This is a genomic window from Streptomyces sp. NPDC001513, assembly GCF_042894695.1.
Lineage (GTDB): Bacteria > Actinomycetota > Actinomycetes > Streptomycetales > Streptomycetaceae > Streptomyces.
The window spans coordinates 225,310-337,435 of the sequence record NZ_JBIAVU010000004.1 but is presented as its reverse complement, the minus strand read 5'-3'; the positions used below and the strand labels follow the sequence as shown (position 1 = coordinate 337,435).

The following is a 112,126-nucleotide window of genomic DNA, read 5'->3' as shown; positions in this document are numbered from 1 at the left end:
TCGAGGACCAGTCCGGCCCCCGGCGCGCACAGGGTCGTGCCCGCCCGCGCCGCCTTGAGCCCGATCACGGCGACGATGTCACCGGCCACCGCCTCCTCCTTTTCCTCGTGCCGGTCCGCCTGGACCCGCAGGATCCGGCCGACCCGCTCCGTACGGCCCGTGGCCGCGTCCAGTACGGTCGCGCCCTTGCGCAAGGTGCCCGCGTACACCCGCAGATAGGTGAGCCGGCCGGTCGCGGTCGCCGTCACCTTGAAGGCGAGGGCCGTGAACGGCTCCGCCGGATCGGGTGCGCGCTCCTGCTCCGCGCCGTCCGCCATTCCCCGTACGGGCGGCATGTCGGCGGGCGAGGGCAGGTACGCGAGAACCGCGTCCAGCAGCGGTTCGATCCCGCGGTTGCGGAACGCCGAGCCGCACAGCACCACGACGGCGTCCCGGCGCAGGGTCAGCTCGCGCAGGGCGCGGGCCAGCGTCCGCGCGGTCAGCGCCGAGGTGGCGCAGAACTCCTCCAGCGCGTCGGCGTGCAGCTCCGCCACCGCCTCCTCCAGGAGCCGGCGCCGCCGGTCCGCCTCCTCGCGCAGCGGTTCGGGGACCGGCCCCGTCTCGTACGCGTCGGAGCCGGCGTGCCAGTGCAGCGCGCGCATCGCCAGCAGATCGACGACGCCGGTGAACGCGCCCTCCCGTCCGATGGGCAGCTGCACCACGAGGGGTACGGCGCCCAGCCGTTCGCGGATCGACGCGACCGCCGTGTCGAGGTCGGCGCCGGCCCGGTCGAGCTTGTTGACGAACGCGATCCGCGGCACACCGTGCCGGTCGGCCTGCCGCCAGACCGACTCGCTCTGCGGCTCGACCCCGGCGACGGCGTCGAACACCGCGACCGCCCCGTCCAGCACCCGCAGGGAACGCTCGACCTCGTCGGAGAAGTCGACGTGCCCCGGGGTGTCGATCAGGTTGACGCGATGTCCGTCCCAGGTGCAGCTCACGGACGCGGCGAAGATGGTGATGCCGCGGTCGCGTTCCTGGGCGTCGTAGTCGGTGACCGTCGTTCCGGCATGGACCTCGCCCCGTTGGTGGATGGCGCCGGTCGCGAACAGGATGCGTTCGGTGATCGTGGTCTTGCCGGCGTCGACGTGGGCGAGGATGCCCAGATTGCGGACGGCGGTGAGGGAAGTGGTGGTGAGAGGTCGCCCGTTGGCGCGCATGGCCCTAGGCCTTTCGAGTGAAGAGAGAAGGGGGCGGCGCGATTTCCCGTACGCGATCCTCGGGCCCCCGCAGCGGCCGCCGCGCCGTCGCCACCGGGCCCGGAAGAGGTCCGGACAGGCGGTGGCGCACAGGAAGCGGCAAGCGAAAGCGGAGGGGAACCCGAAGGGATCTAGAAGTGCGTCACGGGGATACGGTGACGGCCGCGCGGCCGGCACCGCGCGCTGCGAGACACCGGGATCACGTCGTACCGGGACGGGGGAGCGAAGACGGCGGTGCGGTGCGTGCGCATGGCCGGACTCCCCTTCTCTTCACTCGGTATGAGGCGCGCGGTGCCCTGTCGGCAGCGCGTACGGCGAGTCTAGATCGCGGGCCGGTTCGGGGCACCGCATTTTCCGCCCGCCCCAACGCCGTTGGTCCGGGATGCGGTACGGTCCGCGGCATGCTCGCCGGACTGCGTACCCCCGCACCCCGGGGATGGAGCCGCTGGCTCGTTCCGCCCGCCGCCCTGTCCATCCATCTCGCCATCGGCCAGGCCTATGCCTGGAGCGTCTTCAAGCCGCCGCTGGAGGCCTCCCTCGGACTCTCCGGCACCGCGTCCGCCGTACCGTTCCAACTGGCGATCGTCATGCTCGGACTGTCCGCGGCCTTCGGCGGCACCCTGGTGGAACGCAACGGGCCGCGCTGGGCGATGACCGTGTCCGCGGTCTGCTTCACATCCGGTTTCCTGGTCGCCTCGCTCGGCGCCGCCACCCACGCGTACTGGCTCGTGGTGCTCGGCTACGGCGTCATCGGCGGTACGGGCCTCGGCATCGGCTACATCTCCCCGGTCTCCACGCTCATCAAGTGGTTCCCCGATCGCCCCGGCATGGCCACCGGCATCGCCATCATGGGCTTCGGCGGCGGCGCGCTGATCGCCGCGCCCTGGTCGGCGTACCTGCTGGACACCTTCGGGCGGGACGCCACCGGCATCGCGAAGACCTTCCTGGTCATGGGAGCCGGGTACGGGGTCTTCATGACCCTCGGCGTGCTCCTCGTACGGCTGCCGCCGGCGGACTGGGCGCCGCCGCAGCGGCCGGACGCGGCGCTCGCCGCGGCCGACGGCCCTCTCCTGCCGACCGGTGCCCAGGTCTCCGCCCGCGACGCCCTGCGCACCCCGCAGTTCTGGTGCCTGTGGGTGGTCCTGTGCGCGAACGTCACGGCGGGCATCGGCATCCTGGAACGGGCCGCCCCGATGATCGTGGACTTCTTCGCCGGCACACCGGCACCGGTCGCCGCGGGCGCAGCCACGGGCTTCGTCGGACTGCTCTCGCTCGCCAACATGCTGGGCCGCCTCGTGTGGTCGTCCGCCTCCGACGTCATCGGCCGCAAACGGATCTACCGGGTGTACCTGGGCGGCGGCGCGCTGATGTACCTGCTCATCGCGCTCTCCGGGAACTCCTCCACCTTCCTCTTCATCGGCTGCGCCGCCGTCATCCTGTCCTTCTACGGAGGGGGCTTCGCCACCATCCCGGCCTACCTGAAGGACCTCTTCGGCGTCTTCCAGGTCGGTGCGATCCACGGCCGGCTGCTCACCGCCTGGTCGCTGGCCGGAATCCTCGGCCCCCTGATCGTCAACACCGTGGCGGACGCCGGCGAGGCCGCCGGGCGCACCGGGCCCGCCCTCTACGGCACGTCCTTCCTCGTCATGATCGGCCTCCTCGCCGTCGGCTTCGCCGCCAACGAGCTCGTCCGGCCCGTGGACCCCCGGCACCACCAACGCCCGCCCACCGGACCCGAGTCCGAGTCCGTACCCGTCCCGGAGAAGGGAGCGGCCCCGTGACCGGCCGCCACCGCGCCCTGTTCCTCGTCGCCTGGTTGTGGGTCGGCGTCCCCTTCGCGTACGGGATGTACGAACTGGTCCTGAAACTCCGGCAGTTGTTCCCGGGCTGAGGCCCCCGCCCTGTCCGGCGCGCCGGAACGGATCGGTCAGGGCTGACGCGTCACCGGCAGCCGCAGCACCAGCCGCGCCCCCCGCGCGGATTCCCCGGCCGTCAGCGTGCCGCCGTGATGGGTGCTCAGGTCACGCGCGATCGCCAGCCCCAGCCCCGCCCCGCCGTGGTCGCGGCTGCGCGAGTCGTCGAGCCGGGTGAAGCGCTCGAAGACCCGCTCCCGGTCCGCCGCGGGGATGCCGGGACCGTCGTCGACGACCTCCAGGACCGCGCCGCGTGCGGTGGTGCGCAGGGTGACGTCCACGCTCCGGTCGGCGTAGCGCTGCGCGTTGTCGACGAGGTTGGTGACCACCCGGCCGAGCCACAGTGCGCTCGCGGTGACCTCGACGTCCGCTTCGAGGTCCGTCCGTACCGGGACCCGGTCGCCGAGACGGCCGTCCACCACCTCGCGCACCAGGGCGGTCAGGTCCAGCGGGACGGCCGTCACGGGCTGGGCCGCGTCGATGCGCGCGAGCAGCAGCAGATCGGCCGCGAGGTGCTGGAGCCGTTCGATGTCCTCCAGGGCGCCGCCGATCAGCTCGGGCCACAGCTCGGGGTCCCGGACGGCCAGGGCCACTTCCAGCTGTGTGCGCAGGACGGTGATGGGACTGCGCAGTTCGTGGGAGGCGTCGGCGATGAACCGGCGCTGGCGGATGCCGGAGGCCTCCAGCCGGTCCAGGGTGGCGTTCATGGTCTCCGCCAGGCGGGCGACCTCGTCGTGGGTGGCCGGCACCGGAACCCTGCGGTGCAGGTCGCGGTCGGAGATCGCGGCGACCTCGGCGCGGATCTCCTCCACCGGCCTCAGCGCGTGACCGGTGACGCGCCACGTCACCAGGGCGACCATCGCCAGCAGCAGGGGCATGCCGATGACGAGGGCGGCGGTCGTGGTGTCGTCGGCGGCGTCGGCGTCCCGCAGCGAGGCGCCGGCGTAGACGGTGGCCGGACCGTCCGGGGTGTCCGTGATGACCTGGACGACCCGCTGACGGTGTTCGCCGCCGAACGGGCGGACCTTCCAGGTGTGGACGCGGGGCCCCGGCGGCCCGGGCACGGCCGGCGGCAGCGGGGGCACGTCCAGCAGGTTCGGGCTGGCGAAGAGCACCCGCCCGTCGGCGCTCACCACCTGGACGAACTCGACGCCGCGGGCGGGCGCGCGGACGCGCCCCAGCTTCCCGGCGGCCGCGAGCTGGGCCACCGTCTCCGCCTGCCGCCGGGCGTCGTTCTCCGCGTTGCGCTGCAGGTTGGTTTCGAGCAGCCCGAGCAGGGCGAACGAGGCGAGGGACAGCGCCGCGGCCACCACCACACTGGCGCCCACGGTGGCCCGGGCCCGCACGGTGGTGGGCCACAGCCGCCGCAGCCACCGCAGCGCCGGCCAACGCCTCACGGCCGCGCCCAGCGGGCGGGGAAGCGGACGGGGGCGCGCGCCGGGACGCTCAGCCACCGTCGACCGCCAGCCGGTACCCGGCCCCGCGTACGGTCTCCAGCGCGGCCCGGCCGAACGGGGCGTCGATCTTGCGGCGCACGGCGCTGACGTGGACCTCGACGACGTTGGGATCGCCGTCGAAGGCGCTGTCCCACACCTGTTCCAGTATGTCCCGCTTGGGCACCACCTCGCCGGAGCGCCGGGCCAGGTACTCCAGCACCGCGAACTCCCTTGCGGTCAGCCGGATCTCGGTCGCGCCACGGGAACAGGAGTGCCGGGCCGGGTCGAGTGCCAGATCGCCGAAGCGCATCACCTGCGGGCGCCGGCGGCCCGTGCGCCGCCCGAGGGCGCGCAGCCTGGCGACCAGGACGAGGTAGGAAAACGGCTTGGACAGGAAGTCGTCGGCGCCGGTGTCCAGGGCCTCCGCCTCGTCGTACTCGCCGTCCTTCGCCGTGAGCATCAGGATCCCCGACTCGTTGCCGGCGGCGCGCAGCTTCGAGCAGACCCGGTAGCCGTTCAGCCCGGGCAGCATGATGTCGAGCACGATCAGGTCGTAATCGTGCTCGGTGGCCATCCACAGGCCCTGGGGCCCGTCGTGGGCCACGTCCACCGTGAACCCCTCCGACTGGAGCCCCCGCTGCAGGGCCACGGCCAGCCGTCGTTCGTCCTCCACCACCAGTACGCGCATGCCGGACAGGATCTCAGGCCCGGCCCACCGCAGGCTGAAGAGGTCTTCAGGTGGCTTCAGCGGGGCTTCAGCATGCGCTCAGCATGCTCGGGAACGAGCCGGGCGCGGTGCCCGCTTGTTCTGAGGAGTGCCTGTATGTCTGATTCTGTCCCGCCGCCGTCCGAGCAGCCCGAGACCGCGCCGGAGGCCGGAGCCCGCAAGCGAGAGACTCTGGGCCGCCTGGTGCCGCGTACCAAGACCGCCCGCTGGGTGGCGGTGGGCGCGGCCGTGGTGGTCGTCGGCGGGGGAGTGGCGGCGGTCGCCGTGGCCGAACGCCACGACGGGCCCGGGGACCGGGGGCCGCGCCTCGTGTGGGCCGAGCCCGGTGAGAAGGGCGGGTTCAAGCACGGCCCGCAGGGCGTCGAACCGCCCCACGAGCGCAAGGGCGGCCCGGCGGGTCCGGCGGGTCCCCGGGGGCATGCGGAGCGCGTCGGCCCCGGCGCGCCGGACGCACCCGGAGTGCCCGGAGTTCCCGGTGGAAAGGGGGGACTGCACAAGGCCGCCCCGGCGCCCCTGCCCTCCCTGGCCATCGGCGACGCGGCCGACAAGGCCGCCGCGGCCGTGACGGGCGGGAAGGTGGAGAGCCTGCGCGTGATCGCGCAGGACGGCGGCGGCAGCGCCTGGCTGGCCGTGGTCCTCGGACCGGACGGCGTCCGCCACGCGGTCACCGTCGCCGCGGACGGCACGATCACCAGTAACACCGTCATCGACGGCCGGTAGCCGACAGGCGGCGGCGGGCAGTCGGTGGTCGGTGGCGGTGGTCGGCGACAGGGGGTCGGGGCCCGGGGCCGGGGCTACGGAGCCATCGCCTGGCCCCCGATGCCCGGCGCCCCGGCCAGCTGGGCCTGCCACCACGCCGCCATCCCGCCGCCGTCCATGGCCGCCCAGGCCGGGGTCTCCTCGACCTGGGCCCGGCCCAGCCTGCGGGCCAGCGCGACCAGTTCCCGTCCGGCGCCGCCGCGGGACTCCTCGTAGCCGCGCAGCAGCTCCTCGAAGGAACCGGCGCGGCGCCACCCGTCGGCGAGGGCAGTGGCGTCCTGCAGGGCCTTGGCGGCGCCGCTCGTGTTGTGCGGGCGTACGACGGTGGCCGCGTCGCCCACGAGCAGCAGCCGGTCCGCGGCGGTGCGGGCCGTCTCCAGGTCGTAGATGGGCTGCACGAAGGTGTCCGCCGCAGGCGTCAGCGCGAGCGCCCGCCCCCAGTACGGCGGGAACTCCCGGTCGAGCAACGCACCGAGGTGTTCCGCCAGTTCGGGCGTCAGCCCGCCCGGCGGGAAGCTCGTCGGGTCGTCGAAGCGCAACCGGCCGCCTTGCGGCGGAGGGGCGTAGAGCACCCAGTTCACCTTCGGCCCGTCCGGCCCGGGGATGCGATAGATCACGCAGGTGCCGCCCGCGAAGCAGACCGTGGTCACCGCCCCGGGCACCGAGTCCGCATCGCTGCCGAGTCCCGCCAGCCGCGCCGCGTCGAAGTTCCCGCGCCAGCACACGTACCCGGCGTAGTGCGGCCGGGACCGCGGGCAGAGCGCCTCGCGCACCACCGACCGGTACCCGTCGGCGCCGACGACCAGGTCGTACCGCTCGACGGAGCCGCCCGCGAGCCGCACCTCGGCGCCCGCGGTCCCGGCCGGCCCGGCGCCCGTCACCGTCACGCCCTGCCGGTAGACCACCGAGTCCGGGACCGACTCCCGGAGCCCGCGCCACAGCAGACCCCAGTGATAGGAGTGGAAGGGGAACGGCTGCTCCCACACCACCCGCCCGCCCGGCCCCGCGGCGTCGTCCCGCACCACCCAGCGGCGCCGCTCCAGCCGGTGCGCCGCGATCCCCGCGGGCAGTGCCCCGCTCGCGCCGAGCTCCACGGCCCGCTCGTTGTGGATGCACAGGCCCACGCCCCGGTCCTCGAGCCGCCCGCGCGTGCGCTCCAGCACCACGACCTCGCCGGCGCCCGCCCGCGCCGCCGCCGTGGCGACGGCGCAGCCCGCGATGCTCCCGCCGACCACCGCAACCCTTCCGCCCCGCATGTCCGCCTCCCGACGAAGCACCCTGCGCGTGACCCGCGTTCAGAGGCGCATCACGTTACTGAATCCGCGGCACCACCACCGGCTCCGTGCGTCGGATTCCCGCCAAGCCCGCGGCCCCCCGTGGCCCGCGCCGGCGGGGTCGGCTGCGGATCGCCCTGCAGGGCCAGCGCGGTGAGCACCACCAGCGAGTCCGTCCAGCCCAGGGGCGCGACCGAGGACGGCAGCCCGGCCCCGTTCACCGTTTCGGGGAGCTCGCCGAGCCCGTTGCGCTTGGACAGCACCCAGTCGAGCACCCGGCCGGCCCTCGCCTGCTCACCCGTACCGGACCAGGCGAGGGCGAAGAAGGAGGTGCTGGCCGTCCACGCGTACGACCCCCAGCTGAACGAGGGGTCGTTGCCGGGCGAGACACCGCCGTTGGGCAGCAGCAGCGCCCGATACGTGGAGTCCAGGGCCGCGCCGAGACCGGGCGGGGCGGCGTTGAACGGGGGCGCCATGAAGGCCGCCGCGCTGTCGCGGCCGTGCTTGCCGTCCACGGTCCGCTGGTACCCCAGCGGGGCGAAGCGCGCGGCGATCCCGGCGGACAGCCGCCGTGCCGCGTCCCCCCAGCGCTCCGCGTCCCCGGCGGTGCCCAGCCGGGCGGCCAGGTCGGCCGCGGCGTTGAGACCGGCCAGCAGGGGCGCGGCCGTACCGATGTTGGCGGTCGTCGTGTCCAGCTCCCAGTAGTCCGGGGACGCCGGAGGCAGCCCGTCCGGCCCCAGGGACGCCGCCGCGTAGTCGGCCGCCTTCCGCAGCATCGGGTAGAGCCGGCGCAGCCGTTCGTCCCGGCTGCCGGCCGGCGCCGCCCGGTACCACTGCCACGTCGCCCACGGCACCCAGCCGTTGCCGTCCAGCTGCCACTTCCGCGCGTCCGGCGGCCCGCTGCCGTCCAGCCTGGTACGGGCCTCCCAGGTCCCGTCGGCCCGCTGGGTGAGCGCGTCGTAGTCCAGGATCCGGTACGCCTCCTCGTCGTGCCCGGTGGTGGCGAACGCGGCCGCGGCGAAGGCGCCGTCGCGCGGCCAGGAGTACTCCCACGGCGGCGACCACCCCGCCGCGAACGCGCCGTTGGGCTTCAGCAGCGCCCGCATCGACAGCAGGGCGCGCTGGGACGCGGCCCGCTGTGCGGCGGTGGTCCCCGGCACCCTGCCCGCGGCCAGCCAGGCACGGCTCTCGGTGACGTGCGCGACGGCGCCCGGGTCGTCGGCCTCGACGACGGCCGACGCCGAGGCCCCGTCGGGCAGGTACCGCCACCGGCCGGAGGGCAGGCGCAGCACGTTGCTCCCGTCGACGTACGAGGCGCCCACGGCGAAGGAGGGCAGGACGGCCTCGGTGGCCACCCGGTTGGTCAGCAGGCCCGAGGTACGGGCCGCGAGCGCGGAGGCCGGTACGTAGCAGGGCTCGGTCTCCCCACAGCGCTCGCTGCCGGTGGGGTTGACGTGGAAGGCCAGCCGGGAGGTGTAGGCGTGCCAGCCGCCCCAGTACGCCCGGTCGTAGTTCCAGCTGGTCAGCGAGCCGGGCACGGAACGCGTGGTGCCGTACCAGGCGATCGGCTTGTTCTCCGCGGTGGTCGCCTGGAGGAACAGGTAGTACGTGGCGCCCGGGGTGACGGCCGCGTCGAGCGGGAATTCGACCCAGCCGGCCCCGGCTCCGCCGAGGGCGGAGAGGTTCAGGGTCCGCGAGGCGATGACCGACCCCGCGTCCGCGCGCACCCGGCGGATCTGGGCGGTCACGGTGCCCGTCGCCGCCCCGCTGCCCAGCCAGACGCTCACCCGGGAGAGCCGGGTGCCGGTCACCGTGAACTCCTGGGCGGCCGCGTTGTTGGTGGCCTTCACGCTGAACAGCGCGGTCTCGTGGCGGACCTGGCCGTCGTACAGCGCGGCGGCCGCGGCTTTCGCGGTGTCCGGGAGCGCGGCCGGCAGACCGGTCAGCGCCAGGGAGAGCACGGTGGGCAGCAGACTCCTCGCGAACGCCATCGGATACAGGCCCTTCCTCTTCGACCGGCGCGCGGGGAGTACCGGGGCGCCGTGAGCCTCACCATGCAGGTATCCGGTCCCGGCGACGGGGGAGTCGGGACGTGTCCCACCGGATTGGGCCGAAGCGACATCCGATCGTGTGAAAGAAACAGCGGCAGAGCTCGTGCGGGCGCACCGGCGGAGGCGGCGCGGCCGGGTGGGCCGGGGTGCCGGGGGCGTGCGCGGGCGGACCGGGGCGCGCGGGGAGGCGGATGCGCTTCCTTCCGAAGATTTTCCGGGACCGGCTTGCACGATCCGGCTCGATTTCCGATGGGGTGGTGAGTGGGAGCGCGTTCGGCGCTCCGCGGCTGCTGGTCCGGGGGCAGGCACGCCGGTTACGCATGGTTCATTTGGAAGGTTTCGCGCCGAAGTGAATGTTCCCGAGACGGTCGCCCTCGCGCTGTTAGCCGGCATCGCGGTCCGTTGTCGTGTGTTTCCCGTAGTCGATTTTCCCGTAGTCGCCGTGGCCGATCCGGCCGGCCCCGCCGCCCCGGCGGGGAGCGATGAACAGCCGTGGGGGAGCGTATGAGCGAAGGCGAATTCGATCCATCGGGGGACCAGGCGGTCTCCAGCGAGCTGGCCGGAGTGCTTCCGGTGGAGTTCACCGCGTTCCACTCCCAGCAGCACCGCGCCTATCTGCGCTACGCCCACCTCCAGCTCGGAAACCCCAAGGACGCCGAGGAAGTCGTCGACGACGTGTTCACCTTCCTGCTGAAGGTGTGGCGCCAGGCGCTGAAGGAGGCGAGCCTCCACGGCTTCGCGTGGGCGGTGCTGCGCGAGCACGTCGAACGGCGGCTGGCGGTCCTGGGCCGTCAGGTGGCGATGGTGGAGACGGCGTGGTTCGCCGCGCTGCGCCGGTCCTCGCGGGAGCGGCTGGAACTGCTGGAGTCCAAGCTCGGGCTGTACGCGGCGATCGCGGGGCTGTCCGAACGACAGTACGACGTCGTGCTGTTGGCCTTCCTCCTCGGCAACGACTCCGACACCGTCGCCCGGATGATGGGGATCACCCCCGCGACGGTCCGCTCGCACATCCGCGGCGCACGCCGAACCCTGTCCCGCAAGCTCGGGGTGGACTGGATCCCCGGAGAGGAGAAGGACCAGTGAGCGACATGCCCTGCAACCGCGACATGCCGCTGTGCGAACTGGACGCGGCCCTGGAGGACGCGACGGTACTCGCGGAGGAGTACGCCGGATACGACGAGGGGGCGGCCCGGCGCCGGATCGCCCGCCGGATCGTCGCCGACCGCGCCCGGACGGCGACCGGAACCGCCGCCGCCGGAGCCCTGCCCGCCCGGGGGCAGCCGGCGTGGGCCGCCACCGACGACCTCGTCCTGGACGCCGCCTGCCACGTCCGGGCCGCCCGCGGCCTGGACGACCTCACGTGGTCCCTCGTGGAGAGCCGGGACTTCGCCGAACTCGCCCTGGACGCCGGCTCCTGGCCGCACGGCGCGGACTCGGCGCTGCTCTTCGGCTGCCTGCTGCACCTGGCCGACCGGACGGACGCCGCGCAGTTCTGGTTCCAGTACGCGGCCGGGGCGGGCTCGCAGACCGCCGCCCGCTGCCTCTACCTCCACCACCTCGCCCGCGCCGAGGTCGCGACCGCCCGCTACTGGAACCACCAGGCCCAGACCCTGCCCCCCGACGCACACCTGCCGACCCTGCCGCCGGCCCCGGAACACCTCGAAGACGCCCTCGAAGCCTCGGTCATCTGGACCTCGCCGCCCATCACCACCCAGGACCTCACCGCGCTCGCCGCCGGCCCGGGCCGGGCCGGGCGGCCTCCGCTGCGGCTGCCCGCGCGACTGCGCCAGGCCCTCATGGCCCGCCCGTACGAGGAACACCCCGACCTGGGAGAGGTCTTCACCCCCGGCCCACAGGTCGCGGTCGCCGTCGCGCAGAACGCCCGGCTCAACCCCCTCCACCTGACGGAGGAGGCGAGCGCATGGGCCCTCGAAGCGCTCAAACAACCACACCTGACCCATGCGGCCCGTGGGACCCCCGAAGGACGCCCGGCGCCCGCCGCACTGGAATCCGTCCACCAGGCGCTGCGCGTCCTGGAAGTCATCAACCGCTACTCGGGCGGGGTGAACCTGACCCAGATCGCCCGCGAGACGAAGCTGCCGCAACTGGTCCTCGCCCGGGCCGTGGAGCAGCTGATCCGCGCCAACCTGGCCACACCGATCGGACCGGACGCCTACCTCGCCGGCCACGCCCTCTTCGTGGCCGACTCGGGCAACGGAGAGGGCCGCGGGCATCTGCGCGAGACCCTCGCATGGGTGCGGGACGCCGTCGGCGCCGCCGTCTACGTCGCCCGCTACACCGACGGCGAGGTCTCCATCACCCAGTACGCCGACGGCCCCGCCACCCCCGTGGTCGAGGAGTGGGTCGACTTCCGCGCCGCCGCGCACGCCTCCGCGGTGGGCAAGGCACTGCTGACCCAGCTCGACTACGACGACCGGAAGGACCACCTGGCCCGCCACCGGCTCACCCGGTTCACCGTGCACACCCTCACCAGCCAGCAGGCCCTCTTCCACCAGCTCGACACCCGCCCGCCCAACGCCCCTCTCCTCGACCTGCAGGAGTACGCGCTCGGCACGGTGTGCGCGGCCGTACCGATCACCGCGGGCCCGAACGCGGAGTGCGTGGCCCTGTCCATCCCGGTCCCCGACCCCGGCCGGCTGAAGCAGGCCGCGCGGATCCTGCAGAGCGAGGCGGCTGCGGTCTTACTCGCCCTGATCGTCGCCGGCAGCACCCAGCCCACGGCGCGCAAACCCGAGGACACCGTCCTCTCACCGACCGCCTAGCAGCACGGGGACGGGCCCGCCGCCCCGCACGGGCGGCGGGCCCGTTCATTCCGCCGAGCCCGGCCACCCTTCGCGGCGAGCCGGACGGGGAACCGGAACCGGACCCGGACCCCGACCCGGAACCGGCTCCGGGGTGTTCTCGGCGTCGTGCGAGCCGACCGCGGCCTTCCGGTACCACCGCGCCACGGCGGGGTGCGTGAAGGACCAGCCGTTCCGCCCGGCCCGCAGGACGTCCGGGTCCGTCGCGTCGGCGAGCAGGCCGAGCACGACCCCCGGATACAGCCCCCACAGCGCGAAGCGCGAGGTCAGGACCGCCCGCAGCCAGTGCCCGGTCACCGTGACGCCCAGCAGGACGGGCAGCAGCACCGGCAGGGCCCCGATGGTGAGCCCCGACATCAGCACGAACATCAGCAGGGGCGCGCCGGCCAGCTCGGCCAGGAACCAGTGCCGTGCCGGCTGGCGCGAGGCCTCCTCGGCCACCCACACGGCCATGGCCAGCACCGACGCGGCCAGGACCAGGGCCACCCGCTCGGCGTTCGAACCGACCGCCGCCGCGAGGACCAGGGCCACCCCGGCCGGGATGGCCCGCAGCAGCCAGGACCGCACCCGGCCGAGGGGATCCGTCCGCGGGGCCCTGCGGTCCAGCCGGTGCCGCAGGTACACGTACCAGCCGGCCCCGACGATCAGCGCCGGGAAGAGCTGGGCCGACTCGAAAGGCGAGGAGGAAGAGGACGAGTAGTACGGGCTCGAGGTGTCGGCCGGCTGCACAAGGCTGAGGAAGATCCAGGACAGCAGCGACAGCAGGGCCGCCTGGACACCCGCGCGGCGGCGGGACGGGCGCCGCCCCCGGTAGAGCACCCGCAGGTCACCGACGGGCCCGCCCTCCTCCTGCTCCCGCCGCGCCAGCAGGTGCAGCGCCTGGTGGCGGTGCTGTTCCCGGAGCTGATGCCCGCCGATGCCGCCGTGCTGGCGGTACGGCGGGAACGAGCCGAAGAGGTGCTGGACCAGCCGGATTTCGAGGGACTCGACCGTGGCGTCCTCGGCCACCAGCTCGGCCGGGACGGCCCGTCCGTCGGTGTACAGCAGCCTGGCCGCGCCCGCCAGCGTCGGGTCGGCGAGGACGGTGGCGGCCGGCAGGTCCGGGCGGGCGGCGAGCGCCGCCAGGACCGGAGCCCAGTCCTGCTCCTTCGTACGGGAGCGGGAGCTGCGCTGGATCCAACCGTCGAGGTCGTCGACGCCCACCGGGAGCAGCCGGACGCCGGCGCTCCCGGCGATGACGGTGTCGGTCTGCTCCACGGTCCGGGTGAACTCCGTCCACCCGCTGACGAGCACGAACGGAGCCTGCTGCGGCAACTGGTTGAAGGCGTGCAGCGCCCGGCCTCGTTGACGCAGGGTCAGACTGTCGAAGTCGTCGAGGATGGGCAGCAGCCGGTGCCGCCCGAGGAGGGTCCGGACGTCCTCGGTGGTGCAGCCGGTGAGCGCGTCGGCGATCCAGGCGAGCAGACTGTCCGGGCCGCGCTCGGGTCGCCATCCGCGCAGGGACACCAGGACGGGCACCACGGGCACGGAGCCGCCGCCCCCGCCGCTGCCGTGGGAGGTCAGCAGCCGGGTGCCCAGATGGCGGGCGAGCTGGGTCTTGCCGCTGCCGCGGTCACCGAGGACCAGCAGGCGCCGCGTACCGGTGAGGGCGAAGATCTCCCCGATCTGGTCGTAGTGGCCGGTGAGGTCGGCGGCGTCGGAGCCGGTGTCGGTGAAGTCGGGTCCGACGGTGGCGAAGCGCAGCGGGATCGGGGCCGGATGGGCGGCGACCCCCCACGGCCGCCGGTCGGGGGCGAGGGTCCGCCAGGCATCCCGTTCCAGCGAGCTGGGCCGCGGCCCGGCCGGGGTGTCCGGCGCGGACGGCGCGGGCTCCGTACGGCCGGCCGGGGGGCTGCCCGCGGGCAGGACGAGTCGGGTCCGCTCGTACTGTGCGCGGGCACGGCGGTGCCGGGCCTGCCAGAGGTCCAGATTGGCGTCCGGATCGCAGGCGGTCACCCACGCCTTGACGAGGTCCCAGCGCGGCAGGTCCCGCCCGGTGGTGGCCGCGCTGAGCGCGCCCTTGCTCCAATGGGTCAGCACGTAGAGGTTGTCCAGGGTCAGCCCGGCCGCGGCACGGAGCTCGCGCAGTTCCTGCGCGAGCTCCGCCAGGGCCGGGACGGTGGTGTCGAGCGGCCGCTGCGGCCGCCCCCGCCGCCCCGTGCCCACGGCCCTACCGGCCGATCCGGTCGGGCCGGACGCCGCTGTCGCCACCGTCGGCGGTGATCCGGCGGCCCAGCTCCAGAGCGGTGGTCGTCACCATGACGATCACGCCGAGCGCCGTGCCGGGGGAGTACCCGAGCCCGCCCATGACGGCCGTCACCACGGCCACCACCACAATCACGACGATCTTCACACCGAGTACGGAGGGGCGCCCGCAGAGACGCGGAACGCAAGCCAGTGAAATGACCACGAGGACAACTCCTTCGAAAGCAACGGTCCGGAGGGAGTGCATCGCGCCTGCGCGGGCCCGCAGTTGGCGCTGCGGGCTGTCCGCTCACGGCCCATGAGGCCGCGGGCGCTCCTCAACCATGCCCGAGCGCGGCAGCCGGCAACACCACTTGTGGATAAGCGGACATGCCCGCCATATCCGTGATGCCCGCCCTGTCGAACATTTCCCGGGTCCGGCCCCGCGGCCGTGAACAATTCACCCGCCCGCGGATCCGCCCAGCTCAAGGCCATGCCGGGCGGCCGGAGTCGTTCACGAAGAACCCGCCGCCCTGAACAACCGCCGCGCGGCGCATACTGCTCCTGCGGCGGATCCCTGAAGATTCGCCACCGCTCGCGCGGGCGCCACGGTCCGGAAAACGCGCAGGCGGGGGCCGTTGGCGCGACCCCCGCCCCCTTTCCGTGACGGCGCGAGTGGACCGGCTCAGTCGGTGGGCCGGTGCTCGAACTCGTGGACGACGATCCAGTAGTCCTCGTCCTCCTCGGTGAGCGCGCACAGCCGCCGGCCGTCCGGGGACATCGCGATGATCATGCCGCCGCCGTTCGGCGGCAGCGCGGCCGAGAGCGCGGTGTGCGCGGTGAGGCGCACGCGGACCCAGTCCCGTTCGGCCCCGCTGACCAGGAGGCAGTCCTCCTCGTCGATGACGGCAGCGGCCCGCGCGTGCTCCAGCCACAGGCGGTCCGCCCGCGCCGGCGCTTCCGGAGCCCGGCGCGGCACGGTGGCCCGCGGTTCGACCTCGACGTTCACGACGGCCTGGAAGGCCCGCGCGTACGAGGGCGTGCCCTCGGCGACGTACCCGGCCGCCGTCACCAGCCCGGCCGGCTCCAGCTCCCGTGCCGGCGCACCCCCGCTCGGTCCGCGCGTCGTCTCCATCGGTTGACCACCAGCCTCTACTTGTCGGTAACTTCAGGGTGGCCCAGGAGAGTCGACCGAAGGAGCAGGCGCGTGCCAGACCACGACCTGACCGGCTTCACACCGTCCACGTTCACCCACGACGGCGCCACCCGCCGGGTACTGCGCAGGGGCACGGGCCCTGCCGTGATCATCATGGCGGAGATCCCGGGCATCACCCCCAAGGTCATCGAGTTCGCCGAACGGGTGGCGGCGACCGGCTGTACGGCCGTACTCCCCGTCCTCTTCGGCGTGCCCGGCCGCGAGGCGAGCCCGGGCGCCGCCGGCTGGCCGACCGTGGGCCGCGCCATGGCATCGTCCTTGTGGCAGGTGTGCGTGAGCCGTGAGTTCACCGTGCTGGCCACGGGGCGCAGTTCGCGCGTCGTACGGTGGCTGCGCGCCCTGGCCGCCGCCGAGCACGAGCGCTGTGGCGGCCCGGGGGTCGGCGCCGTCGGCATGTGCCTGACCGGCGGATTCGCCCTGGCCATGGCCACGGACGAGCGACTGGTCGCCCCGGTCCTGTCCCAGCCGTCGCTCCCGCTGGCGTGTACCGCGAGCCGTGCGGGCTCCATCGACATCAGCCCCGAGGAGCTCGCGGTCGTCCGCGGACGCTGCGAGCGCGATGGGCTCCAGGTGCTGGGCCTGCGCTTCCGCGGGGACCGGCTGGTCCCCGGCGACCGCTTCGCGTACCTGCGGCGCGAACTCGGCGACGCTTTCGTCGCCGTCGAACTCGAAGACGGCGACGCGAACCCCGCCAGCGCCCTGCCGCCGCACTCCGTCCTGACGGAACATCTCGTCGACGAGCCGGGACAGCCCACACGGCAGGCGCTCGACACCGTCCTCGACCTGTTCCGCACCCGGCTGCTCGGTGAGGAGCCCGCCGTCACGAACTGACGCCCACGGCCCGGCCCCGAGGGCCGGGCCGCCGGGCCTGCTTCGACTTACGCCCTTGGGTGGGGGCCCGCGGCCGGTGGGCGCGGCGCGTAGGCGGACGGCACACCCAGTGGCAATCTGGTCGATACCGCCAAAATCGCCACACTTTCGGACCCTCCGCACCCGGCCCTGCACGAGAGCGAGGAAGCTCATGCCGCACACGGATCTCTCCGCAGTCGAGGCGGACGTCAGGACCTGGTTCGACCAGTACGTGAGCACCTTCATCGGCCTGGCCGCCGCCGGCCGTACCGATCCGGCGCCGCTGCTCGACTACTTCTCCGTACCGATCACCATGACCACCGACGCCGTCCACGTGGTGCTGGCCTCCGTCGACACGCTCGCTGCCGCGCTCACCAACGAGCTGCAGATGCTGCGGGACGCGGACTACGGCGGCAGTGCGGCGCTCGATCCCCAAGTCCGGGTCCTGAACGAGCGGTCGGCCCTGATCGAGGTGACCTGGGCGCGCAACGACAGCGGCGGGCGCGAGTTCCAGCGCGTACGCGTGCTGTACCTCGCGGCCAGGACGGTCGCCGGGTGGCAGACCACGGCCTCGGCGATCCTCTCTGCCTGACCGCTCTCCCTGAACCTGAAGATCCTACGGAGTACTCATGGCCACCAGGAAGAACCTCGCCGCCAACCGGGAGTCCCTCGTCCACAAGGTCCGCTACGCCGCGAGCCGTCCGCACCGCATCGCGCCGTACCTGAAGCGCGCCGCCCGTGACCGGTGGCTGGCCTTCAAGCACCCCGACCACGTGAGCTACTACCGGGCCGTGATGGCCTCGGACACCCGCCGCAACCCGGAGGCGGCCGTCGGCAGCCAGACCCACGAACGCTGGCTCGCGCTCGGGCAGATGCAGTTCGACTACCTGCTCGGGCACGGCCTGAAGCCCGGATCGCGCATGCTGGACATCGGCTGCGGAAACCTCCGCGCCGGCTGGCGCTTCATCGACTACCTCGACGAGGGCCACTACTACGGCATCGACATCTCGCCGGACATCCTCATCGCGGCGAAGCGCACCCTGACCGAACGCGGGCTCCAGGCCAAGGTTCCGCACCTGACGCTCACCAGGAACCTGACGCTGGACTTCCTCCCCGAGGGGTACTTCGACGTCGTCCACGCCCACAGCGTGTTCTCGCACTCGCCGATCGACGTCATCGACGAATGCCTTGCCCACGTGGGCCGTGTCCTTGCGCCCGGGGGTCACTTCGACTTCACCTTCGACCGCACCACCGGCGCCGAACACCAGGTGCTGCGCGAGGACTTCTACTACCGCACCCAGACCCTCGTCGACCTCGCCGCCCGGCACGGGCTGGCGGCACGCTTCATGGACGACTGGGAGGAACTCGGCCACGGCCAGTCCAAGATCCGCGTCAACGTGAGCACGATCGACGCCTGACGGCCGGCAGGCCGTCGCGCGCCGTCACGCTGAGGGTTCAGGAGATCGCGTACCACTGGCTGGCCCAGCCGGTGTTGATGGTGCTCGTGGACTGCTCGGCGAGGTTCACGGCGGCCGGCAGTGAGGTCTGACCGGTCAGGAGGGTGCTGTACCGGAGGCTGGGCGGTGTCAGACCGGCATTGACCGAGATGCCGGCGCCCGTGGACTTCAGGGTGAGGCCATTGGTCGCCCAGTTCCCGTTGAGGAGCAGAGCGATGAAATAGGTCCCGGGTGCGGCGGTGAACGGCTTGCCGAGGGCCAGCGGCTTGGCGATCGCGTCGGTCATCAGCTGGGGCGAGATGTCCGGGGTGGCCGCGACGAGCTTGCCGGTGGCGTCGTACACGCCGAGGTAGCAGTTGGCGAGCTGGGCGTTCGGGTCGATGCCGGCCAGGCCGAGCCAGATGTTCGACCAGGTGATCTGCTCGCGCAGGACGATCCGTACGAGGGTGATCCGCCCGCCGACCCCGGCGACCGACTGGGCGGTGACGTGCCCCGCGTCGTTGGGGTCGCCGGTCCATGCCAGCAGGTTCTGATCCTGCGGCCGGGGCCCCTCGAACCCGCCCCCGGACCCGGCCCCCGACCCGGTCACGGGTCCGGGCCCACTGCTCTGCGCGGGGACGGGGGCGGTGGAGTTCGCCGCTGTGCCCCGGTTCTCCTTCGGCGCGGTGCAGCCGGCCAGGACGAGCAGCGCCGCGAGCGCGGCGACGAGGCCGGTCGTGGCCGTGGTGGTGCGGGTGCGCATGGTCCCCCCATGAGGTGCGTATGTGCGGACGGACATGATCACACGGCCCACGGCTCACGGCTGCGGAGCGGACCACACCGGCCCCGACCGAGGCACCCTGCAAGGGGGCGAAAAACACAAAGGCGAGGAGAAACCTCTCCTCGCCACTCTCAACTTATAGCGCACTGGGGGGCTTGCGGCAAGACCCGGGTCGTACCGGAAAATCGGCGGCTCACAGCCGGAAACCTGCGGAAACGGGGAGTGCGAAGTGCGTGTGTTGTTGTCGACCTGGGGGTCGCGCGGGGATGTGGAACCGCTGGCGGGACTGGCGGTGGCAGTGCGGGAACTCGGCGCGGAGGCGGTGGTGTGCGCGCCGCCGGACGAGGAGTTCGCGACGCTGCTGGCGCGTGTCGGCGTACCGCTGGTGCCACTCGGCCCGACGGTGCACTCGGTGGTCGCCGGTACGAAGCCGCCCACGGCGCAGGACGCGTTCCGGCTGGCCCCCGAGCTGGTCGCCGCCCGGTTCGACACGCTCACCGCGGCGGCCGAGGGATGTGACGTGCTGCTGGCAACCGGTCTGATGCCGGCCGGAGCGCGGGACGTGGCCGAGAAACTGGGCATCCCGTACGTCTTCGCGTGCTTCCACATCTTCGGACTGCCGTCGCGGCACTTCCCGCCGGGGGCGCGGCCGGGCGAGCCGTCCCCGCAGGGTGAGACCGACAACCGGGTGCTGTGGGAGCAGGACGCCCGGAGGGTGGACGCGTTGTACGGGGAGGCGCTGGCCGGCCACCGGGCGGCGATCGGCCTGCCGCCGGTGGACGGCGTCCGCGACCACGTCTTCACCGACCAGCCGTGGCTGGCGGCCGACGCGACGCTCTGTCCGTCACAGGGCATGACGGATCTCGACCTGGTGCAGACCGGGGCGTGGATCCTGCCCGACGACCGCCCGCTCCCGGACGAGTTGGAGGCGTTCCTGGACGCGGGCACACCACCGGTGTACGTGGGCTTCGGCAGCATGGCCGCACACGCCCCGCAGGGCATCGCCCGGGTGGCCATCGAAGCGAGCCGCGCGCAAGGCCGCCGCGTGCTCCTCGCCCGCGGCTGGGCGGGCCTGACCCCGATCGACGACGGCGACGACTGCTTCGCCGTCGGCGAGGTCAACCAGCAGGCGCTGTTCCGGCGGGTGGCCGCCGTGGTGCACCACGGCGGCGCGGGCACCACGACGACGGCGGCCCGGGCCGGCGCGCCCCAGGTGGTGGTCCCCCGGATCGCGGACCAGCCCTACTGGGCCGCCCGGGTGGCCGAGCTGGGCATCGGCGCGGCGCACACCGGCCCGACGCCGACCTTCGACTCCGTGTCCGCCGCGCTCACCACGGCCCTGAGCCCGGAGACGGCGGTGCGGGCGAGGGCCGTGGCCGGCACGATCCGTCCCGACGGCGCGAGGGCGGCCGCGAAACTGCTCATCGACGCGGCGGCCGGCCGGGGGAAGCCGTCCGCAGCCGGGTGAACGGGACCGAGGCCCTCTAGCGGCCGGCCGGGGGCGCCTGCGGCACCGACCAGAACGGGTGGAACTGGTCCGGTTCCGGAACCTCCTTGTGGCGGTAGTCGGGGCCGTGCGGCGGGGTCGTCGGCAGGGCCACCTCGGACGGTTCGGCGGGCGGGGTGGTGACCCGGAAATGGGGCTGGTCCTTCCAGCCGACGACGACGCTCAGCTGGAATCCGTCCGGGGTCAGGAAATAGGAGGCCCGCCCGTCACGGCTGGTCGCGCGCAGCGTGTAGCCCAGACCCGTCCAGTGCCGCTCCACCAGGCCGAGGAGGCCGCCGAGCCGTTCCTCGGCGATGACCGTGGTGACCGCCCTGCGCCGGTCGGTGGTGTGCGTCCCCGCCTGACTGTCCCGGTGGGTCCAGCACACCGGGGGACGGACGGCGGCGCAGGTGGCGTCGAGGATCGCGTCGGCGCGCTCGGCAGCCTGTTGCATGGTCATCGGCGGATTCCCTTCCTCGGCGGGGGTCACGGCTGGAGCCTCGCCCCGGGCACGGCGCACCTCCCAGGAGAACCGCACGCTGCTCAGGGCCGTCACCACGGAGAGGCCGACCGCCCCCGCGGTGAGCCCCTCGTGGGTGGCCGTGAGGTGCGACAGGTCGTCGGTGATGCCGCGCGCCAGCTGCCCGGACGTATGGGACGCCGTGGTCCAGGGCCCCCGGGAGACCTCGAGTATGGCCGCGCCGCCGGCGGGCCGCACACGGCCCAACCGGGGGTGTCGTGGCAGCCGTGGCTCGGCAGGGGTTATTCGAAGGAGGCCCGGCCGGTGCTTGCGTAGGCTCCCCTCATGCCCGGATCAGAACTTCAGCAGATCAACACCTTCCTGTCGGCCTTCGCCCGCCGCCAGGCCGCGCGCTCCGTCGAGCTGCCCGGCGGGTTCGCCGTGTACGACGACGCCCTCGCACACTCCCGGGCGAACAACCAGGTCGTCATCGACGCGCCCGTCGGCGAGATCGACCCCGAGGCGCTGCCCGCCCTCGCGGAGGAGGCGCTGGGGCACCTGCCGCACCGGCTGGTCTCCGTCCTGGACGACGAAGCCGGAAGGGCATGTGCCGAGCCGCTGATCCGAGCCGGGTACACCCACTCCACCTACCTGGTCATGCTCCACACCGGCCCGGTGCCGCCCGTCGGCGGGTCCGCGGAGGAAGTGGACCTCGACGCCCTGCGCATCCCGCTCACCCGGCGCTGGCGCGGATTCCTCCCGACCGTCGAGGACGAGGTTCTGCTCCACCTCGTCGACCGGCGCGAGGTCCGCCGCCGCGGGGCCGAAGCAGTGCACTTCATCGGCGCGCGTACGGCGGACGGCGAGGTCGCCGCGTGGGCCGACCTCTACCTCGACCCGGCGAGCGGCACGGCCCAGATCGAGGACCTGATGACCTCGGAGGCCCACCTCAGGCACGGCTACGCCGACGCCGTCCTGAGCACCGCCCTGCGCCTGGCCGCCGACCAGGGCTGCGGCACCCGCTTCCTGACCGCCGACGCGACGGACTGGCCGCGCCACTGGTACGAGCGTCGGGGCTTCTCCGTGATCGGCCACTCGCACGGATTCGAACGCGGCTGAGCGCGAAAGGGCCCGGCCGCCCGACGCGTGGCCGGAACGTTCGGGCCCCGTCCGGTAAGCGGCCATCCGGAATGCGCCATCGATTCCCCCACCGATTCCGGCTCCCCTTTGCCGGCAGGGCGGGTGCCGGTGTCAACAAGGCGTGATCGGGCCATTGGTGGGGGAACCGCTTGGCGGGGCCACGCAACACCTTGAGAATCCTTTGCATGACAATTCTGCGTAGCACTACACGTGTCGCCGCTGTTGCCGCAGCGGCCGCCGGCATGTTCGTCTTCGCGGCATCGCCCGCGAGTGCCTTCTCGCAGTCGTGGGGGTCGGGCTCCTATCACGCCAGCGCGGATTTCGTGCCCTCCTCCGGCAGTATCCGGATCGGTGGCAGCGGCTGCGCGGGCGGCGCCGCCCGCAGCTTCTACACCCAGCTCGTCAAGACCAACGGCAGCTCGAAGGTCTTCTCCAGCTACAGCTACGGGGCGGACGGGCAGTACCAGACCGACCCCCGCGGCATCGGCGTGAGCACCAGCACGGCCTACTACCTGCGCTGGTACGGGAAGAACAACAGCGGCGGTGACGCCTCGGCCCCCTGCGCGTCGGCCCACACCGCCTAGACCGGGCACTTCGGGTAGCAGACCGGCCGGCCGGTCCCGGGGAAACACCCGGGGCCGGCCGTGCTCCACGGATACGGGAAGGAACGCAGTGACTCTGCGGTGGCGCCGCCTCGCCGGTTCGTTCTGTCTCATGACGGCTCTTACGGGGTGCACGGACGCGGGGTCGGCCTCCGAGCAGGCCCCCTCCCGTACGGTCCTGGGCCAGCGGCACGTTGCCGTGATCGGCCAGGGCGCGATGGAGGGCACCAGCTGGCGGGTGGACCTCGTCTCCGCGGACGGGAAACTCTGCACGCAGGCCACCGTCGGCGAAAAACCGGCCGGCAGTGGCTGCGAACCTCCGGTTTCGAAGGAGGTCCCGGTCAATATCGCCCTCGACGGGCTGGATTCCAGCGTGCTCCTGGTTTATGGAGCGGCGGATCCCAGTATCGCCCGCCTTGTGGCACGTTCTACGTCCGGTGAATCTCAGGCCATCGATATCACGGCACACGAGGGAAAGGCCTTCTTTGCGTACGCCTCGAAGCCGGGGACCGCGGACGACCTGATGGCATTTGACTCCGGAGGCCAACAGGTATTCTCCGCCGCCGAAAAGATTCGGGAGTTCCAAACCCCGGCCGGATGACCCGACTCGGCAAACCTGTGGCGCACGCGCACCGTCCCGGGCCAGGATTCGGGTATGCGCGATGTCCGGAGTGATCCCGAGTTGCAGGAGCTGGTTCGGCGGTTCGTCACGCCTGATCGGCGATACCTTCGGTTGGGCGGGAGCCTTCACCGGCTGAGCGCGGTCGAGCGTTCCGCGTTTCTGCAGGATCTGGCTCAGGCCGCCTACGAGATCACTCCCGCGGAGCTCGGCATCCTCTTCGAGGGTGGCTGGCGCGAGTGCAAGACTGCCGCCTGGCTGGTCGCTGTGGCCCACAGGACCGAGTTCCGCGACCTCATCGGCCGGCTTCTGCTGGCCAGCGGGGGGCCGTACGCGGGCACGGCGTACTGCGTCGCCCTCGCGAGGTTCGGCACTGCTGCGGATGTCGAACTGCTCAGCGCCTACCTTGATCACTACTTGTCGCGTCCCGACCTCGACTACGACCAGCCGACCGTCCTCGGGACCCTCCTGTACCTCGACGGGGTGCTCGGCTCCGACTCCGCAGCGCGGTTCATCGCCCCGGGAGGCCCCTGGGAGCAGTGGCTCGAAGCCCGGGTCGCGGCGGCCCTCGACCCACACGACTGCCGGCAGGGCATACGGCAACTCTGCGCTTTCCTCGACGAGACCGCGGAGATCTTCACCCCGCTGAATGATGGGCGCCGGCAGCCATGACCGAGCGAGACATCATCCTCAACGAACTCGCCCAGGGCCTGCGCCCGATGTCACAGGGCATCGAGTGGTTCGACACACACGACCCGCAGGAGCAGTCCGAGGTGCTCCTGTTCCTGCGCCATCACTGCATGCAGGCCCGCGCCGTCACCGAAGACGGACCGGAAAGCATCCGCCGCGCCGGGCTGCGCCCGACGCACACGCCCGCGGTTCTGATCACCCGCGGCCCGATGGACCGGCAACTGGGGTAGATCGCCGACCTCACCCCTGTCGACGAACGCCGCAAGGCGTTCCGGCTACTGGTCGCGGTACTCGCGGTCGCGGACGAACGGCGCCGCGAACGCTTCTGCTCCGACGGATGCGGTCACTGGTGGCATCGGCTGCCCGCCACCGGCGGGTGACGACGAGTCCCCGGGCCGCGGGTTGGAGCCGCTTACCACCTCGCTGCCGAAGGCGTCGCCGCGAAACCGTACGAGCTCCTGCGCCGAGCCCTGCAGCGGTCGTCGAGAGTGGCCGTCGCCAAGTTCGCCAGGTCGCCCGGCGCAACCGCGAGCTCCTGGGCCTGCTCCGCATCCTCGACGACGAGCTGCGGAAAACCCGTTGGACGGGATGGTGGGGCGATGTCACAGTCTGGCTGTGATCATGACCAGAGGTTCTTCCGTACCTGTTCCGTTGCCCGACGGCCTCGTCCTGCGAGAGGCGAGGCCCGCAGATCTTGACCAGATCGCCGCGCTCCTGTCCGAGCGCGGTGAGCCGGACGACGCTGTCGACCACCGGCTGGTTGTCACCGACCCCGACGCGGGCTGGTCCGCCTGTGCCGTGGTTGTCGACGGCGACCGGGTCGTGTCCACCGCGACGCTCCTCGACGAGGAGGTGTGTATCGGAGGCGTCCGCCTGCCCGCCGGCCAGGTGGAACTGGTCGCCACCGAGAGCGAATACGAGGGCCGCGGGCTCGTAAGGGCGCTCATGCACTGGGCTCACGAGCGTTCTGCCGCCCGTGGCCACGTCGTCCAGGCGATGATCGGAATCCCGTACTTCTACCGGCTGTTCGGCTATGAGTACGCCATCGACGTACCGCAGGCCCTGAACGTGAAGGCCTTGCCGCCTGGCGATGGAACGGCCACGCTCCGTGCCGCCCGGCCCTCCGACATCCCCGCCATGGCTGCCCTGCAGGCCTCGGCCCAGAGCGGGTTCGATGTGACCATGCCGCACTCGGAGGCGTGCTGGCGATGGCTCCTGGACCATGAGTCGAGCAACCTGTGGGTTCTCGAGCAGGCCGACACGGTCATCGCCACCGCGCGCACCACGCCTCCCGGTGAGGAGATGCTCCTGGCCGAGGCCGCAGCACGCGACGAGGCGGCGGCACGGGACCTCCTGAGCGGCGTTGCCGCCCTGGCACCCGGCGGCCAGATACGGATCGTCCATCGGGCAGGCACCGTGACGGGCAACGCGTGGCAGGAGTTCATCGAGCACGAACCGCACCGGAATGCAGAGCAGTACTACATCCGCGTCCCGGATGTCGCAGCGCTGCTCGACAGGCTGCGTCCGCTGTTCTGGCAGCGCCTTGCCAAGGCCGGGATCGACCGCACCGGCCGGGACATCGTCATCTCCACCTTCGGCGCCCACCACCGGATTCCGGTTCTCGCCGACGGGCTCGGTGAGGTCGTCACCGGCGGCGCGATGCAGTCGCCGGGAGTGGCGGGAGGCGTCGGGCTGGCGCCGGACTATCTGGCCGCCCTGCTGTTCGGCCCGCACGGACTCGAGGGGCTGACCCGGATCCGCCCCGACGTCTACGCCGCGGACGAGGAGCTGTTCCAGGTGCTTTTCCCTCCGCTCACTGCCGACGTACTGAGCTACTACCTCCCGTTCTAGTGAACTGAGTCGGAGGTTCGGGAGGTGTGGATGCCGTCGGCGCGCAGCATGCGGATGTGGTCCAGGCCAGTCATGGTGTGCTCCGTCCCGTACACGGCCGCGCAGCAGGCGACCGCGGGGATGATGAGGTACACCGTGGTCCACTGCGCATCGTCCGGGGTGCCGGTGTCGGGCAACATGCCGCGTTCGGCGTAATCGAGGGTTCGGAGTGGCTTCCTCCTCACGCTGTGACGGTCGGTCACGCTCGTGTCAGGAGGCCCGTGTGCACAGGTCCCGTGGGTGGGTGGCGCCGCAGAGGGCGCCCGGAGGCGGGCGGTGAGGCGCACCAGCCCGGACGAGCCCCTCGCGCTCGCCCCCGAAGAAGGCTTCCGGCATGCCGTGCCGCCGGCGTGGATGCGGTGGCTGCCGTTCGTCTATGTGGCCTTCGTCCTCCTCCTGGAGATCACCCTCCAAGAGGAGTGGGCGGTGAGCTTCTTCCTCATCGCCCTGCCCGCGATCGCCGCGTACGCCTACGGGCCGGTCGCGGTGGCCGCGTTCACCGTGTTCGCGATCCTCCTGGAATGTGCCATCGCCGCGATCGCCCACCACCTTGGGGAGAACCACCACGTCACCGCCGACATCGCCACCGCCCTCGTCGGTATCCTCGCGACGGCGCTCGCCGCGCACCGCAGCCGCCAGGAACGCAGCCTCGTCCACGCCAACTCGGTCGCCGAGGCTCTGATGCGGGCCTTGCTGCGCCCGGTGCCGCACCAGGTCGGGCGCGTGCTGGCGGCCAGCCTGTACCGGCCGAGCGAGGTCGGGACCATGGTGGGCGGCGACCTCTTCGACATCCGCGTCACCCATGCCGGGGAGCGTGCCATCATCGGCGACGTACGCGGCAAGGGGCTCCAGGCGGTCCGTACGGTCGCGGCGGTCCTCGGAAGCTTCCGCGAAGCCGCGTACGAAGCCGAGGACCTGCCCACCCTCGCCGCCAGACTGGAACGGCGGCTGACCCGGGAGGCCGAGGACATCCCGGACGAGGAACTGTTCGCGACGGCCCTGCTCATCGAGTTCGACAGCCTGGCGCAGCGGGTGACGCTGACCAACCACGGGCACGTCGAGCCGGTGCTGATCTCCGGCGGCGAGGTGCGCATGCTGGAGGGTCCGCCGGCGCTGCCGCTCGGCCTGGGTGGTCTGGCTGCTGTCGAGGCGCCGGTGGCGTGGAGTCACCGCTTCGCCCGGGGTGATGTGTTGCTGCTGGTCACGGACGGGCTGGTGGAGGCCCGCGACACCAGCGGCGACTTCTACCCGCTGGTGGACCGGCTCCGAGACCGCTTCGGGGGCCGCCCGGCACCAGGCCCCGCCGACGTCGTCAACTTCCTCAACACCGACCTCCCTCGTCACGCCCGCAACCTCCACGACGACGTCGCGATGCTCGCGATCGCCCCGCACGGCCACATCTGACGCAACCAAGCCGCTGGTCTCGCCCGGACCCCGACAGGCTCGGAGGACAGCACGTCCAGCGGGGCACGCACCGGCACCTACCGGACCACAACCACCAGCCACCGGACCGGCGCGGTGCGCTCGGCGACGCCGGTCGCGACACGGCCGGCTACTCAGGCACAAACGAGTAGCTGCGCCCATAACGCCTCCTCTGCGCCGGCCCTACCGTGGGCGCCATGAGCACCGATCAGCTGACCGTCACCGACCGACTCGACCGACTCGACCGCGCGATGGGCGGACACCAGACCGGCATGGCATCCCTCGTACTGGGTGCCTGCGCGTTCCTGGCGCTCGGCACCCTGCCGGTCGCGCCGTACCTCGTCCTCCTCGCCCTGCCGCTCGGTATCGCCGCCGTCGTGTCCGGCGTCCGCGCGCTGCGGCGCGGCGTGGCCGCACCGTCCGGGCGGACCGCGTCCGTCACGGGGATCGCACTCGGCTCGCTGGGAGTCCTGGGCTGGGCGGCCCTGATGGTCCTCTGGTACCTGGTGGACCAAGCCGTGAGCCGCTGACCGAACAGGGTGGCGGGCCACGGCCTGTCATCAGCCGTCCTTCTACTCGGCGAACCCCGTGGCTTGGCCGGCGCGATCCTCGTGCGGCCGTCCGAATGTTCGCGATGCAGGTGCTCAGAGCGGGACCTGGCCTGGGCCTGCTGGAGAAGATTGCTACCAGGACCGGCACGGGCGGCTTCCACCGCCTGGCGGACTTCGGCATGAGTGGTGCCTTCCACCTCGACTTTCTCTGCGCCAGTGGGAAGCGGGTGAAGGCGTGTGCTTCAGGTGCGAGCGGGTTCGAAGTCGATCACGACCATCTTCTCCAACTGGTATCCGTCGAGTTCGGGGGAGTTCCAGTACTCGCCGTGACGGATCTGATGGAACCTGAACGTCGCGTTGGTCTCGTTTGCGGCGACGATGCAGCGCACTGGGCCGGGCCGCTCAAGCCCGTAGACGAGCTGACCGAACTCCAGAGCGAATGCGATGCCGTGGAGGAGCAAGATCCGCTGATCGTCCTCCGTGATCTGCGGAGCATCATCGACGAGAGCCACATGAACGGGAACGTGGTCCTCCAGGTGGAAGGAACTGTCGGAGCACTCCCAGGCGGTGAGGTCGTTGAAGAACGAGGGAGCGCCATCGGAGTTGCCGACGGAGTCGGCCCAGGTGAGTACCTCTCCACGGCGGCTGATCCCGCAGGCAAGCTGACCCCGCAGGCCGGGGGCAAGTCCTCCGGGCGGCGTCACGGCATTCAGTCCGGCAAGCACTCCCAGCGCCCGAACCGCGGCGTCGTTCATTTTCAGCGACAGCATGCCGTGCATGCTCGCAGCCGCTGCTCAGCCTCATCAACGGATATCAAGTCGACCTGTAGCCGGTGGTACTCGATGATGACGATCGCGCAGGATTCGGAGCTCGCTGCATTCGGATCGATCTGGGCTGTGCTGGCCGACGGGCACAACGTCGCGGACCACGTCCTCGGCCAGAGCGACCGCCAGGCGGCGAACAAGGGGGCACCGACGGCCGACGGTGTCGCTGCCGGGGCGAGCCCGCGCCGGGGCCGGGCCGCATGCCTGGCCTACGTATCGGCTCGCGAACCGGGCCAGGAACCGGGGACCCTGGCGTCGGCTTCGTTCGGTGGACTACGTTGTGGTCATGACTACCGGGACGGCCTCGCGCCACGCACGGATTGGTGACCCGGTGTTCTTTTGACCGCCGCGCGGGCCGGTGCGGGTCCGCTGTTCCATCGGGGATGTCACGCTGCTGCGCGGGCTCCACCTCCGTCGTGTTGACCACAGGTTCGATACGTCAACCACGACAGGAGAGTTCATGCCCACCAAGACGCTGCACATCCCCACTGCGGACGGCCGTGCCGATGCCTTCGCAGCCTTCCCCGAACGCGCCGGGCGGCACCCAGGCGTACTGATGTACGCGGACGGCTTCGGCCTCCGGCCCGCGCTGCGGGAGATGGCCTGCGAACTGGCCGGACACGGGTACTACGTGCTAGTCCCCAACCTCTTCTACCGGCACGGCCCTGCGCCGGTCATCGAACTCCCCGCGCACATCGGAGAAGAGGACCGGTCTGCGGTCTTCGCCCAACTGATGCCCTTGATCGAGGCCCACACGACCGAACGTGTCCTGCGAGACGCGGACGCCTACCTCCGGTTCCTCACCACCCGGCCCGAGGTCAGCGTCGGACCGGTCGCGGTGACCGGCTACTGCATCGGCGGCCTGCTGGCGGTGCGCACCGCCGCAGCCCACTGCGGCCAGGTGGCCGCCGTCGCCGGATTCCACGCCCCCGTCGGGGCCGCCGGGTCCGACACCCTGTCCCGCCTCACCGCCCCGGTCCACTTCGGCCACGCCGAATCGGATCTGACGCCCGAGGCTCTCGGCGAGCTCAACCAGGTACTGGACGCTGCGGGCGTCGACCACACCTCCGAGATCTACCCCGGCACCGTCCACGGCTTCACCATGTCCGACACCGACACCTTCAACCCCACCGCACTGCGGCTTCACTGGGACCGCCTGCTCCCTCTCCTCGATCGCGCCTTGACCCATGGCTGAGATCCCGGCCCGGAAACCAGAACTTCCCAGATGAACACCGAACCGCTCTGCTCGAATCGTCAGCTCCCCGCAGTCCGTCAAGGCCGGTATCTGAGCGGTCGCACCCGGCTCTTGGACACCTGGTAGCTACGTCTGCCTGGCACGGAATCGACTGACCTGTCGCATCAGCTTCAACACGCTGATGCGACAGGGAAACCGTCGCACTCTGGCAGTGAGTCCCATGACCCGCGCGGTCAGAGCCAACCGGACCTCAGCAGCTGTCGGACAGAAACCGGCGGGCCAACGGGCCGTGTCCCGACCACGGGTCCCGAGGGCTTCCGTCGCCCACGCCGGACGGCTCTCTGGAACCCCGCGCTCTTTTCCTCAACGGCACCGTCGGCGTCGGCAAGACGTCTGCCGTTATCGACCTGGACTGGCTGCGCCAGGCCTGGCCGGCGCCTCCGGGAGACCGCTTCAATTTCGGCATGATCCAAAGGCGACTCGTGCGGCGCCACGAGAACGAGCCCGATGCGTTGCGATGGAGCCTTGCCAGGGCCGGCGAACTGGCTGAAATCCTGGACCAAGCAGCAGTCGATGACTTCACCGTGGACGCCGCTCTGCTCTCGGTTGGCGAGGTCGCCACTGACGTGGTCAAGAGAGCTGGCTGGCTCTGACGCAGTGGCTGCCCCGGGCAGTTCTTGATCGCTGGTCATGCTCGTGTGGTGGGGGATGCGTCTTGTGCGGCGGTCGAGACACCACCACCCTGAGCACCGAGCCCGCCTCTTCCGACTTGGTGCGGCGCTCGGCCACTTCACCAGTGACCGTTGACCGGAGCAAGGAGTCTGGACATGAAGACCTGTAGCTTCTGCGCCATCGCCGCCGGGGAGGCCCCGGCCGTCGTCGTCCGAGAGTGGCCCGATGCCCTCGCGATCCGCCCGCGCAGCGGTGGCGTGAACGACGGGCACGTCTTCGTTCTGCCGCGCGTCCACGTCCAGGACGCCGGCACCGACCCGGACGTGACTGTCGCCGTGATGCGGCGGGCCGCCGAGCTGATGGCCGAGCTCCCGGCCGCGAACCTGATCACGTCGAAGGGGGCTGCGGCGACGCAGAGCGTCCTTCACCTTCACGTCCACGTGGTGCCCCGCCAGGCCGAGGACGGTCTGCCCCTGCCCTGGACCCCGTAGCACGCCGCCCGCGTCGCCGCGCAGACCGGAGCCACCTCGTGACCGGCACCACCACCCTGGTCATGGCCCGCGAGCCCATCCCGGCCGCCGGCCCGTCCGTCTTCCTCGCCGGGCCCACGCAGGACAAGAGCGCGCCCGTCCCGTCCTGGCGGCCCGTGGCCCTGCGCGCGCTGCCCGAGCAGTGGCTCGGCCACCGGTCGCTGACAGTCCTTAGCCCGGAGTCCCGGCACGGCGAACGGGCCGACACCCTGCCGGGGATGACGACGAACGTGGAGTTCGGCCTGGACGTGTCGACGGGCAGGGCGGTGTTGGGCTGCCCGCCGGATTGCCCCAACCCGGAGAGGAACAGGTACTTGATCCACGTGGCCCGCCGCCACTGTGTGCCGGTGTGCACCACCCTCACCGGCACAGTGGCTGCAGCGCTCGCCCTGGTCCCCGCCGAGGACAACCCAGTAGCCGAACACGAGCTCCTTCGATGAACCGTCGCGTGTTCCACCAGTGCGCTGCGACGCCCCGCACCGCGATGCTCGCCGCCGTGCGCGACCCGGAACCCGCGGCCGCACCGTCCTGGCACGGCCCCAGCGCGCGCGTCTCGGTGAGGTGCTTTCCGCTCGCCGGCTGAACGCAGGAGGATTGACCGGTCGCAGCTGGCGGCTCAGGCCGGATGCAGCACACCCATGGCGATCTCACGCACGCGGCCCAGCGTGATCCCGGTGCGCTGTTCGACGGCGAGCGGGTGGTCGGTGGGCTCCAGCTGGATGCGGGGCCGCTTGCCCACCGCTCGTGTGTGGGCGTTGGTCTTCAGGTCGGTGGTGCTCTCCGGGTAGAGCGCGAGTTCGGTACTGAGCCAGCCGAAGTACGGCTTTTCGGCCTCGCGGCCCTCCGTGTTCCACACCTCGAGTGCACGGGCGAAATTGTCCCTGCTCAGAGAGACCCAGACGCCCCAGGAGAAGACGTCCTGGCTGCCGATCACAGGTATCTCGATCAGACCGCCGATGAAGAAGTGCTGGCCCTTGATCACGCACTGGTCGGACGACAGCATGCTGTCCGGATCGCTCTCGAGGCTGGGATCCCAGACGTCAGGAGCCATGGCCGAGTAGCTCATGGGGAGCTCTGTGTGGTGGTCGCCGCAGCATGAGCAGGTGAAACCGAGATCCTTAGACATGACGCAAGCCTAGCGAGCATCTCCACAGGGGTTACCCCGCACCATCGTCAAGGTCGGAGCTTCCGTGCCTGCGGGTCAAAGCAGTTGAGGCCCATCGACGAAGCGACATCCGCCACGTGGAGGGAGGCCTCGTCGGCCATGCTCCAGCGCATGGGGAAGTAGATCAACGGGCCACGGGACGCGGGCTTTCCCGATCAGTGGAGCGGTTGACCACGGTGAGGCGTCATCGTCGCCTTCGGCGACATCCGGCCACCGTTCCAAGAGCACGGCGACGAAGGCCGCTATGCGCTCAGCCGGAGGAACCGCAGGCTCTTCCGTGTCGATGAAGCGGTCGTACAGATCGCTGAGGCAACGGGCCGCAGCAGCGTCATCCACCGGCCGCTCGCCCTCCCACACAGCAAGGTCACAGCTCATGGGCGCAGCCTGCCACGCCTCACCGACAGCCGGACCGGCGAGCCAGATCATTCGCGAGAGAGACCGCATCGGCTGAGAGGGGACAGCCCCGTCTGGTGAACCCTGACCGGTCTCGCTGCTGGTCGGCGCATCGCCAGCCTCCTGGGCAGCCAAGGTTCGTCGAGACGGGACACTGGCAGACCCCGCGGCCGTCGGCAGCGCTGTGGCACGGAGTCGTCCCGGGAGGGACGCCGGGTGAGAGCGCTGCTGGAGACCGGCTGCCGGTCTGCCGCACAGCGGCGTGACCCAACCCGGCCAGCGCTTCCGCGCACAGGCCGCATGGCGGCGGTCAGCGGCGAGGTGCCGGGAAGCCCCCGGCACCTCGTGGGCGTCGCCGGTCTCACCGACGGCGGCCTCGCGACTGGTGCCAGGTTCACAAGGACCGTCTGGATGATTTGTGGCCGGTCCCCAAGGCTCAGAACCTCGTTCGCGATGGCCACGATCCCCCAAGGGTCCTGCTTGCCACGCACCTCACTGGCCGCGGCCGAGAGACTTCTCCAAGCGGGCAGCCGGAGTGCCGGTACGCGGTCAGGGTGCGCAGGCGGGGCAAGTCGACGACGGGGGCAAGGGTGAGCGGTGCACCGTCCCACACGCCGACGGACAGGACCTGGCGCGCGGGAAGGTGTTCGCCAAGACCGGCGCGGCCGTCGGAGGCGACGCCCTCAACGACCGGCTGGCCGTCGGCGCCATCACGATCGCCGGCTACCTCGACAAGGGCGGCGGCCGCTGCGACACCTTCTGCACCTTCTACGCGGGAGTCAACGGCGCCTCCACCCCGACCGCCGACCCCCGCCTACATCCTCACCATCGCCAACGGCCTCGCCCTGGTCGCCGCCTACCTCCAGGAATCCCCCTGCCGCGGTGAGGGGGGTGCGGGGCTCTCGTCGAGGAATCCGCCCGACTGGTGCTGCCACAGCTTCGCGTACGTGCCCTTGCAGGCCAGCAGCTCGTGGTGCGTGCCCTGTTCGACGATGCGGCCGCGGTCGAGGACGACGAGCCGGTCCATGTGGGCCACCGTGCTCAGCCGGTGCGCGACCACGAGGGCGGTCCGCCCCTCCATGAGACGCCACAGCGCCTCCTGTACGAGGATCTCGCTCTCGGAGTCCAGGGCGCTGGTCGCCTCGTCCAGCAGCAGGATCGGCGCGTCGCGCAGGATCGCCCGGGCCAGCGCGACCCGCTGGCGCTGCCCGCCCGACAGCTTGACCCCGCGCTCGCCGACCATCGTGTCGAGGCCGTCGGGCAGCGCGTCGGCGAACTCCGTGACGTGCGCCGCCTCGGCCGCGCACCGGATCTCGGCCTCGGTGGCGCCGGGCCGGGCGAAGGCGATGTTCTCCCGCAGGGTGCGGTGGAACATCGCCGGGTCCTGCGGGACGTACGCCATCAGGTCGCGCAGATCGCGCTGGCGCAGCCTGCTGATGTCCCGGCCCCCGATCAGGATCCGGCCCGCGTCGATGTCCGTCATCCGCAGCAGCAGCCGGGTGAGCGTGGTCTTGCCGCCACCGGAGCGGCCCACCAGCCCGATCTTCGCCCCGCTGGGCACGTCCAGGTCGAGCCCCTCGAACAGCGGCTCCGCGCCCGCGTGGGCGAAGCCCACCTTCTCGAAGCGCACCTCGCCGGCCCGGTCCGGCTCCGGCACCGGCTCGGGGGAGTGCGGGTCGAGTACGGTCGCCGGCGTCAGCAGCAGCTGCGTGAACTGCGCGGCCTCCGTCATCGAGCTCTCCAGGCGGCGGTAGATCTGGTTGAACTCGAACATGATCCGGGTGGCGTTGGAGAAGTACGTGAACGCGACCACGACCGCCTCCACCCCGTGCCCGCTTCCGCCCACGCCCCCGCCCCCGCCGCCCCCGCCGCCCCCGGCGATCGTGACGGCGATCAGCAGGCCCAGCGCGTTGGTCACGACGGACATCGGTGCGACCAGGGTGTCGATGCGCAGGTTGCCGTAGTCCCACGACCGCAGCGTGAGCGCGCGCGACTGCGCGACCCGGGACCGGTGCTCGGCCGCCTCGCGCTCCTCCGCGGCGAACGCGCGGACCGTGTCCATGTTCATCAGACTGTCGGAGACGTGCCCCGACACCCGGGCGATCGCCTCCTCGCGCCGGGCGACGAGCGCCTGGCGCCGCCGGACGAGCGGCAGTACGCACGCCCCCGTCACCGCGATCATCGCCAGGAGCGCCACGACGAGCAGCGGTTCGTAGTGCCAGAGCACTACCGACCCGAACAGCAGCGGTACGAACCGGCCCACGACCGAGAAGGTCAGCGCGTCGACGAACTCCTCGAAGCGGGAGGCGAAGCTCAGCACCCGCTTGGTCAGCGACCCGGCGAAGTTGTCGTGGAAGAACGCGGCGTCCTTCGCGAACAGCTCGTCCATGCCGACGATGTACAGCCGTTCGATGCCGAGGGCGTCGAGCCGGTTCAGGCAGTGCAGGCCGAGGCGCCACGCCGCTTCCGAGAGCAGCAGGACACCGGCGAAGCCCAGGACGTACGGGAGGCAGGCGCCGAGGCCGAGCCCGGCGCCGCCCGCGATGCGCCCGACCAGCTTCGCGACGACCAGCGGGGCGATGTAGTTGATGCCGATGTTGCCGAGGGCGGGCATCAGCATGGCGGGCGCGGTCAGCCACCGCAGCCGCGCCAACTCCCGCCCGTAGTAGCGGAGCGCGAGGACCACCGGCCCTCTGCCTGGCGGACCCCCTCGTGATGGAGACGCTTTCATGGCCACCCTACGTAGTCGCTTGCTTACGGAAGTCGCAGTCTCCCGCGATGCCGTCCGCGCCGTCCAAGCGTTTTCCGTGTGGGTGACAACCGCCCCGTATCCGGCCGGCGGCCGGCCCGCCATCCGCCCGGGGGCACCGCGAGGGCGAGGCCGGACAGCCGCCGCAGGGCGGTGCCGATCGCGATCTGGCCCTCCAGACGGGCCAGACGGGCCGGCGGTGCCCCCAGGGGCCGTCGAACCGCCATGCCCGGCGGGACGGGCGTTGATCAGCGGGTTGGGAACGAAGCCAGAGCCAGATCCCACTGGTCAGCTGCGCGAAGCAGTGCAGCCGCATCCACCCGGAACTCCAAGAAGTACTGGTAGATGTCCGGCCGGTCAGCGCCCTGCCTCGGCAGTCGTCACCGTGCCTCTGATGACCAGCCAGTTGTCGTCGTAGCGGTTGCCCCGGGCCGTGGCGAACTGATAGCGCAGCGGGCGAAGCTCGACACTGTTCGCGCGGTCACTCAAGAGCATTGCCGCAGGATGTCATGGGCCCTCCTGGCGGTGAACGGGGCCGGCCGAGTTCAAGGCGATGCTGTGTCAGGCGGGGGCGTGCCCTCTCGCCTTGACTGGCGTTGATCAACGCGTCATCCGATCAACGGAGGGGAAACCGATGAAGAAGCTCAGCATGGCCGCTACCGTTGCCGGCCTGATCCTGGCCGGTGTGACAGCGCCCCAGGCGATGGCCGCCGACGAACCGCACCCCGTCACCAAGGAATGCCCCGGTGCCAACCAGTACTACGGGGACGCCGACTTCACGCAGTTCTGGGAATGCTCCAACGGCATCGCCTACCGCTTTGACTGCCCCGCCGGCCTGCACTGGGACCTCAACTTGCTGACCTGCAACTACCCCGAACAGGCCAACCGAGTCGAAGGCGACCACCTCCACGGCTAGCAACCCCTCGACGGCCCCGGATCTCCGGACCCGGGGCCGGCAGCGCCTCGTAGGCAGCGGGAAGCCGAACCGTCGGGTAGCCGTCGTGGTTGGCCTGAGGGAGCGCCGTGGGTAGCGGGGGCATGTCAGTGCCTGCTGGCACGATGCGTACATGGATCTCGTACACCCGCTCGACGGCCTGGATGCCCGGCCCTGGTCTGCCCTCTCCCACGCGTACGGCAGCGCGGAGGACGTTCCCGATCTGCTGCGGGCTCTGACGGGCGCGGACGCGGATGCGGCGGATGAGGCGTTGTCCGAGCTGTACGGGAGCGTTCTCCACCAGGGGACGGTCTACGCCGCCAGCGCGCAGGCGGTGCCGTTCCTCGCCGGGATCGCGGCGGCCGGCCACCGCACGGCAGATGTCCTGGCGCTGCTCGGCGGCATGGCCGAGAGCGAGGACGAGGACGGCGTGGCACCGGGCGCGGTCCGGGCGGCCGTGGCGGACCGGCTCCCGTTGCTACTGCCCCTGTTGGCCTCCCCGGAGCCCGAGATCCGCCGGACCGCGGCCTGGGCGGTGTCCCACACCCGCGCGACCGCGATTGCGCTCCCCGCCCTCCGCGCGCGCTGGGACGAGGAACCCGAACCCTCCGTGCGCGCTGAGGTCCTGGCCGGTATCGCACGGCTCGACCCGCAGGGCGGAGCGGCGGCGGCCGCCGCCGTCCTGGACCCAGCCGGCCGAGGTCCGCATGGCCGCCGTCTTCGCCTCCCTCGACGCAGGCGCACCGTGGACCGAGCCCATGCACACGACGATGCTGTCCCTTCTGCCCGCCGACCCCCTGCGCTCTGATCTCGACCTCGACCTCGACCTCGACCTCGAGCGCGGCGAGCCGCTGGCCGCCGTCGTCGAGGCGCTCCTGGGCCGGGGTAGCCGCACGGAGCGCAAGGTGGCGTTCGCGCTGGTCGACGCAGCCCTGCACGACGCTCGGGCCGAGGTGCGAGCCGAAGGCCTCTGGGCGGCCGACCGCGCCTGCATGCTGTCCCGCAGTGCCCCGCGAAGGCTGGTGTGGAACCTGCGAGCGGCGGCCGTCGACGAGGAGTCGGTGGTCGCCATGTCGTCCCTCCTGGGCCGGCTGGGCAGCGTCGCCGCACCGGCCGCGGACATCCTCGCCCCCCTCGCCGGACGGAACCCGGACCACGACGACGCCCCTGCGGACCGGGCCCTGGCCGCGCTCGTACTGGTGGCGCCCGCGCAGTCGGCCCCGCTGCTGGCCGCCGGCCTCGGGCGGCGCCCGCGGGCCCTCGATGCCGCCTCCGGGTTCCGGAGCCCGGAGGACTCCGCCTTCCCGTACAGCGGCGAACTCCTCGACGCGGTCCGGGACCGTCTTGCCCGACCCGAGGCCCTGAGCGGCAACGAACCCAGGCAGTTGACGAACCTGCTGGCGGGCTGGGGCGCCGAGGCAGCCCCGGCATTGCCCGAGCTGTGCGCGGCGCTCCCGCACTTTCCCGGCCAGGCCGCCCCGGCGATCGCTTCCGTCGCCGCCGACTGCGCCCCGACGGACCGCGCCCGGGCCGTCACCTCGTTGCGGGCGGTGGCGGCCGAGCAGGGATCCCTCCCCGCGGCGAAGGCCCTCCACGACCTCGACGGCGAGATCGCCCCCCTGCTGCACTGCCTCGAACAGGACCTCCGGAGCGGCGCCGGCCAGCTCCGGGAGGCCGCCAGGATGGCTGGTGCGCTCGGTCCCCGGGCAGCGGCGCTTGCGCCTGCCCTGCGCGAGGCGCTCAGCGGCACGGACGGCGACTCCACGCCCGCGCTGGATACGGACACGGCCCTCGCCGAGGCTCTGTGGCGTGTCACGGGGGACGCGGACGCGGTGGTTGCCGTTCTGGACTCGGTCTTCGAGCGCGCCGAACAGAACCCCTGGTCCAGGTGGTCCGTCGTGCGGGCCGCCCGCGCGACGGTCCTCCTCGGCCCCGCGGGACGGCCGCTCGCCGCCCGCCTGAAAGCCGCCCTCGACGATCCGGCACAGGCGGCGGCCGCGGTGCTGGCCCTCACGGCCGTGGGCGAACCCGCCTCGCTGGACCGCACCGCGCTCGCCCTGCGGTCGGCGGAATCCGACGCCGACCCGGAGGGTGCCTGCGATGCCCTGGAAGCAATCGGCCCCGACGCATTGACCGGCGACCACGTGCGCCGACTTGCCGCTCTCGCCGACGGCGACGCCCGGGTGGTCCGCTCGGGAGTCGAAGATCGTGTCATCCGCCAGGACGAAGCCCTCCGAAACCGCGCCCGGGTACTCCTCACCGCCTGCCCCGCCTCCGCAACACCCTGACCCGTCGCGCACCTCCGTAACGCCTACGCCATCCCACGGAAGCACGGTCGCGGCCAACTGGAAGGTTCTGCCCGCTCTTCCGTGACGAGTACGCCAGTCAGCGGGGAGTCACAGTGGGGTGAGGCGTTCAGTCGCACAGTCTCCGGGCCGGCCTTCCCCGAAGACGGCGCGGGCCCTGGCAGCGGAAATCCGGGTGCGGCGCGTGGGGCGGGGCTGGTGTTTCCTGGGGAATGGAACCGCTACCGACCCGACGCCTTGTGCTTCTCCCGCCGGACGCGGAACGGGCCCGCCGGCTCGCCGCCGGACAACCCGGTCCCGGCGACCGCCGGGCCGAGGGGTACCCCGATGCCGGGGATCGTGCCGGGACCGAACGGTACCTGCGCGTACTGGCCAACACGGGCGACCCCGCACCCCTCGGGGACACCGGCGCCGGCTACGGGCTGGGGCTCACGCGGACACGGTTCTCTGCTGCTGAACGGCTCATCGAGGCGGGTGGAGGACGAGGGTCCAGCTGTGGACGGTGTGCTTGTCGGGGCGGTCGGGGTGTCGTTCGGTGAGCGACACCGTGAGCTTGTCACCGGCCCGGTGGAGCCGGCCGTGGTAGCGCCACATCTCTTCGGGGGCCACGGGGAGCAGCTCGGCGAGGACGGTGTCCTCCAGCCGGCGGCCGACGGCCCGTAGCACCCCCGAGTCGAGGATCAGGATGGTGCCGTCCGACAGGACGAGCGGCCGCGGGGTCAGCGGATCGGTGAGCAGCGGTCCGCGTTCGACGGTGCCGCCCGGCAGGAGCCGGACCACGTGGCTGCGGGTGGGCAGGTTGCGGTCGGTCTCGACGACGCGGATGCCCGTACCGATGACGTAGTGGCCGTAGCTGCGCCAGGAGTCGACCAGGGTGCCGTCGCGGTCGTACTCCCAGGTGTCGAAGACGTCGTAGCCCTCCAGGCCGAGGAGGAAACGGCCGCTGCCCAGGGCCGCGCCGCGTTCGCCGCGCAGCTCGGTGATGAGCGTGCCGTCCGCGAGGTCGAGCAGCAGGGCGGGGCCGAGGTTGCCCCAGGGGGTGTACGCGAGGGAGTCCGTGGTGACCAGGACCCGGCCGCGGGATATGTGGGCGGCGTTGGGGACGCCGGAACAGGGTGTGGTCCAGCGGGTGTGGCCCGAGGCGTCGATGCAGCTGATCTTCCCGGCGGTGCCGTGGACGCGGAGGTCATCCCGGCGGGCGAGCGGTTCCCCCTGGCGGCGCGACGGCTCGTACGCCTGCGGGCCCGCCTTGCGTCGCTCCTGCTTCAGCACGGTGACGCGCCAGGCGCCGGAAGCCGCCCCTGGGGTACGGCCGTTCTCCTCGGGTCTCACCATGGACGCAGATGCTAGCTCGCGTCGGGCGGGCGGCGGTCCGAGCCGATCGTGGTGGACTCGGCAAGACACCGTCACCAAGCTGTGAAGGTTCTGCGGGACGCTGGTGCTCAGCCCAGCTCGGTACAGCCCACAATCCAGCCCAACCCAACCCAACCCAGCCCGGCGCACTTCGCGCTTCTCATCGGGGGGAACCACACCATGAGCACCGTACGCAGATCCGCAGTCGTCCTCGCCGCCGTATCCGCACTGGTCGCCCTGACCGCCTGTGGACCCACCGAGGACAGCGCGGGGGGCGGGGCCGGCGGGTCGACCGCAAGCCCGGCGAAGTCCGCGACGCCGTCCGCACCGTCGACGCCGGCCAAGCCGGCCGGGTCGGCCAAGCCGTCGGCGACTTCGAAGCCGACGAAACTGCCGAAGCCCACGAAGCCGTCCACCGACCCCGACTTCGACGTCTTCCCGTGCAGCACCTTCGACGTGAAATTCGCCGCGACCCTGGCGGAGCCCACGACGAGCAGCTACCTGCTGAAGATCACCAACAAGGGCACCAAGGCGTGCAGGGCACTTGGGCATCCGATCGTGACCTTCGGGGACCTGGACGGTCAGGCCACGGAGCGCGGCACGGCTCCCGGAATCGAGGACGCGATCAGGCTCGAACCGGGGGAGTCGGCGTACGCCGGGCTGATGGGCGGCGCCAACGACGGCAAGGGGAAGACCGTCAACTCGATCGCGCTGACCATGAACACGGAGTCGGATCTGGAGCAGACCCCGCTGAAGGCGTCGACGCCGGGTCTGTACGTCTCGCCCGACAAGAACTCCGTGACGGCCTGGATGGACAACGCGGAGGACGCCCTCAGCCTCTAGCGCTGTATCGCACGCGCCCCGTCGGGGCCCGCCCGGCGCCGAACCTCAGGCGAAGCGCCAGCGGGTCTGGCTGTACGGGGCCTTGCCGAAGCCGAAGACCGTGCGCGGGGCGACCGCGAAGACCACCGCCTCCCCGGCGTCGGGGTTGACGAAGACGCCGTCGCCGACGTCGAAGTGCCATTCCGCGCCGTACTTCGCCTCCCAGGCCTCGGCGAGCGCGCGCAACCGTCCGGAGTCGGTCACGCGCACCGCCTCGCCCTCGACGACCAGGTCGAGGCCGCCGTGGAGGGAGTTGCTGCCGGTGGTGAGCACGACGTTCGGATTGCCGCGGAGGTTCTCGGCCTTGCGCTCGTGCGGACCCGTGCAGAAGTGCAGCGCGCCGTCCGCCCAGACACCGATGAGCGGCGTGACGTGCGGGCGCGCGTCGGGACGTACGGTCGTGAGCCAGTACAGTTCGGCCCCGGTCAGCTCCGCCACGGCCGTCGGCCACGGGACGGCGGCCGCCTCCGCGTCGCTGTAACGCTCGTCCAACCGGATGTGGGGCATGGGTGACGGGTTCATGGGCGACGTGTTCATGGGTGACGTGTTCATCGGTCACCAGCCTCGACCCTGGGCGCCGGGAGTACGCGGCCGACATGCCCGTGACCGCGGACGTCACTCGATGGGGATGGCCAGGAGGAGTGGCCTCGGACCATGATCAGGCTGTGAACGCATCCCATCACGCCGCCCCCGTCCCGCCCACCCACGGCATGCTGCACCACGTCGAGCTGTGGGTCCCGGACCTCGACCGCGCGGTCGCCTCGTTCGGCTGGCTCCTCGGGGCCCTGGGGCACACCCCCTACCAGCACTGGAGCAACGGACGCAGCTGGCGGCTCGGGCCGACCTACCTGGTCGTCGAGCAGTCCCCGGCCCTCACCGCCGCCGAGCACGACCGCTGCCGGCCGGGACTGAACCATCTCGCCTTCCACGTCGAGGACGACACCGAGGTCGAGAGGCTGGCCCGGGAAGCGACCCGGCACGGCTGGCGGCTGATGTTCCCCGACAGGCATCCGTACGCGGGCGGTGCGCAGCACCATGCCGCCTACCTGGAGAACGAGGACGGCTTCGAGGTCGAACTCGTCGCGATCGAGGCACCGGAACGCCCCTGAGGAGCCGTCGGCGTTGCGCACTGCTCCGCACGGCTGTCGTCCTCCCGCCCGGGTCCTTCTAAGTCCAACGTGTGTTGTTCCTAGAATGGCCGGATGGAGGACATCGACGCGATCGCGGTGCTGCAGGATCCGGTGCGCCGCCGCCTGTACGAGTACGTGGTGGCCCAGGGGCGGGAGGTCGGCCGCAACGAGGCCGCCGAGGCGGCCGGGGTGGCGCGCACGCTCGCCGCGCACCATCTGGACAAGCTCACCGAGGCCGGGCTGCTGGAGAGCGGGAGCCGGCGCCTGACGGGCCGCTCGGGGCCGGGGGCGGGCCGCCCCGCCAAGGTGTACACGCGGGCGCGGGCCGAGTGGTCCGTGTCGCTGCCCGCCCGTGACTACCGCACCGCCGCCGAGCTGCTGGCCGAGGCCGTCGAGCAGGCCGGGCTGGACGCCGGGCTCTGCGCGGCCGCGCGCCGCCGGGGCGAGGCCCTGCGCGGATCGGCGGAGCCGTGCGGCGGCCTGGAGGAGGCCATGGAGGTGCTGGCCGCCCGCGGCTACGAGCCCCACCTGGAAGGCGTGGGGAATGCCGAGGGTGAGGCGGCCGGGGCGGCGGCCGGGGCGGCGGCCGGGGAGGCCGGAACGGCCGCGCCTGTCGTCCGTATGCGCAACTGCCCCTTCCATGCCGTCGCCGAACGCTTCCCGCCGCTCGTCTGCGGCATGAACCTCGCCCTGCTGGAGGGGCTGCTCGGTGCGGACGGCCCCGTTCGGGCCCGGATGGACGCCAGGCCGGGGGAGTGCTGCGTGGTGGTCGAGGATTCTAAAAACAATGATGATTGACATAGAAAGAGCCGTCGTGCTGGGATGAGGCCATGACCACACCCCGGCCTGCCGCCGCCCACCTGGCCCAGCTCAACGTCGCCACGCTCCTCCACCCCTTCGACGACCCGCGCGTGGCGCCGTTCGTCGAGATGCTCGACCCGGTCAACACCGCCGCCGACGGCGCGCCCGGCTTCGTATGGCGGCTCGTGGAGGAGGGGGCGGCCGATGCCACCGGCCTGCGCCCGGCGGGCGAGAACGTCATCGTCAACCTGTCGGTGTGGGAGACCCAGGAGGCCCTCTGGGACTTCGCCTACCGCAGCGGGCACCTGGAGGTGATGCGGCGGCGCCGCGACTGGTTCGCACGGCACGTCGAGGCGCACATGGTGCTCTGGTGGATCCCCGCCGGACACCTCCCGACCGTCGGCGAGCCCCTGGAGCGGCTGGCGGACCTGCGGACGCACGGGCCGTCCCCCCGCGCGTTCACCTTCGCCTCCTCCCACACCCCCGCCGAGGCCGGCCAGGCCGCTCAGCCCGGCAGGGTCCGAACGGCCCAAGGCCGGGGGCTGTGACAGGACCGCCCTCCCCGCTCGCACCTATCGTGGGAACAGGCCCATGAGGGTACGGACGCGCGCGGACAGGTGGATCGTGAACGGATCCGGGATCGACTACGAGGCGGTCTTCCAAGCCCTGCCGGGCGCGGTCGCGCTGCTGACCCCCGATCTCGTGTACGTGGACGCCAACGACGCCTTCCTGGTCATGTCCGGCCGCACCCGCGAGCAGATGATCGGCCGCTACCTGTTCGACGTCTTCCCCGACAACCCCAGCGATCCGGACGCCACCGGCATGCGGAACCTGCGCGCCTCCCTGGAGCGGGTCGCGACCACCGGGGAGCGCGACACCATGGCCCTGCAGCGCTACGACGTGGAGCACGCCGGCCGGCCCGGGGTGTGGGAGGAGCGGTACTGGAGCCCCGTCAACGTCCCCGTCCTCGCCCCCGACGGCAGCGTGGCCCTGCTGCTCCACCGGGTGGAGGAGGTCACCGAGCTCATCCGGTCCCGCGTCGGTGCCGGTGACGGTTCCGGCCGCGCCCAGGAGCTGGCGTCCGATCTCTACGCCCGCGGCCGGGAGCTGCAGGAGGTCAACGCGCGCCTGCGGCAGGCCCACGCCCGTGAACGCGAGGTGGCCCTTCACCTCCAGGATGCGATGCTGCCCGCGCCCCGGCCCCTCGGCCACCACGGGGCCGCCGTCCGCTACCGGCCCGCCACCGCCGCCCTGAACGTGTGCGGCGACTGGTACGACCTCTTCGACATGCCCGGCCGCACCGCGGTCGCGGTGGGGGACGTCGTCGGCCACGGACTCCGGGCCGCCGGGGTCATGGGACAGCTCCGCAGCGCCCTGTCGGCCGCTTCCCGCGTCGTCGACGGTCCCGCCCAGGCCCTCGAAGTCCTCGGGCTGTACGCCCGCGCCATCGAAGGTGCCGAATCCACCACCGTGGTGTCGGTGTTCATCGACTGGAGCGACCGCGTCCTCACCTACAGCAGCGCCGGACACCCCCCGCCCGCGCTCTGCCACCCCGACGGCACGGTCAGCTTCCTCGACCAGGCGACCGACCCCCCGCTCGGCGCCCGGCCCGAACACCAACGCCGCCCCCAGGCCCGGATCGCCTTCGCCGAAGGCTCCGTCCTCGCCCTCTACACCGACGGCCTCGTCGAACGCCGCCACGAGGACATCGACATCGGCCTCCAACGGCTCGCCGACGCCCTCGCACGACACCGCGCCGCCGGCCCCGACGACCTCGTGGACGCCCTGCTGACCGATCTCATCCCGCCCGTCGGCGTCACCGACGACGCGGCGCTGGTCATCCTCCGCCTCTGACGCAGCCGGCCCCCGCCGCCCCCGCCCCCGCCCCCGCCCCCGCGCCTCGCCGAGGCGCGAGGCCCCCGCCGGTCAGTGCGGAAGCTCGACCGACACGTGCGGGGACAGCGCCCGGAGGAACTCCGCCGCGTCGAACATCGCGCCCGCCGAGGCCACGCCCGTCGTCCGCGCGCGCCCGGCCAGGATGCGCTCGACCGCCTCCACCGCCAGCGGCGCGGTGACCGCGTAGATGTCCCGGCCGCGCGCCGAGGCCCGGCGCTCGACACCACCCTTGCTCACCACCACCTCGACGACGAAGGTCTGGTCCGACCGCCCCAAGGCGTCGACCGCCTCCGGGGCCGGGGTGTCCTCCTCGGCGAGATCCCGCGCGGCCTCGACCGTCATGTAGGTGCGGACCTCGGGCACGGCCACATGGCTGGGAACGGTGACCACATCGGCCATCGTGAACTCAGCGATCACCGCCCGCCGGCCCACGGGCTCCGGGAAGATCCAGTCCTGCTCCCACGGCTTGTCGTCGTGATACTGCAGCGCGCCCTCCGCGAACCGCACCCGGCGGCCCGCGCGACGCTCGTGGGACACCCGGCCCGCCACCCGGGTACCCGGCGTGGGATGCCAGCCGTTGAGTCCGTACGCGACGTGCACCGTGTCCGCAGCGGTCCATTCGCCCATCGCCGCGGTCACCAACAGGTCCCCCAGCCCGCCGTAGAACGCCATCGCCGGCACCACGGGCGTGGCCGCCGCGCGCGCCGCCTCCGCGTGGTCGGCGAACATCGCGGCGTTCGCCTCGATCTCCGCCGCGACGTCGACGTACGGGATCCCCGCGCGCAGGGCCGCTTCGACGACAGGGCCCGCCGTCACCGCGAACGGTCCCGCGCAGTTGACGACGGCCGCCGCGCCGGCGAGGGCCCGGTCCAGCGAGCCCGCGTCGTCCACCGTGGCCGGCCGCACCTCCACATCCCCCCACGCGGCGGCCAGCTCCTCCAACCGCGCCGCGTCACGGCCGGAGACGACGGTGGCGAGACCGCGCCTCCGCAGTTCGGCGACGACGAACCGGCCCGTGTGCCCCGTCGCCCCGAAAACCACCACTGCTGCTGTCGCGCTCATCGTTCCCCGCTCTCGATGTCCTGGTGGATTCAGTCTCGTTGCGGGCACCGCCCGAGAGTGATGGTCCGGAACGACGACATGCGTACACTTTCGGACATGCCCACTGTCGCGCTGCCGGCCGCCGGTCACCTGCTGCACTTCGAACTGGCCGTGGCCTACGAGATCTTCGGCAATCCCCCGCGCGAGGCCACCGACGGCTGGTATGACGTACTGCTCTGCGGGCCCGGGCCGGTGCGGGTCGGCCCGTTCACGGTCGAGCCCGACCACGGGCTGGAGCGCGTGGCCGAGGCGGACACCGTGATCGTCCCCGCGTGCGCCGACATCGACGAACCGCCGCCTCCGGAGCTCGTCGAGGCCGTGCGCGCGGCCCACGCGGCGGGCGCACGGGTCGCCTCCCTGTGCACCGGAGCCTTCGTACTCGGCGCCGCGGGCCTGCTGGACGGGCGGCGGGCCACCACCCACTGGGCGCACGCGGAGGAGTTGAGCGCACGCCATCCGCTGGCCGTCGTCGACCCGGACGTGCTCTACACGGACAACGGCAGCGTCCTCACGGCCGCGGGCAAGGCCGCCGCCGTGGACCTCTGCCTCCACCTGATCCACCTCGACCACGGCGCCACCATCGCCAACTCCGTCGCCCGCCGCCTCGTCATGCCGCCCCATCGGCCGGGCGGTCAGGCCCAGTTCGTGGCCACGCCGGTACACGTCGCGGGCGACCACGCGCTCGCCCAGCTGCTCGCCTGGGTCCGTCAGCGGCTGGACCAGCCGCTGACGGTGACCGACATGGCGCGGAAGGCGAACACGAGCCCGCGCAACCTCGGACGGCAGTTCCGGTCGGCGATCGGCCAGACACCCCTCCAGTGGCTCCTGATCCAGCGCGTACGCCGCGCCCAGGAACTGCTGGAGGCCACCGACGAGACCATCGAGGCCGTGGCCCTCGCCACCGGCATGGGCACCGCCACGACCCTTCGGCGCCAGTTCAAACGGATCGTCGGCGTGCCACCGGACAGCTACCGCCGCTCGTTCCGCAACGCGGCCCCCGGCCCGGCCTAGAAGCCATCGGCGTCGGAGTCGGCGGTGGGCGGGCCGCCTCCGATGTGGTCCGCGATGTTGACGTCCGGTCCGTGTTCCTCGCGCATCCGCTCGGCCCACGCGACCGTCCGCGTACCGGCGTGCGTGGCCATCCCCGGCGAGACGCCCAGCCGGAAGGTTCCCGGCAGCGGCTTGCCGTCGGCTGTGTGGGGGAGGAGGTCCAGCGGTGACGTGCCGTCGGACGCGTAGACGACGTGGTCGGCCGAGACGGCCACCGGGAACCGGCCCATCTCCTGCGCCAGTCTGAGCATCTTGCGGTGCGTGTTGACCCGGGCGGAGGCGGCGACGGCGGCGCGGATGTCGGGTCGCCAGGTCGCGCGCTGCGGGGCCGACCAGGGCCCTCGGGGCCCGCGGCCCGCCTCGGGCGGGCCCTCGCCGAGCTTGGCCACGCCGCCCTCGGCGGTGGCCGCGATCGCGTCGAGTACGCCGACCAGCCCGGGATCGCCCTGCCGGTGGACGGCCAGGGCGTCCAGGAGCTCCCGGCCGGCGAGACCGGCGCCCACGCCGAGGTCGGCCATCGTGGCCAGGTAGCCGTCGCGCATCCGCTTGTACCAGGGATCCAGGTAGGCGCCGCCCGTGGTACGGACGTACGCCTCGACGGGCTGAACGGGAAAGCCCAGTTCCACGGCGTAGGCGAGGGTCGGGGTCGTGTACCAGGCCGCGCCGGCCGGCGGCCGGCCGTCGGGCGTGAACGGGGAGGGCAGGCGCTCGTCGAGGGTGGCGGGGGACAGGTCCGCCAGCCAACTGCCGGGCAGCGACGGGTCGAAGACGGGCCGCTCGACGTGTACGGGCGCGTCCAGGCCCACCCGGAGCCGGCTCGCCGCCGCGGCGAGCGGCATGGTCACCCTGATGCCGACCACGTACGCCTTGAGGCGTTCGGCACCGGTCAGCGGACGCGACCAGCGGTGTGCCTCCTCCCGCAGGGCCTGGTCCGGAGTGCGCCGGTGCGCAGGCGGATACAGGCCGGCGAGCATCGGGTGCCCGTCCGGCGCCTCACAGGGCGCGCAGTCCACCGCCCCCGTGAGGGCTCCGGGATTCGGCGCGGACACCCAGCTCCCGGTCCACTCGTTCCTGACGGCGCGCGTCGGCGGCCTCAGCGCGGTCATGAGCGACAGCCCCGTGGCGGCGGCGGAGCCGTGCGGGGTGGTGATGCGCTCCGCGTACGCGCCGAGCAGGCGGGCGACCTCGGCCGGCGGCAACTGCGCGGTCGGGCCCCAGTGGTGGGGGTCCAGCGCACCCCAGGGCAGGAGGCACAGCTGCACGCACCGGCGCCGCCCGTCGCGGACGGGGCGGTACAGCCTGGCCCACGGGCCGAAGCCGTGCTCGGTCGGCTGCCAGTCCGCCTGCCGCAGCTGCTTGAGGACCTCGTGGTCGTCCGGCAGGCGCGGGACGCCGGAGGGCGACAGGCCCTCCGGGCGCGAGGGGAGGCCGAACCGAACGGCCGCGCCGGCGGTGAGCACGAGCAGCGGATCGGCCTCCTTGCCGTTGCGGTGCAGCCTCGGCGCGCCGAGCCGCGCCCGGGTGAGCGCCCACTCCAGGAGCGAGTCGAGCGTCCGGGCGGGACAGTCCAGCACCGCGCCGGCCGCGCAGTGGGCCCGCACCCGGCCGTCCTCGGCGTCGGCGTCGATGACGGCCAGTGGCCCGTTCTCGAAGCCCCTCCCGGGCGGGGCGTCGCCGGGGTGCCGGGCACGTGCGAAGGCTGCCGTCGACGTGGCGGGTACGGCTGGTGTGATGGCCGCGCTCCGCATGCCGGCCGCGCTCCGCATGCCGGCTGCGGCGGCCGGCCCGGTGGGCGCGGTGGCACGGCCGGTGGCGGCGGCACGGTTGCGCAGGTGGATCCGGGCGGCGACGGAGTTCTGGGCGAACTGCTGCGGTTCGGGGCTGCCGCGCTCGCGCATGCGCCGCAGGATCCGGCGCCAGGCGTCCTCCAGGCTCAGCTCCGCGCCCGCGTCGGCGACGCCGTGTTCCAGCAAGGTGATCAGCAGGCCGGTGAATTCCGGGAACCGGGCACCCCGGGGAACGAAGGAGCGCCGGGTCGGCGGAGCCGAGGTCAGCACGCAGTCCCCGTAGTCGTCCCCATCACCGTCCCCGTCCCCGTCCCCTTCCCCGGCGGCGCCGTGCGCGTCCCTGCCCGCGTCCCCGTTGGGGTCCTGGCCCGCGTGTGCGCCCATCGGGAGCCCCGGGGCGGACCGGTTCCCGCCGGAGTGCGCGGGCTCGTCCAGCGCGTGGGCGAGGTCGGTGCGCGTGGGGACGCCGGCGGCGGACATGGCACCGGCCAGGCCGCTGTAGCAGCAGTCCAGCACCGTCACCCGGTGGCGCGCCCGGTACCCGGCCTGCCGCACCACATCGCGTAACGCCCGGTACGGCACCGTCCCGATCTGCGGATGATCCGCGTCCGCCTCGGCCAGCGCCAGGTACAGCTTCTCGTCGCGGTCGCGCAGCCCGTGGCCGGCGAAGTACACGAAGAGCGTGTCCGTGGCCTCCAGGGCCGCGTCACGCACCGCGCCCAGGACGCGGGCCATGGAGGCGTCCGCGCCCAGCACCGTGACGTGGGCGGCGGGCAGGCCCCAGACCGACGGATCGCGCAGCAACTCGGCGAGCCGGTGTGCCCCGGCGGCCGCCGCGGGCAGTGGCGCCAGGTCCCGGTGGCTGTAGCCGTCGACCCCGACCAGTACCGCCCGGCTCGCGAACGGGTCAGGAACCGGCACCGCTGGCATCCTCCGGTGCCGCCTCCTGGGGCCGGCCGGGGCGGGATCCCGTACCGCCCTCGGGGCTCCCGGCCGGCTCCGCCCCGGCCAGGGCGCGTACGACGCGGGCCACGTCCTGCTCGGTGCCGTCCTCGATGACCACGCGGACGCCGTCGTGCTCGACCACCAGCCGCGCGCCGGAGCGCAGCCGGGGCGGGAGGGAGGCGCGGAAGGTGCGGTGCGCGTACACGAGCGCGGCGGTCGAGAAGCCGGAGGAGACGGCGAGACTGATCCACTCGACCAGATCGCCCGACATCGCACCCTCGGGGGCCTCCGCGCGGACGCGGCGGACCACCGCGTGCCGGGAGACCTCCCGGTCCTGGGTCAGCCAGTCGGCGAACGCCCCGGTCAGCCCTGCGGTCTCCGCCGCGTCCCGGCCGCCCCCGGCGGACCCGCCGGCCTCGCCGCCCCCGTCACCACTGTCGATCCGCACGCGCATCCCAGCCGCCCCCTCTTCCCCCATGCCGAGCAAGCACCACACGAACACCGGCGCAGGCCGGCCCTTCTCACATTATCGAGGCACCGGCCGGCTCACCCGTGCGACCCCATCCGCCCCCGCACCGAACCCACTTGACCCGCCGGTGGTTCAACTCCCGTCCGCGTGGGGTGCGGTGATCCGGCGTACGGCCTCCACGACCGCCGCCCGGTGGCGGGCGACCTGGGCGGGTGCCCAGTCGGAACCGGTCTCGCCGGCCCCCGTACCGCCGGCCCCCGTACCGCCGACCGCCGGACCGACCAGCGCGCCGAACCACGCCTGCGACAGGGCCACCACCAGCGTCAGTACGTCGGCGGCGTCGATCCCGGCGTCGATCCGGCCCGCCTCCTGCGCCTGCCGCACGGCTGCGATCTTGCCCTGGTAGGACGCCGCCTCGGTGTCCGTGCTCCCCGGACGTTCCAGCTGCTTCCACAGCACCAGACGCATCAGCGACGGCCGCTCGACGAGGTGGTCGAAGACGGCGCCCGCGTAACCGGGCAGGTCGTCGACGTCGAAGGGCACGGACTCCGAGCCCGTCTCCAGCGCCCGCTGGAGCACGGCGTCGAAGAGCTGCTCCTTGTTGCCGTAGTAGACGTAGATGAGCCGTTTGTTCGCCTGTGCGGTCTCGGCGATGCGGTCGACGCGCGCGCCGGCGATGCCGTGCGTCGCGAACTCGGAGAAGGCCGCGTCGAGCAGGCGTGCCTTGGTCGCGCTGGAATCCCGTGCCATGCCCCGCAGCGTAGCAAGTAACTATCCGGTTATTGACATCTGGCGCGCGTGTGGTGCACGCTCTATCTATCCAGTTAGTTACTTCCCGAGGAGAGCATGATGGAGAACGCGATGGAGATCCGCGCACTGGGCGGCCAGGGACTCGAGGTCGGCGCCGAAGGGCTCGGCCTGATGGGCATGAGCGCCCACTACGGGGCCACGGACGAGACCGAGTCGCTGGCCACGATCGACAGGGCCTTGGAGCTCGGCGTCACCCTGCTCGACACCGCCGAAGGCTACGGCCCCTTCCTCAACGAGCAGCTCCTCGGCAAGGCCCTCACCGGCCGCCGCGAAGCCGCCGTGATCGCCACGAAGACCGGCGTCGAGTTCACCGACGAGGGCGCCTTCCTCGGCCACAACGCGACCCCCGAATACATTCGCCGCTCGGCCGACCGCTCCCTGCGCCACCTGGGAACCGACCACATCGACCTCTACTACCTGCACCGCATCGACCCGAACGTGCCCGTCGAGGAGAGCGTGGGCGCCCTGGCCGAGCTCGTCGCCGCCGGCAAGGTCCGCCACATCGGCCTGTGCGAGGCCGCGCCCTCCACCATCGCCCGCGCGCACGCCGTCCACCCGCTGGCCGCCGTGCAGACCGAGTACAGCCTCTTCGAGCGCGGCATCGAGCACGACGGAGTCCTCGACACCCTGAGCGAGCTGGGCATCGGACTCGTCGCGTACTCCCCGCTCGGCCGGGGATTCCTCTCCGGCGCGATCACCAGCCCGGACGACTTCGCCGCCGACGACTTCCGCCGCACAGACCCCCGCTTCCAGGGCGAGAACTTCGCCCGCAACCTGGCCGTCGTCGACCAGGTGCGCCGTCTCGCCGCCGAGAAGGGCGTCACGCCTTCGCAGCTCGCGCTGGCCTGGACCCTGCGCCAGGGCGCGGTGCCCATCCCGGGCACCAAGCGCCGCAGCTACCTGGAGGAGAACATCGCCGCCACCGCCGTGACGATCACCGACGCGGACCTGGCCGCCATCGACGCCGTGGCCCCCCACGGCGTGGCCTCGGGCGACCGCTACGCCCCGGAGCTGATGCGGTCGCTGAACGGCTGACGGGCGGGATGTGAGGATGGGGCCATGCGCGACGTGTACGACCCCGCCCCTCTGACCGCTGCCCCTCTCACTGCCGCCCCCCTCACCGCCGACTCCCTCGCCGCCTGGCGCGAGGAGGTCTCGGCGGCCCTGTACGCCGTGACCTGCGGCTTCGAGGAGAAGTACGGCTATGGCCCGGGGGAGAACGCGATCCACCCACCTGAGGCGGGCGACCGGGCCGCCGCGGGGCGCCTCGCCGCGGAATCGGCCGCCTTCGCCGAGCTCGCCCTGTACTACGGCGAGATCGGCGCCGTGACCATGGGCGGCGTCGGCAACGCCTACTTCCTGCACTCCGGGGCCCGGGCGCTCGACGAACGCATCCCCCTGCCCGAGGCGGGCGGCACCGCACCCGCCGTGCTGATCGGCTCCGACGGCGGCGGAATCCTGTACGCGGTCGGCGCGGACGGCGGCGTGTGGCGCTCGCGAAGAGCCTCGGAAGAAGCCGAGTTCGACCGGATCACGAACGACCTCGCCGAGTTCCTCGACCTCCTGCGCCGCTCGGTGCACCGCTTCCACAAGACCGGACAGCCCGGCTTCGTATAGCCCCCACCCCACGAGCCGGGCCGCGTACGCCGGTTACGGGGCCGGCGCGCCGGCCGTCCCGGGAGGTGAGGGAGGATGGGGTGTGCTTCCCTACGTTTACCGCGTCACCAAGTACGACCCCGCCGACCGTGACGACTCCGGTTCCTACGTCGGCGCCGAGGACACCGTCAGCGATCACGGCGCGGTCGAGGCGGCCTATCTCCAGGCGGTCGAGGCGTTCGCCGTCGAGTCCGGGATCGACCGCCTCTCTGTGCGCGAGCCGGGGATCTCGTCCTTCGTGCACTTCGGTGCCGAGCCGCCCATGGACGGTTTCGGGCTGGACGGGCTCTTTCCGCGGGACCCGGCCGACACGGCCGATTCGGCCGTCCCGACGGGCTTTCACGACGGGGCGGAGGTTCCGCTCGACACCGCGCTCGCGCTGGTGCGGGTCATGCTGCGCGACGGTGGCGCCTGGTGCCGGCTGGAGGTGGAGGGTGCGTTCGCCGTGCACGTGGGATGGGACCAGTACCTCTACGTCGGCAGCAGCTCCCCGTGCGAGGAGGCGCAGGCCCGGGCCCGCGCGCTCGGGCTGTTCCCGGAACGCATGGACGCCTCCCCGTACGCCATGGAGACCGACGAGGACGAGATCCAGCGGCCGGGCGACGACGCGTTCTGGGCCCGGCTGGGTTGGGCCGTCGCCTCGTGCCAGGCGGGGCTCCTGGAGGAGACGCCCATCGAAGGCGTTTCCCGTTGGCACCGCCTCGACGACGAGGCCCTCGACACGGTGCGCGCCGGGCTCGCTCCCCGCGCCCGGCTGGCCGTATGGCCGGGCCTGTCCACGGACATCGACGCCGTCCTCGGCTCGTTCCCCGCCGACGGCCTCGTCGAAGGCGTCTGGCAGGACGAGGACGGCCGTATCCACAGCGCCGTCGTCGACGAGGACGACTACGCGGAGCTGACCGCGCGGATCGCCCGTGCCGGTGCGGCGGCGCTCCTGCCCATGTACGCCGACGAGCGCGTGCCCGTCATGACCGCCGTCATGCCGGACGGCGACGGAGTGGTACGGGCCCGCTGGGGGACCGACCCCACCCCGAGCGACCGGAACTGGGCCTTCCTCACGACGCGGGCGCTTCGGCGGGGCCAAGTCGTCACCGGCACCGTGAACCACATTGCCGACTTCGGCGTCACGTTCGTCGACATAGGCGGCTTCATCGCGATGATCAACATCCCCGAGCTGTCATGGCTCCCCGTCGACTACCCCTCCGACGTCGTCTCCGTCGGTCAGGAGATCACCGCGGAGATCCTCGACGTCGACCCGGTCCGAGAACGCGTATCCCTCTCCCTCAAGGCCCTGCAGGAAGATCCGCGAAGGCCGTGACCGGCGACTAGCGCGTGTCTCTCCGTCCGATTAGTGATCACTGATGCGATGTGCGACCGGATCGAGCCGCTGATGCCGGGCCATTGCGTGGAAGTACCGCACCAACTCGCCCTGGCGGGACCTGCCCGACGAACCAGGCCCGTTCCAAACCGCCCACAAGCGGCTGATCAGATGGGCCGTCGACGGAACCTGGCAGAACATCCTGACCGCCGTGCTGACGGCCGCGGACGCCGATGACGACATCGGCTGGACCGTCTCGGTCGACTCCACCGTTGTCCGAGCCCACCAGCATTTCGCAGGAGCACGCGAAAAGGGGCCGAAGGCCGCAGCGAGCCCGCCGACCAGGCCCTCGGACGCACACGCGGCGGCCTGAGCACCAAGGTCCACCTGGCCGCCGACAGCCGGGCACGCCCCTGGCCATGACCGTCACCGCAGGCCAGGCCGGCGACGCACCCGCCTTCGAAACGGTCGTGGCCCGCATCCGCGTGCCACGAAGCGGGCCCGGCAGGCCCCGGACCCGGCCGCTGGCCGTGCTCGCAGACCGGGCCTACTCCTCCCGCGCCATCCGCTCCCACCTGCGGCGACGCGGGATTCGTGCGGTCACCCCGCAGCCGTCCGACCAGGTCGGCCACCGCCTGCGGCGAGGCCGCCGAGGCGGCCGCCCGCCCGGCTTAGACCCCGAGGTCTACAAGCAGCCGAACACCGTCGAACGCTGCATCAACCGCCTCAAGCAGTGGCGCGGCCTGGCCACACGATGCGACAGACTCGCCATCGCCTACCAGGCCGTACTCCACCTCGCCGCCATCCTCATCTGGGCACGACGATGACCAAAGACACCGAACCTAGCGGTGCCTTGCTCAGGCGAGCTGCACCGGCGCGGTGTTCGGACCTCGGGCCGTGCCCGCTTTTCCCTGTACCGCTGCCACGCCGGTCGGCCCGTCGCCCACGGTCACCGTGTTCGTTACGCGGGCTGTCGAGGTGTCGATGACCGACAGGGTGTCCGAGTCGAAGTTGCTGACGTAGACGAGGGAGCCGTCCGGGCTGACGGCGAGGCCGTTGGGGCCGTCTCCCACGGCGACGGTTTCCGTGACGGCACGGCCGCGGGTGCTGATCACGGACACGTTGTCGGACCCGATGTTGGCGACGTATACCTGTTGCCCGTCCGGTAGCACTCCGATTCCCGCGGGCTGGTCCCCGACCGGGATGCGGTCCGTTTCCGTGCCGTCGTGGACATCGACCACCGACACGTCGTCCGAGGTCAGGTTGGAGACGTACATGCGGCGGCCGTCGGGGGTGAGTACCAGAGCGGTCGGTCCGCTGCCGACAGGGATGGTGTCGGTGACCGTTCCGGTGGCGGTGCGGACCACTGACACGGTGCCGGACGCGGCGTTAGCGACGTACAGGGTGCATCCGTCGGGCGCCACCGCCACGCCCAGCGGGGCATCGCCCACCGCGACGGTGTCCGTCACGGCACGTGTGCGGGTGCTGATCACCGACACGTTGTCCGACCCGACATTGGCAACGTAGACGTTCCGGTTGTCGGGAGAGACCGTCACTCTGCTCGGTTCGTCCCCGACAGCGACGGTGGCGATGACCGTCCTGGTACGGGCGTCGATCACCGATACGGTGTCCGACGCGGAATTGGTGACATAGACGCGGGAGCCGTCCGGGCTGACGGCCACGCTGTCCGGTCCGTCCCCTACGGGAACGCTGTCCACGACCATGCCGGTGCCGGTGTCGACGACCGACATCGTGTCGGAGTGGAGATTGGCGATGTAAACGAGAGCACCGGGCCGCGGGGACAGCCCGACTGCCGTCGTCCCGACGGATGCGCCGGCCAGGTCACCCGGTCCCATCAGCGCCGCTGTCACACAGAGCACCACGGTTGCTCGCCGCGCAAGGTCCTGACTCCTCGTCATGGGGCCACGTTAAGTCTCCGGAGCGGAAAGCCACGTGAGGCTCACGCTCAGGCTGACCGAACGGCGCATCGTGGCCGCCACCTACGCCGTCTACACCAGCTGCACCTGGGCAACCCCACCCAGGGCACAACCTCGGACGCTCCCGCGGCGGGTTGCCACTCCGGCGCCGGGGAATCCGGGCGGTCATCCTGCAGCCGTCCGACCAGATCGCCGTCGGCTACCAGGCGCGCACTCCGCCTCGCGGGCATCCTCGTCTGGACCTGACACTGACCAAAGAGACAGAACCTAGGCCCTGCGGTCAGTCGCTTCGTTCGTGGCCCGGTCGAGTTCCGTGTCGAGGGCGAGTGCCGCTGCGACGAGAGCGAGGTGGGTGAAGGCCTGGGGGAAGTTGCCCAGTTGCTCGCCCGTCGGTCCGATCTCCTCGGCGAACAGCCCGACGTGGTTCGCGTACGTGAGCATCTTGTCGAAGGCGTACCGGGCTTGCCCGACCCGGCCGGCTCGTGCGAGGGCGTACACGTAGAGGAAGGAGCACAGCGAGAACGTGCCCTCGGAGCCCCGCAGGCCGTCGGGAGAGGCGGCGGGGTCGTAGCGGTAGACGAGACTGTCCGAGACGAGTTCGCCGTCCATCGCCTCCAGGGTGGACAGCCAGCGCGGATCCTTCGGCGTGATGAAGTCGACCAGCGGCATCAGCAGCAGCGAGGCGTCCAGCACGTTGCTGCCGTAGTGCTGGACGAACGCCCCGCGCTCCTCGCTCCACCCGCGCGTCATGATCTGCTCCAGGATGGCGTCGCGCGCGGCGGTCCACCGGGGTACGTCGGCCGGGCGGGCCATGGCGGTGGCCTGGCGGATGCCGTGGTCGAGGGCGACCCAGCACATGAGGCGGCTGTACGTGAAGTCCTTCTGTCCGCCCCGGGTTTCCCAGATGCCCTCGTCGGGGCGGTCCCAGTTCTCGCACAGCCAGTCCAGTACGTCGGCGGAGCGCTGCCAGCCGTCGTAGCCCATGAAGTTGCCCACCTGGCCGGTCTGGGCGAGGGCGAAGACGGCTTCCCCGTAGATGTCCAACTGCAGTTGTCCGGCCGCGCCGTTGCCCGCGCGCACCGGGGCGGAGCCCCGCCAGCCCGTCAGGTGGCCGAGTACCTCCTCGGTCAGGAACGGGTCCCCGTCCACGCGGTACATGATCTGCAGCGGCTCGCCGTTGGGGGCTCCGCCGTCGTGCAGCCGCTGCTGGAGCCAGTTGCGGAAGGCGTTGGCCTCGTCGGTGAATCCCAGGTCGCGCATGGCGCGGACCGAGAGGGAGGCGTCGCGGATCCAGGTGTAGCGGTAGTCCCAGTTGCGCTCGCCGCCCTCCTGCTCGGGCAGGCCCATGGTGGCGGCGGCGATCGGTGCGCCCGTGGGCGCGTACGTCATGAGCTTGAGGGTGATGGCAGAGCGGTTGACGATCCCCTGCCAGCGGCCGCGGTAGGTGCAGTGTCCGATCCAGCCGTGCCAGAAGTGACGTACGGCGCTGAAGGCCTCGGCCAGGTCGTCGGCGTTCAGGAGCGGTGGGGGAGTGCTCCGGGCATCGCACACGGTCAGGACGACGGCCGCGCGCTCACCCGCCGCCAGGGTCGCCGTGGCGCGTACGTCGTCCCCGTCGGCCTCCAGCGGAAGGGGGCCGAGGGCCTGCAGGTGTGCGGTGATGCCCGGGCCCTCGAAGCGCGCGAGGGCGCCGTCCAGGGCGAGTTTGTGGGGCGCGCGGCCGTAGTCGAAGCGCGGCCGGCACTCCAGGGCGAAGCGCACGGAGCCCCGTACCGCCCGCAGTATCCGTACCACCTGGTGGCGGTCGGTGACGGTGTGCGGATCGTGGACGGGCATGAAGTCGACCACCTCGCCGACGCCCTCGCGGGTGAGGAACCGGGTGATCAGCACGGCCGTGTCGGCCAGGTAGAGCTGGCGGGTGACGACGCCGTCCACGTCCGCGGGTCTGCCGCCCGCGACACCGGAAGACGCCTCCGCGGTGATGGCGAAGTATCCGCCGCGCTCGTGGTCGAGGAGTCCCGCGAAGACGCTCGGCGCATCGAAGCGGGGCGAACAGAACCAGTCCAGTACGCCTTCGGAGGAGACGAGCGCACACGTCTGCAGGTCTCCGATGAGCCCGTGCTCGGCGATCGGCGGATAGGGACGCATCTGCCCTCCACGTCGTGCGGCGGCTGCCCGGCGGGCAGCGGCGGGTGCGGCCGACGACGATCGGCCGATGCGTCGGGCCCTTCCGGGGCCGCGGACGCTCGTCCGGGGACGTCTCATTCTCGTGTCCTGCCCTGGTGATCGCCATGCGGGCAGCGGCGGGCGGTCCGTGGGCCCTGTCCGGGCGGGCTTCGCTCAGATGTCGACGCCGGGGTAGGACTCGGTGTAGTCGTCGCCGTCGGCTCCGTAGTACGTGCAGGTCCGCGCGTTCAGATCGACGTCGTACCAGACGACACCGGCCTTCCAGCAGCCCTCGACGAACTCCGGGAACGAGGTCTCGCCGGCCTGGTCGCTGCGGAGCGCCGCGACGAGGGCCTCGCGGTCGAAGGATGCGACGTCGACCATGCCGGTGCACAGCGGCTCGCCCTGGACGGCGACGGGCCCCGCCTCGGTGAGGTAGAGCATGGCGTGGGAGGGCACGGCCATCCGGCAGTGGCGGACGCCGGCCTGGCGGAGCGCCTCGGCGAGGTACGGGAAGCCGCCGACCTTCGGCCGGATGGCGGACGCCCGTTCCAGAGCGGCCCGAAGGTTGGCGGTGGCGTTGCTCATGGTTCTCTCCGTGTCGGGTGTGGGGGGTGGAACCTGCCAAGGTAGGATGACAACAGATTTCCAGACTGTCATCATGTTGTCAATTATGGGGAGCGTGACGTGCCGGAAGAACTGGCCCTCCTGGTCGCAGACGTGTTCGAGGCCGCCGGTCTGCTGCGCAGGATGGGAGAGTCGATCGCGTCGGCCGAGGGGCAGACCCAGGCCCGCTGGCAGCTGCTCAGCGTGGTCTCCGAGGAGCCGCTGACCGTGGCACGGGCCGCCCGCCGGCTCGGGATCGCCCGCCAGGGAGTGCAGCGGGTCGCCAACGACCTCGTACGCGAGGAACTGGCCCGCTTCGAGCCCAACCCGGACCACCGAGGGTCGCCCCTCCTGACCCTCACCCCCACCGGCCAGGACACGCTCCGGAAGATCACCACCCGAGCGAGCGCGATCCATCAGGCCCTGACCGCGGACATCGCCACGCCCGACATCGCCGCCGCCCGCGGCCTGCTCCACCGCCTGATCGACGAGGTCCACCGCTACGAAGACGGCGACCACCGGCTCGGCGAAGACGGGAGTTCCGCATGAGCCTTCTGGTGCACACGGTCCGGCCCGTCGGCTCAGGCGGCCGACCAGGGAACGCGGCAGGTGTGCGGGGCCGTCCCCTCCGGGCACAAGGTCTCGATCACCGTCTTGCGGGTCGCCCGCCATGACCGCAGGGAACACGCCAAGTGGACGCGCAGTTCGATCAGTTGCCGTGCGCCGCTGCCCTGCGCGGGATGTTCCACGGCCCACTGCCGCGCCAGGTAGTCGTACCCGTCGTCGATCGTGACGGTCGCGCTGACGATCCGGGCGCTCCGCGCGCCCGCGGCGTCCTCGACGAGTGCCCTGACCCAGGCCAGCCCCTGTTCGTCCGCGTACAGGCCGAGCGTCAGTTTGCGCGTTCTCATCGCATCGGTCCCTTGTGGTCGTCGTCCTCGCTCGTGGCGAGGGCGGTGGCGAAGGCGGTCGTGAACCAGGAGTGAACGGGAGCGAGCGTAGGCGATGCGGGCCATCCGTTGACCGTCGCCAGGAGCCGCCAGTAGCGCTCGGCGTGCGGGTCGGCGGTTGTCCGCAGGCGGGCGAGGAGCCAGCGGCGCAGATCGCCGGCGCCTGCGCGCTCGAACGCGTGGGCGTAGAGGCTGCCCAGCCGATCCGTAGGGGATGCGCTTGTGGCGGCGGAGGACGGCAGGAGGCCGGCGGATACCGCTTCGTCGACGCGTTCGCGCATCGACTGGTCGAGTGCGCCGTGCAGAGCGCCGACGTCCTGCTGCGAGGGTTCTTCCGCCTGATCCTCGGCCGCGCGGCGTATCGCGGCACGGAAGTCCGCGTTCTGGCAGAGCCCGGCGAGTTCCACCCACGCCTCGACCTGTTCGGGTGTGGGATCGTCGGGGAGCTCGGGCAGGGCGGACCGCATCAGGGCCACGAACTCGGGATTGCCGTGCAGGCCTTCGAAGGTGTCGTCGATGAAGCCGGATACCAGTCGGCGTCGTTCGGCCTGGGACAGCGTGGCGAGTCGGTGCATGAGGTCCATCTCCATGGGGGTGGGGCCGCGCCGGGCGACAGCGCGGAGAACGGCCCGGCGCAGACGAAGAGTTCGGATCTGCACGTCCAGGGCGTTGGCGTGGGATTCCGCGACTTCCGGCACGGATGCCTCCCGGTCCAGCACCTTGCGTACGGTCGCCAGATCGAGCCCGAGATCGCGCAGCGTGCGGGCCAGGTCCAGGCGGGCGAGTGCGTCGAGGCCGTACAGCCGATAGCCGGCCGGGCTCCGGCCGGTGGGCGGGACGATGCCCTTGTCGGAATAGAACCGGATGGTCTTCACCGTCAGGCCGGTCCGACGGGAGAGCTCTCCGATGGAATAGAGCGTGTCGCTGTCCATGACCCCAGCTTGCTGTCTCCCCCCCACGGGAGACTCAACCGGGGCCGGAGCGCACCGCTTTGGCGAGTGAGGCCGGTTCGGCGGGGCGTCAGGGGAGTGGGCGGTGGGGGTTCGTGCCGATGCGGGCGGCCAGGAGGGCGATGTCGTCGTCCGCGGATGCCGGGACCAGGTGGGCGATCAGGGTGTCGCAGAGGTGGTCCAGGGGCTGGTCCGGCTCGGTGAGCAGGCTGGTGAGTTCGCCCAGGCGTTCGTCGATGTCGCGGCTGCGGGCCTCGATCAGGCCGTCGGTGTAGAGGACGAGCAGGCTGCCCGGGGGCAGGGTGATCTCGGTGGTGGTGAAGGTGATGCCGCCGACGCCCAACGGGACACCGGGCGGGGTCTTGACGAGGTACACGGTGCCGTCGGGTTCGGCCACGGCCGGTGGCGGGTGTCCGGCGCGGGTGACCGTGCAGTGGCCGGTGGCGGGGTCGCAGACCACGTAGAGGAAGGTGGCGAGCATCGGTTCGGCGAGGTCGGCGAGGGTGGCCTCCAACTGGTGCAGCAGCGCCGTCGGGGACATGTCCAGGCGAGCGAGGGCACGTACGGTCGCCGAGAGGCGCCCCATGACCGCGGCGGCCGCGATGCCGTGGCCCATGACGTCCCCGATGAGCAGGGCGGCCCGGCCTCCGGTGAGGGGGAGGACGTCGTACCAGTCGCCGCCGACCTCGTTGACGTCGCTGGCCGCCAGGTAGCGGTGGGCGATCTCGATGCCCGGGGGAGGCGTGACGTGCTGGGGGAGCATGCTGCGCTGGAGGACGACGGCGGTCTCGTGCTCGTGGTGGTACAGCCGCGCGTTGTCGATGCTGATGGCGGCCCGGGCGGCGAGTTCGGCGGCGAGCGTGACGTCGTCGGACCCGAAGGAAGTCCCGCCCGGCTGGGCGCGGTAGAAGGTCGCGACGCCGAGGACCACGTCCCGCGCGACGAGCGGGATCATCATGAACGAGTGCACGCCCGTCTCGAGCAGTTGGGCCGGCTTGAGGGTGTGGCGGGCGGCCGAGGCGACGGTCCGTTCGTCGAGGTGGGCGATCAGGAAGGGCTGCCGGGCCGCGAGGGCCTGGGTGTACGGGGCGGCCGCGGGGAAGCTGAGGGTGCGGCCGAGCGGCGCCAGGATCTGGGTGACGGCGGAGCCGGTCAGCGGGGCCTTGCCCAGGCGTCGCAGGGCGACGCCCGCCGCCAGCCCCGGGCCCGGCTCGTTGCCGCTCGCGAGGGAGTCGAGGACGTCGACGGTGACGGCGTTGGCGAGGTGCGGGACGGCGAGGTCGGCCAGCTCCTGCGCGGTGCGCTCCAGGTCGAGGCTGGCACCGATACGGGCACTGGCCTCGCTCAGCAGCGCGAGCCTGCGGCGGCCCGCCTCGACCTCGGTCTGATCGCGCTGCTGCCTGGTGATGTCGAGGAGGGAGGCGATGACACCGATCGGCCGGCCGGCCGGGTCCTCCACGCGCACGTACGAGCACGACCACACGCGGTCGTGCTCCGGGTCGGCCGGGGTCCGGCCGGTGCGGCGCCGGTCGAGGACCGGTTCACCCGTGTCCAGGACCTGGCGCATCGCCTGCTCCATCTCGTCGGCGTTCACCTCGGGCAGGATCTCGGCCAGGCGCCGGCCCACGTGGGCGGATTCCGCGAGACCGTTCATCTCCTCCAGCGCCGGGTTGACCTGCAGGAACCGCAGCTGCGTGTCGAGTATGGCGATGCCGACGGGGGAGCGGGCGAACAAGCCGTCCCACACCGCCGAGGACCCCCGGATGCGGCGGGTGGCGTGCGCGTCCGCGGCGAAGACCAGAACGGCCGAGGCCCCGTGGCGCCGGTCGGGGACGGGGCAGGCCCAGATCTCCAGCTCCAGCGGGTGCCCGCTGCGGTGCCAGGCGGTGACCGTACCCATCACCCCGCGCCCGGTGGCGGCCGTTTCCCACAGGGAACGGCCCAGGCTGCGGTCGGCGCCCGGATGGAGCAGATCGGCGATGTGCCGGCCGAGCACCTGGGGCGGGGTGTAGCCGAGGAGTTCCTGCGCGCCGTGGTTCCAGCGGACGACGACGCCGTCGCTGCTGGTGGCCACCAGCGCCACCGGCAGCGCGCCCAGCCATCCGCCGGCGTCCTGGGCGGCGCCGCTGACCAGGTCCTCGAACGGCATCTCCTCATGCATCGTGTACTCGTTCCTCGTGCGAGGCCCCGGCCCCGCAGGGGTGCCTCGGACAGCGGCAGGCGCCACCGTTGCCCACGGACGCGAAGGGCGCCACGGTCAGCTCCTGCGGCCACTCGCCCGGTGCGTGCCGCGGCTGCGCTTCGTCCACACTCCTCATCGTCGCCCTGGCGGCTCGGCGCCGCCCCCCGGCCGCCCCGTCCTACGGCCGTCCGGAGGTCGCGCCGGCCGCCGCGGGCGCGGGCCCGTCGGCGCAGCGGAGGCGGTCGGCGGTCACGGGGGCGCCGTCGGCGATGTTGCGGTCGTAGGTGACGGTCTTGACCAGGACCGGCCGCGAGCCGACGGCGACGTCGAAGAACGCGCCGTGATCCGGGCCGGGCTCCAGACGGGAGCCGGGCAGCGCGGCCGCCAGGGTGGCCGCCTTCTCCTCCTGGCCGGCGGCGAACCGGATGACCGGAGGGCCGGCGGGCCGGTCGGGCGGTGCCGACGGCGAGGTGTCGACGACGACGAACCCGTTGCGGCGCAGGGCCGCGGCCACGGCGGCGTCGTCCACGCGGACCGCGATCCCGGCGGGATCGGTCGGCGCCGGGGTCTCCGCGACGGGCTGGATGCGGGTGTCGCCCGTGAGGGGCCGGTCCGCGCCCAGGGCCGCCCACAACGCGGCGGAGCGGGCCTCGTCCCACACCAAACTGGAACCCACTCCGGGTACGCGGTGGTCGAAGAGCCGGATGGGGACGGTCGCGAACTCGGTCCGGTCCGCTCGCAGGCGGCCGAGCGCCCAGCCGATGCGGATCAGATCGCCCGGCCCGGTCCGCGCGTCGGTGCGTACGGTCTTCAGCAGGGTGCGCACGGTCCGCGCCGTGCGCAGCGGGCTGGCCAGGGCGCCCTCGAAGGTGAGGCGGGCCAGCAGGTCGTTGACCACGCGCTGCTGACGACGGACGCGGCCGAGGTCGCCCGGCCGGAGGTTGACGTGCCGGGCACGGACGTAGCGCAGGGTTTCATTTCCGTTGGTGTGGTGGCGGCCGGCGCCGATGTCGAGGCCGGAGTTCTCGTCCGTGAGCGGCCGGTCGGTGCAGACGGTCGCGCCGCCGAGGTTGTCGATGGTCCGTTCGAAGCCCTTGAAATCGGTCTCCAGGTAGTGGTCGACGTGGAGACCGGTGGCCTTCTCGACGGTGGCCACCGTGAGGGCGCCGCCGCCGAGCTTGTACGCGCCGTTGATCTTGCCGCTGCGGGCGGTGGTGGTGTCGCCGGCGTATTCGACGTAGGAGTCGCGCGGGATGGAGACCACGCTCGCCCGCTGCCGGTTCCCGGAGAGGTGCACGAGCATCATGACGTCCGTGCAGTTGCACGCCTCGCCGCCCACGTGGAGCCGGTTCTTCTCGGCTGCGGAGAGACCGGCGCGGCTGTCGATGCCGACGATCAGGATGTTCGTGCCCCGGCTGCCGCCGCCCGCCGCACCGCTCTCGGCCGACACCGCCGCCGAGACGGCCTGAGGGCCCAGGAGGGAGCCGCAGGAAAGGGCGGTCAGCAGCGCGAGGGCAACAGTGAGACGACGCATGCACATCCCCGATGTAGGACAAATCGGCTTAAATCGGGACTGTACGTGGCCTCTGCGCGAGGAGCGGGGCTGTACGCGCCGGTTTCACCCCGGAAACGGGCCGTCGGCCGTAGCCGACGGCCCGGGACGGACGAAGCTGCTGGGCCCTGTCCGGGCAGTGAAGCCCCTAGTAGTAGTGGCGCCGCCCGCCGACCTCGTGTCCGACAGCCCCGAGGATCCACAGCACGGCGCCGATGACGAGCAGGATGATGCCCAGCGTCCACAGGATCGATATGCCGAGCAGCCACCCGACGATCAGCAGAATGATTCCGAGCACGATCATGAGGGTCTCCCATCTCCGTGGCCGCCTCTGGCCCGACGCCGGTCGCGCAATGCCGCGCGACCGCCGCGGTCCTGGCCTGGCGGGGACCTCTCGGGCTGCGGCGTTGGTGCGCTGCGGCGGTCGTACCGGAACGCGGCGCACACGGCGTCTCACCGTTTTCCACCAGCGCAAACATGCTGTGGTTCCGGGTGTTCGCCGGGGCGGAAATCCGGTTGTGACGGCCGTGCGCGCCGCCTACGTTGCCGATCATGCTGCCTAGGGTGGAAACGGACGAGGAGTGGGACGCGGTCGTCCCCGATGAAACGATCATGCGGCCGGGCGTGGAGGACCTCTGCGGCCGCCTGGGGCTGGCCGGATCGCCCCTCGTCCGCTTCCGGGACGGCTCCCAACCGGTCTACGCGGTCGGTGACGAGCACGTCCTGAAGCTCTTCCCGGCCGCCGCGGCTCGGGACGGCGTCGCCGAAGGACGGGTGCTCGCCCACGTGCAGGGACGGCTGCCGGTGGCGACGCCGAGCCTCCGGGAGTCCGGCACCTACGAAAACGGCTGGCGCTACGTCCTGATGTCCAGGCTCGGCGGCGAGAGCCTGGCGCACGCCTGGCCGCGAATACCGCAGGCCGACCGGGAACGGCTGGTGGCCGAGGTCGGCGAGGCTCTGGCGGTGCTGCACGCACTGGACCCCGAACCGCTCGCGGACGTCCTCGGCCCCGGAGACTGGGGCGCCTTCCTCGACCGTCAGCGGGACGGGGCCGTGGAACAGCAGCGCGGTCACGGGCTGGCCGACGCATGGCTGGAACAGATCCCCGACTTCCTCGCCGCCGTCCCGCTGCCGCGTGAACCCCAGCGCGCCCTGCTGCACACCGAGGTGATGCGGCAGCACCTTCTGGTGGACCCCGACGGCTGGCGGCTGACCGGAATCTTCGACTTCGAGCCGGCCATGATCGGTCACCGGGCGTACGACTTCGTCGGCGTCGGACTGTTCGTCACCCGCGCCGACCGCCGGCTGCTGAGCAGGCTCCTGGCCTCGTACGGCACCGGCACGGGCAGTGGCACGGGCAGTGGTACGGGCATCGGCGCCGGGTTCGAGCCGGCCGAACTGCTCGCCCACACCCTGCTGCACGTGTACAGCAACCTGGCCTGGTACCTGCGGGAGCTGGGTGCGCCGTCGGACGGGAAGCTGACCTCCCTCGCCGACTTCTGGTTCGGCCGGGACTGACACCGCACCGGCGCACCCCGCTCACTCGCCGTTGGCCGAGAAGTGCTGGTAGTCCCGGTTGGCCCAGCGGCCGCCCCAGCGCCAGCCGACCTCGCGGAACGCCGCCGTGAGGGCATCGCCCGGGTGGATCTGGCCCGGGCGGTTCAGGGACCGTCGCAGATGGGGGCGGGCCTGCGGCGGGTGGACGACGCCGTGGATGTCGACGTACGGGTTCTCCACGGGGTTGATGTCCACCGCATCGCCCCAGGCGTGCTGCGACAGGCGCCGGGGATCGCCGGTGACCGGGCGGCAGTTGAAGGCGGAGGTGTTGTCGTCGGCCATGGCCTCGGAGTCGTCGCGGTACTCGGCCATCACCCGCATCCGGCGGATCGGGAAGTGCACGTCGAAGGCCCGCTGGAAGACGTGGAGGAGGGGGCGGACGGCGTCCTCGTGGACGACCATCTCGCCCGCGTGGGTCCGGCCGTCGAAACCCCAGTGGTTCATCCGGATCAGCCTCAGCCGCTCGGGCGGGACCGGGCAGCCCTTCCGGTAGGAGGCGCCCAGCTTCTCCGCCGGTACGGCCGTGACCCGCGCGGAGAGCCGGGCCGGCGGCTCGGCCGGCCGGGCCTGGACGCGCGGCGGACCGGCCTGGGTGGAGCAGGCCAGCGCGGCCACGCACAGGGTGGCCGTCACGGCCGCGGCCGCGGTGGTGTGGCGCACGGGACACACGTTACGGCGATCGCCGCAGGTGGGCATGCCGGGCATGGCCGGTCGGGCGGCGCCGGCCGGGCGGCGCGCGGACCCAGGCCACCCAGGCCACCCAGGCCACCCAGGCCACACCGGCCGCCCGCGCCGTGGTCAGGGGAGGGTGGTGACCGGCAGGCCTTCCAGGGCGCGGAACCGGAAGGTGCTGGTCCAGCGGAGCGGGTCCACGGGGCGGGCGAGCCTGAGGCCCGGGAGCCGTTCGACGAGCGCGCCGAGGGCCAGAGTGAGCTGGAGCCGGGCCAGGGGGGCGCCGAGGCAGTAGTGCATGCCGTGGCCGAGGGCGAGGTGGGCCTTGTCGGCGCGGTCGATGTCGAAGCGGTCGGGATCCGGGTAGCGGGCCGGGTCCCGGTGTGCGGAGGCCAGGCAGAACAGGACGGTGTCCCCGGCCGGTATCCGTACGCCGCCGATCTCGACGGCCTCGGTGGGGAAGCGGCGGATCGCGGTCTGGTTGGGGCTGGTGTGCCGCAGGAGTTCCTCGACCGCGTCCGCCATGCGCGCGGGCCGTGCCCGCAGCTCGGCCAGCTGCTCCGGGTGCTCGATGAGGGTGAGCACGCCGGCGCTGATGACGTGCTGGACGTTCTCGCCGGCGGCCCCGAGGATCAGGAAGGCGAGCGAGACGAGTTCGTCCTCGGTGAGCCGGTCCTCCTCGTCGCGCGCCGTGATCAGGCTCGACAGCATGTCGTCGCCGGGGGCGGCGCGCCGCAGGGCCACGAGGTCGACGAGGAACCGGTGGATGTCACCGATCGCCTGGACGAGACCCTCGCGGGAGCGCGGGCTGAGCATGGTCGCGACCCAGCCGGAGAAGCGCTCCTGGTCGGCGGCCGGGATGTCGAGCAGGGCGGCGATGACCCGTACCGGCAATGGCCTGGCGAAGCCGGCCACCAGATCGGCCTCGCCGCTGCTCGCGATCTCCGCCGTGAGCCGCGCGACCAGGTCGTCGACGGCTGCCCCGACGCCGGCGCGCAGCGATTCGACGTGCCGGGGCGTGAACCCCTGCGCGACCAGCCGGCGAAGGCGCAGGTGGTCCTCCGGGTCGATGTTCAGCAGATTGCGGTCGAGCGCGGGCGGGAGCGAGAAGCCGCTGAAACCCGTCGCCGCATGCCTCTTGTTGACCGACAGGCGCTGGTCGGACAACCCTGCGCGCACGTCCGCCTCATGGGTCACCAGCCACACCGGCGAACCGTCGGGCAGCGCCACCCTGTGCACCGACCCTGCGGCGCGCAGGTCCGCGTAGACGGCGTGGGGGTCGTGCGAGAACGAATCTCCGAATGGCTGGGGCAGGGTGACGTCTTGTGAGGTCCGGGTCGGGGTCATGCGCATTCCCTACGTGCTGAGTGGCCGGTCGTCGCCGGGCAGGTGGTCGAGGATGAGAGCGATGGTTTCGGCCGTGCCGGTGGTGTCGTGCAGCAGGCCCCCGTGGGTCCGCACGTGGTAGCGGCCGTTCCCGGTCGCCCGGACCATCGGCAGGTCCGTGCAGAGGGGAGCGGTGGCGCGGCGGCTGAAGCGGAGCCAGTCGTGGCTGGTGCGCGGGGACAGGGCCCGCAGGCGCGGTTCGGTGAAGGCGGCTTCGACGAGCTCGTACAGCGAGGCGTACGGCGGTGAGGCAGCCGACGCGCGCAGCCGGCGCCACTTGACGGATACGGCGTCGCCGGGCCCGTCGGCCTCGGACGGCTCCCCGGAACCGAGGAAGGACCACCGTGCGACCAGGTCGGGCACGGGCAGCCCCAGCAGCCAGGAATGCGTCGCGCCGGCGGCCTCGGACAGGTCCGTGGTGCTGCCGTGGGCCGTGCGCGCCCCGTCGGTGCGGCAGTTGACGGCGAAACTCCGTCGGCCGAGGGTCATCGAGACGATCACGGACCGGTCGCCGCTTCGGGCGCGCGCCACGGTGTGCCGCCAACCCGGCGGTGGCATCAGTCCGATCGTGAGTGCGTGCCCCGCGCGGTCCGCTGCGTCCTGCAGCGCCTGCCGCAGGGATCCGGCCCGAACGACGTCGGGGTAGAACTCCGCGTACGCGCGCAGCGGTTCTTCCGGCTCTGCTTCGGTGTGTTCCTCGGGCATGAGTCGAGTCTGCCATCGCCCGGACAGGGACTAGCAGGCGCCCGGGCCCTTGTCCGCCGCCTCGCACTCGGCGGCGCCGCTCCGGGCGAGCTCCGTGCACAAGGAGGCCTCCACCTTGCCCAGCAGACGGGCCAGTTCGGTGCGTTCGGCGTCCTCCAGGCCGTCCAGGGTCTGGTGTTCCAGCTCGCCCCACGCCCTGCGGACCTCGACCAGCAGCCCGCAACTGGTCTCCGTCGCCTCGACCAGGGAGGCGCGCCGGTCCGACGGGTCGGGGCGGCGCCGTACGTGGCCGGACTGTTCGAGGCGCTGGAGCATCTTGGTCACCGTGGACGGGTCGAGGCCCACCGCCTTGATCAGCTCGGACTGGCGCACGGCCCCGCTGTCCCACAGGTGCATCATCAGGAACTCCTGCCCCGGGTGCAGCCCCAGGTCCCGCAGGGCGCGGCCGGCCGCGATCCGGTGGAGGCGGGCGACCCGGCTGATCGCATGGCTCACCGGCCCGTCCAGCACGGCGCTGGGCACCGCCTGGCACTGCGGGGCGGTGCGCGGTTCCTGAGCGGTTTCCGCGGCCATGGGGGCGCTCCTCCTGGGTCGGGTGCGGCAGGTCCTGGTGGTGGCCTGGTGGTGGTCCTGGCTGAGGTCCTGGTTGAGGTCCTGGTGATGGATCTTACCCTCCCCCCAGATTTTACCTTGGCCGACCAAGTAATGGGGTACGCTGCATCTCGAAGCCAATGCTTGGCCGACCAATTATCTCTGTGAGGCGAATATGACCAGCGCTTTCGAACCGGTTCGCATCGCCGGCTCCACCCTCTCCAACCGGATCGCCCTTGCTCCGATGACCCGCAGCCGCGCGGCCGAGGGCGGCATCGCGACCGCCCTCGTCGCCGAGTACTACACCCAGCGCGCCTCGGCCGGTCTGATCATCAGCGAGGGGATCCAGCCCTCCGTGGTCGGCCAGGGCTATCCCTTCACCCCCGGCCTGCACAGCGCCGAGCAGGTCGCGGCCTGGCGCGAGGTCACCGACTCCGTGCACGCGGCCGGCGGCCGGATCTTCGCCCAGCTGATGCACTCCGGCCGGATCGGCCACCCGTCGCTGCTGCCCGACGGCCTCGTCCCCGTCGCCCCGTCGGCGGTGGCCGCCCAGGGGCAGCTGTTCACCGGCGAGGGCATGAAGGACTTCGTGACCCCGCACGAGCTCACCGGAGCCGAGGTGCGCGCGACCGTCGCCGCCTTTGCCGAGGCCGCCCGCAACGCGGTGGAGGCCGGTTTCGACGGGGTGGAGCTCCACGGCGCCAATGGCTACCTGATCCACCAGTTCCTGGCCCCCGGCACGAACCTGCGCACCGACGAGTGGGGCGGCCCGGTGGAGAACCGGATCCGCTTCGCGGTCGAGGTGGTCAAGGCGGTCGCCGCCGCGATCGGTGCCGAGCGGACGGCTCTGCGCATCTCGCCCGGGAACACGTACAACGACATCTCCGAGCCCGACCCGCAGCCCGCCTACGAGGCGCTGGTCAAGGAGATCGACGGGCTCGGCCTGGCCTACCTGCACGTCCTGGAGCCCGCCCCCGAGGCCCGTGCGACCACCCTCGCCCTGCGCAAGCAGTTCTCGGGGCTGCTCGTCCTGAATCCGGCGACCGAGGGCCCCACCGACCACCGGGCCCTCACCCTGATCGAGGACGGCACCGCCGACGTCCTCGCCTTCGGCGCCCTCTTCCTGGCCAACCCCGACCTGCCGGACCGCCTGCGCACCGAAGGCCCGTACAACACCCCGGACCCGACCACCTTCTTCGGGGGCGACGCCCGCGGGTACACGGACTATCCGACCCGCTAGGAGCCTTGGCGGGCCCATGTGTGCGCGAGGCCCGTCGTGTTCGTCATGCGGTGGGACATGGGTGCGGCGTGCCGCGGCGGGTTCGCCGTGGCACGCCGTTCACGTGTGCCGGCAGTTCACGTGTGCCGGCAGTTCACCGTTGCCGGTGGTGTGGCTGTCGGTGGGGGTCAGCGGCGGGGCTGGTGGTGCCCGCGGCCGCCCCAGGACTCGGTGTCGAGGACGTTGCCGCGGTTGTCGCGCAGGGTGGCGGTGTCGCGCTCGTTCCAGATCTGGTGGCGGCGGTCCTGGTAGACGTCGCGGTGGGTGTCGCGTCCGTTGCCGGTGTGGACCTTGACGCTGGAGCGGCCGTCCAGACGGAAGTTGTTGGCGAAGCGGTAGCGGTTGCCCTGCTGGTCGGTGAGGGTGTAGCCGCGCAGGTTGACGGCCTTGTGGCCGGTGTTCTTCACCTCGACCCATTCCCGGTTCAGCGCGCGGTTGGAGCGGTCGTTGCGGGCGGGGCTGTCGTACTGGACGTCGCCGATGACGATCGAGGAGTGCCCGTTCCGGTCGCGTCGGTGGTCGTCGGCCGCGGCCGGCAGGGCGGCGGCGCCGACCAGGGCGACGGCGGCCAGCGCCGCGGAGAGGGCGCGGCGGGTGGCGAGAGAAGCAGACATGAAGATGACCCCTTCAACAGTCAGCCCGGACCGGCGTCGTTCGAGCCGGTCGGGCTCCGTGCGGTTCCCGGCGTCCTGCCGAGGAGCCACACTTTGGCCTCCGTGCACCACGAATCGCCGCAATTAAGGCTCGTGTTGCTCAATTCGGATATATCTATAACTCTCCCGTGTAATCGGCCAGGGTGGGATCCACGTCGGCGCGGTGAGGGTGTGTATCCGGTCAAGCTGCATGGCCGTTCGGTGAACCGCGCGCAGCCGACAGCAGGTCAGAGGGCGCAAGGATGCACGTCGTGCCCGGCGCCGCCCGTGTTTCGCGTCCGGCCGAGGCCTCGACGCTCCCCTCTGAGCTGCCCGAACGACCATTCGGTCGTGCGTAAGTGCATGCTCTGTCCGTAAATCGGCCATGGACATGCGGCGCGCCCGCATGTCGGACAGTCTGGGCTCGCCAGGACGCGATCGAAAGAAATTATCGCGTTCAACCTTTGAATCGAAAGTGAGTCTCGTCGTGCGTCACCGCATCGCAGCTGCCTCCGCCGCTGCAGTCATCAGCCTGATCGGAGCCACCGGTATCGCGGCGGCTCAGCCCGCCAGCCTGTACGCCCCGTCCGCCATGGTGTTCACCATCGCGCAGGGCGACGACGACGCGTCCACCGTCGTCCGGGCATCCACCCTCAGCTGTGCGCCGACCGCCCTGGGGACCCACCCCGACCCCGGCTCCGCCTGCGCGGCCCTCAACTCCACCGGCGGGGCGCTCGACCACCTGCTGGCCTCCCCGGACCCGGACCGGGCGTGTCCGATGCACTACGCCCCCGTCACCGTCACGGCGGACGGCGTGTGGAAGGGCAGCCGCGTCAGCTGGAAGCACACCTTCTCCAACAACTGCGTCATGAACGTGACCCTCAACGGCAACGCCGTCTTCGCGTTCTGACCCTGCGCCGGTGCGGACCCGCCGCCCACGCACGGTGCCCCGCCCGCGGTCCGCGGGCGGGGCACCCGCATGCGCCCGGCGACCGGCAGGGAGGCAGCGGTCCGCGGCGGATCCTCTCCTCGCCGTTGACGACATCGCCTGGCCCGGCCGCGCCTCAACCCTCGATCAGCCGAAGGAAACGCCCGGGCTCACCTCTCCCGGGCCGAGACGGTGACGTGGTCGACCCGCATCGCGTGGCCCGGTTCGGTGGCGGGGCCGACGGTCGCGCCGTCGGCGAGCGGGAGGTTGCCCCCGACGGCCACGTTGAGGATCAGGAACAGCCCGTGGTCCACGGCCCGCTGCCACGTCCCGGCGTCCATCCGGGCGGCCGTCACCCGGTGGTACACACGGCCGTCCAGATACCAGCGCACCTCCTCCGCGCCCGGGGCGAGATCGACCTCGACGGCGTACGCGTGGAAGCCCGCCCGGCAGTCGGAGCACGGCTGCGGACCGGAGCCCAGCCCCACCGACTCCTCGCACGGGCCGCCTTCGAGGACCCCGCAGTGCATGGTGCCGAAGACGGTGTCCCGCCCGTTCACGGACTCCATGACGTCGAGCTCGCCGACCCCCGGCCAGCCCGTGTAGCCGTCGCGCAGCGGCGCCCCCAAGGTCCAGAACGCCGGCCAGTACCCCGCCGCCTTCGCGCCGGTCACGTCCGGCAGGGCGATCGACGCCTCGATCCGCAGGGCCCCGCCGGGCGGGGGCGCGAAGTCGGAGCGGCGCGTCTCGATGCGCCCCGAACTCCACTCCCCGTCCTTCCGGGTGGGGACGATCTCCAGCGCGCCCTTCCCGTCGAGACGCACGTTGTCCGTCGAGTCCGTCATGGTCTCGATCTCGCCCGTGCCCCACTGCGGCGCCGGGCAGCCCGGATAGCAGGTGCCGAGGTCGTGGATCCAGTGGGCGGCCGACGGGGGACTGCCCGCCGGGCCGTCGAAGTCGTCCCGCAGCAGCTGCCTCCACCCGTCCGCGCCGGCCGGCCCCGCGGCTGCGGCCGGCGCCGGCAGGGCCCCGGCCTCCGTGAACAGCCGCTCCAGCCGGTTGGTCAGGACGACGGCCGCCACATTGGTCAGGTGCGCGTCGTCCCGGTAGAGCAGGATCCGGTCGAGCACGGCCGGGCAGGTCGGCCCGTCGCCCGGGCACAGGACCGGGTTCACACTGACGCTCCGTACGCCGGGCAGCGCACCGGACGCGATCCGCGCCGCCAGCGGATCGGGTGGCAGGGCGTCCGTCCGCCTGAACGCGCAGGCGCCCGGCGACTCGGGACGGCCCGAGACGCACGCCGGGACGTCCGTACCGGGTACGGGGGTGTCCTCGACGTAGACGATCGGCGCCCCCAGCGCCCTGAGCTGCCGCAGCGTCTTCTCCCAGCCCTCGGCCAGGAGCCCCTGGTCGGCGGTGTAGCGGTTGAGGGAGGCGATCACGATGAGCCGCGGCTTCGGCTGCCGCTTCAGCCGGTCCAGGGTGTCGGCCCGCCAGGTGTCGCACTCCCGGTAGGCGCGGCCGAGCTGGGGGCTGTCCACCGCCAGCTCCGGCAGCGGGCAGCCCTGCTTCACCAGCTCCTGCAACGCCCAGCCCCGCCCGGCGGCCAGCGCCAGCATCGGGGAGAACCACTGCCCGGCGTGCGAGTCGCCCAGCAGCACGATCCGGTCCGGGCTGTCCACCGCGCCGAACAGGCAGTCCGGGCTGCGCGTTTCGGCCGGGGCGACCTCGCAGGCCCCGTCCGGCGGGAAGTCCGCGCGCGCCTGTACGGGGCTCGGCACCACCGGACCGTCCACGAGCGGGGTACCGGAGGTCCGGGCGAGCAGGGTGGGGCCCGAGGCGGCGCCCGGCGGCAGCCCCTTCGGGTCCACCGGGGCGGCCGGGCCCAGCAGGTGCAGGCTCGTGGTCCCCACCACCAGGGCGAGGACGAGCGGCAGCACGATGGCGGTGACGCCCACCGACAGTCCGCGGCGGGGGAGTTCGGAGACCGTACGGCTGCGGCGCAGCGGCTGCTCGACCCAGCGCAGGGTGGCGAGCGCGGGCAGCACGGCCGCCAGCGTCAGCGCGGTCTTCGCGGGCCAGCCGAGCGGGCCGGTCCGGGCCTCCGCGAGCACGAGCACCGGCCAGTGCCACAGGTACAGGTTGTAGGAGAGCCGTCCGACGGCCCTAGGTGCCCGCCCCGCCAGCAGCCGTCCGACCTCGTGGCGGCCCGGGGTGTGTCGCTCGCCCCGGCCGGGGATCGCGGCGAGGATCACGGCGGCGGTGGCCAGGGTCGGCACGAGCGCCGCGTAGCCGGGGTACGGGGTCGCGGCGTCGTACGACACCACGCACCAGCCGATCGCGGCGGCCCCGGCCCAGCCGCACAGCAGCCGCAGCGGTCGCGGCCCGCGCATCAGGTGCCAGGGCAGCAGGGCGAGCAGCGCACCGACCCCGAACTGCCAGACGCGCGAGGGCGTTCCGAGGTACGCGAGGGACACGGAGTGCCGCGTCCAGTACAGGGCCAGGGCGAACGACGCGAGGGTCAGCGGCGCGGCGACCAGCACCACGACGAAGCGTACGGCCCGGCCCCGGCGGACCGCCCGGGCCGCGCCGAGCACGAGCACCGCCAGCAGCGGGGCCCAGAACAGGTAGAACTGCTCCTCGACGGCGAGGGACCAGAAGTGGAGCAGCGGGCTCTGGCCGTGCCCGGCGGCGAGGTAGTCGGTCCGCTGCGACACGAACCGCCAGTTGGCGACGGACAGCGCCGCCGCGACGACGTCGTGCTCCACGTCGGTGCGGCGCAGCGGTACGGTCAGCCAGGCGCCGGCCACCGCCACCGCGCCGAGCACGACGGCGGCCGAGGGCAGCAGCCGTCGGGCCCGCCGGGAGAAGAAGTCCCCGAGCCGGATCCGGCCGGTGGTGATCGCCTCGCGGACCAGCAGGCCGGTGATCAGGTAGCCGGAGATGACGAAGAAGACGTCCACGCCGACGAAACCGCCGGTCGCCCACGGGATCCCGGCGTGGAAGGCGAGGACCGCGACGACGGCGACCGCGCGCAGCCCCTCGATGTCGGGCCGGAAGGCGGACCGGTGCGGGCTGGGCCCGGACTCGACGCCGGAACGGGATCCGGACGGTGGCGCGGCGGGGTCGCGCCGGCCGGGTGTGAGGAGGAAGGACATGGTGACGGCGCCTTTCAGCTCAGCCAGGGAAGCATCGGGTCGACCCACCCCGAGGCCAGCAGCCCGGTGAGCAGGAGGACCGCGGAGGCGGCGACGGTCTCGGGCCAGCGGCGGGGCAGCATGCCGGTACGGGGGCTCAGGGCGGCCCGTACGCGGGCGCGCAGCGGTCCGGCGGCCGGGTACAGCTCGGCCAGCAGGTCCCGGATCAGGGGGACGTTGATCTGGCACTGCACCAGGAGGTAGAGGAGCAGCCCCCAGTTGGGTTCCCAGCCGTTGTGGGACACGGCCAGTGCGAGCCCGGCGACGGCCGCGCCGTTGGAGAGGACGAGCCAGGCCAGCGAGACGGCGACCACCCGCCGGGCCATCCCGCCCGGGGCCGCCGCACTCCGGGTGCCGGTGGGCACCCAGGCGGCGCTGCGGCCCCGCAGCGTGTGCAGGAACGCCGTCGCGGCGGCCACGCTCGTCAGGACGTTCGCCCGGATCACCTCGACCCTCCAGCGGGTCCGGCTGATCCGCGGCAGCAGCACGTGCCAGAGCCACAGCGGGGCGAGCAGCGGCAGTACGTGCCACGGCCGGATGTGGTCCGGGTACCAGAACATCATCACCAGCGGCGGCAGCGGCGCCGCGAAGGTGTTCACCGCCGTGGTCAGGTACCCGACGATCCCCTCGTAGAAGCACAGCCGCATCCGCCAGGGGGCGCGCATCCGCCCCAGCACGGGCGTGCCGAGCAGGTGGAGGTTGCCCATCGCCCACCGGTACTGCTGGTTGACGAAGGAGGTGACGTGGTCGGGCGAGGTGCCCTTGGCGACCAGCACCGGCACGTACTGGGTCCGGAACCCCTGCTCGTGGAGGGCGAGTCCGGTGTAGAGGTCCTCGCTGTGGTCGAGCCGGGCGAATCCGCCGGCCAGGTCGATCGCGCCGCGCCGGTAGACGGCGTTGCTGCCGCAGCAGATGGCGGCGTCGCTCGCGTCCCGGGACGGCTGGATCCACCGGAAGAACCACTCCTGGGCGGAGCCGGCGGCGCGCTGGATCCAGCCCATGGTCTCGTCGGTGTCGAAGCACTGCGGGCTCTGCACGATGCCCACGGCCGGGTCGGCCAGGTACGGGACGAGGTGGCGCAGGAAGTCCGGCCTGGGGGCGAAGTCCGCGTCGAGGATCGCGATGAACTCGGCGCTGCTCAGGGTGAGTGCGTGGTTGAGGTTGCCGGCCTTCTTCAGGTGCCCCCGGTCGGGGCGTACTACGTACTCGTAGCCGTACGAGGCGGCCAGCGCGGCGACTTCGGGCCGGTCGGCGTCGTCCAGGATCCAGACGGTCAGTGCGTCACGCGGCCAGTCGACGGCCGCCACCGCGCGGTAGGCGTTGTCCAGGACGGGGAGCGGCTCGCCGCAGGTCGGCAGGTACAGATCGACGCCGGGCAGGGCGGCGGGTCGCCAGGCGTGGACGAGCACCTCGTGCGACTGCCGGGTGAGCCGGCGCTGGCGCAGGCTGTTGACGGAAGAGAGCGCCAGCGCAACGACGTTGAGGCCGAGGACGGCGAGGAAGGCCCACAGGGCGGGTGTGCGCAGGGCGAAGGTGAACATGGTCGCCGCCGTGAACACGAAGGCGAGCGAGGTGGCGACCAGGACCCATCGGCGTTGCGGTCCGAAGTACCAGTAGAGCTCTTCGTCGGAAGGTGGTTGCGGAAGATGATGAAAGGTCATAAAGCCCCCCACGGCTGTGCATGTGCGTGTTTCAGGTGACCCAGCCTAGTGTTAAAGGTATAGACCACTGTCACGTGGGGATGAACAGTCCTGAAACTCAAGGCTGTTGCCGACCCGTACCTTCGGCCCCGGTCCGCGGACCGGGGCCGAAGGTACGGGCGTGGCGGACAGGGCCTAGCGGCGCGCGTCCACCACCGCGAGGAGCTTGCCGCTGGTCGGGCTCCGGTCCAGCGACGCGCCGTCCACCGCCTCGACCACCAGGTCCAGCAGCCGCTCCGTCACCGCCGAGCGGAGCTCCGGGTAGCCGGCCAGCAACACCTCCTGCAGCCGATCCGGGTCCGTCGCCGCGGCCCGCTCCACCCGTACGGTCAGCAGCTCGCGCGCGTCCGCACCGTCGAGCCGGATCTGCAACTCGCCGCGGTGGCCGCCCTGTTCCTCCGCCAGGTCGAGGAAGCGGCGGTGGTTGAGGAAGTACGTCGCCACTCGCATCACGTCACCGGTGCGCCCCCGCAGCTCGAAGCGGGGCGCGTGCCGCCCGCACGGACAGCGGCCCGGCACCTCCCGGCCGAGGTCGCCGATCACGTACCGGCCCAGCTGCTGGCCGCGCCGGGCGTGCGTGGTGAAGACCAGCCGGCCCGTCTCGCCCGGGGCCACCGGCCGGTCCTCGGCCAGGTCCACGATCTCCATCGTGTGCAGGTCGGCGTGCAGGTGGTGGACACCGCCGGAGCTCTCGGCGCACTGGTAGCCCAGCGGGCCGAGGTCGGTGCTGCCGTAGGTGATGGAGCGGACGGTCTCGATCCCGAACGTCTCCTTCAGCGTGCGCTGTTGCTCCTCGGTGAAGTGCTCGCCGCCGTAGAAGACCTTGCGCAGGCCACCGTACGCGCGCAGCGCATCCGCCTCCGCGTGCAGCAGCTGCCACAGGTAGGAGGGCATCCCGAAGAGGGTGTCGGCCCCGAGGTCGATCAGCGCCCGCGCCGTCGCCCGGTGGTCCGGCCCCGCGGACAACGGCAGCTGCACCCCGCCGAGCCGCTCCAGGACGGAGAAGAAGCTGATGAAACTGCCGTACATGGCGCCGCAGTAGAAGAGGTTGGCGGTGCGGTCCCCGACCGGGTCGTAGCCGGCGGCGAGCAGACCCCGGGCGGCGGCGTGCATCTGGGTGTCGTAGTCGTCGTAACTGAAGATCGACAGCGCCGGCGCACCGGTGCTGCCGCCGCTGCGGAAGAACAGCTCGGCATCGGCCCGTGCCACCCGCGAGCCCGACTCCTGCACGTCCTCCTTGCCCACCAGCGGGCCCGCCGGCCGCGGCAGCACGACGGGCCGGGCCAGGTCGTCCAGGCAGGCGGTGGCGGCGAAGCGGACCGGGTCGGCCTGGACCGCGACGCGGCGGCTGTAGCGCTGCAGGGCGTAGACGCCGTCGTGCGGCTCGCCCGCGTAGCTGTCCAGCATGGCGCCGACCGGCGTGACCCGGGTGACGCCCGCAGCCAGGGCGGTGCGGGAGAGCTCGGCGATGTCGGCCGGGCTGCCCGCGAGGCCCGCGGTCTGCAGATAGCGGCGCATCGGGCGCAGGGTGGCGATCAGCCGCTTGCGGGGCAGCGGCTTGACCCACACGCTGCGGTGCAGCGGCGAGGCGGTGAGCGGGGAGCGGGTGTCGGCCATGACCCGCCACGAACCGTCGGGTGCGGCGAACACCCGCGTCAGGCGCAGGTGTTCCTCCAGCCGCGCCATCAGCTCGGTGGTGGTCAGCTCGGCCTCCTCGGCCGGATCCGGCCCGCCCGCCGGGCCGGCGGTCACGGCCGGCGGCCGCGCCGCGAGCACCGCGGCGAAGCGCTCGGCGAACGCGAACACCTCACCCTCGTCCTCAGTGTCGAGGTAGACCACCTGGGGGCTGGAACACGCCTGCTGCTCGTGCAGGCACACGTCGTCCGCGAGGGCGTCGAGCGTCCCCGCGTCCGACCAGGCGTCGCCGGTCAGGTACGCGAAGGAGATCCGGTGCCCCCACTCCACCAGCCGGCAGCCGGCCGGCACATGCGCGGCCACCCCCTCGACCGCGCCCTCCCCGCCCCACACGGCGACCGCGTCCGCGGGCGCGCACATCAGGCGCAGCCACTCCTGACGGGAGGACGGGAAGCGCAGCACGACGATCCGCGCGGCCAGGGCGCCGCTCGGGTCCAGGGCCGCGAGCTCGGCCATCAGGTGCTGGGTGAGGAGGGTGTCGGCGCTGCTGGTCTTCAGGACGTTGACGTTCCCGGCGAGCAGGCCCTCGACGATGCTCAGCGGCGCGACCGTCGAGGCGTTGCCCGGGGCGATGTGCGCGACCAGGCCGACGGGCGCCCAGGCCTCGTAGACCGTCTCGCGCGGATCGGCCCGGTTCAGCCGGCCCGGAGCCGCACTGCCGAGTTCCCGGCGCAGCTTGCGGGTCAGCTCCCGCCGGCCGAGGAGGACACCGAGCTCGGCCAGGACGGCCGGGTCTTCCCCCTCGGGCAGGTGCGGGGCGAGCCGGGCGTGCACCGGGTGGGCGGGGTCGCACAGGGCGCCGGCGAGGGCGTCACAGGCGGCCAGCACCGTCTCGGTCTCCAGCCCTTCGGCCAGCGCGGCCTCCACGGCGGCCGGCAGCGCGGCGAGGCGACGCCCGGCCTCGTCGTCCCCGACGAAGGCGCCCTGCCAGTAGTGGTGCGCGGCGCCTTCGCCGTCGCCGTGCTGCTCGTACGCGGCCTTGGTCTGCGTCACGGTCACGCCATGCCCTTCATCAGTTCTGCTGCGGCCACCGCGCAGCTGCGGTTGCGGCTCACCCCGGCACGGCCGTGCACGGTGAACCAGGGGGTCTCCAGCTCGCACCCGCAGGCGTCGCCCGGCCGGAGGGAGGCGAGGTCTCCCATGAGCACGCTCTGCGCCGGTACCGAGGTGATGTACGGCGACACGAGGTGCAGGTAGCCCGGCTCCCCGTACGGCAGCGGTTCGAGCGTGCGCGTGGAGCGGATCGTCACCCGGGACCAGACGGGGGCGTGCAGCCGGTGGTGGTCGCACTCGATGTACGGGATGCAGTGCTCCACCGACCCGAAGGTGTCCCGGATCCGCTCACCCGGGATGCCCAGCTGCTCGGTGACGCGGGCGTACAGCTCCTCCTTGCCGATGCGCCGGTCGGCGTGCCCCTTCCAGCCGCCGCCGAGGACGACGAGGGAGCCCTCGGGCAGCCGCAGCGGAGGCAGCCCCATGGCCCGCATCCGCTCCAGCGTGAAGAAGAGGAAGGCCGGGAAGCCGAGGATGCGGACCGGGGCGTCCTCGTGCTCGAAGCGGCGCAGCGCGGCGATGCAGCCGAAGGGGTCGAACTCGTGGTCGCCGCCGGTGTTGCGCAGTGCGTACGCGACGCTGCGCGCCGGGGCGAAGTCGCACAGGTAGTTGTCGGTGAAGGCGGTCCCCAGGTTCAGGGACGGCGCCGGCTCGTAGCTGTAGAGGAGGTAGTTGACCTCCTGCTCGGGGGTGATCCAGCCGTTGCGCTCGAAGATCCGGGCGACCATGCGCTGGGCGGAGCGGATGGTCCACTGGTCGAAGAACATCTGCGACTTCTGGCCCGTGGTGCCGGAGGAGGTCAGGTGCAGCTCGACGTCCTCGCGCGGGATGGAGAGCACCTCGTGGCGCTTGAAGAAGTTCGCGTGGACGAGCGGCGTGCGGTACGGCTCGGCCGGGGCGGTGGCCTCGTACAGGGAGCGGAAGAACGGGGAGCGCTCGGTGTGCCAGGCGTTGGTCTCCGCCATGGCGGCGGCGAACAGCGCGTCCTCCGCGGGGCCGAAGGCGTACGGATCGGTCAGGTCGCACAGCTGCTGTACGTGGGGCAGCAGGGCCGGGTCGGGTACGGAGACCGGCGCGAGATGGGGGTTCACGGTGTGAGTGGCGTCCATGGGATTCACGGGGTGCACGGGATTTACAGGATTCACGGGCTTCATGAGGCGACCTCGGGTGATGTGGGCAGATGGGTCGACGCCCAGGCCGACGTGTAGCAGTCCAGATAGGGCTGGAGGGGCGGTTCGACGGCGACGCCGCGGAAGTCGATCCGCTCGCTGGAGCGGGACAGGACGGCGTAGTCGTGGAAGCCGTCGCCGTCCGCGCGCATCGCCGGATAGAGGGCCCCGGCGACGAACCCCTGGGCGAGGAAGGCCGAAAGGGCCTCCTGGTGTGCGAGCGGCACCAGGGCCTCGACGTAGCCCGCGCCCGCCCGGGCCAGGGCCCGGGTGACGGGTTCGAGGTACGCGGCCGCCGCGGCCGGGTCGGGGTGGGCGGTCAGCAGGGAGGCGTACCCGCCGGCGCGGTTGAGGTAGGCGTACACCTCGAACCGGCCGTCTTCCGGGGTGAGCAGCACGTTCGGGGTGTGCAGCGGGTAGAACCAGCCCTCGGCGCAGGGGAACCGCTCGCGGAAACGCCGGCGTACGAAGGCCGGTGCCTCGATCATCTCCAGCCGTTCGGCGGCCCCGTGCGGCGCGGGCGCCGGGAGCGGGCCGGAGCCCGCGCGGACCCCGGGGTAGCGGATGCCGAGGGCGGCCTCGGCGGTGCGCAGCAACGGCAGCAGCGGGGCGGGCACTTCGGTGACCGGGTTCCGGCGGTCCAGCACGCCTGCGGAGTGACGCGCGTAGAGTGCGAGGCTTTCGCGGCTGCGGAGATCCACCGCGTTGGGCAGGATGCCCAGCGGGCGGAAGCCGTTGCGCGCGACGACGCGCTGCGGACCGGAACTGACGGTGCGTACGGTCGCGTACACCGAGTCCAGCCGTCCCGTGTCCAGCATGCCGGCGCACAGCGCCTCGGTCAGGGCGGCGGCCAGGCCCGCCGAGCGGTGCTCGGGGTGGACGGCGATGCCCTCCAGGCGGCCGATGCGGCTGCCCGGCTCACCGTGGATGGCGGCGGACGCGGTCAGGGCCCCGGTGTCGGCGCAGCGGCCGACGAGCCAGAGGGAGTACGGGTCTTCGATGAGCCGGGCCATCTCGGCCGGGTCGGTGCCGAGGGCCACGGGGTAGTGCGGCCCGTAGACGGCGTAGTAGAGCTGGCGCAGTTCGGCGATGTCCGCGCAGGCGGCCGGGGTGATCACGGGGTTCACCGGGTGCCTCCGAGGACTTCCGGCGCCTCCGAGGGCTCGGGTTCGGGCGTACGGGACCCCAGCAGGGCCAGTGCGCAGGCCGCGGGCAGCAGGCCGACACCCTGTACCAGGCACAGGGTCTGCGGGGAGAGCAGGTCGCCCGCGAAGCCGAACACCAAGGACGCCACCGGCAGGGAGGCGCCGAGTACGGCCTGCATCACGGCGAAGAAGCCGGGCTTGTCCGCCGGCGGCACCAGCCGCTGGAAGAGGGCCACGAAGCGGACGCTGACCGCCCCGGCGCACCAGCCGGCCACGGCCAGGCAGCCCGCGATGACCGGGCGGTGGGCGAACAGGCCGGGCAGCGCCAGTGCAAGGGCCATCAGACCCAGGCACCAGGCGCCGGCGACCGTGGGCCGCCCGGGCACGCGGGTGCCGGTGAAGGCGCCGACGAGGGCGCCCGCGCCCAGCGAGGCCTCCAGCAGAGCGACCGTGCCGCCACCGCCGTGCAGGACCGAGCGGGTGTAGAGGGGGATGACGACGAACACGGCGGCGGTGAAGAGGTTCGCCGCGGTGAAGCAGACCAGGATCCGCCGTACGTAGGGCAGTTCGCCGAGGATGCGGCGCAGCGGGCGCCGCGCCGGCGGTTCGTCCGAGGCGGCCGCGGACGACGCCGGGCTGCGGAAACGGGCGCTCGCGACGAGGACGGCCGCCCCGGCGTAGGCGACCGCGCAGCCCATGGCCAGCCCGGCCACGCCGGCCCGGTCGACGGCCAGGGCGCCGAGAAAGGCTCCGCCGAGGCCGGCCAGGGACTGGGTGGACAGCTCGAAGCCGGTGGCCGTCTCGATGTCGGCGTCGTCGACGAGTTCGGGCACCGAGGTGGTCAGGCAGGGGTCGAAGAAGGCCTGGCAGGTGGCCAGGGCGAGCGCGGCGGCGTACACGGCGGTGAGCGGCAGCCCGCCGCCGTACGCCCACAGCGCGAGGACGCCCGCGGTGGCCCCGGCCAGGGCTGCGGTGGTCCGCAGGACCGAGCGGTGGGCGAACCGGGCGACCGCCGCGGCCACGACGGGCGCCAGCGCCACGGCGGGCAGCGTGCAGGCCGCCATGAACAGCCCGGAGGCCAGGCCGCGGGCGTCCTGCACGGCGTAGGCGACGATCCACCAGGACATGCCGACCTGGAACATGCGGACGGCGGCCTGGGTGAGGACCTGGCCGAGCCAGACGGCGCCGAAGGCACGGTTGCGCAGGATCAGCGGCGTGCGCCGGCCGGCGGCCGCGGCCTCGGGCGCGGCCTCCTCGGTCACGGGTGCGGCGGTGACGGGTGCGGAGGTCTCGGGTGTGGCGGTCATGCGGTCGGCCTCTCGTCGAGGACCCGGACGAGCTTGCCCGAGCGCGGGTTGACGGCGAGGTCGCGGTGGCGCGCCCACTCCACGGAGAGCGGGTGCACGAACCCGGCGCGCACACTGTCCGGATACAGCGGGCGTACGGTCTCCAGCTCCGCGACGACGGCCCCGGCCAGCTCCTCCCGGCCGTGCTCGGGATCACCGGGGGCTGCCGCCAGGCGCAGGACGAGCCCGTCGCGGCCGTCCCAGCGGCGGACGACGAGCTGCGTGCCGACCACCCGCCCCGCGGTGTCGGCCGCGGTCACGGCGTCCTGGGCGTCCTGGGTGTAGAGGGAGACGGGGCCGACCCGTACGCCCTCCTCGGCGCGGCCGAGGATCCGGAAGTGCCCGGGCCCGGTGCCGGTCCACTCGGCCCGGTCACCGGCGGGGTACCGGATGATCGGCATCAGGCGGCGGAAGAGGCTGGTCACGACGACGCGGCCGGGCCGCCCCGGTTCGGTGATGGGCTCATCGGTGGAGTCGTCGAGGATCTCGACGACCGAGTAAGGGGTGAAGGCCCGGTGCACCCGGGCATCGGCACCGGGTACGGGGCGGCCGAGGAGGCCGGCGTCGACGCTCGCGTAGCCGACGGAACGGGCCTCGGCGCGGGGGAACGCGGTGGCCAGCAGGCGCCGCTGGTCGTCGAAGAGCGCCTCGCCGCCGAAGAGCAGCAGCTCGACGGAGTCGAGCCGGGCACCGGACGAGACGACCTGCTCGGCGAGGCGGCACAGGGTGGTGGGCGTGCCGGTCAGCACCTGGGCGGCCAGGTCGCGCAGCGTGGGGATCGTCGTCTCCAGCGGAGCGCCGCCGCCGATGGGCAGGCGGACGTTGTCCACGGGCGCGTGGGCGAGGGAGTCGAGGACGAAGAGGAAGCTGGCGTACAGCTCCCCGGCGTAGAAGAGGTCGGCGACGCGGTGTCCCGGGCGCAGACCCGTGTCCACCAGTCCCTGGCCGAAGGAGGTGACGAAGGTGCGCCACTCGTCACGGGTGTAGACGGAGAACTTGGGGGAACCGGTGGTGCCGCCGGTCTTGTAGACCGTGGCCTCGCTGAGCGGGCCGGTCAACACGCGGCTGTCGTGCAGGGTGTTGGCCGCCCAGAACTCCTGCTGATCGACCACCGGCAGGTCGGTGAGACGGTCGGCGTGCGGCGGCAAGGACGCGTAAAGGTCCCGGTAGAAGGGCGAGTTGTGACGGGCGAAACGTATGAGGTCCGAGAGTTGCTGGGCGGACATGGGCCTTTGCCTTGGTGACGGAAATGGGACGGGAGCCCCGGCGGCGCACGGCGACAACGAGAACGCGCCTGCGACTTCGGCCGGTGTGAACGGGGGACCCCCCGGTGCCCCCGGCTCCTCGACGCACGCCAAGAGCTGACGTGCTGTCACAATGATGAAACATCAGTGCGCCAGTCACCAAATTGGCCGAGGATTTCCGGCCAGCGTGGCCGCATCCGCCAATATCTCCGCCTCTGCCTCCTGTCCGTCAGGAGACGGAGGCCCAGGTCGACGCACGTCGTCGCACCCGCGAACACGCGCGGCGCCCCCTCTGTCCTGCTTCAGGCCAGCAGTGCGGTGGGGCCTGTCGGCGTGCCTCGGCGTCCCTCGGCGAGCCACGCGGCGCGTTCGTTGACCAGATGCTCTTCAGCGGGTCCGGGTCGCCGAACTCGGCCTCCTCGCGATCGGCAGGAGCACCGGACTCGTAGGCGACGCCGGGCGCGGGTACACGCTGAACCCAGCCGGTCAGGACGGCCGGCCTGAATTCCTCGGCGCACAGATCGTGCGCCACCACCTGGCACACCCGCGCCGGCGCAGCTCCTCCACCACCGCGTCGAACAGCGCGTGATGGAAGCTTCCCGGCCGCGGATGTGCGAGATGCACCCCAACGCGCATGGCTCTTCCCCCAGCCGACACAAGCCGCCCGCGCGGCTGATCGTCATGGTCCGCGAGCCACTGCTCACCGGGGCGGGCGGGCGGGCGCGCGTGTCTGGCCGATCACTGACGCAGCGCCGAGTCCAAGTGGTGGCGCAGCACGGCCAGTCGGCTGCGGCCGGGCTCACAGGCCGGCATCAGCCGCAGCAGTCCGCGCACCTCAGGCGACGCGTGCCCGATCGCCCACCGGAGCTCCTCGTCACCGACGGCCAGGTCATGGCCCGCCGAGATCTCGCGGGCGAGCGCGGCGTAAATGGCCGGCCCGTGAATGTGCTTCGCCTGGTGAGGCGTGGCCAACGCGTGGATGTACGGGGCCGCTGCCGCGTAGCAGGCAGCGCGAGCGGCGGCCGCCGCGGCCGGATCGTCGACCTCGCCCGCGGCCTTGTGGCCGGCCCAGGAAACGGCGCGCAAGCGTGCCGTCCGCTTCCCTGTGTGCGTGTAGACCCGCAGGACCTCGATGGCCTCGCGGGGACGGGCGTCATCGGGAGCCCTTGCCTCGAACAGCGGCAGCACCCGCTCGGCGCAGTCGGCGGCCCAGAGCCCGAGCAGTCGGCGGTCTTCTTCGCTGATGGTCACCTGGTTCACCCGCACATCCTGCCGCTCCCGCCGCTCCACGTCGCGCCTCACCGCCGGCTCCAACCGAATCCGGCCGTAGAGATCTTGGCAATCAGCCCCCGCGACGGCCGGCACGGCGCCTCGCTGCATTGTCTGACCACCGAGGTACGTCCGGTAGGAGCCGTGGCCCTTCGCCTTGCGATGCACCGCACGGGCCGCCGGCCGGGCGGCCTCCCCCCGGCTGGTGACCTTCGCGCCTCGGTCCGGGCTGACACTCGCCGCCCCGCCCTCTCGGCCGGAAGGGACGGGGCAGGCACAAAATCGGATGTGCTTGCGGCGCGGGGTTGTTAGGTTCGCCGTGTGCCGAAGCTGAATCAGATCATCGCAGTCGAAAAGGGCGTCAAGTCCAAGGCCCTCCAGGAGCTCACCCAGGCTCACCAGGACGTGCAGAAGCCCGCCTTGCTGGCCGGCATCTCCCGGACCTACCAGCCCAAGGACGAGGAGGGCGAGCAGTTGCCGCCCGAGTCCACGCGGGTGCAGATCAAGGCCGAGGACGCGCTGCGTGCGACCGCCGGGACGCTGACGCGGCTCTTCGACGTGACCGCCACGAAGGACTGGGCGAACCGGTCCGCGGTCGCGGACGTGGTGGTCGACGGTACGGTGCTGTTGCCCCAGGTGCCCGTCCCGTACCTGCTGTTCCTGGAGAAGCAACTCACCGACCTGCACACCTTCGTGCGCAAGCTGCCGGTGCTCGACGCCTCCGAGTCGTGGAACCTGGACCCCTCGACGGACTCGTGGAAGACGGATCCGGTGCGGACCATCCGCACGAAGAAGGTTCCGCGCAACCATGTGAAGGCCGAGGCCACGGAGAAGCACCCGGCGCAGGTCGAGGTGTACTACGAGGACGTCCCGGTCGGTTACTGGACCACGGTGAAGTTCTCCGGCGCGCTGCCCGCCCGGCGGGTCAACGAGCTCCTCGACCGCGTCGAGAAGCTCCAGCAGTCCGTCAAGTTCGCCCGCGAGGAGGCGAACAACACCGAGGTCTCCGACCAGCGGGTCGGCGACGCGGTATTCGGCTACCTCTTCCGGTAGCCTCCACATACGCCCTCCGTCGCGAGCGGAGGGTGCGCGATGAGCGCAAGCTGAAACTGATGTTGAAGCTGATGAAGGGGTGTCAGTTGGGGGTTCGAATCCCTCTCCCCGCACCACGTGCGGGGGTGGCCCAAGCCCGGCAGAGGCGGCCCCGTAAATCTCAGATTCTCGCTCCAGTCTCAGTATTCGCCGCCGAACACCGGATCGACCGAACGTGGGCGAACATCGACGGATAGGGGTTCAAGTCCCCTCGGCGCCTCTCTCATGGCGCTGTAGTTCAAAGGCAGAACACGTCGATCTCAACATGACCTGCGGTTCTTAAACGCCGCCGGTGTGCGCAAATGGGTGGCAAGCTGGAGCCCGGGAGCTGGACATGCTCCCGGGCTCCGTCACGTTCCGGCCCGCGGTGGTGACTGGTCGGCCCGCACGCTGGCCGCTTACCTGAAGCGCACCGAGGGGATCAGGGTCTCCTTCCACTGTGTCGCCCGTATCTGGCGCGAGGAGAATCTGAAGGCCTTCCGTCGGGCACCTTCAAGCTGTCCGCTCTCGACACAGTCCTTCATGCAAGATGCGGCAATGGCCCGTTGGAGGGGAACCGGCCTGGCCACGTCCGCTCCCAGCGACCCTTCTGCGCTGATTCCGGATGCCCGGACTGTATAGCTGGAGATCCGATATCAACGGAGGACAGATGCGTACGTCGCGGGTGAGGATGAAGCTGGCTGTGTGCGGGCTGGCCCTGTGTGCGGCTTCCATGACGGGGCTCTCGCCTGCCGTGGCAGCAGACCCGGTCAGCGGTTCCGGCTCGCAAGACGACATGGTGAAGGTCATCGACCTCACCACCAGCGTCAACGGAACCTTCGGGGACCCGGAAGGGTCCCCAGGGTCGGTGTTCGGTGCTTCCGGCACCGCAGCGAGAACCAACTCGGGCAAGGAGTTCGGCCTCTTCGGCTTCACCTGCACCGTCCTGCCGCCGCTCCCCACCACCCCGGTCAGACAGTGCAACACCACCTTCAGCACCCCACAGGGTCAGATCACCCTCCAGGGCCTGCCGAGGTCACCGGACGAGTTCCACGAAGTGATCACCGGCGGCGGCGGAATCTACACCGGCGCCCAGGGCTGCGCGGCCTTCGAGAGACTGGCCCCCGGAGACGACGCACCCTTCCGGGTGATCCTGTTCCTGCGCGAAGACTCGCCCTCGAAACGAGCCCTGCCCCCGATCGTGTGCGGCCGCCCAGCTCCATTCTGAGTTCTGCGGGGTGGGCGCGTAAGGACTCGGCACAGGGTCCTTACACGCCTGCGGACTGCGAAACTCGCGATTCGCTGATCACCGCCGAGGCCACGGTGTGCGAGGTCGACGCAGCGTGGCCGCTCGGCCAGCCCTACCTTTTCCACCGCGAACAGGGCTCGGCGGTTCTGCACGTTCCCGCGCTCCGCGCCGCGCTGAGCCGAGGCCGGTGTAGAGCTGACGGCCTCGGTCGTTGGTGGGCAGGGCGAGCAGGGAGGACCAGTTCGGGGCGATGACCAGGGTGAAGCCTTCGTGGCGGAGGTGGCCGGCGATCTGGCGGCGGAGCGCGGGGACGGACAGCCCGGCGACTCGGCTTCGGGGTTGTTGCATCTACGGGCTGTTTGGCCCAAGCAGCAGGTCCTCTACACCGCCCACTCCCGGCACAGCCTGCGAAGTACAGGCAGGCCCCGGGCGGCTACCGCCGTGAGGGGCGCGCGGTCTGAGGTACACCTCCGGTCACCGCCTGGAACTGACGGACGGCTTCGGCAAGGCGTGCATCACGGACGAACGGGTAGTCCGTCCCGAGCAGAATGCGGTGCCGGCCCACATGCCGTCCGGCCAGTCCGAGTGCCGCTGCGTTTCCCTGTGTGTGGCTGTCGAAGCACAGGGTGGACGTGGCGACACCCTGCACCGTGTCGGGGCCGAGCAGGAAGCAGGCGCCGCCGGCTCTGCTGACGATCGGTCGGATGTGGGGGAATCGGTGCGACATGTCCGCTGCCAGCCAGTCGAGAACGACGGTGGTCTGTTCCGCGATCGCTCCCACGGACCATGTCACTGTGTCGGGGTCACACAGCGAGGGTCCGGCACGGGTTCCGGCCGGGTGGTAGAGCAGTGCTGCCCGGGCGTGGTCCAGTGCCGCGTACAGGGGGTCGTAGTGCGATCCCAGGGTTGATGTGCCGTCGAGAGCCGGGGGGAGGACGATGCCCAGGGCTCCGAGCCGGTTCATGAGGTGGTCGAGCTCGCGCAGCGACGCTGCCACCAGGGGGAGGGGCAGGATGCCCAGAAAGGCGAAGCGGCCGGGGGCCGTGCGGACTGCTTCGGCCATCGCTTCGTTGGCCAGCCGCGCCGCTTGGGCGTTCCTCCCGGGTGGGGCGAGCGCGGGGTACAGGGCCGCGGCATTGAGGACTTGGCAGTCGATGCCGCTGTCGTCCATCTGCTGCAGGCGCCGGCGCAGCATCGCGGCGCTGTCGTCACCCGGCGGGACGCCCCGCTGGTGGCGGCAGTCCTGGCCGTGTCCCTCGAGGAAGTCGACGTAGGCGCGCGGCCACAGGTGGGCGTGCCAGTCCGTGACGGTCATGCCGCAGACCGTCGTCCGCCCAGCTTGCGGACGCGCAGCCCGGCGTACTGCCGGGCACGTTCTGCTCCTGTCGTGCCACTGTCCTCCTTGCTCGCTTCCATACGCAGGCTCGCGTTCGTGTCTCCGCCGAAGCGACGGCACACATGGACATGTGCTGCGTAGAGCCGCTCCAGTGCCTCCTCGAACTTCCGGTAGGTCGTTCCCCCGACGACGTCCGGCAGCAGCCGTGTGCCGAGGCTGTCGAGGGACTGGACCAGGTAGTAGTGGTCACGGGTCTGCAGGCCGCTGAATCCCGAGCCCACATGCGGTGGGGTCATGGTGGGGCGGATCGAGCGGACGTAGAGTTCGGGGGCGAAGTCCGCGGCGTGCCGCATGGCGAGTGCGGCGCTCGTGCAGAACAGCACGGTGTACTCGAGATATGCGGCTTGTTCGGCGGCGGTGCGTGCGTGGACGGCGCATCCGCAGGTCACGGTGATGGCCTGGAGGTGCGCGAAGAAGAGGCGGTGTCCGGACTTCCAGCGCAGCTGTGCGGTGTGCTCGTCGGCCGGGGGCGCTGTGCGGTCCTCCGGTGGGCGTACGAGGTTTCCGCTTCCATGGCGCGCACGCCGATGGCACAGCAGGGCCGAGCCGCCGCTCACCAGCGTGGAGCGCTCGGCCGGGCTGAGCGAGGAGGCGGTGCGCGCGAGGTCGAGGGCGGTGTCGATCTCGGCGACGAGAAGGGCACGGAGGAAGAGGTCGGCGGGGCCGTGAGCCCGGGCCACACCGAAGAAGGCGTCGTGTTCGCTGAAGGCGTCCTCGAGGGAGGGAGCCTCCTGAGGCCCGGCGGTCTCGTAGTGGTCCGGCGCCAGTGCCTGACGCAACCGTACGGAGTCGGTTGCCGATGGTGAGGCTCTGAGCCCTGCTACCAGTGCGTTGACCGTGGACGTTGCCGACCGCAGTTCCTCACCTGTGGTGGGGAGGTCGCGCGCGTGGAGGAGGGGAAGGGGATTTGTGGTCACGGCAGGGATCCTGTGCGTCAGGGGCTACCACGTCAGCGGATAGTCCGGGTCCAGCATGGGCAGTGCCTCGCGTCCGGGTTCGAGGCGCTCGTGTCCGTCGAGCAGCAGCGTCCACTCGGAGGTCTCCTGGTGGGCGCGTGTCGCTTCGGCCAGTCCGGGCGGCGGGCCGTGGGGGATGCCCGGCGGGAACACGGTCACCGACCCCTGGCGCACGCCGCTCTCCGTACGGGAGCTGAAGTCGCCGTCGGCGAACAGCAGAAGTTCGTCGCCCCCGAGATTGACGTGCTGGTAGGGCACTTTGACGGCCTGAGGGTGGTACTCCAGCAGGCGCGGGGTGAAGAACATCAGATCGGCGCCGCGCATGGCGAAGACCTGATGGACCGGCGGCGGCGCGTGCAGCCGGGCGCTCACCGGCTCGCAGTCCGCGATGTTGAGCACGTACGGATACAGCGTCCCGGTCCAGCCGACGACGTCGAACGGATGGTGCCGGTAGGTGATGGCCGTTCCGTGGTGACCGTGCCGCGTCAGGACGGTCGTGCTGCGTGCGTCGACGGTCTGTGGCGCGTCGGGATACCGCAGGTCGCGTTCGCAGTAGGGGCTGCCTTCCAGGAGCAGCCCGTGCGGGGACAGGTACCGGGCCGGGGCACTGATCCGGCCCGCTGACTCGAACAGGGTCAGGCGCAGCGGCGGCGCCGTGTCGCGGGCAGCCGGCGGTGTGCGCCGGCCCGGGTCTGCCGGCGGGACGGCTGCGGACCCTCCTTCCGTGGAGGGGTGCCATGCGTGCACCACCCCGGCCGGGATGACGACGAAGTCTCCCGGGCCGACCTCCACGCTGCCCATCGCGGTGTGGACCAGGGCCTTTCCCGCTTCGACGTAGGCGCACTCGTCGGCGCCGGCATTGCGGTACAGAGGCGAAGCGCTGGTGGCCACGGCGCGCCAGACACGCAGCGTTTCACCGCCCACCAGCATGACGCGGTGACGCACCGCGTCGGCCGTCGTACCGAGGTCGGGCGCCGGCCGGCGAGGGAAGTGCATGGCTGCGTGCAGCCCCGAGGAGTCGGATTCCGTGGACGGCGGTTCCCACGGAGCACGCCCTTCGACACCTGCCGGGTTGTGCAGGTGGTACAGCAACGACGACTCACCGTCGAATCCGTCGTCGCCCAGCAATTCCTCCACCAGGGGCGATCCATCCGGCCCCTCCCAGTAGATGTGCCGTTTCGGCGGATAGCACCCCACATTCCTGTAGTGCGGCATCGAAATCCTCCCGTCATGGATGCGCACCAGCCTCACTGCTCCGGCGTTCGTGCCGCCTCGTACGATCGGTCCTGGAACGGATGAATGCGGATCGTCCGTATCGTGCTCCACCGCCCACGAACACGCGCGCATAGCATGAAGAATCGCGACTGATGAAAAGATGAACCAACGGGGCGCGGAGGTGCCTGTGAGCGTCGAACGAGTCAACCATGTGGTCCTCTGGGTACGTGACGTGAATCGGTCTGCTGATTTCTATAGTTTCGTGCTCGGCCTGTCGGTAATCGAGCAGCACGGTGACGAAAAAGCATTTCTGCGTTCTCCCGCCAGCCCCAATCACCATGATCTCGGACTCTTTCGTGCCGAGTTCACAGGCGAGGTGACACCGGGAAGTCCGGGCATGTATCACACCGCCTGGCAGTGCGAGTCGCTTTCCTCGCTGGTGGATATCCGAGAGCGTCTGACAGCGGTGGATGCTTTCCTGGGAGGAACGGACCACGGCGCCACCAAGTCCTTGTACGCAAAGGATCCCGATGGTCTGGAGTTCGAGGTCATGTGGCTCACCCCTCGAGAAACCTGGGCGGAGGGACGCCAGCCGTTCGGCCCGCTGGATCTGGAGGCAGAACTGCGCCGTGTCGAGCGCGGCGACGCCGAGAAGTAGTTCGTTTCAGGTGCAGGCGCACATCGGCCCGTCGGGCCCGGCCGGACCAGATCATGGCCGGGGCTGAGCTTGGCGTTTATGTGCGCCACGAGCACCCGGAAGTGAGGTTGAGGCGAATGGGCCCGCCGTCCCGCTCGGTGCGACAGGCGGGGTGGGACACCGGTCTCAACGCGCGGCTGGAGGGCAGCACGTCCAGCGGGGCGCGCATGGGCACCTACCGGGCCGCAACCATCAGCCACCGGGCCGGCACGGCCGCGATCGGCGATTGCCCATCACCCAGGCGCGGAGGCAGTGAGCCACGTGTGCGGCCGGCGTGCGCGGGGAGTGGCCAGCGCCGACCACCTGTACGTGAAGTCCGCTGCGGCGGCCTGGTTGCGCGGCCGCGGGGAGCAGGCCGAGTTCGATTTTGCCCGGCCGCATGGTGCCGGGATCGGTTCCGTCGTCGATATCCGGTTCCGGAGCCGTGAGCTGTGTGTGCATCTGGATCGGGAAGTCGAGCCGGCGTGGGATGAGGACGGTGTCGAGCCGGTGCTTTGGGTGTCGGTGTCGGTGCCGGTGGACGACAAGAGGCTGGTCCGGCGCTGGTACGTGCACCGGATCCGTATGGACAGCGAGGGTACCCACCGGCGGGTGTGGATCGGCACGGAGGCGTTCGCGCGGGAGGTGGAGTGGTTCGCGCTGGATGAGTGAGCCTCCGCCAACTTGAAGTCACAGGTCAAAGGGCTGGTGTGATCGATCCTCGGGGTACATGTGCTGGTCGTGGGTGGCTGTCCGCGCAGTAGATCGTCCGTCAGCGGTTGGGTTTCGGATTTCCGGTGCTTGAATCGGTGGCGTACGTGCGCTTCCCGACCAGTGACAGGCGTGACTCTGAAGCCCGAGCTGTTCGACGTACGATGCCCAGATGCACGCAGACAGCCCTTGGGACGCTCACGCCCTCCTCCTCAATGGCACGGTCGGCGTGGGCAAGACAACCGTTGCTGAGGCCGTGGGCGACCTGCTCGCCGACGCCGGGGTCCCTCATGCCGTCGTGGATCTCGACTGGCTGCGCAAGTCGTGGCCTGCGCTTCCCGGTGACCGTTTCAACTTCGGCATGCTGCTGCGGAATCTGCAGAGCGTCACCGGTCACTATCTCGACGCCGGAGCGAAGCGCCTCGTCCTCGCCGGTGTAGTTGAGGACCAAGACCAGAGGAAGCTGCTGGCCGATGCCGTGGGTGTTGAACTCGCGGTCTGTCGGCTCCAGGCTGAGCTGTCGATCATCCACCAGCGACTGGCCCAGCGCCACGACAGCGAGCCCGAAGCACTGCAATGGCACCTGAACCGGTCGGGTGAACTGGACGGAATCCTCAGCCGGTCCGCAGTCGACGACTTCACGGTCGATGTCGGCACAGACTCCGTCAACGACGTCGCGGTATCTGTGCTCAGGGCAGCAGGCTGGACGTGACCATCGGACTGCAGCCGTAGTCGTCACGAAGGCTCGAGCACACCCATTTCCGGAAAGCCCCATCAACGGCCTTCTATGATCTGTACATGCTGGATCCCGAGCTGCTGGAACGGATCACCGCACGGCGCGCAGAACTGGACGAACTCGAAGAACAGCTGGCCATAAAGCTGGCGGAAGTGCGGGCCGAGCGGGACGAACTTGCCGTCGCCGAACGCGTCCTTGAACGGATGACCGGGCAGCTCGCCGAGGAACGTTCCTCAGCTCGGCCGATGCCGGGGCAGGTGGGCGGACGGGCCGTGATGCTGATCCCACACCGCGAGCTGGGCGTGGAGGAGGAAGCGCTGCCGTGGGACTATCAGCGCATCATCGCTGCCGTGCGGCAGGCCGCCGGGCCGGTCATGGCCCGTGAAGTCGGCAAGGCGGTGGGGGTTGACGTCAGCGTGAAGGCCAAGCTGGAACCGCTGCGCAGCAAGCTGGTCAGACTCGTCGATCGCGGCTGGCTGCGCAAACTGCCCGACGGCCGGTTCACCACCCGTCTGTGACCAGGAGCACCGCCGCTCAGAACGGGCGTAACCGGGGTGCCCCCGGCGCCCGTTGGAATTGTGTGACGAATACCAAAGAGCGCGCCGAGGACACCTGCTCACTTGTCTACCAGTGCCGTCTGCCGCTGTCCACGCGCACCGTCAACCACCTCGCCGATCTGCTCAGGCGCCATCTGAAGGCGATTCGGTCCAGGTGGCGGATCCTGCCGCCGGGGAAGATCGCGGTAATCGTCCTGGCCGTACTGCGCCACGACCAGCGCCTGGCCGACATGGCCGGCGGCAACGGCGTGTCGGAGTCCACCGTCCGCCGCTGGCGCGACGAGCTGATCGGACTGCTCGCCGCCCGTGCCCCGCGCCTGGACCCCGCCCTGAAGAAGCTCGCCAAGCAAGGCGGGGAGGTGGTCCTGATCGACGGCACCCTCATCCGCACCAGGCGCCGCACCGGCAAGGCCGACCGCCGGAACTACTCCGGCAAGCACCGCAGCCATGGCCTGCACTTCCTCGCCCTGACCGATGAGAACGGGCGCCTGATCTGGATATCCGCCGCCCGGCCCGGCCGCACCCACGACAACACCGCCGCCCGCCACGACCACATCCTGGCCCACCTGCGCGCCGCCGGCCTCGGGGCGCTGGCCGACCTCGGCTTCCGCGGCCTGGACAACGACATCACCGACCCGGTGATCGTCACCGGCTACACCGCCAGCCGCACCCGCAAGCTCACCCCGGGCCAGAAGGAAGCCAACCGAGTCCTCGCCGTCGGACGCGCACCAGTCGAGCACGGCTTCGCCCACCTCAAGAACTGGCGCATCCTCACCAAGCTCCGTACTGATCCCGCCCGAGCGACCCGACTCCTGCGCGCCCTGCTCGTCCTGACGAACCTCGAAGTCAACCGCTGACGGATGACCTTCTTCGTGGGCTCCCGCCCACGACCAGCACGAGTACCCCGAGGATCGATCACACCAGCCCTTTGACCTGCGACTTCAAGTTGGCGGAGGCTCAGTGCGCGATGACCGAACGAGGCCTGTCTCGATCTGGGGGTGTGGGCAAGGTCCGCAAAGCCCCGGACGCGCAGGCACGGGCGCAGCTGCTGTTGCGGAACCTGGCCGATGCCCGCCGGGTGGAGTCCGTGGTCCTCGTCAGGCAGGTCTGCCGCGATATCGCCGTAGGGGCCGGTCTCGGCGACGATGTCCCCGCGCGGGTGGGCTACTTCGACGCTGCTGAGCACGCCGGTGCTCGTGCGGTCTCCGCGCGTGACCTCGTCGGACTCGGCCGTGGCTGCCGGCCCTGAGCATCCACTTCGAGGATGCCCTCGCACTGCGCAGGCCCGGCTTCGACAGGGTGCGCACCATGGACCGCATCGGGTTCGCCGCCGCACTCTTCGACGAGGGCGAGGGTGAAGCCGGGGCCGTGGCCGCCCAGCGGGTCGCTCGATGACGCGGCCCGCGCCGACTCCACCCTCGTGGCCTCCCGGCTCAACACGTTGCTGCACGCGGCCAGCCCGTAAGTTCGCCTTGAGGTAGGCGGTCCAGTAGGAGACCAGGCCGTACGCGGCCGAGCGGGCCTTTTCGAAGGCGTAGCCGGCGAAGGGGACCAGGACGTCCCACAGGGCCTTGATCGCCTGGTCGTTGTAGCCGTTCTTCTTCGCGCCCTCCGGGAAGATGACGAGGTTCCTCGCCAGCTCTTCGGGCTTCTTCGTGCTCATCACGCGGCGCAGGATGTCGGCCTCGCCGAGCGAGTACCCGGCGATGATCTGCGCGACCTTCTGCACCTACTCCTGGTACGCGATCAGCCGAGGACGCGGGTGGAGTCCTTGATTGTGTTCCTGGCCTTGATGGTGGCGTACGGGCCGGTCATGGCGACGGCGGATCCTGCCCCAGCGTCATCACCCACTCCGGAGCCTGCCCCACCGGCACTCCCGCGTCCCGGAGGTGCCCGCATTGTGGGCGGCCGGTACCGAGGGGCCCGGCGACCCAGCACAATCAACAAACTGTTGAATCATGGAGGACAGCACCACATGACCGCCCCCGACCCGTACACGTCGCCGCCTACCCCCGCCCCTCGCAGTACCGGCAGCAAAATCGCCATCGGCGCCGGTATCGGCTGCGGCGGCCTCACCGCCTTTGGGGTTCTCTGCGTCGTCCTCGCCCTCGTCTTCGGCACCGCCCCGAAGGGGGAAGCCTCGAAGCCTGCCGTTACCCCGGTCACCACGCCACCCCCGGTGCCAGCCACGAGCAACCCGCCGACGCAGCCCCCCTCGCCGACGCCGACCGTCGCACCTCCGGCCACGTCGGCACCCGCGCCCGTGCCGACAACCGCCACCCCCGCCGCGCCGACCACGTCACCCCCGCCGCCCGCACCGCTCTACGTCGTCACCAACTGGGACGAGCCGCGGCGGCAGATGGACATAGAGATCACCGACGGCACGGCTGCCCGCGAAGCCTTCGACCGCGCCATCACCGACAAGATCACCGCAACCTCCGGCAAGTCCTGGTATGTCCGCGTCGGCTGTGCCACCGGCAAGACCGGCGACCGCCTACGGACCATCAGCTCCGGCTACTACCTCCCCGGCACCCCCGCCGACGCCGACCACCACACCGTGCACCGCGGTTCCGCCGGCTACCTCGCCCCCGGCCCGGTTCCCTGCCCTGCCTGACCGGCCCGTCATCCGCTGGCCGGCACACCTGCCGCCCGGCAATGTCCCGCACTGCAAGGAACCACCGTGTCCGTGCCCACTTCGCCGCCGTACCCGCCCAACCAGGGACCGCAGTCGCCTCAAACGCCCTTCCAGCCCCGTACTCCGCACCGCATGCCGACGTGGCAGAAGGCCGCCGTCGCCGCCCTCGTGGGGGGCGCCGGGGTCGTCTTGGTCATGGCGGGCATCGAGAACGCCGACACCGGCTCGGCGGAGGCGACTGGCGAGGTCAGCGAACTGTCCTGTGCGACCGCCGGGGAGATGGACCCGACGCTCGGCCTGTGGAAGTGGACCGGGTGCACCGCCGCATTCGACAACCCCACCAACCGGGAACAGCTGTACGTCGTCAACGTCAAATGCACTGGCGCCGTCCCGGGGATGGCCGAAGCGAGCCACTTCGTCTTCACCGTCGCCGCGGGCAAGGGCTCGGCCACTTCGGACCGGTTCATGACCGACCCCCGCCTGCCCGACCCGCACTGCACCTACGTATCCGCCACCCGCAAGCCCATCAGCGGCAAGTAGCCCGCCACCCCGCCCGCTCTACCCGCCCCGCACACGCGGGGGTAAGCCAAAGGAGACCCACCTCATGTCCGACCAGCCCGACAGCCCCGAAGCAGACGAGACCGGCACCGTGGCCACACCGCCGATACCACCGCAGCCCCCACACATGCCCGCCCCGCAGCCTGAGCCCCGTACGCGCCCAGCCTGGCTCATCCCGGTCATCGCCACCACTGTCGTCGTCGGCATCACCGCCGCCACGGCCGGTTACCTCCTCGCCGGCGGCAACAAGACCGACAACGCCGCGACCGGCGCGAGCTCCAGCCCGAGCCCGTCGGCCAGCGCGGCCACGATGTCCGCGTCGCCGACTCCCACGCCCCTGCCTCGGGTCAGCAGCATCGTCGGCGTGAAGCGCGCCTCCTGGGAGGACGCCGTCACCGAGCTGACGAAGGCCGGCGTCGCCAAGGACAACATCTCCTGGGTGTCGCCGTTCTCCGACCAGCCCAGGCCCGCAGCCCCTGCCGGAATGACCGTATGCGAGGTCGTCAGCGGCGGCGCCGCGCCGATCGACGCGACGACGAAGGTCGACCTGTCGGTCATCGAGAAGGGTGCCACCTGCCCGCTCACTCACAATCAGCCGAAGCCGAAGCCGTCCTGCACCGAGACCGGCGAGTACGAGAAGGTCTCCGACCGGGAGTTCAAACAGATGGTGCGCAACACCACCGCGCACCTCATGGGCTGCTTCACCATCTACGGTGAGATCGTCCAGGCCGACTCCGCGACCGGCACCACCTCGGTCCGTGCGAACACGTGCGGGGAGAAGAAGCAGCCCAAGTACGGGTTCCTTTCGGACTGCGACACGAACAGCATCCTCACCGAGCTGTTGTCCACCGGGAAGCTGAACGGTGTGGTCAAGGGTGATCTCTTCGAGGCCAAGGTCCAGGTCGGGATCGACACGACCTACCAGACCACTCTGGGCGGCTCCATGACCGCGCCGACCTTCTATGTCAAGGAGATCAAGTCGTACGGCAGCGTCGACTGACCCAGCCGACTGGTACTGCTGCCGCGTCGCCGTCCGTCCACGGCGACGCTGGCCGCACCAACACCCCGACTGACCGGATGCTCCGACTCCTCCCAATCGGCTGGAAGCGCCGCAAGGCCGGCGCTCGCGGAGAAGCCCCTCGCCGCGCACCGGCATCACCGCAGCCTCCCTCGCCTCCCTGCTCACCCAGGTCAGGGATTCCCCCTAAGGCGCTGCACCCTTGTCGTTTCGTTGGATGGACGTGGGGTTCGGGCAGTCGGCGCGGTAGGAGCCCGCAGGAGGTCTCGCCAGTCGGCAGGCCAATTGGCCAGCGCGAGGATGCCCATGATGAGAAGGTGGGTCGGCGCGGCCCAACTCTCCATCGCCGGATCGTGGTTGACGATGTGGGTGGTGACCGCGCCGGTGAGCACGAACATCAGCGTCGTGGCACCCAGGAAGCGTGTTCGCTTATCGGGGATCACCAGCAGGACGGCGGCTGCGCCTTCCAGGGCACCGACCACGAAGCGCATCCAGGACGGGTAACCCCAATCGACGAACTTCGCGGAGTACGCCGAGCTGAATATCGTGTCGCCCGGCCAGTACTTGGTCACGGCCCCCAGCGCGAACTCAAAGGCCAGGAACCAGTACAGACCGGTCGTGAGTCGCTTCGACATGCGTGTCCCTTCAAGAGGAAATGGGCAGGGTCAGGCCTCCGCACGGCAATTGCAGTGCCGCCGGAGTCTTTGCTTTCGGGGGTCAGCCCCGGAGGGCGGCGATGGCCTTCTCGATGCGCTGTCGGCGCGTCTCGGGCCTCTTCGCGCTCTCGATGGCGCGGACATGCTGGTGCTTGCGGCCGTAGGCAAGGTTGTCGTACGCGGTGCGGGCGACCGGGTCGCCGTCCAGAGCTCGGGCGAAGTCGGGGGGCTCGACCACGACGCGCGGCTCGGTGTCGAGCTCCAGCCGGACCTCGACCTCCTCGCCGATCGCGACACCCGCGGCCTGCCGGTTGGCGTTGCTGAGGCCGAGCAGGTGGCGGCCTCGCATGAGGGCGACCCGGCTCTTCCAGGAATGCCCGTTGACCGTGATCGTCACCGGCGGCCGCGCGCCCCCGCCGAGCGCTGCTACCACCTCGGGCGGAACTTGCAGGCCTCGCATGGGCTCGGGTGGCTCGACGTGGGCCCAAAACTTCATGATCTTTCTCCTGTTGTTCTGCCGGCTCACCCGCGGATCAGGCCCGCCCGGCTCCGATGGCCGCTCCCACTTCCCACACCGGGAGCATCGCCGTGTCCTGGACGGCTATGAGGCAAGAGATCGCGGCTACTCGGCGTAGGGCTGGTCGGTTCCCGGGGCGCTGTAGCCGAGACTCCAGACATAGCCGTCCGGGTCGGCGAAAGTGCCGCCGTACCCGCCCCACGGCAGGGCGCCGGCGGGCTTGAGGATCGTGGCACCGGCTTTCCGGGCCTCCGCCATGATCTCCTCGACCCGTGCCTCACTGCGGACGACGTAGGTCAGAACCAGCCCGCTGAAGCCGCTGCCTTCCGGGTCCGTACCCACCTGGTCGGCCAGACCCTCGCGACCGTAGAAGCCGACAGGCGAGGCGCCGTCCGAGTCGAAGAACACCGAGATGCCGTAGTCGTTCCGGATCTTCCAGCCGAGCCCCTCGGTGTAGAACTGCTTGGCCCGGTCCATGTCCCGGACGCCGAGGAGGATCGAGCTGACGTGCGCTTTCATGTCTACTCCTTGCATTTTGGATGTATACGTGGCGGATATCCGGCCGAGGGCCCGGCTGTCACATCGGCCCGTGTTCGCCGGTCAATCGGTAGAGCAGGGACGGGAGTTCAGGACGGCGTGGGGGCGGGCGACGCGGCAGCCTCCCAGGCGAACCCGTCCGGGTCGGTGAAGGTGTCGGCGGTGCCGCCGAGGACGATGCGGTGCGAGCCGGTGCCGTCGGCGGGGAGGCCGAGGTCCTTGGCCAGGGCGCGGCGCTTGTACAGCGCCAGCTTGACGGGGCTGGACTGACCGGGGGCGAACTCGGCGTACTTGCCGCCGAAGCTCTTGGCCACGGTCAGCCCCCGGCCGACGTAGAACTGCCTGGTGGCCTTCAAGTCCTCGACGCCGATCAGCAGCACGACCTCGTCGATCTCGCGGGTGGCGGGGCCGGTGTCCTTCTTCGCCGAGGTCGCGATCTTCCAGATCGTCCCATCCGGGGCCTGGACGACGCCGCCGTAGCCCCACAGCGACTTCGCGGCGGGCTTCAGCACCGTGGCGCCGGCGTCCACGGCGGCGCCGACGAAGCCGTCGACGGTGGCCGGCCCGGACACCGTGAGCGCCAGGGTGAAGCCGCGGAATCCGCTGGAGTGCGCCTCGGACGCCCGCAGGCGTATGTACGCGTCCACGCCGAAGGCGCTGTAGAAGCGGCGAGCGGCCTCGGGGTCGGCCACCTCAAGGGTGACGGACGCGAGGGACGTGTTGGCTGCGGTGGAAGCGGTGGTTGCCATGACCATCACGCTAGGGGCTGTGCGGCCGCCGGGGCTTCTCGATTCCTGACCGGTCTTGAGACTTGCTTCGCCACGCACGCCGGCATCCCCTCCACCTTGATCGCCGACCGCGCATCGCGGGCCGTACCCGCTACATCGGCATGGTCGGCCGCCGCATCCGCCGCATCCGCCGCATCCGCCGCATCCGCCGCCTGGCGCCGGAAGGCCCCGGGTGGAATGCCGACCAGCTCGGTGAAGCGGGTGGTGAACGTCCCCAGCGACGCGCAGCCGACCGCGAAGCAGACCTCGGTGACGCTGAGGTCGCCCCGCCGGAGCAGCGCCGTCGCCCGCTCGATGCGACGCGTCATCAGGTACGCGTACGGCGACTCACCGTAGGCGGCTCGGAACTGCCGACTCAGGTGCCCGGCGGACATGTTCACATCACGGGCGAGCGCCTCCACATTCAGTGGCTGCGCGTATTCCCTGTCGATCCGGTCGCGGACGCGGCGCAGCCGCGCGAGATCAACCAGGCGCTGCGCCTGCACGCGCGCACGCCGCCATTCAGGCTTGCACATGAGAACCCTCCCCTTCGTCTTCCATTTCCATCGACGTCTTCGGGCGTCCGGGGTGCCTGCCTCGGCAGGCACCCCGGACGCCCGGCGGTGTAGACCGGCCCGCCGGACTCGACCAGCCGCCGGTCGAGCAACTGCCGGACAGCAGCGGGACGGAGCCCGGGCTCATGACCGGTTCAACGAGGACCCGGACGCGGCCCGGGCGCCGCCGCGTTCCTTAGGGGTGGTCGCGATGTCGGCCGCTCGCACAGCCGCATCGACACCCGCTCAGCTCAGCGCAGCTCCTGAATGCGGATCAGGTTGCCCGCGGGGTCGCGGAACGCGCAGTCGCGGACGCCGTACGGCTGCTCGGTCGGCTCCTGGACGACCTCGGTATCACCGGCCTGCACCTTCTCGAACGTGGCGTTGAGGTCCGGGGTGGCCAGCAGGATCCAGCCGTAGGTGCCCTTGGCCATCATTTCGGTGACCGTGCGGCGCTCCTCCTCGGTGATGCCGGGATCGGCGGCAGGCGGCGCCAGAAGGATCGACGTGCCCGGCTGGCCGGCCGGGCCTACCGTGATCCAGCGCATCCTGCCCTGCCCGACATCGCTGCGGACCTCGAAGCCGAGGACGTCGCGGTAGAAGGCGAGCGACGCGTCCGGGTCGTCGTGCGGAAGCGAAGTCGTGTGAATGGTGATGTCCATGCTGAGCAGGCTAGAGGCGGCTCCGTGAACCGCGCTTCTCGATTCCTGATCGATCCGGATGCGCGTGGACGTTCAAGGGCGTGTCACCCGGAGCGCACTCGTATCCCGCGACGGTGCCTGGACGCTCAGTCAGCCGACCTCCTGGGGCAACGGAGGCTTAACACCGGTCATGTGGGGCCCACGCACCAACCGCCGGAGCGGGGCCTGGTACGCGTTCACCACCGCCCCTCTCGGCCAGTGCCGGGGCTTGGTCGATGCGCTACCACCCGAGCACGGCCGGACCGTGCTGCTGTTCCGCGCCCGCCGCTACTGGTGGGACGGCACCGCCTGGTATCGGCCCGGTCAGGCTGGGACCCGGTCACGCAGGACACTCCAGCAGGCGTACGCGCTCGGCGGCGTCGACGAGCGGCCTGTCGGCATGCGAAAGGTCGCGCATGGATCCGCATAGAAGTCCAGGTCGGCTTCCCGCCCCGGCATACCCGCCCCGCAGGCCCACGAACAGTGGCGCCATGTGTTCGGCGCGGGCGGCTACGTACAGGCGGATCGCCTCGCCGCCCGCGCCCGGGGAACCGTCCGACCTGCGTAATCGTCGGTTACGGATGTGATTGAAGAGACGCCCACGCTGCCTGCCGACCACCGCGAACTGATCTCCGACCTGTCCGGGATAGTCGGCGACTACCCTGATGTCGATCCCGAAGCGACCCTCACCGTCCTCGCCGACGACGCGGCGCAGGCGCTCGGCAGCGACACCGCCCCGGAGGGCCGCCGGGAGCGGACCGGGTACACGCTCCTTCTGCATGCCACCTGCTGGTACGTCTCCGCACGCGTCTTCAGCAAGCCACTGTTCGCGTCGTACACACGGGCCCTGGACGGATTCCGTGCGCAGTTGGACCGGACCTCCTGTACCTGCCCTGCCGGCGCCCACCCCGCGGACCTGGACTCGGAGTACCAGGTCGAGGCCGGGGTGAGCATGCTGACCGAGGCCGGCCGGGCCGCATTCGCCGAGGACTACGGTCTCGACGAGGAGGAGCTGGCGGCGTTCGACTGCGAGGAGTTTCTCGGGGCCCTCGCCGATGAGGCCCTGGGCCGCTTGCGCGAGGCACACCAGGAGCTCTTCGGCGGTATTGACGTTTCCCATCTGGACGCGCAGTTCGTCCGGGACGACGGCTGCCTCGACGTCGTTGCCATGCAGGAGGCGATCAGCCGTAGCTGGGAGGACAACACCGGCCCGGTCGCCCTGTGGTCCGCTCGCCGTTGGCTCACCGGGCAGGTGCGGGACGAGGAGCGGATCGGCCTGTTCCTGTGCCTGTGGATGGGCATGGCCCAGACGTATGAGGGTCTGCCGCCCTCGTACGCACGCGACCTGGCCGCCGCGCTCGCCACCATCGACCTGGACGTCTCCTGCGAGCATCCACAGCACCCCTGGTCCTTCGCCGATGCCACCGTGCAGTCCCGGTACCGTGCGGTGGTCCACCTGTACGCGCCGGACGAACACCCCGACACCCCCGTGCCCGCCGGGTTCTCGGCCCGCGAGCTGTGGGAATGCCCGGTCCAGTACGCCCAATTGGCACGGGAGGCGCTGGATGACCTCAAGGGGTGGCGCACCATGCGTGGCGGCGGCGAGGAGGACTGGGAGGACTGAGCGATACGCGGCTTGGAACGGGCTCATGCCCCGCAGCGGGCGGCGGCCCGGGCGCCGATGCGGACGGCCGACGGCCGGCTGCTCCGTCGGCCTCCTCGGATGGCGACGGAGCAGGACGGCCTTCCGAGTGGTTTCGGGCGCAGCCGTGGTGGCGCATACCCGAGCGGCCGGCTGGTGCTGTCAGAGTGCTGCCTTGCCGGATCGCGCGAGGGGCGGCGGCCCACGCACCCGCCGCCGCCATGTCCACGTGCCGGGTGCACGGTTGGCTCACTGCTCCGGTGTTCCTGGCTGGCCGACCGTGAATGCGAGGGGTGCCGCGTGATCAACCTGTCCGTCCGATACCCGACCCGAATCACCGGCTCCCGAACACACAGGGGGGACCCTGGCGCAAGGCGCAGCAGCAGGCGTGTCCTGGCCGCCGTGACCGGCGCGGTGTTCCTTGCCGCGCTGCTTACCGCTCCGGGGGCTCACGCCCGGGACTTCGGCACCTCGGCTGACCATCCCATCAGCAAGACGCCGCGGTCGGTGGCGACGGGCGACGTCGACGGGAACAGCAATCCGGCGCTCGCCGTTGCGCAATCGGTGGAGGACAGCATGTCGCCAGCAGGCACGGCCCCGGCCACCACCGTACTGGTCTCGTCGGTCAACCCGTCCGTCGTCGGCCAGACGGTGACCTTCACCGCGACGGTGACCGGCGACCAGGGCATCCCAACCGGGACGGTCCTCTTCAAGGACGGAGACACCAACCTGGGCCCCGACGCCCTCGACGCCACCGGCACGGCGTCGCTGCCCATCAGCGACTTGGCCGTTGGCACCCACCACATCACCGCCGTCTACGGCGGGAACACCACGTACGCGTCCTCTACCAGCAACACCGTCGACCAGGTCGTGAACCCGCGGACCTGTGACAACGCCGTCCCCACGGTCATCGGCACCAACCGTGCCGACAATCTCGTCGGCAGCGCCGGCAACGACGTGATCTTCGCGCTGCGCGGCAACGACAAGGTCAACGGCGCCGGAGGCGACGACCTCATCTGCGGCGGGCCGGGCAACGACGTCCTGGCCGGCGGCCCCGGGAACGATCGCATCGAAGGCGGCGCCGGCAACGACACGATCACGGGCAACAACGACGACGACACCATCTTCGGCGGCAACGGCAGGGACAACCTCAGCGGCAACGCCGGCAACGACTCCCTCTTCGGCGAAGCAGGCAACGACCGCCTCGACGGCGGCACCGGTACCAACACCAACAACGCCGGTCCCGGCAGGAACATCTGCACCAACCCCACCACCGGACCCGGCTGCTCGACCTGACCCGCACACACACCACACCCCCGAGTGCGGAGGCCTTCGCCTGTACCGCTTTCGGTGGATCCCGGTACGTGGGCGGTTCGAGCGGGGCAGCCTGGTCATGGTGGACCGGCCGCCGGGTCGGCCCGATCGCAGGGTGCGGGCGGGGTTGGTCGTCGTGGACAGGGTGCTCAAGGCGCTGGGGGTTGCTGGTGTTCGCCTGCCTGCTCCATCTCCTCGGCTAAGACGGGGCGCGGTTTGGGTGGCAGCTCGCTGCTGGCGCAGATAGCAACACCGCCGTCTGCTGCCTCTGCCTCGAACACAGCCGCCACGGTGAGTAAGACGACGCCGCCCTCTGGGCGGACCGGGTCGATGCGGACGCCTTCACCCCTCTCCGGCGGTGGGGCCCCTTCATCCGGGCCCACACCGACCACCCCCTTCCCCTCACCCTCCTGACCTGCATCCACGACTACGAGCACCCGCTCCAGGGGCCGGTACCCCGGCCCTCGACCATCGCCGGCGGGAGCATCTACGTGCCCAAACCTGCGCTGGACCGGCCGGCCGCGCCCGGCGGCACCGGCTTCCAGGTGCAGCACACCCTCGCGCTCGCCCGTGACAGCGTCGGATCCGCCGTCTACCTCAGCCGCTGCGCGGACGGCGAGGTCCACATCGCGCAGATGGCGGACAGGCCCGTCACCCCGGCCGTCAACGAGTGGGTCGACTTCCGGTCGGCCGCGTACGCGAGAGGCGTCGGCAAATGCCTGCTGACGCAGCTCGACCAGGATGCGCGCACCGACCACTTCACCCGGCACAGAGCCGCCCGAGCCCTGGCCCGCAAACCCGTGCCGGTGCTCCTCACCCTGGGATGACGATGATCGATCCGCTCCACGACTGAATCCACGGCGGACGCGGCCGGGGCGGAGGGCGTGGCGTCCGGATTTGTGTGGGTTGTCGGGTGATGATGACGTAGTGCGACTTGATCACGTGTCCTATGCGGTGGCCCGCGACAGCTTCGTCTCGACCGTCCAGTGGATCGGGTCGGCCCTCGGCGCCGGGTTCGTCGACGGGGGCGTGCACCCGCGATTCGGCACCCGCAATTTCATTCTCCCGCTGAGCGGCGGCACCTACGTCGAGGTCGTCACCACACTCGACCACCCCGCCGCCGACCGCGCACCCTTCGGCCAGGCGGTCGCGCGCCGCGCCGCCGAGGGCGGCGGCTGGCTCGGTTGGGTGGTCTCCGTCGACGACATGGCCCCGGTCGAGGCCCGCCTCGGCCGTACCTCGGCCGAGGGCCACCGTGTCCGACCCGACGGGTTCGACCTGAGGTGGAAGCAGATCGGCCTGCTGGAACTGCTGGAGGACCCACAACTGCCCTACTTCCTTCAGTGGTTGGTCCCCAGTGAGGAGCGCCCGAGCGCCGACCCGCGCACCTCCACCACCATCCACGGGGTTTCCATCGCCGGCGACGCCGGCTCCATCGCCGAATTCCTCGGCGAACCGGCCGACCACCCCCTCGACCAGATCGACGTCACCTGGGTCGAGGATGAGGAACCGGGCCTGATCTCGGTCGAGTTCGCCACCGCCCACGGCCCGGTCACGATCTGACCAGGGCCCGACTGCCCCCGCGGGAGCAGCCGGCTGGCGTCTCCTGGCTAGCGCGCCGGGTTGGTCGGTTGATCGGATGTGTCTGTCCGATTAGTGATCACTGGTGCGATGTGGGGCCGGATGGAGCCGCCGTTCCGGCGGCCGCGGACGCCGGTGACGACATCGGCTGGACCGTCTCGGTCGACTCCACCGTCGTCCGCGCCCACCAGCATTTCGCAGGAGCACGCGAAAAGGGGCCGAAGGCCGTAGCGAGCCCGCCGACCACGCCCTCGGACGCTCACGCGGCGTCCTGAGCACCAAGGTCGTTGTCCTCCACGAGCGAGGCATCGGATGCCCACTACCAGTCCTCCCCCTGGTGGACCGCCCGGCCGCGCCGGGGGATCGGGCCGTCCCGGCCCGCGTCCCCGCGGATGAAGGCCACCACGGCGAACAGGAGGAGGACCGTGCCGAGGGCCGTCCACGCCCTCGGATCGCCCGTGGCGAGCAGGGGCACGCCCGTCGTCGCTGCCCCACCCCGCCCCCCCACCGAGGCGTGGCATACCCGCTCGCGCGCTCGCCCGAACTGCCCGTCCCAGGAGGGGAATTACGTCCGTGACGCGTTTGGGTCGGCTACGGTGGCGGGAGGTTCCACAGCGGGGCGGACGGGGGAGGACGCATGGCGTGGGATGAGTGGGAGCGGGCCAAGACGGCTGCGGGGGACGGCCGCGAAGTCACGACACGACTGAACCAGGCTCCGGCCGCCGGTTCCGCCGAGAACGGCGATCTCGTCGTGCACCAGGACGACTTGGGCGCCGTGGGGCATGAGGCCGCCATTCTGCACGGAGAGCTCAAGAAGCGGGCCGACATCGCCGGGGCCGGCATCGACCAGAACGGGGCGGGATCCACCATGCGGGCCGCCGCCGCGCTCAAGAGCCACAATCTGGCGCTGGGGGCGGAACTCGAACTGACCGTCGAGGTCTGGACCTCGCAGGTGAAGTACGTCCTGCAGGCGTGCGCGCACATCTCGAACCACCTCGACTACAGCAAGAAGCTGCACGCGCAGGAGGACGCGAGGATCGCCGCCGAACTGACAGGCCGGACCGGCCCGCCGTCCGTCTCCGCGCTCAACGACTACTTCAAGTAGGGGAAGGGGTCAGGACAGGTGGGGGTCTTAACCTACGCGGATCTCATGGCCTTGGACCTCGCCGGCCTCGGCACCGCCGCGGCCGACTGGAGGACCGTGGCCGGCGAGCTGGCCAAGCTGGAGAGCGATGCCCGCGGCGGACTCGTCAAGAAGTCGGACGAAGCCCGCTGGGTGGGGGTCAACGCCGGGGTGACGAGGGAGTTCATCGGCAAGGCGGCCAAGGAGTTCTCCGACCTCCAGAAGGAGGCCGACAGCATCGCGAACGTCCTCGCGGACGCGCACGCCGAGTTGACCCAGTATCAGAAACAGGCTCAGTACCTCACCGAGGACGCCGCCAAGGGAGACCCGTCCCGCAATCCGCCGGACCTCGGACTCGCGGTCCTCAACGGCGCGGACGGCACGGTGATCGTCACCGTTACCGTCTGCGAGCCCGGGGAGACCGACCAGCGCACACTGGACCGGATCCGGTGGTACCGGGACACCCTCAACGGCATAATCCGGCACGCCGCGGAAGTCGACGCCGCCGCCGCACGGGCCCTGCGGAACAGCCACGGCAGCGACGCGCAGAACGCGGGCCACGCCCGGTACACCTCGCTCGACGAGGAACAGTTCCCGCGCGCCTTGGAGCTCGCCGCTCTCGGGAAGGGCGCGAATCCGCAGCAGCGGGCGGAGCTGCACCGCCTGTGGGAATCTCTGAGTCCGGCTGCACGGGCCCAGCTCTGGCTGGCCCGGAAGGACGAACTGATGGCGGCGGGCATCCTGAGCCCGACCATGCCGCAGGTCGCGCCGGACGCCGGTGCCGGGGCGTACAACTCCGAATCGGACGGATTCGACGACTGGAGGACCAAGAAGAAGATGGAACTCCTGATCCAGGCCGCCGACTTCAAGGGCATGACCGACGCCGCCCGGCACATGTCGCACTACCTCGGCAACAGCGGCAGTCCCATGAACCTGCCGGTGGACACGATGATGGCGGACGTGCCCGAATTCAAAACGTACGTCGACAACATCGTCCGGAAGAACCAGGACGCCTGGCTCACGCAGGCGCTGGAGGAGTTCCGGAAGAACGGCGGGCAGCCGATCGCCTTCCCCGTCGAGGCCAAGGCACTCAACGGCTTCTACTTCAGCAAGGACGTCGACGCGAACTGGTTCTACGCGGTGGGCGGGACCAACAGCAATGTCACCGGGGTCGTCACGGCGGTTCCCGACGAGAACGGAAACCCCAGGATCAGCATCGACTACCAGGCCAACGTCTGGGACCGCTACAACTGGGACAAGGGCAAGGGCGTCGAAATCGGCCCCCTCTCGATCCCCGACGGGGACATGGCCGAGCTGCACCGGGCGGGGGTCGCCCAGGAGTTCGACATGTCCGGCAGCAGCGGGGTGCGGCACTACGAGCTGGGGACCGCCGAGGCCGGCAATCAGGCGCCGCTCCCCGGTCCCGGGGAGAGCAGGGACGGACGGACCAATCCCGGCCGGGAGCAACAGCAGGACCGGCCGCCGACGACGGGTGGCGGGAGGGGCACAGTACGATGACCGGATTCCCCAAGGGCGGCACCCGGACCTCCCGCCCCCGGCTGCTCGCGGTGCGGGCCGCAGCAGGCGTGATCGCCATCCTTCTCGGAGTGGCGGGGTGCACCGGTCCGGCCGGCTCCGGGGACGGCACGGGACCGACATCGGGCTCCGGCTGGGCGGCCGGCATCACACCGGAGTGGATGAGCCGGCAGATGGGTCTCCCGGTGCCGAGTACGGCAGGGTCACCGGAGGCCGCGTACGAGAGCACCTCCCGCTACGACACGGGCCTGCTCACCTTCACACTGACCCGGGCCGAAGCGGACACGTACCTGAAGGAGAACCCCCCGACGGGCAAGTTGCTGGAGCCCACGGCCGCCGCTGCCGTCCCACCGCACGACTTCGCCCACTTCGGCCTTCCGGAGCCGGAGACGTTCAAGGACGGCCTTCGCTACGGCGACGTCTGTCCGGGCTCGAACGCGGGCGGGCCGACCGCGCTCCCGTCCGGAGTGCCGGAGGCGTACGACACGTCCGAGAAGCGCTGCGTCCTCCTCTACCTCCACGCGTACGCTCCGGACCGCACCCGCGTCTACCTGAGGGCTCACTACGGGCCCGGGACCGCACCGGCCCGACCGAGCCCCTGACCCCGCCGCCGCTTCCGGACGAGGGCGGCTACGAGACCGTCCGCCGCGACACCACCCGCAACGAGCACGAGGTCACCACTGCGACCAGCACCAACGACATCGCCCGTGACCTCACCATGTGGCTGGCCGCCCGGCCGTACTCCGGCCGGCACGAGTATCAGCTACTCACGCCATCTGAAGGACGAGGCATGAGGATGGGCCCGGCGATACCGGCGGGCCGGCCCGGAATCGACGCAGGAGAGTGCTCACCACGGTTCTCCAAAACTTCGGGCGCGGGGACCGCGACTCACCGCCAAGGAGTCGGTACAACGAGACCGGTGACGTGGCGGGGGCGACGGGCGGTGTTGCGCCGAGGCCGGGCTGATCATGCCAGCCGGGTCGTGTGAGTTGTCCGGAGCGCTGGTGCTCCAGGGATTCGCCGGCCACGGGACGATCCCTCGGCAGCCCCGCATCGGCGGCTTCGGCCCGGAGCAGGGCTCGCCGGGCCGAAGCCCTCGATGATGAGCCCGTCCTTGTCCAGGCAGACCGTGAAGGGAACGAACGATGGGGTCTGCTGCCTGCGCGGACCATCTCTTCTGGCGATGGCCACCGAAACCGTTCACGAGGGGGAGCCGGGGATCCTCCGGCAGATCATCCGAAGGCAGGACACCGGGCGCAGCACTGTCCCGGTGCACTGGGAGTACTCCTCACCTCCTGGGAGGAATCATGAGTGCACGCACCAGGAGCTACGCGGCCGACGCATGTCAAGACGCCGGAAGCCTGGCCCTGACCGCCCAGGCGGGCTCGGCCGCCTTCTCGTGCTGCAGCCGATCAAGTCGGCAGAGGAACAGCACACAGCCGGAAACCGCGGCCCCGCACACCTGTGGCCGGATGGCTGCTGCGTCAGACTGAGGTTTGACTCGGACACGTCACTTGGTTGGCTGGCGGTCACTTGGCGTGCCGCGAGCATCACAGGAGTAACGGAAGGTGACGAGGATGAGCCGGAACAGCCTGCCGCGGCGCTGGCCGCTGGTGGGGCGTGAGCCCCAGCTGCAAGACTTCGACGAGGTTCTGCGGGATCCCCGGCGCACGGGTTTCCTGCTCTTCGGGCCTGCGGGGGTGGGCAAGTCCCGGCTGGCCGAAGAGTGCCTGGAACTGGCGATCGCTGCAGGACACCGCATCGGCAGGGCGGTCGCCACTGCGGCCGCTGCGTCGGTTCCGTTGGGAGCCTTGGCCCACCTGCTACCCGCCGATGTCGAGTTGTCCGAGCCGGTATCAGGGTTCGCGGCAGTGGCCAGGCGGCTGTCGCAGCCCGGAGCAGCGCAGTCCCGCATGGTGATCCTGGTCGACGATGTTCACCTCCTCGACGCGACATCGGCGATGCTCCTGAGGCAGCTGATGGACGCCGGGACCGCCTTCTTGCTGGGAACAGTCCGGTCGGGGGACGTCGAGGAATCCGTGGCTGTGGCTGCGCTCGGGCATGGGGACGGGGTGCTGCGGGCGGACCTCGACGAGTTCGATCGTCAGCAGGTCGAGACGCTGTTGGAGCGGGTCCTCGGCAGATCAGTGGGAAAGCACGCGGTCAACCAGTTGTTCACCACGAGTGGCGGCAACCCGCTCTATCTGCACGAACTGGTGCTGGGAGCGGTGGAAGCCGGCGTGCTGACCTGCGACGGCGAGATCTGGGAAATGACCGTGGACCAGCTGCCAGGCACGCGGCGCCTCACCGACCTGATCCGCTCCCGGCTCTCCGTGGCCTCGCCCGCGGGCCGACAGGTGCTCGACGTGCTGTCGCTGTGTGAACCCCTGTCTCTGGACCGTCTCGAGATGGATGCGGACCAAAGGACACTCGACGGCCTGGAGCACGCAGGACTGATCGTCGTCGCTCAGGAGGAACGACGCACCGCGGCCCGTCTCGCCCACCCCCTCTACGGCGAGATCCTGCGTGCCGACATGCCCACGCGGCGCCGACGGGCTGTCTTGACGAGACAGATGCAATTGCTGAGGAAGAGCGGGGCCCGCCGCCGAGAGGACGCGATCCACCTCGCGACCTACGAGCTGGCAGCCACGGGTACGGCCGACCCCGCTCTGCTGGTGCGTGCGGCTGCCCTCGCCACGCACTCCCGCGAGTATCCGCGTGCGCTGGGCCTGCTCCAGGCGATCCCGCAGAAGCAACGTGGCTTCCAGGTCCGGCTGCTGCTGGGAAAGACGCTGTACGAGGCCGGCGAGTTCCAGCAAGCCGAGGACGTACTGGCCGAGACCGACGCCATGGCCGGGGACGAGCATGAAGTCCTGGCAGCGGTGCTGGTGCGGACCCAGAACCTCATCTGGGGGCTCGGGGCACCCTACGAGAAGGTTCTCGACGTCATCGATGCGGCCCGTGTCCGGATCAGTAGCC

General features: G+C 71.6%; 106 protein-coding genes and 5 pseudogenes (2 of these 111 running past the window's edge). 58 read left to right on the top strand and 53 right to left on the bottom strand.

What is annotated here, in order from left to right; genetic code table 11:
• Nucleotides 1-1,199, bottom strand: the 5' portion of a protein-coding gene (fusA, locus tag ACFYZ4_RS10795) for an elongation factor G (protein WP_390783641.1). It extends 874 nt beyond the left edge of the window; only the first 1,199 of its 2,073 coding nucleotides appear in the window; the start codon lies at nt 1,197-1,199; its stop codon lies off the left edge, out of view.
• Nucleotides 1,200-1,639: 440 nt separating this feature from the next.
• Here fusA and ACFYZ4_RS10790 point away from each other — a divergent pair, with 440 nt between their 5' ends.
• Nucleotides 1,640-3,019 (top strand): OFA family MFS transporter, encoded by a 1,380-nt coding sequence (locus ACFYZ4_RS10790; RefSeq protein WP_390783640.1) that lies wholly within the window; start codon nt 1,640-1,642, stop codon nt 3,017-3,019.
• 146 nt (nt 3,020-3,165) lie between these two features.
• Here ACFYZ4_RS10790 and ACFYZ4_RS10785 read toward each other — a convergent pair whose 3' ends face one another.
• Together ACFYZ4_RS10785 and ACFYZ4_RS10780 are read right to left on the bottom strand one after the other, a co-directional pair.
• A complete protein-coding gene (locus ACFYZ4_RS10785) occupies nt 3,166-4,521 on the bottom strand; it encodes a sensor histidine kinase (protein WP_390783819.1) in 1,356 nt (451 codons plus the stop codon).
• Between the two features lie 76 nt (nt 4,522-4,597).
• Nucleotides 4,598-5,275, bottom strand: a complete 678-nt coding sequence (locus ACFYZ4_RS10780) for a response regulator transcription factor (protein ID WP_351289171.1) — start codon at nt 5,273-5,275, stop codon at nt 4,598-4,600.
• A gap of 135 nt (nt 5,276-5,410) precedes the next feature.
• Between ACFYZ4_RS10780 and ACFYZ4_RS10775 the strand changes: the two genes are divergently transcribed.
• Nucleotides 5,411-6,034, top strand: a complete 624-nt coding sequence (locus ACFYZ4_RS10775) for a hypothetical protein (RefSeq protein WP_390783639.1) — start codon at nt 5,411-5,413, stop codon at nt 6,032-6,034.
• A gap of 74 nt (nt 6,035-6,108) precedes the next feature.
• Here ACFYZ4_RS10775 and ACFYZ4_RS10770 read toward each other — a convergent pair whose 3' ends face one another.
• Both ACFYZ4_RS10770 and ACFYZ4_RS10765 read right to left on the bottom strand, forming a co-directional pair.
• Entirely contained in the window at nt 6,109-7,329 is a 1,221-nt protein-coding gene (locus ACFYZ4_RS10770; protein ID WP_390783638.1) for a monooxygenase, read from the bottom strand.
• A gap of 50 nt (nt 7,330-7,379) precedes the next feature.
• The gene (locus tag ACFYZ4_RS10765) at nt 7,380-9,338 is read right to left on the bottom strand and encodes a hypothetical protein (protein WP_390783637.1); all 1,959 of its coding nucleotides are present in this window, start codon (nt 9,336-9,338) and stop codon (nt 7,380-7,382) included.
• A gap of 564 nt (nt 9,339-9,902) precedes the next feature.
• Between ACFYZ4_RS10765 and ACFYZ4_RS10760 the strand changes: the two genes are divergently transcribed.
• Nucleotides 9,903-10,481, top strand: a complete 579-nt coding sequence (locus ACFYZ4_RS10760) for a sigma-70 family RNA polymerase sigma factor (protein ID WP_319732568.1) — start codon at nt 9,903-9,905, stop codon at nt 10,479-10,481.
• A gap of 869 nt (nt 10,482-11,350) precedes the next feature.
• Nucleotides 11,351-12,181, top strand: a complete 831-nt coding sequence (locus tag ACFYZ4_RS10755) for an IclR family transcriptional regulator C-terminal domain-containing protein (protein WP_384349409.1) — start codon at nt 11,351-11,353, stop codon at nt 12,179-12,181.
• 45 nt (nt 12,182-12,226) lie between these two features.
• Here the strand turns inward: ACFYZ4_RS10755 and ACFYZ4_RS10750 are convergent, their stop codons facing one another.
• From ACFYZ4_RS10750 to ACFYZ4_RS10740, 3 genes are all read right to left on the bottom strand, one after another.
• Nucleotides 12,227-14,425, bottom strand: coding sequence for a helix-turn-helix domain-containing protein (locus ACFYZ4_RS10750; protein ID WP_390783636.1), 2,199 nt, complete (start codon nt 14,423-14,425; stop codon nt 12,227-12,229).
• A gap of 4 nt (nt 14,426-14,429) precedes the next feature.
• Complete coding sequence (locus ACFYZ4_RS10745) at nt 14,430-14,669, bottom strand: hypothetical protein (RefSeq protein WP_384349362.1); 240 nt, start codon at nt 14,667-14,669, stop codon at nt 14,430-14,432.
• A 459-nt stretch (nt 14,670-15,128) separates the two neighbouring features.
• On the bottom strand, nt 15,129-15,578 hold the full coding sequence (locus ACFYZ4_RS10740; protein ID WP_390783635.1) for a hypothetical protein: 450 nt from the start codon (nt 15,576-15,578) through the stop codon (nt 15,129-15,131).
• Between the two features lie 72 nt (nt 15,579-15,650).
• Between ACFYZ4_RS10740 and ACFYZ4_RS10735 the strand changes: the two genes are divergently transcribed.
• The 3 genes from ACFYZ4_RS10735 to ACFYZ4_RS10725 all read left to right on the top strand — a co-directional run bounded on the left by ACFYZ4_RS10735 (nt 15,651) and on the right by ACFYZ4_RS10725 (nt 17,926).
• A complete protein-coding gene (locus ACFYZ4_RS10735) occupies nt 15,651-16,490 on the top strand; it encodes a dienelactone hydrolase family protein (RefSeq protein WP_390783634.1) in 840 nt (279 codons plus the stop codon).
• A gap of 190 nt (nt 16,491-16,680) precedes the next feature.
• A complete protein-coding gene (locus ACFYZ4_RS10730) occupies nt 16,681-17,100 on the top strand; it encodes a hypothetical protein (protein ID WP_390783633.1) in 420 nt (139 codons plus the stop codon).
• A 37-nt stretch (nt 17,101-17,137) separates the two neighbouring features.
• On the top strand, nt 17,138-17,926 hold the full coding sequence (locus tag ACFYZ4_RS10725) for a class I SAM-dependent methyltransferase (protein ID WP_351289189.1): 789 nt from the start codon (nt 17,138-17,140) through the stop codon (nt 17,924-17,926).
• A 37-nt stretch (nt 17,927-17,963) separates the two neighbouring features.
• On the opposite strand, the gene ACFYZ4_RS10720 is transcribed toward ACFYZ4_RS10725, so the two are convergent.
• Nucleotides 17,964-18,707: a hypothetical protein gene (locus ACFYZ4_RS10720; RefSeq protein WP_390783632.1), complete on the bottom strand. Its 744-nt coding sequence runs from the start codon at nt 18,705-18,707 to the stop codon at nt 17,964-17,966.
• A gap of 247 nt (nt 18,708-18,954) precedes the next feature.
• On the opposite strand from ACFYZ4_RS10720, the gene ACFYZ4_RS10715 reads away from it, so the two are divergent.
• Nucleotides 18,955-20,193 carry a glycosyltransferase gene (locus ACFYZ4_RS10715; RefSeq protein WP_390783631.1) on the top strand — a complete coding sequence of 413 codons (1,239 nt, stop codon included), beginning with the start codon at nt 18,955-18,957 and terminating at the stop codon, nt 20,191-20,193.
• A 16-nt stretch (nt 20,194-20,209) separates the two neighbouring features.
• Here ACFYZ4_RS10715 and ACFYZ4_RS10710 read toward each other — a convergent pair whose 3' ends face one another.
• Nucleotides 20,210-20,938, bottom strand: a complete 729-nt coding sequence (locus tag ACFYZ4_RS10710; RefSeq protein WP_390783630.1) for a hypothetical protein — start codon at nt 20,936-20,938, stop codon at nt 20,210-20,212.
• 78 nt (nt 20,939-21,016) lie between these two features.
• Between ACFYZ4_RS10710 and ACFYZ4_RS10705 the strand changes: the two genes are divergently transcribed.
• The 6 genes and pseudogenes from ACFYZ4_RS10705 to ACFYZ4_RS10680 all read left to right on the top strand — a co-directional run bounded on the left by ACFYZ4_RS10705 (nt 21,017) and on the right by ACFYZ4_RS10680 (nt 25,573).
• Nucleotides 21,017-21,790 (top strand): GNAT family N-acetyltransferase, encoded by a 774-nt coding sequence (locus tag ACFYZ4_RS10705; protein ID WP_390783629.1) that lies wholly within the window; start codon nt 21,017-21,019, stop codon nt 21,788-21,790.
• Nucleotides 21,791-21,996: 206 nt separating this feature from the next.
• Nucleotides 21,997-22,395 carry a hypothetical protein gene (locus ACFYZ4_RS10700; RefSeq protein ID WP_351591790.1) on the top strand — a complete coding sequence of 133 codons (399 nt, stop codon included), beginning with the start codon at nt 21,997-21,999 and terminating at the stop codon, nt 22,393-22,395.
• A gap of 217 nt (nt 22,396-22,612) precedes the next feature.
• Nucleotides 22,613-23,014 carry a hypothetical protein gene (locus ACFYZ4_RS10695; RefSeq protein WP_390783628.1) on the top strand — a complete coding sequence of 134 codons (402 nt, stop codon included), beginning with the start codon at nt 22,613-22,615 and terminating at the stop codon, nt 23,012-23,014.
• Nucleotides 23,015-23,068: 54 nt separating this feature from the next.
• Nucleotides 23,069-23,704 (top strand): DUF6000 family protein, encoded by a 636-nt coding sequence (locus ACFYZ4_RS10690; RefSeq protein WP_390783627.1) that lies wholly within the window; start codon nt 23,069-23,071, stop codon nt 23,702-23,704.
• Nucleotides 23,701-24,102 (top strand): annotated as a pseudogene (locus ACFYZ4_RS10685) (DUF5958 family protein). The gene ACFYZ4_RS10690 and the pseudogene ACFYZ4_RS10685 overlap by 4 nt, the downstream one beginning before the upstream one ends.
• Before the next feature lie 271 nt (nt 24,103-24,373).
• Nucleotides 24,374-25,573, top strand: a complete 1,200-nt coding sequence (locus ACFYZ4_RS10680) for a GNAT family N-acetyltransferase (protein ID WP_351289207.1) — start codon at nt 24,374-24,376, stop codon at nt 25,571-25,573.
• Here ACFYZ4_RS10680 and ACFYZ4_RS10675 read toward each other — a convergent pair.
• The gene (locus ACFYZ4_RS10675) at nt 25,570-25,752 is read right to left on the bottom strand and encodes a hypothetical protein (RefSeq protein WP_351289209.1); all 183 of its coding nucleotides are present in this window, start codon (nt 25,750-25,752) and stop codon (nt 25,570-25,572) included. The two genes, ACFYZ4_RS10680 and ACFYZ4_RS10675, sit on opposite strands and share 4 nt — an antisense overlap.
• A 136-nt stretch (nt 25,753-25,888) precedes the next feature.
• On the opposite strand from ACFYZ4_RS10675, the gene ACFYZ4_RS10670 reads away from it, so the two are divergent.
• A complete protein-coding gene (locus ACFYZ4_RS10670) occupies nt 25,889-27,016 on the top strand; it encodes a PP2C family protein-serine/threonine phosphatase (RefSeq protein WP_390783626.1) in 1,128 nt (375 codons plus the stop codon).
• 215 nt (nt 27,017-27,231) lie between these two features.
• The gene (locus ACFYZ4_RS10665; protein WP_390783625.1) at nt 27,232-27,564 is read left to right on the top strand and encodes a hypothetical protein; all 333 of its coding nucleotides are present in this window, start codon (nt 27,232-27,234) and stop codon (nt 27,562-27,564) included.
• Nucleotides 27,565-27,827: 263 nt separating this feature from the next.
• Here the strand turns inward: ACFYZ4_RS10665 and ACFYZ4_RS10660 are convergent, their stop codons facing one another.
• Nucleotides 27,828-28,364 carry a hypothetical protein gene (locus ACFYZ4_RS10660; protein WP_390783624.1) on the bottom strand — a complete coding sequence of 179 codons (537 nt, stop codon included), beginning with the start codon at nt 28,362-28,364 and terminating at the stop codon, nt 27,828-27,830.
• Between the two features lie 505 nt (nt 28,365-28,869).
• Between ACFYZ4_RS10660 and ACFYZ4_RS10655 the strand changes: the two genes are divergently transcribed.
• From ACFYZ4_RS10655 to ACFYZ4_RS10640, 4 genes are all read left to right on the top strand, one after another.
• Nucleotides 28,870-29,604 (top strand): dienelactone hydrolase family protein, encoded by a 735-nt coding sequence (locus tag ACFYZ4_RS10655; RefSeq protein ID WP_390783623.1) that lies wholly within the window; start codon nt 28,870-28,872, stop codon nt 29,602-29,604.
• Between the two features lie 464 nt (nt 29,605-30,068).
• Complete coding sequence (locus tag ACFYZ4_RS10650) at nt 30,069-30,257, top strand: hypothetical protein (protein WP_351289221.1); 189 nt, start codon at nt 30,069-30,071, stop codon at nt 30,255-30,257.
• Between the two features lie 174 nt (nt 30,258-30,431).
• Nucleotides 30,432-30,767 (top strand): HIT family protein, encoded by a 336-nt coding sequence (locus ACFYZ4_RS10645; protein WP_390783622.1) that lies wholly within the window; start codon nt 30,432-30,434, stop codon nt 30,765-30,767.
• A gap of 62 nt (nt 30,768-30,829) precedes the next feature.
• Nucleotides 30,830-31,246: a hypothetical protein gene (locus ACFYZ4_RS10640; protein ID WP_390783818.1), complete on the top strand. Its 417-nt coding sequence runs from the start codon at nt 30,830-30,832 to the stop codon at nt 31,244-31,246.
• Between the two features lie 176 nt (nt 31,247-31,422).
• On the opposite strand, the gene ACFYZ4_RS10635 is transcribed toward ACFYZ4_RS10640, so the two are convergent.
• Nucleotides 31,423-31,872 (bottom strand): DUF2199 domain-containing protein, encoded by a 450-nt coding sequence (locus ACFYZ4_RS10635; RefSeq protein ID WP_351289301.1) that lies wholly within the window; start codon nt 31,870-31,872, stop codon nt 31,423-31,425.
• A 1,027-nt stretch (nt 31,873-32,899) separates the two neighbouring features.
• On the opposite strand from ACFYZ4_RS10635, the gene ACFYZ4_RS10630 reads away from it, so the two are divergent.
• Complete coding sequence (locus tag ACFYZ4_RS10630; protein ID WP_390783621.1) at nt 32,900-33,250, top strand: hypothetical protein; 351 nt, start codon at nt 32,900-32,902, stop codon at nt 33,248-33,250.
• Here ACFYZ4_RS10630 and ACFYZ4_RS10625 read toward each other — a convergent pair.
• Nucleotides 33,221-35,095, bottom strand: coding sequence for an ABC transporter ATP-binding protein (locus ACFYZ4_RS10625; protein WP_390783620.1), 1,875 nt, complete (start codon nt 35,093-35,095; stop codon nt 33,221-33,223). The two genes, ACFYZ4_RS10630 and ACFYZ4_RS10625, sit on opposite strands and share 30 nt — an antisense overlap.
• 375 nt (nt 35,096-35,470) lie before the next feature.
• The gene (locus ACFYZ4_RS10620; RefSeq protein WP_390783619.1) at nt 35,471-35,608 is read right to left on the bottom strand and encodes a hypothetical protein; all 138 of its coding nucleotides are present in this window, start codon (nt 35,606-35,608) and stop codon (nt 35,471-35,473) included.
• Between the two features lie 154 nt (nt 35,609-35,762).
• On the opposite strand from ACFYZ4_RS10620, the gene ACFYZ4_RS10615 reads away from it, so the two are divergent.
• From ACFYZ4_RS10615 to ACFYZ4_RS10605, 3 genes are all read left to right on the top strand, one after another.
• Nucleotides 35,763-36,029 carry a carbohydrate-binding module family 14 protein gene (locus ACFYZ4_RS10615; RefSeq protein ID WP_390783618.1) on the top strand — a complete coding sequence of 89 codons (267 nt, stop codon included), beginning with the start codon at nt 35,763-35,765 and terminating at the stop codon, nt 36,027-36,029.
• A 151-nt stretch (nt 36,030-36,180) separates the two neighbouring features.
• On the top strand, nt 36,181-36,855 hold the full coding sequence (locus tag ACFYZ4_RS10610; RefSeq protein ID WP_390783617.1) for a HEAT repeat domain-containing protein: 675 nt from the start codon (nt 36,181-36,183) through the stop codon (nt 36,853-36,855).
• Nucleotides 36,806-38,335: a hypothetical protein gene (locus tag ACFYZ4_RS10605; protein WP_390783616.1), complete on the top strand. Its 1,530-nt coding sequence runs from the start codon at nt 36,806-36,808 to the stop codon at nt 38,333-38,335. The genes ACFYZ4_RS10610 and ACFYZ4_RS10605 overlap by 50 nt, the downstream gene beginning before the upstream one ends.
• A 480-nt stretch (nt 38,336-38,815) precedes the next feature.
• Here the strand turns inward: ACFYZ4_RS10605 and ACFYZ4_RS10600 are convergent, their stop codons facing one another.
• Nucleotides 38,816-39,688, bottom strand: coding sequence for a hypothetical protein (locus ACFYZ4_RS10600; protein ID WP_390783615.1), 873 nt, complete (start codon nt 39,686-39,688; stop codon nt 38,816-38,818).
• A 198-nt stretch (nt 39,689-39,886) separates the two neighbouring features.
• Between ACFYZ4_RS10600 and ACFYZ4_RS10595 the strand changes: the two genes are divergently transcribed.
• Nucleotides 39,887-40,549 (top strand): DUF4232 domain-containing protein, encoded by a 663-nt coding sequence (locus tag ACFYZ4_RS10595; protein WP_351289239.1) that lies wholly within the window; start codon nt 39,887-39,889, stop codon nt 40,547-40,549.
• A 45-nt stretch (nt 40,550-40,594) separates the two neighbouring features.
• Here the strand turns inward: ACFYZ4_RS10595 and ACFYZ4_RS10590 are convergent, their stop codons facing one another.
• Nucleotides 40,595-41,125, bottom strand: a complete 531-nt coding sequence (locus ACFYZ4_RS10590; protein ID WP_390783614.1) for a pyridoxamine 5'-phosphate oxidase family protein — start codon at nt 41,123-41,125, stop codon at nt 40,595-40,597.
• 173 nt (nt 41,126-41,298) lie between these two features.
• On the opposite strand from ACFYZ4_RS10590, the gene ACFYZ4_RS10585 reads away from it, so the two are divergent.
• The 4 genes from ACFYZ4_RS10585 (at nt 41,299) to ACFYZ4_RS10570 (ending at nt 44,373) form a co-directional block, all read left to right on the top strand.
• Nucleotides 41,299-41,697, top strand: coding sequence for a VOC family protein (locus ACFYZ4_RS10585; RefSeq protein WP_351289303.1), 399 nt, complete (start codon nt 41,299-41,301; stop codon nt 41,695-41,697).
• A gap of 93 nt (nt 41,698-41,790) precedes the next feature.
• Nucleotides 41,791-42,516 carry a helix-turn-helix transcriptional regulator gene (locus ACFYZ4_RS10580; protein ID WP_390783613.1) on the top strand — a complete coding sequence of 242 codons (726 nt, stop codon included), beginning with the start codon at nt 41,791-41,793 and terminating at the stop codon, nt 42,514-42,516.
• 32 nt (nt 42,517-42,548) lie between these two features.
• Complete coding sequence (locus tag ACFYZ4_RS10575; protein WP_390783612.1) at nt 42,549-43,067, top strand: DUF3291 domain-containing protein; 519 nt, start codon at nt 42,549-42,551, stop codon at nt 43,065-43,067.
• Nucleotides 43,068-43,110: 43 nt separating this feature from the next.
• Complete coding sequence (locus ACFYZ4_RS10570; protein WP_390783611.1) at nt 43,111-44,373, top strand: PP2C family protein-serine/threonine phosphatase; 1,263 nt, start codon at nt 43,111-43,113, stop codon at nt 44,371-44,373.
• Between the two features lie 72 nt (nt 44,374-44,445).
• On the opposite strand, the gene ACFYZ4_RS10565 is transcribed toward ACFYZ4_RS10570, so the two are convergent.
• A complete protein-coding gene (locus tag ACFYZ4_RS10565; protein WP_390783610.1) occupies nt 44,446-45,477 on the bottom strand; it encodes a saccharopine dehydrogenase NADP-binding domain-containing protein in 1,032 nt (343 codons plus the stop codon).
• Nucleotides 45,478-45,573: 96 nt separating this feature from the next.
• On the opposite strand from ACFYZ4_RS10565, the gene ACFYZ4_RS10560 reads away from it, so the two are divergent.
• Nucleotides 45,574-46,527, top strand: coding sequence for a helix-turn-helix domain-containing protein (locus tag ACFYZ4_RS10560; RefSeq protein ID WP_390783609.1), 954 nt, complete (start codon nt 45,574-45,576; stop codon nt 46,525-46,527).
• On the opposite strand, the gene tap is transcribed toward ACFYZ4_RS10560, so the two are convergent.
• From tap to ACFYZ4_RS10545, 3 genes are all read right to left on the bottom strand, one after another.
• The gene (tap, locus tag ACFYZ4_RS10555; protein WP_390783608.1) at nt 46,524-49,274 is read right to left on the bottom strand and encodes a telomere-associated protein Tap; all 2,751 of its coding nucleotides are present in this window, start codon (nt 49,272-49,274) and stop codon (nt 46,524-46,526) included. The genes ACFYZ4_RS10560 and tap overlap by 4 nt on opposite strands.
• Nucleotides 49,261-49,752, bottom strand: a complete 492-nt coding sequence (locus ACFYZ4_RS10550) for a hypothetical protein (protein ID WP_390783607.1) — start codon at nt 49,750-49,752, stop codon at nt 49,261-49,263. The genes tap and ACFYZ4_RS10550 overlap by 14 nt, the downstream gene beginning before the upstream one ends.
• Before the next feature lie 147 nt (nt 49,753-49,899).
• A complete protein-coding gene (locus ACFYZ4_RS10545) occupies nt 49,900-50,517 on the bottom strand; it encodes a TetR family transcriptional regulator (protein WP_390783606.1) in 618 nt (205 codons plus the stop codon).
• A 111-nt stretch (nt 50,518-50,628) separates the two neighbouring features.
• Between ACFYZ4_RS10545 and ACFYZ4_RS10540 the strand changes: the two genes are divergently transcribed.
• From ACFYZ4_RS10540 to ACFYZ4_RS10525, 4 genes and pseudogenes are all read left to right on the top strand, one after another.
• Nucleotides 50,629-51,612 (top strand): aldo/keto reductase, encoded by a 984-nt coding sequence (locus ACFYZ4_RS10540; protein WP_390783817.1) that lies wholly within the window; start codon nt 50,629-50,631, stop codon nt 51,610-51,612.
• Between the two features lie 24 nt (nt 51,613-51,636).
• On the top strand, nt 51,637-52,194 hold the full coding sequence (locus tag ACFYZ4_RS10535; protein WP_390783605.1) for an SMI1/KNR4 family protein: 558 nt from the start codon (nt 51,637-51,639) through the stop codon (nt 52,192-52,194).
• A gap of 82 nt (nt 52,195-52,276) precedes the next feature.
• Nucleotides 52,277-53,551, top strand: coding sequence for a S1 RNA-binding domain-containing protein (locus tag ACFYZ4_RS10530; RefSeq protein ID WP_390783604.1), 1,275 nt, complete (start codon nt 52,277-52,279; stop codon nt 53,549-53,551).
• Nucleotides 53,552-53,599: 48 nt separating this feature from the next.
• Nucleotides 53,600-54,378: pseudogene (locus ACFYZ4_RS10525) on the top strand (IS5 family transposase).
• Between the two features lie 30 nt (nt 54,379-54,408).
• Here ACFYZ4_RS10525 and ACFYZ4_RS10520 read toward each other — a convergent pair.
• From ACFYZ4_RS10520 to ACFYZ4_RS10510, 3 genes are all read right to left on the bottom strand, one after another.
• Complete coding sequence (locus ACFYZ4_RS10520; RefSeq protein WP_390783603.1) at nt 54,409-55,422, bottom strand: beta-propeller fold lactonase family protein; 1,014 nt, start codon at nt 55,420-55,422, stop codon at nt 54,409-54,411.
• Between the two features lie 333 nt (nt 55,423-55,755).
• On the bottom strand, nt 55,756-57,636 hold the full coding sequence (locus tag ACFYZ4_RS10515) for a glycoside hydrolase family 15 protein (RefSeq protein ID WP_351289265.1): 1,881 nt from the start codon (nt 57,634-57,636) through the stop codon (nt 55,756-55,758).
• 192 nt (nt 57,637-57,828) lie between these two features.
• The gene (locus ACFYZ4_RS10510) at nt 57,829-58,242 is read right to left on the bottom strand and encodes a DUF1398 domain-containing protein (protein ID WP_390783602.1); all 414 of its coding nucleotides are present in this window, start codon (nt 58,240-58,242) and stop codon (nt 57,829-57,831) included.
• A 99-nt stretch (nt 58,243-58,341) separates the two neighbouring features.
• On the opposite strand from ACFYZ4_RS10510, the gene ACFYZ4_RS10505 reads away from it, so the two are divergent.
• Nucleotides 58,342-58,809: a MarR family winged helix-turn-helix transcriptional regulator gene (locus ACFYZ4_RS10505; RefSeq protein ID WP_390783601.1), complete on the top strand. Its 468-nt coding sequence runs from the start codon at nt 58,342-58,344 to the stop codon at nt 58,807-58,809.
• 32 nt (nt 58,810-58,841) lie between these two features.
• Here the strand turns inward: ACFYZ4_RS10505 and ACFYZ4_RS10500 are convergent, their stop codons facing one another.
• The 5 genes from ACFYZ4_RS10500 to ACFYZ4_RS10480 all read right to left on the bottom strand — a co-directional run bounded on the left by ACFYZ4_RS10500 (nt 58,842) and on the right by ACFYZ4_RS10480 (nt 64,198).
• Nucleotides 58,842-59,171: a hypothetical protein gene (locus tag ACFYZ4_RS10500; RefSeq protein WP_390783600.1), complete on the bottom strand. Its 330-nt coding sequence runs from the start codon at nt 59,169-59,171 to the stop codon at nt 58,842-58,844.
• Nucleotides 59,168-60,142 (bottom strand): MerR family transcriptional regulator, encoded by a 975-nt coding sequence (locus ACFYZ4_RS10495; protein ID WP_390783599.1) that lies wholly within the window; start codon nt 60,140-60,142, stop codon nt 59,168-59,170. The genes ACFYZ4_RS10500 and ACFYZ4_RS10495 overlap by 4 nt, the downstream gene beginning before the upstream one ends.
• A gap of 88 nt (nt 60,143-60,230) precedes the next feature.
• Nucleotides 60,231-62,321, bottom strand: coding sequence for a SpoIIE family protein phosphatase (locus tag ACFYZ4_RS10490; protein ID WP_390783598.1), 2,091 nt, complete (start codon nt 62,319-62,321; stop codon nt 60,231-60,233).
• 199 nt (nt 62,322-62,520) lie between these two features.
• A complete protein-coding gene (locus ACFYZ4_RS10485) occupies nt 62,521-63,876 on the bottom strand; it encodes an LCP family protein (protein WP_390783597.1) in 1,356 nt (451 codons plus the stop codon).
• A 166-nt stretch (nt 63,877-64,042) separates the two neighbouring features.
• Nucleotides 64,043-64,198: a DUF6131 family protein gene (locus tag ACFYZ4_RS10480; protein ID WP_327412036.1), complete on the bottom strand. Its 156-nt coding sequence runs from the start codon at nt 64,196-64,198 to the stop codon at nt 64,043-64,045.
• 248 nt (nt 64,199-64,446) lie between these two features.
• Here ACFYZ4_RS10480 and ACFYZ4_RS10475 point away from each other — a divergent pair, with 248 nt between their 5' ends.
• Nucleotides 64,447-65,412: a phosphotransferase family protein gene (locus tag ACFYZ4_RS10475; RefSeq protein ID WP_390783596.1), complete on the top strand. Its 966-nt coding sequence runs from the start codon at nt 64,447-64,449 to the stop codon at nt 65,410-65,412.
• Nucleotides 65,413-65,433: 21 nt separating this feature from the next.
• On the opposite strand, the gene ACFYZ4_RS10470 is transcribed toward ACFYZ4_RS10475, so the two are convergent.
• The 4 genes from ACFYZ4_RS10470 to ACFYZ4_RS10455 form a co-directional block, all read right to left on the bottom strand.
• Nucleotides 65,434-66,111, bottom strand: coding sequence for a M15 family metallopeptidase (locus ACFYZ4_RS10470; protein WP_390783595.1), 678 nt, complete (start codon nt 66,109-66,111; stop codon nt 65,434-65,436).
• Nucleotides 66,112-66,249: 138 nt separating this feature from the next.
• Entirely contained in the window at nt 66,250-67,470 is a 1,221-nt protein-coding gene (locus tag ACFYZ4_RS10465) for a cytochrome P450 (RefSeq protein WP_390783594.1), read from the bottom strand.
• A 9-nt stretch (nt 67,471-67,479) separates the two neighbouring features.
• Nucleotides 67,480-68,214 (bottom strand): DUF6193 family natural product biosynthesis protein, encoded by a 735-nt coding sequence (locus ACFYZ4_RS10460; protein ID WP_390783593.1) that lies wholly within the window; start codon nt 68,212-68,214, stop codon nt 67,480-67,482.
• A 30-nt stretch (nt 68,215-68,244) separates the two neighbouring features.
• Complete coding sequence (locus ACFYZ4_RS10455; RefSeq protein ID WP_390783592.1) at nt 68,245-68,787, bottom strand: MarR family winged helix-turn-helix transcriptional regulator; 543 nt, start codon at nt 68,785-68,787, stop codon at nt 68,245-68,247.
• A gap of 193 nt (nt 68,788-68,980) precedes the next feature.
• Between ACFYZ4_RS10455 and ACFYZ4_RS10450 the strand changes: the two genes are divergently transcribed.
• Nucleotides 68,981-70,045: an alkene reductase gene (locus ACFYZ4_RS10450; protein WP_390783591.1), complete on the top strand. Its 1,065-nt coding sequence runs from the start codon at nt 68,981-68,983 to the stop codon at nt 70,043-70,045.
• A 167-nt stretch (nt 70,046-70,212) separates the two neighbouring features.
• Here the strand turns inward: ACFYZ4_RS10450 and ACFYZ4_RS10445 are convergent, their stop codons facing one another.
• A complete protein-coding gene (locus tag ACFYZ4_RS10445; protein ID WP_351289291.1) occupies nt 70,213-70,698 on the bottom strand; it encodes a lamin tail domain-containing protein in 486 nt (161 codons plus the stop codon).
• 505 nt (nt 70,699-71,203) lie between these two features.
• Here ACFYZ4_RS10445 and ACFYZ4_RS10440 point away from each other — a divergent pair.
• On the top strand, nt 71,204-71,626 hold the full coding sequence (locus ACFYZ4_RS10440; protein ID WP_351289293.1) for a subtilase-type protease inhibitor: 423 nt from the start codon (nt 71,204-71,206) through the stop codon (nt 71,624-71,626).
• Between the two features lie 188 nt (nt 71,627-71,814).
• Here ACFYZ4_RS10440 and ACFYZ4_RS10435 read toward each other — a convergent pair whose 3' ends face one another.
• The 8 genes from ACFYZ4_RS10435 to ACFYZ4_RS10400 all read right to left on the bottom strand — a co-directional run bounded on the left by ACFYZ4_RS10435 (nt 71,815) and on the right by ACFYZ4_RS10400 (nt 85,453).
• Nucleotides 71,815-74,802 carry an SGNH hydrolase domain-containing protein gene (locus ACFYZ4_RS10435; RefSeq protein ID WP_390783590.1) on the bottom strand — a complete coding sequence of 996 codons (2,988 nt, stop codon included), beginning with the start codon at nt 74,800-74,802 and terminating at the stop codon, nt 71,815-71,817.
• A 14-nt stretch (nt 74,803-74,816) separates the two neighbouring features.
• On the bottom strand, nt 74,817-76,502 hold the full coding sequence (locus ACFYZ4_RS10430; protein ID WP_390783589.1) for a glycosyltransferase family 2 protein: 1,686 nt from the start codon (nt 76,500-76,502) through the stop codon (nt 74,817-74,819).
• A gap of 174 nt (nt 76,503-76,676) precedes the next feature.
• Nucleotides 76,677-79,235: an acyl-CoA reductase gene (locus ACFYZ4_RS10425; RefSeq protein WP_390783588.1), complete on the bottom strand. Its 2,559-nt coding sequence runs from the start codon at nt 79,233-79,235 to the stop codon at nt 76,677-76,679.
• Nucleotides 79,232-80,380, bottom strand: coding sequence for an acyl-protein synthase (locus ACFYZ4_RS10420; RefSeq protein ID WP_351299631.1), 1,149 nt, complete (start codon nt 80,378-80,380; stop codon nt 79,232-79,234). The genes ACFYZ4_RS10425 and ACFYZ4_RS10420 overlap by 4 nt, the downstream gene beginning before the upstream one ends.
• Nucleotides 80,381-80,439: 59 nt before the next feature.
• Entirely contained in the window at nt 80,440-81,585 is a 1,146-nt protein-coding gene (locus tag ACFYZ4_RS10415; protein WP_390783587.1) for a GNAT family N-acetyltransferase, read from the bottom strand.
• Entirely contained in the window at nt 81,582-82,910 is a 1,329-nt protein-coding gene (locus ACFYZ4_RS10410) for an MFS transporter (RefSeq protein WP_390783586.1), read from the bottom strand. Before ACFYZ4_RS10410 ends, ACFYZ4_RS10415 begins: the two co-directional genes overlap by 4 nt.
• Nucleotides 82,907-84,175, bottom strand: coding sequence for a phenylacetate--CoA ligase family protein (locus ACFYZ4_RS10405; protein WP_390783585.1), 1,269 nt, complete (start codon nt 84,173-84,175; stop codon nt 82,907-82,909). Before ACFYZ4_RS10405 ends, ACFYZ4_RS10410 begins: the two co-directional genes overlap by 4 nt.
• Nucleotides 84,176-84,931: 756 nt before the next feature.
• A complete protein-coding gene (locus ACFYZ4_RS10400; protein WP_390783584.1) occupies nt 84,932-85,453 on the bottom strand; it encodes a putative immunity protein in 522 nt (173 codons plus the stop codon).
• A gap of 330 nt (nt 85,454-85,783) precedes the next feature.
• Here ACFYZ4_RS10400 and ACFYZ4_RS10395 point away from each other — a divergent pair, with 330 nt between their 5' ends.
• On the top strand, nt 85,784-86,515 hold the full coding sequence (locus tag ACFYZ4_RS10395; RefSeq protein WP_390783583.1) for a hypothetical protein: 732 nt from the start codon (nt 85,784-85,786) through the stop codon (nt 86,513-86,515).
• 772 nt (nt 86,516-87,287) lie between these two features.
• Nucleotides 87,288-87,761 (top strand): hypothetical protein, encoded by a 474-nt coding sequence (locus ACFYZ4_RS10390; RefSeq protein ID WP_390783582.1) that lies wholly within the window; start codon nt 87,288-87,290, stop codon nt 87,759-87,761.
• 454 nt (nt 87,762-88,215) lie between these two features.
• On the opposite strand, the gene ACFYZ4_RS10385 is transcribed toward ACFYZ4_RS10390, so the two are convergent.
• The 3 genes from ACFYZ4_RS10385 to ACFYZ4_RS10375 form a co-directional block, all read right to left on the bottom strand.
• Nucleotides 88,216-89,097 carry an amidohydrolase family protein gene (locus ACFYZ4_RS10385; protein ID WP_390783581.1) on the bottom strand — a complete coding sequence of 294 codons (882 nt, stop codon included), beginning with the start codon at nt 89,095-89,097 and terminating at the stop codon, nt 88,216-88,218.
• Nucleotides 89,094-89,957 carry a hypothetical protein gene (locus ACFYZ4_RS10380; protein WP_390783580.1) on the bottom strand — a complete coding sequence of 288 codons (864 nt, stop codon included), beginning with the start codon at nt 89,955-89,957 and terminating at the stop codon, nt 89,094-89,096. The genes ACFYZ4_RS10385 and ACFYZ4_RS10380 overlap by 4 nt, the downstream gene beginning before the upstream one ends.
• Nucleotides 89,958-90,119: 162 nt before the next feature.
• Entirely contained in the window at nt 90,120-91,271 is a 1,152-nt protein-coding gene (locus tag ACFYZ4_RS10375) for a cupin domain-containing protein (RefSeq protein ID WP_390783579.1), read from the bottom strand.
• Between the two features lie 265 nt (nt 91,272-91,536).
• Here ACFYZ4_RS10375 and ACFYZ4_RS10370 point away from each other — a divergent pair, with 265 nt between their 5' ends.
• From ACFYZ4_RS10370 to ACFYZ4_RS10345, 6 genes are all read left to right on the top strand, one after another.
• Nucleotides 91,537-92,007: a VOC family protein gene (locus ACFYZ4_RS10370; protein WP_390783578.1), complete on the top strand. Its 471-nt coding sequence runs from the start codon at nt 91,537-91,539 to the stop codon at nt 92,005-92,007.
• 324 nt (nt 92,008-92,331) lie between these two features.
• Nucleotides 92,332-92,697 (top strand): hypothetical protein, encoded by a 366-nt coding sequence (locus ACFYZ4_RS10365; RefSeq protein ID WP_390783577.1) that lies wholly within the window; start codon nt 92,332-92,334, stop codon nt 92,695-92,697.
• Nucleotides 92,698-92,908: 211 nt separating this feature from the next.
• A complete protein-coding gene (locus tag ACFYZ4_RS10360) occupies nt 92,909-93,448 on the top strand; it encodes a hypothetical protein (protein WP_390783576.1) in 540 nt (179 codons plus the stop codon).
• An 86-nt stretch (nt 93,449-93,534) separates the two neighbouring features.
• On the top strand, nt 93,535-93,990 hold the full coding sequence (locus ACFYZ4_RS10355) for a hypothetical protein (protein WP_390783575.1): 456 nt from the start codon (nt 93,535-93,537) through the stop codon (nt 93,988-93,990).
• Nucleotides 93,991-94,052: 62 nt separating this feature from the next.
• Complete coding sequence (locus ACFYZ4_RS10350; protein WP_390783574.1) at nt 94,053-94,886, top strand: transposase family protein; 834 nt, start codon at nt 94,053-94,055, stop codon at nt 94,884-94,886.
• A gap of 110 nt (nt 94,887-94,996) precedes the next feature.
• Nucleotides 94,997-95,278, top strand: coding sequence for a hypothetical protein (locus ACFYZ4_RS10345; RefSeq protein WP_390783573.1), 282 nt, complete (start codon nt 94,997-94,999; stop codon nt 95,276-95,278).
• Between the two features lie 207 nt (nt 95,279-95,485).
• Here the strand turns inward: ACFYZ4_RS10345 and ACFYZ4_RS10340 are convergent.
• A pseudogene (locus ACFYZ4_RS10340) lies at nt 95,486-95,779 on the bottom strand (hypothetical protein); the annotation flags it as partial.
• A 513-nt stretch (nt 95,780-96,292) separates the two neighbouring features.
• Here ACFYZ4_RS10340 and ACFYZ4_RS10335 point away from each other — a divergent pair.
• The 3 genes from ACFYZ4_RS10335 (at nt 96,293) to ACFYZ4_RS10325 (ending at nt 98,222) form a co-directional block, all read left to right on the top strand.
• Entirely contained in the window at nt 96,293-96,643 is a 351-nt protein-coding gene (locus tag ACFYZ4_RS10335; protein WP_390783572.1) for a hypothetical protein, read from the top strand.
• 66 nt (nt 96,644-96,709) lie between these two features.
• On the top strand, nt 96,710-97,204 hold the full coding sequence (locus tag ACFYZ4_RS10330; protein WP_390783571.1) for a hypothetical protein: 495 nt from the start codon (nt 96,710-96,712) through the stop codon (nt 97,202-97,204).
• 64 nt (nt 97,205-97,268) lie between these two features.
• The gene (locus ACFYZ4_RS10325; protein ID WP_390783570.1) at nt 97,269-98,222 is read left to right on the top strand and encodes a hypothetical protein; all 954 of its coding nucleotides are present in this window, start codon (nt 97,269-97,271) and stop codon (nt 98,220-98,222) included.
• 191 nt (nt 98,223-98,413) lie between these two features.
• On the opposite strand, the gene ACFYZ4_RS10320 is transcribed toward ACFYZ4_RS10325, so the two are convergent.
• The 6 genes from ACFYZ4_RS10320 to ACFYZ4_RS10295 all read right to left on the bottom strand — a co-directional run bounded on the left by ACFYZ4_RS10320 (nt 98,414) and on the right by ACFYZ4_RS10295 (nt 101,933).
• Complete coding sequence (locus ACFYZ4_RS10320) at nt 98,414-98,875, bottom strand: DoxX family protein (protein WP_390783569.1); 462 nt, start codon at nt 98,873-98,875, stop codon at nt 98,414-98,416.
• An 82-nt stretch (nt 98,876-98,957) separates the two neighbouring features.
• Nucleotides 98,958-99,392: a YdeI/OmpD-associated family protein gene (locus tag ACFYZ4_RS10315; protein WP_390783568.1), complete on the bottom strand. Its 435-nt coding sequence runs from the start codon at nt 99,390-99,392 to the stop codon at nt 98,958-98,960.
• 126 nt (nt 99,393-99,518) lie between these two features.
• Nucleotides 99,519-99,932, bottom strand: coding sequence for a VOC family protein (locus ACFYZ4_RS10310; RefSeq protein WP_390783567.1), 414 nt, complete (start codon nt 99,930-99,932; stop codon nt 99,519-99,521).
• 107 nt (nt 99,933-100,039) lie between these two features.
• Nucleotides 100,040-100,705: a glyoxalase gene (locus ACFYZ4_RS10305; protein ID WP_390783816.1), complete on the bottom strand. Its 666-nt coding sequence runs from the start codon at nt 100,703-100,705 to the stop codon at nt 100,040-100,042.
• On the bottom strand, nt 100,705-101,253 hold the full coding sequence (locus ACFYZ4_RS10300; protein ID WP_390783566.1) for a helix-turn-helix transcriptional regulator: 549 nt from the start codon (nt 101,251-101,253) through the stop codon (nt 100,705-100,707). The genes ACFYZ4_RS10305 and ACFYZ4_RS10300 overlap by 1 nt, the downstream gene beginning before the upstream one ends.
• Before the next feature lie 269 nt (nt 101,254-101,522).
• Nucleotides 101,523-101,933 (bottom strand): VOC family protein, encoded by a 411-nt coding sequence (locus tag ACFYZ4_RS10295; protein WP_351304751.1) that lies wholly within the window; start codon nt 101,931-101,933, stop codon nt 101,523-101,525.
• 601 nt (nt 101,934-102,534) lie between these two features.
• On the opposite strand from ACFYZ4_RS10295, the gene ACFYZ4_RS10290 reads away from it, so the two are divergent.
• From ACFYZ4_RS10290 to ACFYZ4_RS10270, 5 genes and pseudogenes are all read left to right on the top strand, one after another.
• Nucleotides 102,535-103,575, top strand: a complete 1,041-nt coding sequence (locus ACFYZ4_RS10290; RefSeq protein WP_390783565.1) for a hypothetical protein — start codon at nt 102,535-102,537, stop codon at nt 103,573-103,575.
• Nucleotides 103,576-104,169: 594 nt separating this feature from the next.
• Complete coding sequence (locus ACFYZ4_RS10285) at nt 104,170-104,889, top strand: calcium-binding protein (RefSeq protein WP_390783564.1); 720 nt, start codon at nt 104,170-104,172, stop codon at nt 104,887-104,889.
• Between the two features lie 560 nt (nt 104,890-105,449).
• A pseudogene (locus ACFYZ4_RS10280) lies at nt 105,450-105,701 on the top strand (IclR family transcriptional regulator); the annotation flags it as partial.
• Nucleotides 105,702-105,834: 133 nt separating this feature from the next.
• Nucleotides 105,835-106,470: a VOC family protein gene (locus ACFYZ4_RS10275; RefSeq protein ID WP_390783563.1), complete on the top strand. Its 636-nt coding sequence runs from the start codon at nt 105,835-105,837 to the stop codon at nt 106,468-106,470.
• Between the two features lie 170 nt (nt 106,471-106,640).
• Nucleotides 106,641-106,798, top strand: a pseudogene (locus ACFYZ4_RS10270) (IS5/IS1182 family transposase); the annotation flags it as partial.
• A 9-nt stretch (nt 106,799-106,807) separates the two neighbouring features.
• Here ACFYZ4_RS10270 and ACFYZ4_RS10265 read toward each other — a convergent pair.
• Complete coding sequence (locus ACFYZ4_RS10265) at nt 106,808-106,963, bottom strand: hypothetical protein (protein WP_390783831.1); 156 nt, start codon at nt 106,961-106,963, stop codon at nt 106,808-106,810.
• A gap of 162 nt (nt 106,964-107,125) precedes the next feature.
• Between ACFYZ4_RS10265 and ACFYZ4_RS10260 the strand changes: the two genes are divergently transcribed.
• From ACFYZ4_RS10260 to ACFYZ4_RS10245, 4 genes are all read left to right on the top strand, one after another.
• The gene (locus tag ACFYZ4_RS10260) at nt 107,126-107,593 is read left to right on the top strand and encodes a hypothetical protein (RefSeq protein WP_351300684.1); all 468 of its coding nucleotides are present in this window, start codon (nt 107,126-107,128) and stop codon (nt 107,591-107,593) included.
• Between the two features lie 45 nt (nt 107,594-107,638).
• On the top strand, nt 107,639-109,129 hold the full coding sequence (locus ACFYZ4_RS10255; protein WP_390783562.1) for a hypothetical protein: 1,491 nt from the start codon (nt 107,639-107,641) through the stop codon (nt 109,127-109,129).
• Entirely contained in the window at nt 109,126-109,749 is a 624-nt protein-coding gene (locus ACFYZ4_RS10250) for a hypothetical protein (protein ID WP_390783561.1), read from the top strand. Before ACFYZ4_RS10255 ends, ACFYZ4_RS10250 begins: the two co-directional genes overlap by 4 nt.
• A 975-nt stretch (nt 109,750-110,724) precedes the next feature.
• A protein-coding gene (locus ACFYZ4_RS10245) for a LuxR C-terminal-related transcriptional regulator (RefSeq protein ID WP_390783560.1) crosses the window boundary here: on the top strand, nt 110,725-112,126 show its 5' portion. The gene runs 1,256 nt beyond the window's last position; only the first 1,402 of its 2,658 coding nucleotides appear in the window; it begins with the start codon at nt 110,725-110,727; its stop codon lies off the right edge, out of view.

Bases quoted from the DNA above. Each gene is read 5' to 3' on its own strand.
- ACFYZ4_RS10790 (WP_390783640.1), top strand. From the start codon at position 1,640: ATGCTCGCCGGACTGCGTACCCCCGCACCCCGGGGATGGAGCCGCTGG.
- ACFYZ4_RS10780 (WP_351289171.1), bottom strand. From the start codon at position 5,275: ATGCGCGTACTGGTGGTGGAGGACGAACGACGGCTGGCCGTGGCCCTG.
- ACFYZ4_RS10775 (WP_390783639.1), top strand. From the start codon at position 5,411: ATGTCTGATTCTGTCCCGCCGCCGTCCGAGCAGCCCGAGACCGCGCCG.
- ACFYZ4_RS10770 (WP_390783638.1), bottom strand. From the start codon at position 7,329: ATGCGGGGCGGAAGGGTTGCGGTGGTCGGCGGGAGCATCGCGGGCTGC.
- ACFYZ4_RS10765 (WP_390783637.1), bottom strand. From the start codon at position 9,338: ATGGCGTTCGCGAGGAGTCTGCTGCCCACCGTGCTCTCCCTGGCGCTG.
- ACFYZ4_RS10760 (WP_319732568.1), top strand. From the start codon at position 9,903: ATGAGCGAAGGCGAATTCGATCCATCGGGGGACCAGGCGGTCTCCAGC.
- ACFYZ4_RS10740 (WP_390783635.1), bottom strand. From the start codon at position 15,578: ATGGAGACGACGCGCGGACCGAGCGGGGGTGCGCCGGCACGGGAGCTG.
- ACFYZ4_RS10730 (WP_390783633.1), top strand. From the start codon at position 16,681: ATGCCGCACACGGATCTCTCCGCAGTCGAGGCGGACGTCAGGACCTGG.
- ACFYZ4_RS10725 (WP_351289189.1), top strand. From the start codon at position 17,138: ATGGCCACCAGGAAGAACCTCGCCGCCAACCGGGAGTCCCTCGTCCAC.
- ACFYZ4_RS10720 (WP_390783632.1), bottom strand. From the start codon at position 18,707: ATGCGCACCCGCACCACCACGGCCACGACCGGCCTCGTCGCCGCGCTC.
- ACFYZ4_RS10705 (WP_390783629.1), top strand. From the start codon at position 21,017: ATGCCCGGATCAGAACTTCAGCAGATCAACACCTTCCTGTCGGCCTTC.
- ACFYZ4_RS10700 (WP_351591790.1), top strand. From the start codon at position 21,997: ATGACAATTCTGCGTAGCACTACACGTGTCGCCGCTGTTGCCGCAGCG.
- ACFYZ4_RS10690 (WP_390783627.1), top strand. From the start codon at position 23,069: ATGCGCGATGTCCGGAGTGATCCCGAGTTGCAGGAGCTGGTTCGGCGG.
- ACFYZ4_RS10675 (WP_351289209.1), bottom strand. From the start codon at position 25,752: ATGTTGCCCGACACCGGCACCCCGGACGATGCGCAGTGGACCACGGTG.
- ACFYZ4_RS10665 (WP_390783625.1), top strand. From the start codon at position 27,232: ATGAGCACCGATCAGCTGACCGTCACCGACCGACTCGACCGACTCGAC.
- ACFYZ4_RS10660 (WP_390783624.1), bottom strand. From the start codon at position 28,364: ATGCACGGCATGCTGTCGCTGAAAATGAACGACGCCGCGGTTCGGGCG.
- ACFYZ4_RS10655 (WP_390783623.1), top strand. From the start codon at position 28,870: ATGCCCACCAAGACGCTGCACATCCCCACTGCGGACGGCCGTGCCGAT.
- ACFYZ4_RS10650 (WP_351289221.1), top strand. From the start codon at position 30,069: ATGATCCAAAGGCGACTCGTGCGGCGCCACGAGAACGAGCCCGATGCG.
- ACFYZ4_RS10645 (WP_390783622.1), top strand. From the start codon at position 30,432: ATGAAGACCTGTAGCTTCTGCGCCATCGCCGCCGGGGAGGCCCCGGCC.
- ACFYZ4_RS10640 (WP_390783818.1), top strand. From the start codon at position 30,830: ATGGCCCGCGAGCCCATCCCGGCCGCCGGCCCGTCCGTCTTCCTCGCC.
- ACFYZ4_RS10635 (WP_351289301.1), bottom strand. From the start codon at position 31,872: ATGAGCTACTCGGCCATGGCTCCTGACGTCTGGGATCCCAGCCTCGAG.
- ACFYZ4_RS10625 (WP_390783620.1), bottom strand. From the start codon at position 35,095: ATGAAAGCGTCTCCATCACGAGGGGGTCCGCCAGGCAGAGGGCCGGTG.
- ACFYZ4_RS10620 (WP_390783619.1), bottom strand. From the start codon at position 35,608: ATGCTCTTGAGTGACCGCGCGAACAGTGTCGAGCTTCGCCCGCTGCGC.
- ACFYZ4_RS10615 (WP_390783618.1), top strand. From the start codon at position 35,763: ATGGCCGCTACCGTTGCCGGCCTGATCCTGGCCGGTGTGACAGCGCCC.
- ACFYZ4_RS10610 (WP_390783617.1), top strand. From the start codon at position 36,181: ATGGATCTCGTACACCCGCTCGACGGCCTGGATGCCCGGCCCTGGTCT.
- ACFYZ4_RS10605 (WP_390783616.1), top strand. From the start codon at position 36,806: ATGCACACGACGATGCTGTCCCTTCTGCCCGCCGACCCCCTGCGCTCT.
- ACFYZ4_RS10600 (WP_390783615.1), bottom strand. From the start codon at position 39,688: ATGGTGAGACCCGAGGAGAACGGCCGTACCCCAGGGGCGGCTTCCGGC.
- ACFYZ4_RS10595 (WP_351289239.1), top strand. From the start codon at position 39,887: ATGAGCACCGTACGCAGATCCGCAGTCGTCCTCGCCGCCGTATCCGCA.
- ACFYZ4_RS10590 (WP_390783614.1), bottom strand. From the start codon at position 41,125: ATGAACACGTCGCCCATGAACCCGTCACCCATGCCCCACATCCGGTTG.
- ACFYZ4_RS10585 (WP_351289303.1), top strand. From the start codon at position 41,299: ATGCTGCACCACGTCGAGCTGTGGGTCCCGGACCTCGACCGCGCGGTC.
- ACFYZ4_RS10580 (WP_390783613.1), top strand. From the start codon at position 41,791: ATGGAGGACATCGACGCGATCGCGGTGCTGCAGGATCCGGTGCGCCGC.
- ACFYZ4_RS10575 (WP_390783612.1), top strand. From the start codon at position 42,549: ATGACCACACCCCGGCCTGCCGCCGCCCACCTGGCCCAGCTCAACGTC.
- ACFYZ4_RS10570 (WP_390783611.1), top strand. From the start codon at position 43,111: ATGAGGGTACGGACGCGCGCGGACAGGTGGATCGTGAACGGATCCGGG.
- ACFYZ4_RS10565 (WP_390783610.1), bottom strand. From the start codon at position 45,477: ATGAGCGCGACAGCAGCAGTGGTGGTTTTCGGGGCGACGGGGCACACG.
- ACFYZ4_RS10560 (WP_390783609.1), top strand. From the start codon at position 45,574: ATGCCCACTGTCGCGCTGCCGGCCGCCGGTCACCTGCTGCACTTCGAA.
- ACFYZ4_RS10550 (WP_390783607.1), bottom strand. From the start codon at position 49,752: ATGCGCGTGCGGATCGACAGTGGTGACGGGGGCGGCGAGGCCGGCGGG.
- ACFYZ4_RS10545 (WP_390783606.1), bottom strand. From the start codon at position 50,517: ATGGCACGGGATTCCAGCGCGACCAAGGCACGCCTGCTCGACGCGGCC.
- ACFYZ4_RS10540 (WP_390783817.1), top strand. From the start codon at position 50,629: ATGGAGATCCGCGCACTGGGCGGCCAGGGACTCGAGGTCGGCGCCGAA.
- ACFYZ4_RS10535 (WP_390783605.1), top strand. From the start codon at position 51,637: ATGCGCGACGTGTACGACCCCGCCCCTCTGACCGCTGCCCCTCTCACT.
- ACFYZ4_RS10515 (WP_351289265.1), bottom strand. From the start codon at position 57,636: ATGCGTCCCTATCCGCCGATCGCCGAGCACGGGCTCATCGGAGACCTG.
- ACFYZ4_RS10510 (WP_390783602.1), bottom strand. From the start codon at position 58,242: ATGAGCAACGCCACCGCCAACCTTCGGGCCGCTCTGGAACGGGCGTCC.
- ACFYZ4_RS10500 (WP_390783600.1), bottom strand. From the start codon at position 59,171: ATGAGAACGCGCAAACTGACGCTCGGCCTGTACGCGGACGAACAGGGG.
- ACFYZ4_RS10495 (WP_390783599.1), bottom strand. From the start codon at position 60,142: ATGGACAGCGACACGCTCTATTCCATCGGAGAGCTCTCCCGTCGGACC.
- ACFYZ4_RS10490 (WP_390783598.1), bottom strand. From the start codon at position 62,321: ATGCATGAGGAGATGCCGTTCGAGGACCTGGTCAGCGGCGCCGCCCAG.
- ACFYZ4_RS10485 (WP_390783597.1), bottom strand. From the start codon at position 63,876: ATGCGTCGTCTCACTGTTGCCCTCGCGCTGCTGACCGCCCTTTCCTGC.
- ACFYZ4_RS10480 (WP_327412036.1), bottom strand. From the start codon at position 64,198: ATGATCGTGCTCGGAATCATTCTGCTGATCGTCGGGTGGCTGCTCGGC.
- ACFYZ4_RS10475 (WP_390783596.1), top strand. From the start codon at position 64,447: ATGCTGCCTAGGGTGGAAACGGACGAGGAGTGGGACGCGGTCGTCCCC.
- ACFYZ4_RS10465 (WP_390783594.1), bottom strand. From the start codon at position 67,470: ATGACCCCGACCCGGACCTCACAAGACGTCACCCTGCCCCAGCCATTC.
- ACFYZ4_RS10460 (WP_390783593.1), bottom strand. From the start codon at position 68,214: ATGCCCGAGGAACACACCGAAGCAGAGCCGGAAGAACCGCTGCGCGCG.
- ACFYZ4_RS10455 (WP_390783592.1), bottom strand. From the start codon at position 68,787: ATGGCCGCGGAAACCGCTCAGGAACCGCGCACCGCCCCGCAGTGCCAG.
- ACFYZ4_RS10450 (WP_390783591.1), top strand. From the start codon at position 68,981: ATGACCAGCGCTTTCGAACCGGTTCGCATCGCCGGCTCCACCCTCTCC.
- ACFYZ4_RS10445 (WP_351289291.1), bottom strand. From the start codon at position 70,698: ATGTCTGCTTCTCTCGCCACCCGCCGCGCCCTCTCCGCGGCGCTGGCC.
- ACFYZ4_RS10435 (WP_390783590.1), bottom strand. From the start codon at position 74,802: ATGTCCTTCCTCCTCACACCCGGCCGGCGCGACCCCGCCGCGCCACCG.
- ACFYZ4_RS10430 (WP_390783589.1), bottom strand. From the start codon at position 76,502: ATGACCTTTCATCATCTTCCGCAACCACCTTCCGACGAAGAGCTCTAC.
- ACFYZ4_RS10410 (WP_390783586.1), bottom strand. From the start codon at position 82,910: ATGACCGCCACACCCGAGACCTCCGCACCCGTCACCGCCGCACCCGTG.
- ACFYZ4_RS10405 (WP_390783585.1), bottom strand. From the start codon at position 84,175: ATGTCCGCCCAGCAACTCTCGGACCTCATACGTTTCGCCCGTCACAAC.
- ACFYZ4_RS10385 (WP_390783581.1), bottom strand. From the start codon at position 89,097: ATGACCGTCACGGACTGGCACGCCCACCTGTGGCCGCGCGCCTACGTC.
- ACFYZ4_RS10360 (WP_390783576.1), top strand. From the start codon at position 92,909: ATGCACGCAGACAGCCCTTGGGACGCTCACGCCCTCCTCCTCAATGGC.
- ACFYZ4_RS10355 (WP_390783575.1), top strand. From the start codon at position 93,535: ATGCTGGATCCCGAGCTGCTGGAACGGATCACCGCACGGCGCGCAGAA.
- ACFYZ4_RS10345 (WP_390783573.1), top strand. From the start codon at position 94,997: ATGACCGAACGAGGCCTGTCTCGATCTGGGGGTGTGGGCAAGGTCCGC.
- ACFYZ4_RS10325 (WP_390783570.1), top strand. From the start codon at position 97,269: ATGTCCGACCAGCCCGACAGCCCCGAAGCAGACGAGACCGGCACCGTG.
- ACFYZ4_RS10320 (WP_390783569.1), bottom strand. From the start codon at position 98,875: ATGTCGAAGCGACTCACGACCGGTCTGTACTGGTTCCTGGCCTTTGAG.
- ACFYZ4_RS10315 (WP_390783568.1), bottom strand. From the start codon at position 99,392: ATGAAGTTTTGGGCCCACGTCGAGCCACCCGAGCCCATGCGAGGCCTG.
- ACFYZ4_RS10310 (WP_390783567.1), bottom strand. From the start codon at position 99,932: ATGAAAGCGCACGTCAGCTCGATCCTCCTCGGCGTCCGGGACATGGAC.
- ACFYZ4_RS10305 (WP_390783816.1), bottom strand. From the start codon at position 100,705: ATGGTCATGGCAACCACCGCTTCCACCGCAGCCAACACGTCCCTCGCG.
- ACFYZ4_RS10300 (WP_390783566.1), bottom strand. From the start codon at position 101,253: ATGTGCAAGCCTGAATGGCGGCGTGCGCGCGTGCAGGCGCAGCGCCTG.
- ACFYZ4_RS10295 (WP_351304751.1), bottom strand. From the start codon at position 101,933: ATGGACATCACCATTCACACGACTTCGCTTCCGCACGACGACCCGGAC.
- ACFYZ4_RS10285 (WP_390783564.1), top strand. From the start codon at position 104,170: ATGTCGCCAGCAGGCACGGCCCCGGCCACCACCGTACTGGTCTCGTCG.
- ACFYZ4_RS10260 (WP_351300684.1), top strand. From the start codon at position 107,126: ATGGCGTGGGATGAGTGGGAGCGGGCCAAGACGGCTGCGGGGGACGGC.
- ACFYZ4_RS10255 (WP_390783562.1), top strand. From the start codon at position 107,639: ATGGCCTTGGACCTCGCCGGCCTCGGCACCGCCGCGGCCGACTGGAGG.
- ACFYZ4_RS10250 (WP_390783561.1), top strand. From the start codon at position 109,126: ATGACCGGATTCCCCAAGGGCGGCACCCGGACCTCCCGCCCCCGGCTG.